This window comes from Streptosporangium brasiliense (assembly GCF_030811595.1).
Lineage (GTDB): Bacteria > Actinomycetota > Actinomycetes > Streptosporangiales > Streptosporangiaceae > Streptosporangium > Streptosporangium brasiliense.
Genome location: NZ_JAUSRB010000002.1, coordinates 3465484 through 3579255, shown reverse-complemented (window position 1 = coordinate 3579255; position 113772 = coordinate 3465484). Strand labels below are relative to the sequence as shown.

General features: G+C 71.5%; 105 protein-coding genes, 1 tRNA gene and 3 pseudogenes (2 of these 109 cut by a window edge). 40 read left to right on the top strand and 69 right to left on the bottom strand.

Annotated features, from left to right (window positions below; all coding sequences use genetic code 11):
* From J2S55_RS25135 to J2S55_RS25115, 5 genes are all read right to left on the bottom strand, one after another.
* Nucleotides 1–679 carry the 5' portion of a DUF4253 domain-containing protein gene (locus tag J2S55_RS25135; protein ID WP_306865602.1) on the bottom strand. Its footprint begins 116 nt before the window's first position, so only the first 679 of its 795 coding nucleotides appear in the window; the start codon lies at nt 677–679; its stop codon lies off the left edge, out of view.
* Nucleotides 680–847: 168 nt separating this feature from the next.
* Entirely contained in the window at nt 848–2617 is a 1770-nt protein-coding gene (locus tag J2S55_RS25130; RefSeq protein WP_306865600.1) for a beta-N-acetylhexosaminidase, read from the bottom strand.
* A gap of 155 nt (nt 2618–2772) precedes the next feature.
* A complete protein-coding gene (locus J2S55_RS25125; RefSeq protein ID WP_306865598.1) occupies nt 2773–3612 on the bottom strand; it encodes a carbohydrate ABC transporter permease in 840 nt (279 codons plus the stop codon).
* Nucleotides 3609–4547 (bottom strand): carbohydrate ABC transporter permease, encoded by a 939-nt coding sequence (locus tag J2S55_RS25120; protein WP_306865596.1) that lies wholly within the window; start codon nt 4545–4547, stop codon nt 3609–3611. Before J2S55_RS25120 ends, J2S55_RS25125 begins: the two co-directional genes overlap by 4 nt.
* Nucleotides 4544–5806 (bottom strand): extracellular solute-binding protein, encoded by a 1263-nt coding sequence (locus J2S55_RS25115; protein WP_306865593.1) that lies wholly within the window; start codon nt 5804–5806, stop codon nt 4544–4546. The genes J2S55_RS25120 and J2S55_RS25115 overlap by 4 nt, the downstream gene beginning before the upstream one ends.
* 172 nt (nt 5807–5978) lie before the next feature.
* On the opposite strand from J2S55_RS25115, the gene J2S55_RS25110 reads away from it, so the two are divergent.
* The 5 genes and pseudogenes from J2S55_RS25110 to J2S55_RS48350 form a co-directional block, all read left to right on the top strand.
* Nucleotides 5979–6764, top strand: coding sequence for an IclR family transcriptional regulator (locus J2S55_RS25110; RefSeq protein ID WP_306865591.1), 786 nt, complete (start codon nt 5979–5981; stop codon nt 6762–6764).
* Nucleotides 6765–6821: 57 nt separating this feature from the next.
* Nucleotides 6822–7766 (top strand): sugar kinase, encoded by a 945-nt coding sequence (locus tag J2S55_RS25105; protein WP_306865589.1) that lies wholly within the window; start codon nt 6822–6824, stop codon nt 7764–7766.
* 446 nt (nt 7767–8212) lie between these two features.
* Nucleotides 8213–9067: a hypothetical protein gene (locus J2S55_RS25100; protein WP_306865588.1), complete on the top strand. Its 855-nt coding sequence runs from the start codon at nt 8213–8215 to the stop codon at nt 9065–9067.
* 253 nt (nt 9068–9320) lie between these two features.
* On the top strand, nt 9321–10250 hold the full coding sequence (locus tag J2S55_RS25095; RefSeq protein WP_306865587.1) for a zinc-binding dehydrogenase: 930 nt from the start codon (nt 9321–9323) through the stop codon (nt 10248–10250).
* Between the two features lie 225 nt (nt 10251–10475).
* Nucleotides 10476–10592: pseudogene (locus J2S55_RS48350) on the top strand (hypothetical protein); the annotation flags it as partial.
* A gap of 275 nt (nt 10593–10867) precedes the next feature.
* Here J2S55_RS48350 and J2S55_RS25090 read toward each other — a convergent pair.
* A complete protein-coding gene (locus tag J2S55_RS25090) occupies nt 10868–12103 on the bottom strand; it encodes an IS110 family RNA-guided transposase (RefSeq protein WP_306865585.1) in 1236 nt (411 codons plus the stop codon).
* A 628-nt stretch (nt 12104–12731) separates the two neighbouring features.
* On the opposite strand from J2S55_RS25090, the gene J2S55_RS25085 reads away from it, so the two are divergent.
* A complete protein-coding gene (locus J2S55_RS25085; protein ID WP_306865583.1) occupies nt 12732–13817 on the top strand; it encodes a glycine-rich domain-containing protein in 1086 nt (361 codons plus the stop codon).
* Between the two features lie 55 nt (nt 13818–13872).
* Here the strand turns inward: J2S55_RS25085 and J2S55_RS48345 are convergent.
* Nucleotides 13873–13962, bottom strand: a pseudogene (locus J2S55_RS48345) (helix-turn-helix domain-containing protein); the annotation flags it as partial.
* Nucleotides 13963–14258: 296 nt separating this feature from the next.
* Between J2S55_RS48345 and J2S55_RS25080 the strand changes: the two are divergent.
* Both J2S55_RS25080 and J2S55_RS25075 read left to right on the top strand, forming a co-directional pair.
* Nucleotides 14259–15263: a papain-like cysteine protease family protein gene (locus J2S55_RS25080; protein WP_306865581.1), complete on the top strand. Its 1005-nt coding sequence runs from the start codon at nt 14259–14261 to the stop codon at nt 15261–15263.
* A gap of 12 nt (nt 15264–15275) precedes the next feature.
* The gene (locus tag J2S55_RS25075) at nt 15276–15878 is read left to right on the top strand and encodes a hypothetical protein (RefSeq protein ID WP_306865579.1); all 603 of its coding nucleotides are present in this window, start codon (nt 15276–15278) and stop codon (nt 15876–15878) included.
* A gap of 236 nt (nt 15879–16114) precedes the next feature.
* On the opposite strand, the gene J2S55_RS25070 is transcribed toward J2S55_RS25075, so the two are convergent.
* The 10 genes from J2S55_RS25070 to J2S55_RS25025 all read right to left on the bottom strand — a co-directional run bounded on the left by J2S55_RS25070 (nt 16115) and on the right by J2S55_RS25025 (nt 28281).
* Nucleotides 16115–17188 carry a DUF6183 family protein gene (locus tag J2S55_RS25070; protein ID WP_306865576.1) on the bottom strand — a complete coding sequence of 358 codons (1074 nt, stop codon included), beginning with the start codon at nt 17186–17188 and terminating at the stop codon, nt 16115–16117.
* A gap of 170 nt (nt 17189–17358) precedes the next feature.
* The gene (locus tag J2S55_RS25065) at nt 17359–17994 is read right to left on the bottom strand and encodes a DUF4142 domain-containing protein (protein WP_306865574.1); all 636 of its coding nucleotides are present in this window, start codon (nt 17992–17994) and stop codon (nt 17359–17361) included.
* Between the two features lie 176 nt (nt 17995–18170).
* A complete protein-coding gene (locus J2S55_RS25060; RefSeq protein ID WP_306865572.1) occupies nt 18171–19979 on the bottom strand; it encodes a glycoside hydrolase family 15 protein in 1809 nt (602 codons plus the stop codon).
* 199 nt (nt 19980–20178) lie between these two features.
* On the bottom strand, nt 20179–22032 hold the full coding sequence (locus tag J2S55_RS25055) for an ABC transporter ATP-binding protein (RefSeq protein WP_306865570.1): 1854 nt from the start codon (nt 22030–22032) through the stop codon (nt 20179–20181).
* 2 nt (nt 22033–22034) lie between these two features.
* Nucleotides 22035–22544: a hypothetical protein gene (locus J2S55_RS25050; RefSeq protein WP_306865569.1), complete on the bottom strand. Its 510-nt coding sequence runs from the start codon at nt 22542–22544 to the stop codon at nt 22035–22037.
* A gap of 42 nt (nt 22545–22586) precedes the next feature.
* Nucleotides 22587–23111 (bottom strand): MauE/DoxX family redox-associated membrane protein, encoded by a 525-nt coding sequence (locus tag J2S55_RS25045; RefSeq protein ID WP_306865567.1) that lies wholly within the window; start codon nt 23109–23111, stop codon nt 22587–22589.
* A 140-nt stretch (nt 23112–23251) separates the two neighbouring features.
* Nucleotides 23252–23443 carry a hypothetical protein gene (locus J2S55_RS25040; RefSeq protein WP_306865565.1) on the bottom strand — a complete coding sequence of 64 codons (192 nt, stop codon included), beginning with the start codon at nt 23441–23443 and terminating at the stop codon, nt 23252–23254.
* 79 nt (nt 23444–23522) lie between these two features.
* Nucleotides 23523–26519, bottom strand: a complete 2997-nt coding sequence (locus J2S55_RS25035) for an AfsR/SARP family transcriptional regulator (protein WP_306865562.1) — start codon at nt 26517–26519, stop codon at nt 23523–23525.
* Between the two features lie 60 nt (nt 26520–26579).
* A complete protein-coding gene (locus J2S55_RS25030) occupies nt 26580–27035 on the bottom strand; it encodes a S26 family signal peptidase (protein ID WP_306865560.1) in 456 nt (151 codons plus the stop codon).
* Nucleotides 27036–27324: 289 nt separating this feature from the next.
* Nucleotides 27325–28281, bottom strand: a complete 957-nt coding sequence (locus tag J2S55_RS25025) for a GNAT family N-acetyltransferase (protein WP_306865558.1) — start codon at nt 28279–28281, stop codon at nt 27325–27327.
* Between the two features lie 52 nt (nt 28282–28333).
* Between J2S55_RS25025 and J2S55_RS25020 the strand changes: the two genes are divergently transcribed.
* Nucleotides 28334–28942 (top strand): TetR/AcrR family transcriptional regulator, encoded by a 609-nt coding sequence (locus J2S55_RS25020; protein ID WP_306865556.1) that lies wholly within the window; start codon nt 28334–28336, stop codon nt 28940–28942.
* A gap of 71 nt (nt 28943–29013) precedes the next feature.
* Here J2S55_RS25020 and J2S55_RS25015 read toward each other — a convergent pair whose 3' ends face one another.
* Nucleotides 29014–30675, bottom strand: coding sequence for a protein kinase domain-containing protein (locus J2S55_RS25015; RefSeq protein WP_306865554.1), 1662 nt, complete (start codon nt 30673–30675; stop codon nt 29014–29016).
* Between the two features lie 9 nt (nt 30676–30684).
* On the bottom strand, nt 30685–32085 hold the full coding sequence (locus J2S55_RS25010; RefSeq protein ID WP_306865552.1) for a DUF4407 domain-containing protein: 1401 nt from the start codon (nt 32083–32085) through the stop codon (nt 30685–30687).
* A gap of 261 nt (nt 32086–32346) precedes the next feature.
* On the opposite strand from J2S55_RS25010, the gene J2S55_RS25005 reads away from it, so the two are divergent.
* The 3 genes from J2S55_RS25005 to J2S55_RS24995 are packed head-to-tail and all read left to right on the top strand — an operon-like array spanning nt 32347 to nt 37198.
* Nucleotides 32347–33780 carry a hypothetical protein gene (locus tag J2S55_RS25005; RefSeq protein ID WP_306865551.1) on the top strand — a complete coding sequence of 478 codons (1434 nt, stop codon included), beginning with the start codon at nt 32347–32349 and terminating at the stop codon, nt 33778–33780.
* Nucleotides 33777–34799 carry a hypothetical protein gene (locus J2S55_RS25000; RefSeq protein WP_306865548.1) on the top strand — a complete coding sequence of 341 codons (1023 nt, stop codon included), beginning with the start codon at nt 33777–33779 and terminating at the stop codon, nt 34797–34799. Before J2S55_RS25005 ends, J2S55_RS25000 begins: the two co-directional genes overlap by 4 nt.
* A complete protein-coding gene (locus J2S55_RS24995) occupies nt 34796–37198 on the top strand; it encodes a hypothetical protein (protein ID WP_306865546.1) in 2403 nt (800 codons plus the stop codon). The genes J2S55_RS25000 and J2S55_RS24995 overlap by 4 nt, the downstream gene beginning before the upstream one ends.
* A 192-nt stretch (nt 37199–37390) precedes the next feature.
* Here J2S55_RS24995 and J2S55_RS24990 read toward each other — a convergent pair.
* Nucleotides 37391–37467, bottom strand: a tRNA-Lys gene (locus J2S55_RS24990).
* A gap of 101 nt (nt 37468–37568) precedes the next feature.
* Between J2S55_RS24990 and J2S55_RS24985 the strand changes: the two genes are divergently transcribed.
* Together J2S55_RS24985 and J2S55_RS24980 are read left to right on the top strand one after the other, a co-directional pair.
* Nucleotides 37569–38420 (top strand): AAA family ATPase, encoded by an 852-nt coding sequence (locus J2S55_RS24985; protein ID WP_306865544.1) that lies wholly within the window; start codon nt 37569–37571, stop codon nt 38418–38420.
* Between the two features lie 130 nt (nt 38421–38550).
* Complete coding sequence (locus J2S55_RS24980; RefSeq protein WP_306865542.1) at nt 38551–39921, top strand: vWA domain-containing protein; 1371 nt, start codon at nt 38551–38553, stop codon at nt 39919–39921.
* A gap of 16 nt (nt 39922–39937) precedes the next feature.
* Here J2S55_RS24980 and J2S55_RS24975 read toward each other — a convergent pair whose 3' ends face one another.
* Complete coding sequence (locus tag J2S55_RS24975; RefSeq protein WP_306865540.1) at nt 39938–40678, bottom strand: nuclease-related domain-containing protein; 741 nt, start codon at nt 40676–40678, stop codon at nt 39938–39940.
* A gap of 208 nt (nt 40679–40886) precedes the next feature.
* On the opposite strand from J2S55_RS24975, the gene J2S55_RS24970 reads away from it, so the two are divergent.
* A complete protein-coding gene (locus J2S55_RS24970) occupies nt 40887–41477 on the top strand; it encodes a TetR/AcrR family transcriptional regulator (RefSeq protein WP_306865538.1) in 591 nt (196 codons plus the stop codon).
* A gap of 10 nt (nt 41478–41487) precedes the next feature.
* Here J2S55_RS24970 and J2S55_RS24965 read toward each other — a convergent pair whose 3' ends face one another.
* The 4 genes from J2S55_RS24965 to J2S55_RS24950 form a co-directional block, all read right to left on the bottom strand.
* Complete coding sequence (locus tag J2S55_RS24965; protein ID WP_306865535.1) at nt 41488–41790, bottom strand: hypothetical protein; 303 nt, start codon at nt 41788–41790, stop codon at nt 41488–41490.
* 7 nt (nt 41791–41797) lie between these two features.
* Nucleotides 41798–42373 carry a hypothetical protein gene (locus tag J2S55_RS24960; protein ID WP_306865534.1) on the bottom strand — a complete coding sequence of 192 codons (576 nt, stop codon included), beginning with the start codon at nt 42371–42373 and terminating at the stop codon, nt 41798–41800.
* Between the two features lie 20 nt (nt 42374–42393).
* Nucleotides 42394–44301 (bottom strand): hypothetical protein, encoded by a 1908-nt coding sequence (locus tag J2S55_RS24955; RefSeq protein ID WP_306865532.1) that lies wholly within the window; start codon nt 44299–44301, stop codon nt 42394–42396.
* A gap of 481 nt (nt 44302–44782) precedes the next feature.
* Entirely contained in the window at nt 44783–45160 is a 378-nt protein-coding gene (locus J2S55_RS24950; RefSeq protein ID WP_306865530.1) for an SAM domain-containing protein, read from the bottom strand.
* A gap of 132 nt (nt 45161–45292) precedes the next feature.
* Between J2S55_RS24950 and J2S55_RS24945 the strand changes: the two are divergent.
* From J2S55_RS24945 to J2S55_RS24935, 3 genes and pseudogenes are all read left to right on the top strand, one after another.
* A pseudogene (locus tag J2S55_RS24945) lies at nt 45293–45448 on the top strand (TetR-type transcription factor C-terminal domain-containing protein); the annotation flags it as partial.
* Between the two features lie 150 nt (nt 45449–45598).
* Nucleotides 45599–46603 (top strand): metallophosphoesterase family protein, encoded by a 1005-nt coding sequence (locus J2S55_RS24940; protein ID WP_306865528.1) that lies wholly within the window; start codon nt 45599–45601, stop codon nt 46601–46603.
* 559 nt (nt 46604–47162) lie between these two features.
* On the top strand, nt 47163–48605 hold the full coding sequence (locus J2S55_RS24935; RefSeq protein WP_306865526.1) for an MFS transporter: 1443 nt from the start codon (nt 47163–47165) through the stop codon (nt 48603–48605).
* A gap of 217 nt (nt 48606–48822) precedes the next feature.
* Here the strand turns inward: J2S55_RS24935 and J2S55_RS24930 are convergent, their stop codons facing one another.
* The 3 genes from J2S55_RS24930 to J2S55_RS24920 all read right to left on the bottom strand — a co-directional run bounded on the left by J2S55_RS24930 (nt 48823) and on the right by J2S55_RS24920 (nt 52501).
* A complete protein-coding gene (locus J2S55_RS24930; RefSeq protein WP_306865524.1) occupies nt 48823–49923 on the bottom strand; it encodes an acyl-CoA dehydrogenase family protein in 1101 nt (366 codons plus the stop codon).
* A 144-nt stretch (nt 49924–50067) separates the two neighbouring features.
* On the bottom strand, nt 50068–51261 hold the full coding sequence (locus J2S55_RS24925) for an acyl-CoA dehydrogenase family protein (RefSeq protein ID WP_370879697.1): 1194 nt from the start codon (nt 51259–51261) through the stop codon (nt 50068–50070).
* Between the two features lie 25 nt (nt 51262–51286).
* The gene (locus J2S55_RS24920; protein ID WP_306865522.1) at nt 51287–52501 is read right to left on the bottom strand and encodes an acyl-CoA dehydrogenase family protein; all 1215 of its coding nucleotides are present in this window, start codon (nt 52499–52501) and stop codon (nt 51287–51289) included.
* Between the two features lie 295 nt (nt 52502–52796).
* Between J2S55_RS24920 and J2S55_RS24915 the strand changes: the two genes are divergently transcribed.
* Nucleotides 52797–53378 carry a GNAT family N-acetyltransferase gene (locus J2S55_RS24915; RefSeq protein WP_306865520.1) on the top strand — a complete coding sequence of 194 codons (582 nt, stop codon included), beginning with the start codon at nt 52797–52799 and terminating at the stop codon, nt 53376–53378.
* Nucleotides 53379–53402: 24 nt separating this feature from the next.
* Here the strand turns inward: J2S55_RS24915 and J2S55_RS24910 are convergent, their stop codons facing one another.
* The gene (locus tag J2S55_RS24910; protein ID WP_306865518.1) at nt 53403–53975 is read right to left on the bottom strand and encodes a TetR/AcrR family transcriptional regulator; all 573 of its coding nucleotides are present in this window, start codon (nt 53973–53975) and stop codon (nt 53403–53405) included.
* Between the two features lie 73 nt (nt 53976–54048).
* Between J2S55_RS24910 and J2S55_RS24905 the strand changes: the two genes are divergently transcribed.
* Entirely contained in the window at nt 54049–55218 is a 1170-nt protein-coding gene (locus J2S55_RS24905; RefSeq protein WP_306865516.1) for an FAD-dependent oxidoreductase, read from the top strand.
* On the opposite strand, the gene J2S55_RS24900 is transcribed toward J2S55_RS24905, so the two are convergent.
* Nucleotides 55215–56075, bottom strand: a complete 861-nt coding sequence (locus J2S55_RS24900) for a DMT family transporter (protein WP_306865514.1) — start codon at nt 56073–56075, stop codon at nt 55215–55217. The genes J2S55_RS24905 and J2S55_RS24900 overlap by 4 nt on opposite strands.
* Nucleotides 56076–56260: 185 nt before the next feature.
* The gene (locus J2S55_RS24895) at nt 56261–56698 is read right to left on the bottom strand and encodes a MerR family transcriptional regulator (RefSeq protein ID WP_306865512.1); all 438 of its coding nucleotides are present in this window, start codon (nt 56696–56698) and stop codon (nt 56261–56263) included.
* Between the two features lie 94 nt (nt 56699–56792).
* Between J2S55_RS24895 and J2S55_RS24890 the strand changes: the two genes are divergently transcribed.
* Nucleotides 56793–57839, top strand: a complete 1047-nt coding sequence (locus J2S55_RS24890) for an aldo/keto reductase (protein WP_306865510.1) — start codon at nt 56793–56795, stop codon at nt 57837–57839.
* 70 nt (nt 57840–57909) lie between these two features.
* On the opposite strand, the gene J2S55_RS24885 is transcribed toward J2S55_RS24890, so the two are convergent.
* Nucleotides 57910–58272 carry a VOC family protein gene (locus J2S55_RS24885; RefSeq protein WP_306865507.1) on the bottom strand — a complete coding sequence of 121 codons (363 nt, stop codon included), beginning with the start codon at nt 58270–58272 and terminating at the stop codon, nt 57910–57912.
* 355 nt (nt 58273–58627) lie between these two features.
* Here J2S55_RS24885 and J2S55_RS24880 point away from each other — a divergent pair, with 355 nt between their 5' ends.
* Nucleotides 58628–59521, top strand: coding sequence for a DMT family transporter (locus J2S55_RS24880; RefSeq protein WP_306865505.1), 894 nt, complete (start codon nt 58628–58630; stop codon nt 59519–59521).
* A gap of 197 nt (nt 59522–59718) precedes the next feature.
* Nucleotides 59719–60150 carry a hypothetical protein gene (locus tag J2S55_RS24875; RefSeq protein ID WP_306865503.1) on the top strand — a complete coding sequence of 144 codons (432 nt, stop codon included), beginning with the start codon at nt 59719–59721 and terminating at the stop codon, nt 60148–60150.
* Between the two features lie 116 nt (nt 60151–60266).
* Here J2S55_RS24875 and J2S55_RS24870 read toward each other — a convergent pair whose 3' ends face one another.
* Both J2S55_RS24870 and J2S55_RS24865 read right to left on the bottom strand, forming a co-directional pair.
* Entirely contained in the window at nt 60267–61058 is a 792-nt protein-coding gene (locus tag J2S55_RS24870; protein ID WP_306865501.1) for a class II aldolase/adducin family protein, read from the bottom strand.
* On the bottom strand, nt 61055–62206 hold the full coding sequence (locus J2S55_RS24865) for a lactate 2-monooxygenase (protein ID WP_306865499.1): 1152 nt from the start codon (nt 62204–62206) through the stop codon (nt 61055–61057). Before J2S55_RS24865 ends, J2S55_RS24870 begins: the two co-directional genes overlap by 4 nt.
* A gap of 161 nt (nt 62207–62367) precedes the next feature.
* Between J2S55_RS24865 and secA2 the strand changes: the two genes are divergently transcribed.
* Entirely contained in the window at nt 62368–64581 is a 2214-nt protein-coding gene (gene secA2 / locus J2S55_RS24860; protein ID WP_370879696.1) for an accessory Sec system translocase SecA2, read from the top strand.
* A 49-nt stretch (nt 64582–64630) separates the two neighbouring features.
* Here secA2 and J2S55_RS24855 read toward each other — a convergent pair whose 3' ends face one another.
* From J2S55_RS24855 to J2S55_RS24835, 5 genes are all read right to left on the bottom strand, one after another.
* The gene (locus tag J2S55_RS24855; protein ID WP_306865497.1) at nt 64631–64906 is read right to left on the bottom strand and encodes a type II toxin-antitoxin system RelE family toxin; all 276 of its coding nucleotides are present in this window, start codon (nt 64904–64906) and stop codon (nt 64631–64633) included.
* The gene (locus J2S55_RS24850) at nt 64903–65181 is read right to left on the bottom strand and encodes a type II toxin-antitoxin system Phd/YefM family antitoxin (protein WP_306865496.1); all 279 of its coding nucleotides are present in this window, start codon (nt 65179–65181) and stop codon (nt 64903–64905) included. The genes J2S55_RS24855 and J2S55_RS24850 overlap by 4 nt, the downstream gene beginning before the upstream one ends.
* A gap of 101 nt (nt 65182–65282) precedes the next feature.
* A complete protein-coding gene (locus J2S55_RS24845; protein WP_306865494.1) occupies nt 65283–66311 on the bottom strand; it encodes an ABC transporter ATP-binding protein in 1029 nt (342 codons plus the stop codon).
* Nucleotides 66308–67078 (bottom strand): molybdate ABC transporter permease subunit, encoded by a 771-nt coding sequence (gene modB, locus J2S55_RS24840; RefSeq protein ID WP_306875559.1) that lies wholly within the window; start codon nt 67076–67078, stop codon nt 66308–66310. Before modB ends, J2S55_RS24845 begins: the two co-directional genes overlap by 4 nt.
* A 113-nt stretch (nt 67079–67191) precedes the next feature.
* Nucleotides 67192–67590: a TOBE domain-containing protein gene (locus J2S55_RS24835; protein ID WP_306865492.1), complete on the bottom strand. Its 399-nt coding sequence runs from the start codon at nt 67588–67590 to the stop codon at nt 67192–67194.
* A 179-nt stretch (nt 67591–67769) separates the two neighbouring features.
* Between J2S55_RS24835 and J2S55_RS24830 the strand changes: the two genes are divergently transcribed.
* The 4 genes from J2S55_RS24830 to J2S55_RS24815 all read left to right on the top strand — a co-directional run bounded on the left by J2S55_RS24830 (nt 67770) and on the right by J2S55_RS24815 (nt 70857).
* Entirely contained in the window at nt 67770–68573 is an 804-nt protein-coding gene (locus J2S55_RS24830) for a helix-turn-helix domain-containing protein (protein ID WP_306865490.1), read from the top strand.
* 121 nt (nt 68574–68694) lie between these two features.
* A complete protein-coding gene (locus tag J2S55_RS24825) occupies nt 68695–69456 on the top strand; it encodes a hypothetical protein (protein WP_306865489.1) in 762 nt (253 codons plus the stop codon).
* A 129-nt stretch (nt 69457–69585) separates the two neighbouring features.
* Nucleotides 69586–70005, top strand: coding sequence for a CBS domain-containing protein (locus J2S55_RS24820; RefSeq protein ID WP_306865487.1), 420 nt, complete (start codon nt 69586–69588; stop codon nt 70003–70005).
* Between the two features lie 66 nt (nt 70006–70071).
* Entirely contained in the window at nt 70072–70857 is a 786-nt protein-coding gene (locus J2S55_RS24815; RefSeq protein ID WP_306865485.1) for an aminotransferase class IV family protein, read from the top strand.
* Between the two features lie 208 nt (nt 70858–71065).
* On the opposite strand, the gene J2S55_RS24810 is transcribed toward J2S55_RS24815, so the two are convergent.
* The 10 genes from J2S55_RS24810 to J2S55_RS24765 form a co-directional block, all read right to left on the bottom strand.
* On the bottom strand, nt 71066–71968 hold the full coding sequence (locus tag J2S55_RS24810; RefSeq protein WP_306865483.1) for an ABC transporter substrate-binding protein: 903 nt from the start codon (nt 71966–71968) through the stop codon (nt 71066–71068).
* The gene (locus tag J2S55_RS24805; protein ID WP_306865481.1) at nt 71965–73116 is read right to left on the bottom strand and encodes an LLM class flavin-dependent oxidoreductase; all 1152 of its coding nucleotides are present in this window, start codon (nt 73114–73116) and stop codon (nt 71965–71967) included. The genes J2S55_RS24810 and J2S55_RS24805 overlap by 4 nt, the downstream gene beginning before the upstream one ends.
* Nucleotides 73106–74239, bottom strand: a complete 1134-nt coding sequence (locus tag J2S55_RS24800; protein WP_306865479.1) for an LLM class flavin-dependent oxidoreductase — start codon at nt 74237–74239, stop codon at nt 73106–73108. Before J2S55_RS24800 ends, J2S55_RS24805 begins: the two co-directional genes overlap by 11 nt.
* Nucleotides 74239–75333 (bottom strand): ABC transporter substrate-binding protein, encoded by a 1095-nt coding sequence (locus tag J2S55_RS24795; protein ID WP_306865477.1) that lies wholly within the window; start codon nt 75331–75333, stop codon nt 74239–74241. Before J2S55_RS24795 ends, J2S55_RS24800 begins: the two co-directional genes overlap by 1 nt.
* 37 nt (nt 75334–75370) lie before the next feature.
* Nucleotides 75371–76090: an ABC transporter ATP-binding protein gene (locus J2S55_RS24790; protein ID WP_306865475.1), complete on the bottom strand. Its 720-nt coding sequence runs from the start codon at nt 76088–76090 to the stop codon at nt 75371–75373.
* Nucleotides 76087–77013, bottom strand: a complete 927-nt coding sequence (locus tag J2S55_RS24785; RefSeq protein ID WP_306865473.1) for an ABC transporter permease — start codon at nt 77011–77013, stop codon at nt 76087–76089. The genes J2S55_RS24790 and J2S55_RS24785 overlap by 4 nt, the downstream gene beginning before the upstream one ends.
* Nucleotides 77010–78050 carry an ABC transporter substrate-binding protein gene (locus J2S55_RS24780; protein ID WP_306865471.1) on the bottom strand — a complete coding sequence of 347 codons (1041 nt, stop codon included), beginning with the start codon at nt 78048–78050 and terminating at the stop codon, nt 77010–77012. Before J2S55_RS24780 ends, J2S55_RS24785 begins: the two co-directional genes overlap by 4 nt.
* Before the next feature lie 534 nt (nt 78051–78584).
* Entirely contained in the window at nt 78585–78956 is a 372-nt protein-coding gene (locus tag J2S55_RS24775; protein ID WP_306865469.1) for a DUF1801 domain-containing protein, read from the bottom strand.
* Nucleotides 78957–79069: 113 nt separating this feature from the next.
* Complete coding sequence (locus J2S55_RS24770) at nt 79070–79750, bottom strand: DUF998 domain-containing protein (RefSeq protein ID WP_306865467.1); 681 nt, start codon at nt 79748–79750, stop codon at nt 79070–79072.
* A gap of 193 nt (nt 79751–79943) precedes the next feature.
* Nucleotides 79944–80453, bottom strand: coding sequence for a cupin domain-containing protein (locus J2S55_RS24765; protein ID WP_306865466.1), 510 nt, complete (start codon nt 80451–80453; stop codon nt 79944–79946).
* 374 nt (nt 80454–80827) lie between these two features.
* On the opposite strand from J2S55_RS24765, the gene J2S55_RS24760 reads away from it, so the two are divergent.
* The gene (locus J2S55_RS24760) at nt 80828–82174 is read left to right on the top strand and encodes an ADP-ribosylglycohydrolase family protein (protein WP_306865464.1); all 1347 of its coding nucleotides are present in this window, start codon (nt 80828–80830) and stop codon (nt 82172–82174) included.
* On the opposite strand, the gene J2S55_RS24755 is transcribed toward J2S55_RS24760, so the two are convergent.
* The 4 genes from J2S55_RS24755 to J2S55_RS24740 all read right to left on the bottom strand — a co-directional run bounded on the left by J2S55_RS24755 (nt 82137) and on the right by J2S55_RS24740 (nt 86287).
* Nucleotides 82137–82340 (bottom strand): hypothetical protein, encoded by a 204-nt coding sequence (locus J2S55_RS24755; RefSeq protein WP_306865462.1) that lies wholly within the window; start codon nt 82338–82340, stop codon nt 82137–82139. The two genes, J2S55_RS24760 and J2S55_RS24755, sit on opposite strands and share 38 nt — an antisense overlap.
* A gap of 11 nt (nt 82341–82351) precedes the next feature.
* Nucleotides 82352–83245, bottom strand: a complete 894-nt coding sequence (locus tag J2S55_RS24750) for a phosphorothioated DNA-binding restriction endonuclease (RefSeq protein ID WP_306865461.1) — start codon at nt 83243–83245, stop codon at nt 82352–82354.
* Between the two features lie 179 nt (nt 83246–83424).
* Nucleotides 83425–85893, bottom strand: coding sequence for a DUF4132 domain-containing protein (locus tag J2S55_RS24745; RefSeq protein WP_306865459.1), 2469 nt, complete (start codon nt 85891–85893; stop codon nt 83425–83427).
* 1 nt (nt 85894) lies between these two features.
* On the bottom strand, nt 85895–86287 hold the full coding sequence (locus tag J2S55_RS24740) for a hypothetical protein (protein ID WP_306865457.1): 393 nt from the start codon (nt 86285–86287) through the stop codon (nt 85895–85897).
* 329 nt (nt 86288–86616) lie between these two features.
* On the opposite strand from J2S55_RS24740, the gene J2S55_RS24735 reads away from it, so the two are divergent.
* From J2S55_RS24735 to J2S55_RS24725, 3 genes are all read left to right on the top strand, one after another.
* Nucleotides 86617–87303, top strand: a complete 687-nt coding sequence (locus J2S55_RS24735) for a hypothetical protein (protein ID WP_306865455.1) — start codon at nt 86617–86619, stop codon at nt 87301–87303.
* A gap of 169 nt (nt 87304–87472) precedes the next feature.
* On the top strand, nt 87473–87868 hold the full coding sequence (locus J2S55_RS24730) for a DUF1761 domain-containing protein (RefSeq protein WP_306865452.1): 396 nt from the start codon (nt 87473–87475) through the stop codon (nt 87866–87868).
* Between the two features lie 128 nt (nt 87869–87996).
* Nucleotides 87997–89958 (top strand): DUF6571 family protein, encoded by a 1962-nt coding sequence (locus J2S55_RS24725; RefSeq protein WP_306865451.1) that lies wholly within the window; start codon nt 87997–87999, stop codon nt 89956–89958.
* A 1-nt stretch (nt 89959) separates the two neighbouring features.
* Here the strand turns inward: J2S55_RS24725 and J2S55_RS24720 are convergent, their stop codons facing one another.
* Nucleotides 89960–90370: a hypothetical protein gene (locus J2S55_RS24720; protein ID WP_306865448.1), complete on the bottom strand. Its 411-nt coding sequence runs from the start codon at nt 90368–90370 to the stop codon at nt 89960–89962.
* A gap of 122 nt (nt 90371–90492) precedes the next feature.
* Here J2S55_RS24720 and J2S55_RS24715 point away from each other — a divergent pair, with 122 nt between their 5' ends.
* On the top strand, nt 90493–90783 hold the full coding sequence (locus J2S55_RS24715; protein ID WP_306865445.1) for a hypothetical protein: 291 nt from the start codon (nt 90493–90495) through the stop codon (nt 90781–90783).
* Between the two features lie 80 nt (nt 90784–90863).
* Here the strand turns inward: J2S55_RS24715 and J2S55_RS24710 are convergent, their stop codons facing one another.
* The 5 genes from J2S55_RS24710 to J2S55_RS24690 all read right to left on the bottom strand — a co-directional run bounded on the left by J2S55_RS24710 (nt 90864) and on the right by J2S55_RS24690 (nt 94413).
* Nucleotides 90864–91895, bottom strand: coding sequence for an endonuclease/exonuclease/phosphatase family protein (locus tag J2S55_RS24710; protein ID WP_306865443.1), 1032 nt, complete (start codon nt 91893–91895; stop codon nt 90864–90866).
* Nucleotides 91896–92038: 143 nt separating this feature from the next.
* Nucleotides 92039–92488, bottom strand: coding sequence for a DUF5615 family PIN-like protein (locus J2S55_RS24705; protein ID WP_306865442.1), 450 nt, complete (start codon nt 92486–92488; stop codon nt 92039–92041).
* A complete protein-coding gene (locus J2S55_RS24700) occupies nt 92469–93122 on the bottom strand; it encodes a DUF433 domain-containing protein (protein WP_306865440.1) in 654 nt (217 codons plus the stop codon). The genes J2S55_RS24705 and J2S55_RS24700 overlap by 20 nt, the downstream gene beginning before the upstream one ends.
* Before the next feature lie 234 nt (nt 93123–93356).
* Nucleotides 93357–93629 (bottom strand): type II toxin-antitoxin system PemK/MazF family toxin, encoded by a 273-nt coding sequence (locus J2S55_RS24695; RefSeq protein ID WP_306865437.1) that lies wholly within the window; start codon nt 93627–93629, stop codon nt 93357–93359.
* A 94-nt stretch (nt 93630–93723) separates the two neighbouring features.
* Nucleotides 93724–94413: a hypothetical protein gene (locus tag J2S55_RS24690; protein ID WP_306865435.1), complete on the bottom strand. Its 690-nt coding sequence runs from the start codon at nt 94411–94413 to the stop codon at nt 93724–93726.
* A 386-nt stretch (nt 94414–94799) separates the two neighbouring features.
* Between J2S55_RS24690 and J2S55_RS24685 the strand changes: the two genes are divergently transcribed.
* From J2S55_RS24685 to J2S55_RS24670, 4 genes are all read left to right on the top strand, one after another.
* Complete coding sequence (locus J2S55_RS24685; RefSeq protein WP_306865433.1) at nt 94800–95156, top strand: nucleotide pyrophosphohydrolase; 357 nt, start codon at nt 94800–94802, stop codon at nt 95154–95156.
* 126 nt (nt 95157–95282) lie between these two features.
* Nucleotides 95283–97196, top strand: coding sequence for a DUF2075 domain-containing protein (locus J2S55_RS24680; RefSeq protein WP_306865431.1), 1914 nt, complete (start codon nt 95283–95285; stop codon nt 97194–97196).
* A 168-nt stretch (nt 97197–97364) separates the two neighbouring features.
* Nucleotides 97365–98330: a D-isomer specific 2-hydroxyacid dehydrogenase family protein gene (locus J2S55_RS24675; RefSeq protein ID WP_306865428.1), complete on the top strand. Its 966-nt coding sequence runs from the start codon at nt 97365–97367 to the stop codon at nt 98328–98330.
* A 267-nt stretch (nt 98331–98597) separates the two neighbouring features.
* Nucleotides 98598–99017 carry a PPOX class F420-dependent oxidoreductase gene (locus J2S55_RS24670; RefSeq protein ID WP_306865425.1) on the top strand — a complete coding sequence of 140 codons (420 nt, stop codon included), beginning with the start codon at nt 98598–98600 and terminating at the stop codon, nt 99015–99017.
* A 146-nt stretch (nt 99018–99163) separates the two neighbouring features.
* Here the strand turns inward: J2S55_RS24670 and J2S55_RS24665 are convergent, their stop codons facing one another.
* Complete coding sequence (locus tag J2S55_RS24665; RefSeq protein WP_306865422.1) at nt 99164–100018, bottom strand: PHP domain-containing protein; 855 nt, start codon at nt 100016–100018, stop codon at nt 99164–99166.
* Between the two features lie 377 nt (nt 100019–100395).
* Here J2S55_RS24665 and J2S55_RS24660 point away from each other — a divergent pair, with 377 nt between their 5' ends.
* Nucleotides 100396–101031, top strand: a complete 636-nt coding sequence (locus tag J2S55_RS24660) for an ATP-binding protein (protein ID WP_306865421.1) — start codon at nt 100396–100398, stop codon at nt 101029–101031.
* 60 nt (nt 101032–101091) lie between these two features.
* Here the strand turns inward: J2S55_RS24660 and J2S55_RS24655 are convergent, their stop codons facing one another.
* From J2S55_RS24655 to J2S55_RS24635, 5 genes are all read right to left on the bottom strand, one after another.
* On the bottom strand, nt 101092–102267 hold the full coding sequence (locus J2S55_RS24655; protein ID WP_306865419.1) for a M20 metallopeptidase family protein: 1176 nt from the start codon (nt 102265–102267) through the stop codon (nt 101092–101094).
* Nucleotides 102264–103562 carry an amidohydrolase family protein gene (locus tag J2S55_RS24650; protein ID WP_306865416.1) on the bottom strand — a complete coding sequence of 433 codons (1299 nt, stop codon included), beginning with the start codon at nt 103560–103562 and terminating at the stop codon, nt 102264–102266. Before J2S55_RS24650 ends, J2S55_RS24655 begins: the two co-directional genes overlap by 4 nt.
* Nucleotides 103552–104835 carry a glutamine synthetase family protein gene (locus tag J2S55_RS24645; RefSeq protein WP_306865414.1) on the bottom strand — a complete coding sequence of 428 codons (1284 nt, stop codon included), beginning with the start codon at nt 104833–104835 and terminating at the stop codon, nt 103552–103554. Before J2S55_RS24645 ends, J2S55_RS24650 begins: the two co-directional genes overlap by 11 nt.
* A gap of 203 nt (nt 104836–105038) precedes the next feature.
* Nucleotides 105039–106535: an APC family permease gene (locus tag J2S55_RS24640; protein ID WP_306865412.1), complete on the bottom strand. Its 1497-nt coding sequence runs from the start codon at nt 106533–106535 to the stop codon at nt 105039–105041.
* Nucleotides 106536–106715: 180 nt separating this feature from the next.
* The gene (locus J2S55_RS24635) at nt 106716–107651 is read right to left on the bottom strand and encodes a MurR/RpiR family transcriptional regulator (RefSeq protein ID WP_306865410.1); all 936 of its coding nucleotides are present in this window, start codon (nt 107649–107651) and stop codon (nt 106716–106718) included.
* A gap of 605 nt (nt 107652–108256) precedes the next feature.
* On the opposite strand from J2S55_RS24635, the gene J2S55_RS24630 reads away from it, so the two are divergent.
* Nucleotides 108257–109090 (top strand): dioxygenase family protein, encoded by an 834-nt coding sequence (locus J2S55_RS24630; protein WP_306865409.1) that lies wholly within the window; start codon nt 108257–108259, stop codon nt 109088–109090.
* A 364-nt stretch (nt 109091–109454) separates the two neighbouring features.
* Here the strand turns inward: J2S55_RS24630 and J2S55_RS24625 are convergent, their stop codons facing one another.
* From J2S55_RS24625 to J2S55_RS24610, 4 genes are all read right to left on the bottom strand, one after another.
* On the bottom strand, nt 109455–110729 hold the full coding sequence (locus J2S55_RS24625) for an MFS transporter (protein ID WP_306865406.1): 1275 nt from the start codon (nt 110727–110729) through the stop codon (nt 109455–109457).
* A 195-nt stretch (nt 110730–110924) separates the two neighbouring features.
* Nucleotides 110925–111527, bottom strand: a complete 603-nt coding sequence (locus J2S55_RS24620; protein WP_306865403.1) for a TetR/AcrR family transcriptional regulator — start codon at nt 111525–111527, stop codon at nt 110925–110927.
* A gap of 80 nt (nt 111528–111607) precedes the next feature.
* Nucleotides 111608–112189, bottom strand: coding sequence for a sugar O-acetyltransferase (locus J2S55_RS24615; RefSeq protein ID WP_306865401.1), 582 nt, complete (start codon nt 112187–112189; stop codon nt 111608–111610).
* Nucleotides 112190–112364: 175 nt separating this feature from the next.
* Nucleotides 112365–113213 (bottom strand): alpha/beta fold hydrolase, encoded by an 849-nt coding sequence (locus tag J2S55_RS24610; RefSeq protein ID WP_306865399.1) that lies wholly within the window; start codon nt 113211–113213, stop codon nt 112365–112367.
* 120 nt (nt 113214–113333) lie between these two features.
* On the opposite strand from J2S55_RS24610, the gene J2S55_RS24605 reads away from it, so the two are divergent.
* Nucleotides 113334–113772: the 5' portion of a MarR family transcriptional regulator gene (locus J2S55_RS24605; protein WP_306865397.1), read on the top strand. The gene runs 35 nt beyond the window's last position; 439 of the gene's 474 nt are visible here — the first part of the coding sequence; it begins with the start codon at nt 113334–113336; its stop codon lies off the right edge, out of view.

Genomic DNA, 113772 nt, shown 5'->3' with positions numbered 1-113772 from the left:
CGTGCAGGGCGTGCTCCGGGGTGACGGGGGGCGCGGCGACGCTCAGGTCCAGGGTGTTGAAGCCGATGCCGACCACCCGCGCCCCGAACCTGTCCTCCCAGCTCCGCACCACGGCCGCGAGCGGGACCATCCACTCGTTGTGGTTCAGCGCGCCCTGCCACCCCATGACGGCCAGCGCGTCGGCCCCCCGCTCGGCGGCGACCAGCCCGAGCGGGGTCCTGCGCTCGGCCACCAGCCCGGCGTACCAGTCGGCGACCACGCCGGGGTCGGCGGCGAGCTCCCCCGACGCGGCCGGCCCCGGGCACTGCGGGCCGAAGGGGGCCAGCAGTTCGAGCTGGTCGGCGTGGGCCTTCTCGATCCAGTCCGACCACACCTCGGCCATGAACGCGGCGGCGTGGTAGTTGTCGATCTCCGCGGCCGCGTCCGGGGCGATCTGCCCGGCCGACCACGGCTGGACGGAGTCCTCGAGCAGCACCGGCCACAGGCCCGAGCGGCCGTGCTCGGCCCGCAGCTCGGCCCAGAGCTCGGCGGAGACCGCCGTGTCGCTCAGCCAGAACGCCGGACGGTGGTCGATGGCGAACCGAGCGTAACCGGGGTCGGGCCAGACCACGTCTCCGGGCGGCAGCTCGGCCGAGAGCGTCCGTCCGTCACCGCCGTCGGCGAACAGCTGTCCCAGCACTGGCGGAAGTTGCCCACGCTCGCAATCGCTCATCTCTACCGATCCGATCCTGACCACGGACCAATTTTGGCCTGTCAAGCGTCCCGAGCGACAGCTAGCCCCGGGACCGGGCGAAAATCATCGGTATCCCGCCAAGTCGAGACGGGTCATGAGCGGCGCGGCGCCCGCCTACCCCCGGACCTCCCCGACGCCGAACTCGGCGATCATGGCCTCCCGCTGTGCCCCGCTGATCGGCCAGCCCGGGGCGTCGGGGCGGCTCTGCCACGGGTGCGGGCCCGCCGCGGGCCGGTACTCCACTCCCAGCGCGTCGAGCCGGGCCGTGTGCGTCTCCAGCCGCCGGGCGAAGTCCGGGTACGGCGCGCGCTCGGCCGACCACACGGTCTCGGCGAACGCGCACAGCCGGGGGAAGACCTTGTAGTCGACGGCCCGCGGGCTGTCCATGTGCTCGGTCCAGACGTTGCACTGCGCCCCGATCACGCGGGAGCGCTCGGCGGGGCTCAGCCCCTCCGGCTCGGGGTCGAAGGCGTGGACGTCCTGGACGGAGAGCGGCGGGCCGACGGGGATGGGTTCCTCCGGCAGCTCCGACTGGCGGTAGTCGAAGTAGACGGACATGTCCGGGCAGGAGACCACCCGGTGGCCGGCCCGCGCCGCCGCGACCGCCGCGCCCGGCCCGCGCCAGGCGGCCACCGTCACCCCGGGGACCGCACCGCACTCCAGGATCTCGTCCCAGGCGTACGGCACGCGCCCCCGGTCGGTGACGTGCTTGGCCAGGGCGGTGACGAAGGCGGCGCGCGCACGGGCGTCACCGGGGCACTCGTCTCCGCCGATGCCTACGTGGGAGGCGGGGAACAGCTCCATGACCTCGTCCAGCACGTCACGGCAGAAGTCCAGCGCCGCGGTGGAGGTGACGTCGAGGACGTGCTCGGAGACCCCCCACGAGGTGCGGACCTCGACCGGCGGCGCCCCCTCGGCCGGCGCCACGCCGAGCCAGGGGTAGGCGGCAACCGCGGCCTGGGTGTGGCCGGGCAGGTCGATCTCGGGCACCACGGTGATGTGCCGCTCGGCCGCGTAGGCGACGATCTCCCGCACGTCGTCGGCGGTGTAGAAACCGCCGTGCGGGCGGGGCAGGAAGGCCCCGTGCTGGCGGGAGCCGAGCATGGTCGAGGGCCGCCAGCCCCCCACCGAGGTCAGCCGCGGGTATTTGGCGATCTCCACCCGCCAGCCCTGGTCGTCGGTCAGGTGGAGGTGGAGGACGTTCAGCTTGTGCAGGGCGAGCAGGTCGACGAAGCGCAGCAGGTCCGCCTTGGGCATGAAGTGCCGGGCGACGTCCAGCATGCATCCGCGCCAGCCGTACCGGGGCCGGTCCTCGATCTCGACGGCGGGCACGGTCAGCGGGCCGCCCGCCACGGGCGCGCGGCGCAGCGCGGCGGGCGGGAGCAGCTGCCGGAGGGTCTGCGCACCGTAGAACACCCCGGCGGCGTCACCGCCGGTGATCCGCACGCCGGAAGGGGTGATCCGGAGGCGGAACTCCTCGGCCGCCAGGTCGGCGTCGAGCGCCAGCACGACGCGCCCCTCCCCTCCGGCCGCCGGCCCTTCCCCCGCTCCGGGGCCTGCGGGGTCCGCGGGGTCTCCGGGGCCGCCAGGGTCGCCGAGGTCTCCGGAGCCGCCGGGGCCGCCGGGGCCGCCAGGGTCGCCGAGGTCTCCCGGGCCGTCCCCGTCAGCGGCGCCGGCCCCTGACGGCAGCAGCGCGCACCCGGCGGCCGGGCCGAGCGCCGAGCGGAGCCAGGCGGCCACCCCGGCCAGCTCGGCCGGCGCGTCGAGGGCGGTGCCGGGCGTCAGCGTGAACTCGCCGGAGCCGGGCCGGACCGAGGACGGCCGCGGGATCAGCCCGTAGGCGGCGGCTGCCCCGGAAAGCTGCCCGGAAGGAGCGGACTCCATAGAGGACTGCCCGGAAGGAGCGGACTCCATAGAGGACTGCCCGGAAGGAGCGGACTCCGTGGAGGGCTGCCTGTGAGAGGCAGACGTTCCGGGGGGCTGCCCGGGAGAGGCCGGTGCCCCGGGGGGCTGCCCGTGCGGGGTCGGGCGCTGGGGGGTCAATCCTTCACCGCCCCGCCGAGCCCCGCCACCAGCCTGCGCTGGACGGCCACGAAGAAGATCAGCACGGGAACGGTCATCAGCGTCGAGGCCGCCATGATTCCCCCCCAGTCGTTCTCGTCGGGTTTGAAGAAGACCAGCAGGGCCGCCGGCAGGGTCTGGCTGTCCTTGGCCGAGATGATGAAGGTCCTGGCGAAGATGAAGTCGTTCCAGGCGGTGATGAAGGAGAACACGCTGGTCGCGATCAGGCCCGGCGCGACGAGCGGGAACAGGATCCGCCACAGGATGACCGGGCGGCTCGCGCCGTCGATCATCGCGGCCTCCTCCAGCGCCTCGGGCACCGCGGCCACGAACCCCCGCATCATCCAGACCGCGAACGGCAGCGAGAAGGCCAGGTGGACCAGGACCAGCGAGCCCAGCGTGTTGAGCCCCACCCCCGGCACCACCGTGCCGATGTCGCGGACCAGGAAGAACAGCGGGATGGTCAGCGCCTCCACCGGCACCATCTGGGCCACCAGGAACATGATCAGCACGGTGGTGCGGAACCGGAAACGGAACCGGGTCACCGCCACGGCGGCGAGGAAGGCCACCACCGCCGACAGGACGACGACCGTCAGGGCGACGACGAGGCTGTTGAGGAAGTAGCGGCCGAAGTTCTCCCCGCCGAGCACGCGCTGGAAGTGCTCGAAGGTGGGCGCCAGGGTCCAGGGGCGGACCTCCAGCGACTGGATCTCCCCGGCGGGCTTGAGCGCCGAGAGCACCATCCAGTAGATCGGGAAGAACGTGACGACCGCGGCGGCCACCGCGACGGTGTTGGCGATCAGGCGGGATCTGCTCACAGCTTCTCCCCGCTGCGGTAGAGGGCGCGGATGTAGAGCAGGGTGACCGCGAGCAGGATCAGCGTCATGATCACGCCGATGGCCGAGCCGAGCCCGTACTCCGAGGAGCCGAAGGCGGTCTGGTAGGCGTAGACGTTGAGCACGGAGTTCTGGCCCGCGATGCCGCCGCCGTTGGTCATCACGTAGATCTGCGTGAAGATCTTGAAGTCCCAGATGATCGACTGGATGACCACGATCGTGATCAGTGGCCGCAGCATCGGCACGATGATCCGCCAGAAGGTGTGCCACGCCGAGGCCCCGTCGAGCGAGGCCGCCTCCAGCACCGAGCCCGGGATGGCCTGGATGCCGGCGTAGAGCGTCACCATGACGAAGGGGAAGGAGTGCCAGACCACAGTCGCGCCGACGATGCCGAAGGTGACCCACTTGTCGTAGAACCAGTTGTAGCCCTCGATGCCCAGGAGCTGGTTGACCAGGCCCAGGTCGGCGTCGAAGAGGAACATCCAGACCGTCGCCCCGGTCATCGCGGGCGCGGCCCAGGCCGCCATGGCCGCCAGCGACAGCAGCAGGCGGGGCACCCGGCCGGCCCTGGTCAGCACGACGGCGAGCGCCGCGCCGACGGCCAGCGTCGCGACCACCAGGGCGGCGGCGAACACCACGGTCTGCCCCAGCACCGACCAGAAGCGCTGGTCGCCCAGGAGCGCCGTGTAGTTGTCGGCGCCGATGAAGCGCGTCGGCTCGCCCCCGCTGACCTGCGCCTGCCGGTAGTCGAACACCGAGAGCAGGCCGAGCATGTAGATCGGATAGCCGAAGAGCGGCAGCAGCACCGCCGCCGACGGCAGCAGGTAGAGCCAGGGCCGGAGCCTGCCCCCGGGACGCGGCGATGCCTGGCGGACCTGGGTGTCCGGGCCCGCCGGCGCCGTGGTGACCGTCGTCATGACCGGCCGAACGCGGCCTTCACCGCCGCCGCGGCCTCGTCGGTGGCCTGCTCGACGGTGGCCTGCTTGGTCGCGATCTTCTGGAGCATGGTCGGGATGACCTTCTGGTTGTCGATCTTCACCCAGGCCGGGTCGATCGGCACGAAACGGGTTCCGGCCGCGACGGTGTCGAGGAACGGCTTGAGGAAGGAGTCCTTGGCCGCGAGCTCGTCGCGGGCCGAGGTCAGCGTGGGCAGGTTGCCCATGGCCTCGTACATCTTGGTCTGGTACGCCTTGCCGCCCAGCAGCTGCAGGAACTTCACGGCCAGCGAGCGGTGCTTGCTGTTCTTCATGACGCCGAGGTTGTTTCCGCCGGAGAAGGCCGGGGCGATCGAGCCCTCCTTGGCGCCCGGCAGCGGCACCACGGCGTACTTGCCCGCCGCCGCGCCCGCGTCGACCGCGGCGCGGCTGAAGTTGCCGAGGATGCCCATGGCCGCCTTGCCGCTGGCGAACAGCTCGACGGTCTTGCCGCCGGTGAGGCTCGCGCAGGCCTGCGGTGGGCAGTTGTCGTCGCTGAGCAGGTCGGTGTATGCCTGCACGCCCTTGCGGGACTCGGGGCTGTCGAGGTTCTCGATGTCGCCGCCGGCGTCCCAGACGAACGGGAGCGCGCCGAAGGTGTACTCGCCGCCGACGGCCAGGCCGTACAGCTCGGGCTTCTTCTTGCGGATCTCGCGGGCGGCCGAGGTGAGGCTCTCGATCGTCGTGGGCGGCTTGAGGCCGAGCTCCGAGAAGACGTCGGTGCGGTAGTAGAGGGCGCGGATGCCGATGTACCAGGGCAGGCCGTAGACCTTGCCGTCGACGGTCGCGGACTTCAGCAGGTCGGCGCCGACGTCCTTGCCCTCCGGCCAGCTCTGCAGGTCGGCGCCCAGGTCGGCGAAGCCTCCCGCGGCGGCGTACTCGGCGAGGTCGGTGTTGCCGTACTCGGCGACGTCGGGGGCGCTCGCCGGGTCGTTGAACGCGCCCTTGAACTTCTCGTGCCGGGCCGGCGTCGTCGGGATGTAGGTGACCTCGACCTTCACGTCCGCGTTGGCGGCGGTGAACTCCTTGATCGCCTCTCCGACGACCTTCTCCTTGGGAGCGCGGTTGGGCTCGTCGAAGAGCCACACCCGCAGGGTCCCGGACTTGTCGTCGCCACCGCTCGCGGACGGGGCGGTGGACGGCGCGCATGCGGCGAGGGCCAGCAGGGCCACACCTGCCGCTGCCCAATTCAGGATCTTCACGACTTTCTCCTCCTGTTGGCGGCAGACCCTAGGAAGGGGCCGCCGGTCACCGGAAGAGGGAGCGTATTATGTTGTGCAGTGCAGAACGTTGTGTTGCAAAGTAGCGGCGAGGGCTCCGGCTCCCCTAATTTGACCTGCGTGTTCGACCCACCGAATCCTCCCTGAGGCCGTGATGAACGAACCTGCCCCGGAACGCAACCAGTCGGCCTCGCTCCGGCGTGCCCTCGCCGTGCTGGAGCACGTGCGCGACCACGCGGGCGGCGGCCAGGGACTGTCGCTCACCAGGCTCGCCGAGGCGCTGGGCCTGTCCAAGAGCACGGTGCTCCGGCTGACCGCCCCGCTCGTCGAGGCCAGGCTCCTCGACCGCGACCGCAAGAGCGGCGCCTACCGGCTCGGGCACGGCGCGCTCCGTCTCGGCCAGTCCTACCTGGCCACGCTCGACCTGCGGACGGTGGCCGCCGAGGAGTCGCACCGCCTGATGACCGAGGTCCGGGAGACCGTCCACCTCGTGGTCTACGACCCGCCGGATGTGGTCTACATCGACAAGGTCGAGAACGAGACCAACGTGCGGATGGCCTCGCGGATCGGCAGCCGGGCCCCCGTCTACTGCACCGCCGTCGGCAAGGCGATCCTCGCCTGGCAGCCGGAGGAGGACGTCGAGAGGGTCGTGGCCGCCGGGATGCCGCAGATCACCCGCCACACCATCACCGGCCCCGACCGGCTCCGCGCCGAGCTGGGCCGGATCCGGCAGCGGGGCTACTCGGTCGACGACCGCGAGAACGAACCCGAGGTGCGCTGCGTCGCCGCACCGATCTTCAACCACACCGACACCGCGACCTCGGCCATCTCCGTCTCCGGCCTCACCTCGCGGATCACCGCCGCGCGGGTCCGCGATCTGGGGCCGCTGGTGGCGGAGACGGCGCTGCGCATCTCCAGGAAGCTGGGATCGACCCGTTGAAAAAGCTGAGATCGACCCGTTGACCGGCACGGACGAGCCCCTAAGGACCAATTTCTGATGATCGATCTGGTAACGCTGGGTGAGAGCATGGCGCTGTTCACCGCGCGGCGTACCGGCCTGCTCCGGCACGCTCGCGACTTCGGGCTGAGCGTCGGGGGCGCGGAGTCGAACGTGGCGATCGGCGTCACCCGCCTCGGCCGGCGCGCGGCGTGGATCGGCCGGGTGGGCGCCGACGAGTTCGGGGAGCTGCTCCGCTCGACGCTGGCGGGCGAGGGCGTCGACGTCCGGGGGATGATCGTCGACCCCGACGCGCCCACCGGATTGATGATCAAGAACCGGCGCACCGCCGAGATGGTCGACGTGCGCTACTACCGCTCCGGGAGCGCCGGATCCCGGCTCCGGCCCGCGGACCTCGACCTCTCACTGGTCCGCTCGGCGCGCGTGCTGCACATCACGGGGATCACGCTCGCGCTGTCCGCCTCCGCCCGGGAGGCGGTGCGCGCCGCGGTCGCCGAGGCCCGCGACGCGGGCGCGACCGTGTCGATGGACATCAACTACCGCCGCGCCCTGTGGCCGCCCCACGAGGCCGCCGCCGTACTACGGGAGGCCGTCGCGGCGACGGACGTCCTGTTCGCGACCGAGGCGGAGGCCCGCCTGATCGTCGACGGCGCGGACCCGGTCGCCCTGGCCAGGGCCCTGTCGGGGCTCGGCCCGCGCCACGTGCTCATCAAACGCGGCCCGCTCGGCGCGGTGGAGCTCTCCGACGGCGCCGTACGGCATGCCGAGCCCTACCCCGTCACCGAACTCGACCCCGTGGGGGCCGGTGACGCCTTCGCCGCGGGCTGGCTCGCCGAGACCCTGGAGGGGACCGGCCCCGGACGCCGCCTGGCGACCGCGTGCGCGGCGGGGGCCTTCGCGGTCGCCGCCGACGGCGACTGGGAGAGCCTCCCCCGCCGCTCCGACCTGGACCTCCTGCGCCCGGCGGACGCGGTCAGCCGCTGACCCCGCCGGCTCCGCGGCCCGCCGGGGTTTTCGGAAGAATCCGGGGTTTTCTGAAGAATGCGGCCCGGCGGGGTTCTGGAAAGAATACGTCCGGGGATTCCATGGGGCGGCCGCGCGGCGACGGAGAAACGCCGGAAGGTCCCTGGAATGGACCGGTGTCATATGTAAAGATACTGATCACGATTTCGCCGCCGAGATCAGGCCGATCGACGGGTTGACGGCCGGCCGCCGGGGTCCGCACACGATCTTTTGAGGTTTCTCCCCGGTGCCGCTGCCCTCCGCCGCGGGCGCCCTCGGAGCTCCGCCCTTGTTCCGCTTCCCACCCCAGGGAGTGAGCGATGCCCCCACGAGATCCGGACATCAACAGGTTCAGAGAGCCGGAGAATCCCCACATCCGCCTCCCCAGGATCATTACGGAGAGAGAACACGGCGGAATCGCCGAGGCGATGGAGAAGATCACGGCCGAGCGCGCGATCAGAGCCGTCTGGAACGCGGAAGGCGGCCCGAGAAGCTCGCTCGGCCTGCCCCGGACCCCAGAGCTGAGTGTGCGCAAGAACGGCACCGACTGGGAAGCCGATTTCCGGTCGGGAAAGATAACGGTGAAGCATCACGGCCAGTGTCACGTTCTGACCAACAAGGTGATGAAGGTCAATTTCGTGGGGCTGGAGTGCGTGTCACGCCAGGAAGGCGAAGACGAGGTTTACGGGGTCGTCGGACTCATCGGGCCCAGCAACAGCGCGCTGAAGACCCACTCCTTCCCGGGCGGCGACGGGACCCTGAGCATGGGCGAGCGCGGTTCGCGGATCTGGACGACCGACCAACTGCTGTACGAAGGCCCGATCCAGGACGTGGTCGTCGTCGGGACGCTCATCGAGCACGACGACTTCGCCGACGTGGACGGCGTCGCGCGCAACCTCGCCGACCAGATAGCGCAGAAGGGCGGGCAGCTTCTCGGCGCGCTCACCGGGCTTCCGGCCGAGTCGGTCACCGAGGAGACGTGGTTCCGGGACACCCTGGCCTTCGCCTTCGGGTTCGTCATGGGCGACGTCTTCGGGATGGGCGACGATCCCTATCCGGGCCAGAGCCTGCGGATCCCCTGGGACCAGGTGGGCGATTTCGGGCCGCCGAGGCAGCCGGCCCGGACCAGGCCGGACGATCCGAAACAGATCCCGCGCTGGACGCACAGGCTCACTCTCAGCGCGCGCGACGACGCCGGGGACTTCGGCCACTACGACCTCTTCTTCGACGTGTGGGTCGACACCGTGTCGATAACGCGCGAGTGCCCGGTGCCGCAGGGCTGACCGCGCTCCCGGGAAGTCCCGGTCATCGGACGGCCGTGACTCCACGGACCGGAGGCGGAGACCCTCTCGTCGGCCTATGAAGGGCCGCGGTGCCGGCCGGACCAGCCGCAGGGTGCGGAGCGGCATCCGGTCGAGCCGCCGGTCGAGCACGGCCTGGCGCGCCTGGGAAGCCAAAGCCTCCAACGCGCTTTTGCCACTCAGTGGCGTTATAGTGGCGGCAGGCACCTCCGCTCCATCCGAAAGGCGTACGCCCATGCGTGCTCTGGTCGTCGACCGTTCCGTCCCAACCGGGCTGCGGCTCGCGGAGATCCGCGATCCCGAACCGGCTCCGCACGAGGCCCTGATCCGGGTCGCCGCGACCTCCCTGAACTACGGCGAGGTGAAGTACGTCCTCGCGGGGGAGCCCGACGGGGCCGTCCCGGGCTGGGACGCGGCCGGCGTGGTGGAACGTCCCGCGGCGGACGGATCCGGGCCGGCCGCCGGGACCCCGGTGGTCACCGTGGCCGACGGCGGCGCCTGGGCCGGGCTCCGGGCCGTGGACACCGCGTTGATCGGCACAGTCCCGGCCGGCGCCGACCTCGGGGCCGTCGCCACGGTCCCGGTCGCGGGAGTCAGCGCGCTGCGCGCCCTGCACAGGATCGGCGCCCTGCCGGGCAGGCGCGTCCTGGTCACCGGGGCCACCGGCGGCGTCGGCAGATACGCGGTGCAACTCGCCCACCAGGGCGGTGCGCACGTGGTGGCGGTCACCGGCGATCCGGAAACGCACGAGAAGAACCTGCGGCTGCTCGGCGCCGACGAGGTGATCACCGCACCCCGGGAGCTCGGCGCACCGGTGGACGGCGTCGTCGAGCTGGTCGGCGGCACCCACCTCGTCGACGCGTACGCCCGGCTCGCCGAACACGGCACCCTGGTCACCGTCGGCCATGCCGCGCAGGAGGACACCACCTTCCCCCCGGGCGCGTTCCTGGGCAACGAGGGCCGCCACAACCGCACCCTCACCACCTTCTACCTCCTGGCCTGCACCGATCTCGCCCCCGACCTGACCCGCCTCGCCGAACAGGTCGCCGCCGGCACCCTCGACCCGGGCATCACCTGGCGCGGGACCTGGGAGGAGGCCGCCGAGGCCTTCGACGCCCTGCGTGAACGCCGCCTGCACGGCAAGGCCGTCCTCGACCTGGTCTGACGGACGGCCCGCCGCGCGGACGGGACACCGGCGCACGGCTGCCTCTGGCGCTCCGGCCGGACCACCGCGAGGAACGCGGCACCAGGAGCTGTTCTGGGGATCACTGAACGTTGAACAGCGCGGCCCGCGTCTTGGACCTCGCCGGGTTCTCGCGCTGCGCGCGCATCACGCTCAGGCTGTGCCTGTGATGAGGGCTCCCTACCGGTCTACGCCGCCGGCGACGACCTGGTCATCAAGCTCTACCCGCCGCTTCACAAGGAGGAGCTGCCCGTCGAGCGGGACGTGCTGCGTGCGCTGGAGGGCCGCCTGTCGATCCCCACGCCGGGGGTCAAGGATGCCGGTGAGTTCCACGGGTGGGGCTACATCCTGATGGACAGGCTGCACGGTGAGGACCTCAAGCGGGCCTGGCCGAAGATCCGCGGCGTGAGCGGGAGCGCCTTGCCGTACAGCTCGGGAAGGCGCTTGTGGAGTTGCACGCCATCACCCCGCCGGATGTGCTCGGCCCGCCTGACTGGACCGCCTTCTGCGCCGAGCGTGCCGCGGCCACGAGCGACGGGCGGCGCTACCCGGCCCTCCGCTTGCGAACGTGTCCTCAGACATCCGAGCATGTTGTGGTGTCAAGCGACGGCTGCTGGGTGAGGTGGAAACGCGATGGACCCGTCGTAGGTTCGGCGCTTTTGGAGGCAGTGATAGAGGCAGCCGATCAGTCGGTTGAACAGGTGCCGCGGAGCTGCGGTATGGGCGTCGTCGGCTGCTTTGCGGCGGTCGTAGTGCCCCCGCGCGCCTGGTGAGGGCCGTAGCGCGGCGAAGGCCCAGATGTAGCCGGCGGCGGCCAGGCGGTCGTTCTTCACCTTGCGGGTCATGATGTGCCGCGACTTGCCACTGGCTCGGGTGACCGGCGCCGAGCCGGCATAGGCCTTCAGGCCGCGAGCATCGGTGAAGCGGGTCCGGTCGTCGCCGATCTCAGCCAGGATGCGGGCGCCGACCAGTGAACCGACTCCCGGGAAGCTGGTGATGATCTCGGCGTCGGGGTGCTGGGCGAAGGATTCCTCGACGCGGGTGGCCAGGTTCTGCTCAGCCGTGCAGGCCGCTTCGAGCTGGCCGAGCAGGGCGGTGAGCTGGTGCCCCATGGCCTGCTCGATCAAGTCGGGCAACCGCATGTGTTCGGCGCGGAAGATCGCGTGAAGTCGTTCGACGTCTCGGTCGAGGTAGCGAGCCCGCCTGGCCCGTTTGAGCGCGGCCCGCAGCTGCCCGCGGGTGAGGACGGCGGCGCGGGCGGGAGTGGGCGCCGGCGCGAGGATGACCCGGGCCTCGGCCCTGGTGACGCCACCGTTACGCAGATGCGCAAACGCCTGCAAGGCGGCGGTGAAGTAGTCGTGCAGCAGCGACCGGATCCGCTGGCCGAGCTGGATGCGGTCCCAGACCGCGTCCTGCTGGGCGCGGGCCAGCACGGTGATCGCCCGGGCCAGGTCGGAGTCGGCGGGCAGCGGCCGGTGCGCGGCCATGTCGGTGCGCAAGATATTGGCCAGGATCAACGCGTCCTGCTCGTCGGACTTCTTGCGCGCGACCCCGTGCCGGTCTCGATAGCGCGAGACCGTGTAGGGGTTGATGGCGAACACCTGCCGTCCGGTCGCGCGCAGGCAGGCCACCAGTAGGCCGTGCGGCTTTTCGATCGCGACCGGGATCGGGTCGTCCGGGTGGTCGCCGGCGCCGGCCAGCAGCTCCAGCAGCGCGCGCAGGCCCGCGGCGTCGTTGCTGATGCGGGCCTTGGCGACTCGGACGCCGGTGTCGTCGACGATGGCGATGTCGTGGTGGTGTTCGGCCCAGTCGATCCCGCAAAACAGCTTCGCCAATGTTCCTCCAAGGACAGACAGCCGACCATCGGTGCAGCTCCAAACCGCAGCGGAGACGCGCGGCCCGCTAATCGAAGGACTCGCCGGTCCGACATCCGATCAGCCGTTCGCGACCCCAGCGATCCACGGGGCCTCCTTCTGCCGCAAGAGCTCACCGGCTCGGCCGCGTTGAGGAGGTCGATCCCGCAGACGGGCTCGAACCACGAACGCCACGCTCGTCGAAAAGCCGGGGTCGTGACGGGCGAATGCCGGGAGGGCCGGTCGGGAGGCAGATCTTGAGGGCCCTCCCGAAGTCAGGCTCATCAGCCCGGCATCCATCGACCACGACGGCGGCGGATCGGTCGGTGAGCAGACACCAGTCCCGGCCGGTCTGAGGATAGGCATCCAGTGCCCTCGCCAAGTCAGGCTCTGAGGCTGGCGCCTGCTCACAACATGCGATTAGCCGCCAGGTAGTGGAGTGCCCCTTACTACCGGGACCCCACAAGTGGCGAAAGGTACAGAGATGCGGGCCAGTGGGGACGAAAGTGGTGTCCGGTGCGTGAGGGACAGTGCGGCGGGATGATCTTAGGCTTCGGGAGGGCGGACGCCTGCCCAGACGCTGCGAGATGGCTAAGAACGGGACGCCGCGATGAAGCTGCAGGATTTCACCACCCCGGGCACCTACACGGTCACTGCGCCGCCGGGGTCGAGTGTGCTCGTGGAGGCATGGGGCGGCGGTGGGGGCGGCGGCGGAGGCGGTGCCGGGAACGTCAGCAATTTCCCGGTGTCCTGGGGCGGCGCGGGCGGAGGCGGCGGTTCGGGCGGGTATGTGCGCGCCATCGTGACCACGTCGTCCGACGGCACCCTCACGGTCACCGTCGGGGCAGCCGGCACAGGTGGTGCCTCAGCTCCGCCCAACTTCGCGCGCGACACCCCCGGGCAGGCCGGGCAACCCGGTACCAACGGCGGGGACAGCACCGTCAGCACCGGCGGCGCGGTCGTGGTGGCCGCACGCGGCGGAGGCGGCGGGAAGGCCGGGGCCGGTGGAGGCACCGGCGGAGTAGCGGGCGCCCACGGCGCGGGTGGCGCCGGCGGCTCCGGCCTGTTCCCGGCCGACAGCGGGCTGCTCCGCAACGGTGGCACCGGAGCGAGCCCAACCGCCGACCCCGGCGGAGGTTTCAAGGGAGGAGCGGGGGCGAGCAGCTATGTCGCCAGCGGCCCGCTGCCGTCCACTCCCCCCACCGGCGGCTCCGGCGGCACTCCCGTCCAGGGCGGCGGCACCGTCGTGGCCAGCACAGGCGGCCGGCCCGGCTGTGTCGTGCTGACGGTGCTCGACAGCCCCGCTGCCGCCCCTGCCGGGGCTCCCTCCTACACCGGTCAGCAGCTCGTTCCCATAGCGGAGAACGGGTTCGGCCAGACCATCAACAGCCAGAACAGCTACGCCACCGCCGCCTGCGTCGGCGGCACCCTCACCCTCCAGGTCGTCCTCCGCCAGACCAACCAGCCCGGCAAAACCTTCCATCTGGTCTACAAGTTGGACGGCTCGGACTTTGTCTGGACCGGCGTGAACCTGACCACAGACACCAACGGCAGTGGCACCGCCGCCCTCACCGTCCCCGGCCTCACCCCCGGAACCCACCGCCTCGTCCTGTGGATCAACGACACCCCTCAACCCGGAAAGACCTACTACGTCAACTCCGGCTGGCAGGCCAACCCGATCACCTTCACCTGCTGACCACACCCGCTGCAGGTGGAACCCCCGGCCGGGCCGGGGGTTCAGCCATGCAAGATCAGCTTTCGAGACCGCTCAGGTCATCGCCCTCCAACGCCCGGTACAGCGTCGACCGGCCGACGCCGAGCTCGCGGGCGACCTGAGTGACCGGACTGGCCGCGCCCGCGCCGGGCCGGCGCCATGGCCAGCACGTCGCCGATCACCATGACCGGGCGCGGCCGACCCGGCCGGCGGCCGTCTCCCCGAAATGTCCTGATACGGACAGGTGTGGCTAGTGACTCGGCGGCCGGATCGGCGGATGTTAGGGAGGCCGCACCGGGAGGACGAGGGGGTCGCTGCGTCTGTGTTCCGGGGTCTCCAGCGTGCCCGGCTATCCCTCGCCGGAGGAGACCTGTTCCACCCACTCCAGCGGCCGCGTTCCCATCCATGCGCAGGAAGGTGATCATGGCGTTGAAAGCAGGCGACCTGGCGGCACTCGGCAACACCCCCATCACGATTCGGTCCGGGGCCTTCCACAACGTGCATCTCCGCTTGGACGGCCGGACGGTTACCTCCTTCACCAGCTCCGGCGGCGGAACGGTCAACTGCCAGTACGGACCCACGAGCTCGTCGGAGAGATTCCGGGTCCGCCCCCAGGTCGACGGTTCGATCGCGCTGGAATCGGTCGCCTTCCCGAACGTGTACCTGCGGATGGACGGCTCTGCCGTGACGGCGTACACCAGCTCCGGAGGCGGGACGGTCAACTGCCAGTACGGCGGCGCCGGACCGTATGAGAAGTTCCGCGTCGTCAACCGGGACTACGATCTGGTCTCGCTGCAATCGGTCGCCTTCCCGAACGTGTACCTGCGCATGGACGGCTATCTCGTGAACGTGTACTCAAGCGCAGGAAGCGGGACGGTCAACTGCCAATACACCGGTGACGGGCCGAACGAGATGTTCGTCCTCGACGCGGTGGACGAACAGCGGCTCGACTTCGCGATGCAGTACCAGGAGCAGACCTACTGGTGCTGGTCGGCCACCGCGGTCAGCGTCGCGGCCTTCTTCAACCCGGCCACCACGTGGACCCAGTGTTCCATGGTCAACGCCGAGTTCGGGCTCAACACCTGCTGCGGTCCGGCCGCATCCGACACCGGCAGCTGTAACAAGCCCTGGTACACGGACAAAGCGCTGAGCCGGGTCGGGCATTACCGCGACTGGCTGGCGGGCGCCCTGAGCCTGAACCAGATCCGCGTTGAACTGCAGGCCCCCAGCCCGATCGGGGTACGTGTCCAATGGCGCGGCGGCGGCGGACATGCCGTGGTCGTCCGCGGATGCTACAACTCCGGCGGGGTCGACTACGTCAGCGTGGCCGATCCTTGGTACGGCACCTCTGAGGTGCCCTATGACACCTTCCGCAACAACTACCAGGGCTCGGGACTCTGGGACGCCACCTACCGGACCAAGCGGTAAGGAGAACAGCGAATGCCCCTACACCTGCCCACCCCCCCGGCCAACGTCCCCGAGACCGTCCGAGCCAAGCTGCACGCCCTGGCCGACGACTCGCGCTTCTCCACCCCGGCCTTGCGCCTCGCCCAACGGGACCAGCTTGAGGTGTCCACGCCGCACCAGGTCTTCACGATCGGGCTCGACGACATCACCTCCGGCGCCGGTCTGGCCGCGGCCCAGCCGGTGGGCTGGCGCTACCTGGTCACAGCCGGCGGGGAGGTGCTCGCCAGCGCCGAGACCGCCCAGGCCCCGGACGGCACCCCGCAGCCGCCGCAGTTCAATGAGGGACGGTTCGCGGCCGCCACCGCCACCGCCGTCCACGCCGCCCGGGCGCTGCCGATTCTGGAGAAGGCCGCCTTCGAGCTACGGCTGCTCCGGATCCCCGGGCTGTACCTGATGGCGCTGTGGCTGCACTCGCCGGCCACCGATCTGCTGGTGCCGCTGGCACCCTCACCGATCGGCAAGGAGGGCCAGATCGTGCCACCGGCGCAACTGTTCGGCGACCTCGCCCGGCAGGCCCGCGCCCGCTCGACGGCTGCGCCCGAACGGCCCGGGGACGGCGGGCCGCCCGTTCCCTGATCGATCGAAGCGGGATTCGGGGTCCCGAGCAACCATGAACAGCTGGTGACGATAGCGGGCGAAGCGCGGATGAAGATCAACTTCTGCACCGAGCTGCGCTTGAGCAGCCCAGAAGCGGTCGGGGTGGCCTGACGCTCCACCGGGTCCTCAAGGAGCTCCAAGCCCTGCTGGCGGCCTGGACAGGCCGATACCCCACCTGCCACCAACGGCCACCCTGAAAACCTAACAAAGCACTACTAGTCGGTGTCGTGGGAGACCAGCAGGCTCAGCACGTCTCCGCGCGGGCTGAGCGCGCCGATCGCGAGCTCCTGGTACACCCAGTACGGCTGCCGCCTGGTGGTCCTGAACGCCATCCATCGCCACCGGGCGGCGAGCTCGTTGACCCGGTGGACGGACGCCTCGGCCGGGGCGCGCACGAACCCGGCGACCGACTGCCACGCCTTCAGCCTGCCGTACCCGCCGCGGAGCCCTCGGGAGTAGGTGGCGTCGCAGTAGGCCATGGTGAACAGCTCGCCCACCACCGCGCTCAGCCCGGCCCGCTCGCCGTTCAGCGCGATCCGGGCGCCGAAGGCATCCGGCAGGAACGTGTTCACTCCCAGGGGCACCAGCCCCCGGGGGTCGAGACACCGGGGGAGCTCGATGATCATCGCCTCCCCCGGCGAGCTCCAGTGCTCCACCGCGGCGGTGATCAGCCGCCCGTCCTCCCGGGTGCTCACGATCTCGGCTCCGCGACCCGGAGCCCCTCCACGCGCGAGCCAGGCGTCCCACCGCGGGGTGGGGCGCTCCCCTCCTCCCCCGGCCACCGGACCCTCCGGTCCGGCCGGGTCCTGGAGGAGCCGCGTGATCTCCGGGTGCTCCGGGACGGGGAGCCGGCGGTAGGGCGTCCAGCCGGGGCCGGAGCAGGCCGCGTCCGCCTGGCGCTCCGCCCGGGTGCGCTTCAGGGGCAGCCCGGCCAGGGGGTGGCCCAGCTCCCGCAGGGCGGCCGCGCACCGCACCGCCGCGGGCACCCGGGCCAGGTTGACGCGGCGCACCACCAGCTCCTGCGCCAGGCAGGCGACCAGCTCCGCCCACGCGTCCGGCTCGGCGGGCACGCGCTCCAGCAGGGGCAGCAGGTGGTGGAGCGGCCGCTGCTCGGCCAGCAGCGCGGCCAGGTCTCGGATCCGGCCGTCCTGCCGGCCGCCACCGTGCCGGCCGCCGTACTGGTCATCGCCGTACTGGCCGCGCACCAGCTCGGCCAGCGCCCCGGCGTCGCCCGGGACGCGCGACAGGGCCGGCCCGTGCGGCCCGCTCATGATCTCGTGCGAGATCATGCCGATCCCCGTGGTGATCCCGCCGTCACGACCGTTCCTCTCGTCCCCGCATGGAATGGGCTCTCACCCCATGAATAGACCGACGGTCCTGCGCACCGGTTGCGGATGACTGGACGGATCTCGCCCGCCCTCGCCGCGGACCACCTCGGGGCCCGTCCCGAACCGGACGGTCAACCGGTGGCCGCCTGCGGCGCGGCCGCCACCTGGACCGTCCGCGGCGGGACCGCCCCCAGGGCGCCGAGGGACTTCTGGGCGGCGAGCAACTTGTCGAGGTGGTCCTGGATGACCGGCTGGCTGGCCTTGGCGAGCGCCTCGACCTGGGGCAGCGACCCGCTGTCGGCCTCCTTCCTGGCGGCGGCCAGGGCCGCGCGGTGGCCGTAGATCATCGCTTTGGTCCAGGCCTTGTCGAACTCCGCGCCGGACAGGGCGCCCAGCTCCTTGGCCTTGGTCTGCTGGCGCGCCGTCGCCTCGTGGGGCAGGGACACCCTGAGACGCCGCGCGACGTCCCTGAGCTTGCGGTCGAGCTTGGCGTGGTCGGCGACGAGCAGGGCCCCGATCGCGCGGACGTCCTTGGACGTCCCCTTGCGCTGGGCGAGCTTGCCGGCGGCGATCTCGGCGAGGTTGCCCTGGTGCGCCTGGACCATGAACTGCCTGTCCTGTGCGGACGGCTGATCCTTACCCGATGACATCGACGTCGGCGTGGGTGTGGGTGTCGGTGCCAGGGCCGAGGCCGGCGTGCCACCCAGCAACGCCAGCACGGCAGCGGAGGTCGCCGCGATCGCCGTGAGCGGGGTCCGTAGTGCCATGACTACCTCCGGGAATGTGGTCTGACGGATTTTCCGTCACCACATACGCCCTTCCCGCCCCAGAACCTTCCATGTGGACAAATACCCACAGGAGTATCAAATATCCCCATTTAATTACATTAAGGATTAAACCCGGCACTCCGCTGTCACCGGCGGGGCCGGTGCGGGCACGGCCCTCACCCGCCGGTGTCGCGGATGGCGCGGGCGGCGTTGATCAGACCGATGTGGCTGAACGCCTGCGGGAAGTTCCCGATGGGCTCGCCGGTGACCGAGTCGACCTCCTCGGCCAGGAGACCGACGTCGTTGGCGTATGACGCGGCGGTCTCGAACGCCTTCCTGGCGGGCCCGCCCCGGCCGGCGAGGGCCAGGGCGTGGGCGAGCCAGAAGGTGCACAGCAGGAACGTGCCCTCCCCGCCCGGCAGGCCGTCGGCGCTGTGATAGCGGTGGACCAGGCCACGCGCGTCGGTCAGGTGCGCGGCGACGGCCTCCACCGTGGCCCGGACGCGGGGGTCGTCGCCGGGCAGGAAGCCGACCAGGGGCATCATCAGCACCGACGCGTCCAGGTCGTCGGTCTCGAAGGTCTGGGTGAAGGCGCCCACCCGCTCGCTCCACCCCCGGGCCAGGATCTCGGCGCGGATCCGCTCCCTGGTCCGCTCCCACTCGGCGACGCGGCCGGTCGCCCCCAGGGTGGGGGCCAGGGCGACGGCCCGGTCCAGGGCGACCCAGCACATCAGCTTCGAATGCACGTAGTGGCGGCTGGGCCCGCGCACCTCCCAGAGGCTCTGGTCCGGCTCCTGCCAGCGGCGGGCGGCGGTCTCGGCGACGCCGACCAGGAAGGAGCGGGTGAGCCGATCGAGCCGGCCCGCGTCGCCGTAGAGCTGCCAGGCCGCGTCGAGCAGCTCTCCGTACACGTCGATCTGGCGCTGGCGCCACGCGTCGTTGCCGACCCGGACCGGGGCGCTGCCCCGCCAGCCGTCCAGATGGGGCAGCAGCCGCTCGCTCAGGTCACGCTCGCCGCCGACGCCGTACATGATCTGCAGGTCCACGCCGCGGTCGAGCTCGGTGGCCGCGGCGCGGGCCAGGAAGGAGAAGAACGACGCCTCCTCCAACTCGCACGTGGCCGTGGCGAGCGCCTGCAGGGTGAAGCTGGTGTCCCGGATCCACGTGTAGCGGTAGTCCCAGTTCCGCTCCCCGCCGACGCTCTCGGGCAGGGAGGTGGTGGCCGCCGCGACGATGGCGCCGGTGGGAGAGAAGGTCAGCGCCCGCAGCACCCGGCCGCTCTGGCCGACCTGCTCCTGCCAGGGCCCCCGGTAGCCGGTGTGCAGCCGGGACCAGGAGCGCCAGCCCGCGACGGTGTCCTTGAGGCGGCGGTGGACGCGCCAGGGGTGCCGGCGCGGCGGCTCGGGCGCCCAGCCCCAGCTCGCCTGGAGCGCCAGGCAGAGGCGCTGCCCGGCCCGCAGTGTGACCGCGGCGCGCGCGGTGGAGTCGCTCACCGTCAGGTCGACCGGGGCTGACAGAGTGAGGACGTGGGCGCCGCCGCGCGCGACCAGGCCGCCGCGGACCGGCTCCATCAGCGGGTGGACCAGCCCGAACTCGGGTCGCGGCGCGTACGTCATCTCCAGCGGCACGCTCCCCTCGACGCAGGTCACCTCCCGCAGGAGCACTCCCGGCGAGGAGGCGCCCAGCGAGTGCCCGCGCTCCCGGCCACCCAGGGCGAGCGCGTCGAGGAGCACCACGGTCCCGTCCTGGTTGCGGAAGGTGGTCTCCAGCACCAGCGAGTCCTCCAGATACCTGCGGGTGGCCTCGGCGGGGCCGGCGGGGCGGATGGACCAGTGTCCGGCGTCCTCGTCGAGCAGCCGGGCGAAGACCGCCGGGCTGTCGAAGCGGGGGAAGCACAGCCAGTCCACCGAACCGTCGGAGGTGACCAGCGCGGCGGAGCGGCAGTCCGACAGCAGGGCGTGATCGCCGATCGGTCGCGTGCTCAAGGGCGCCTCCGATCCGGGGCGGTCACCGGCCGGTGGGGCGCCGTGGGCTCCGCCGGCCGTGGACCCACCGCGCGGCACCCTCGGCGTGACCCGCCGGCCAGGGGCGCTTATCGGAAATATCCTCCTTTAAGGAGTGTAACTCACCGCTGTCGACCATGTTCAGGGTGTCAGCGCCGCCGCCGGAGGACGGCCCGCGCGGTCACTGGACGCCGGCGTCCTCGCGGTAGCCGCTCGCCTGCATCTCGAACAGCCGGGCGTACTCCCCGCCCGCCGCCGTGAGGTCGGCGTGCGTCCCCCGCTCGGTGATCCGGCCGCCGTCGAGCACGACGATCAGGTCCGCGTCGCGGACCGCGCCGAGCCGGTGCGACACGAGCAGACTAGTACGGCCGGCGCGGTGCCCGCGCAGCCGCCGGTGCATCTCGTGCTCGGCCCGGGCGTCCAGGCCCGAGCTGGGCTCGTCGAGAATGAGCAGGTCACGCCCCTCGCGCAGCAGCGCGCGGGCCAGGGCCACCCGCTGCCACTGGCCTCCCGACAGCACCACCCCGGCCTGCGGGTCGTCCTCGTCCCCGTCGCCGAAGAAGATCCGGCTCAGCAGGGTGTCGTAGCCGCGGGGCAGTGCCTGGAGGGTCTCGTGGACGCCGGCCATCCTGGCCGCGGCCTGGACGCGGGCGCGGTCCGGCAGCGCGGCGATCTCGCCCACCCCGATGTTCTCCGCCGCCGTCAGGTCGTAGCTCATGTAGTCCTGGAAGAGCACACCCATCCTGGCGCGCAGCTCGGCCGGTGGGACCTCCCGGATGTCCGTCCCGTCCCAGAGGATCGTCCCCCGGGACGGGTCGTAGAACCGGCACAGCAGCTTGATCAGGGTGCTCTTGCCGGCTCCGTTGAGCCCCACCAGCGCGACCGACGCGCCGTGGGGGATCGTCAGGTCGACCCCCCTCAGCACCCACGGATGGCTGTCGTCGTAGCGGAACCACACGTCGCGCAGCTCGATGCCCCGCCGTAGCGCGGGCAGCGCGGCGGCCGACCGCGGCGGCGGCAGGTCGTCGGGGAGCGACGTCACCTGCTCGTGGTAGCCGAACAGGGACAGCGCCTGGCGGACATGGGCGGCGTTCTCCACCGTCGCGATCAGCGCGGCCTGCGTCCCGGCCACGGCCGCGGCGAACGCGGTCACGTCGCCGAGGGTCAGCCGGCCGGCCACGGCGGCCTGCACCGCCCAGATCAGTCCCGCGCCGCTGACCGCGGCCGACAGCACCGCCAGCACCGACTGGGTGAGCGCCTCCCGCCGGTCCAGCCGCCGCTCACCGGCCTGAATGGTGGCCAGCTCCCCGAACATCCGGCCCTTGAGGAAGCCGCCCAGCCCGAAGAGCCGGACCTCCTTGGCGGCCTGCACGTCGGTGATGAGGGAGGAGTAGAGGATCTGCCGCCGGATCCCCGCGGACTGCCCGGCGATCATCTTCGTCCGCCGCTTCTCCAGCGACATCCGGGCGGCCAGGGCGGGGACCGCAGCCAGCGCCACCAGCCCCGCCATGAGCGGGCTCAGCACGGCCAGGGCGGCGAGAAGGCTGACCAGCGTGATGATGTTGCGTCCGATGTCGAACAGGCCGGAGGTGATCGGCCGCAGCGCGCCGCCCGTCGCCTGCGCGGCCATCCGCAGCCTGTCCAGGAAATCGGGGTTCTCGAACCGCGACAGGCCCTGGAAGCCGCTCACCGCGGTGTACAGGCGGTCCTGCATCAGGCGGTCCAGCCTGCGCTCCATCTCGGCCTGCAGATAGGCGGTGAGATGCGGCAGCGCCCCGGCGGCCAGTCCCAGGACGATGAGACCGCAGACGGGCAGCAGCACACGGTCGGTACGGCCGGCCGACAGTCCGTCGACGAGAAGCTTCGTCGCCCACACGGTCCCCATGGGCAGCAGGCCGCCGACGACGGTCGCCGCCAGCTGGGACAGGGCCGGCCCGGGACCGACCCGCCAGCACAGCGGTGCCACCGTCGCGACGTGGCGCGACAGGCGGCGGAGCCGGCCCCCGTCCGGCTCCGTGTCCGAGACCGGAGACATCGTCACCTCACGCGGGCCGTTCCGACGAGAGCGTCCAGCTCCGTGTCCGCTCCCACGATCGTGCCGTCCGGGTCGACCCGGAGGAACGTCGGGAAAGCCTCGATGCCGACCGCCTTCACCAGGCTGTCGGCCTGTTCCGCCGTGACGACGCTCGCCGCGCCACCGATCATCTCGATGAGGTCGCCGGCCTTCTCACCGTCACCGGAGATGACCGCCATGGCGGTGTCGGCGCGGGCCGCGTCGGCGAAGCGCGGTGCGTGCTCATGGCACGCGTCACAGCTGACGTCGAAGAACGCCACGAGCCGTGCCCGCTCGCCGCCGTCCGCCCCGACAGGGGGCAGCGTGCGGCCGACCAGCACTCCCGGGTCGTACCGACCGAACCGCGCCGGTCCGGCGAGACGTTCCAGCTCGGCGGTGTGCTCGCGCAGGCGGCGCAGTACCGCGAAGGTGAGCACCAGGTCGAAGATGCAGAGTATGCCGACCAGCACGACGGCGGCGATCAGAAAAGTCATCGGACAACCTCACTTAAGGACTTCAAGTCGTCACACCCCGCGTCATCGCGGTGAGACGGAGGTGGTGAACAGGCCCAGCAGGTCGTCGAGACGCACCACGGACAGGACGCCCACGGCGGCGGCGACCAGCGCGAGGACGATCCCTGCCGGGTGCGCCCCGGCGTCGCCGGCGACGGCCCCCGCCGTGAGCCCGGTGCCGCCGACCAGCAGCAGGACGAGATTGCGCACCACGTGCGCCCTGCCGAGCGGCGCGGCGGAGGCTCCGAAACAGCGGCACGGCGCGCGCCGCCCCCGGCGCACGGCGGCCAGGATGCCGGCGGTCAGAGCGGCGAGCAGCATCATCGCGGCCGCGAACCCCAGGAGCACGGTGGACGGCAGCGCGAGCGACAGGACCACCACGGCCTCCGCCCCCAGCACGGCGTACGCCGCCGGCACGGACCCGGCGCGCGGGAACATCCCCAGGGCCACGATCGAGGCCACGAACTCGTCGAACGCCGCTCGCCCGCGGACCTTGCCCGCCAGCGCGATCACGAAGACGCCGGCCAGCAACGCCCGGCATCCGATCATCAAATAGAGCATCTTCACCGTCTCACCGCTCGTTCCCCGCGACGGGGGTGTTCCGCGGATCCCCGCTACGGTGAGGATCCGCGGAACACCCCCGAAGTCCGGCGGCAGCTCCGGCCCCCGGACCTACGGGCGCTACCCGGTCAGCAGGTCCCGCGCTTCTCGCAGCCCGACACGCAGCCGGTCTGGCCGCCGACGATCCAGCAGAGCTTCTGGTACCTGGTCGTCCCGTAGCAGTAGCAGTGCATGTAGTAGTAGGTGTCAGCCTTGGCGGTCGCCTTCGGCACCAGCTTCTCGAGCAGCCGGTCGCCGAGCTTCCCCAGAGCAGCGTTCATCTGGATTCACCCCTTCATAAGCGTTTTGCGGACAGCCGAAACGCTATTTTGGGGAAATACAGCCGCCGATACAGCGCAGCTACAACCGGGCGGTGAGCAGCGTCTCCAACACCGGATCACGCCGTACGGCGGGCGAGGCGAAGAGCTCCTCGGCCCGGCGGGCGTACCGCTCGGCGGCGCCCGGGTCGCCCAGCGCGGTGTGCGCCCTGGCGAGCTGGCGGGTGGCGGCGGCCTGGCCGTAGGCGTCCCCCGCCCGGGCCACCAGCTCCAGGACCCGGGCCAGGTCGGCCGCCGCGGCGGCCGGATCGCCGTGCCGCAGCCAGACCTCGGACCGGGTGAGCAGCACCTCCCACTCGTCCTCCCGGTTACCGATCTCCCGGCAGTGGCGCACCGCGTCCGCGAGCGTGGCCAGGGCCTGCTCCCGGCGGTCGAGCAGGCAGTAGGCGCGGCCGAGCGCGGCCAGGGTGATGCTCTCCCCGAAGGAGTCGCCGTCCGACCTCCGGATCTCCAGGCACTGTTCGAGGCAGTCGGCCGCCTCGGCGGAACGGCCCAGCCGCAGCAGGACCTCGCCCAGGTTGTGCCTGACCATGCCGACCCGGTTGGACCCGTGCTCCTCCAGCAGCCGCAGGCCCGCGGTGATGTGGCCGAGGGCGTCGTCGAGGTCGTCGACGCGCATGCTCAGCCAGCCCAGGTTGTGCAGCGCCAGCCCCTCCGCCTCCCGATCACCCAGATCGCGCCAGAGCCCGAGCGCATGGCGCATGCACCCGCGAGCGGCGTCGATCCGGCCGATCCGCCACTCCACCACCCCCAGCGTCGCCAGCGTGGACGCCTCCCCGATCCGGTTGTCGTGCCGGCGCGCCACCTCGACGGCGAGCCGGACGACGGTCTCGAGCTCCTGCCAGTATCCGCACTTCGTCGCCAGAGACCTGACCAACGGCACCAGATCGGTGACGAAACGGGCCGTCTCCGGCTCTCCGGCCGCCTGGGTGGCGGCCGCGACCAGGCAGGGCAGCTCGGTCTCGAACCACCGCACCGCCTCGGCCGGGCTCCGAAGGGTCACCCCGGCGTCCCGTCCACCCGGCGGGCCTGTCATGGATCGCAGGTGCGGTTGCACCAGATCGTTCATCTGCCCGCACAGGTCGAGGTACCAGTCCAGGGCGTGCCGGACGGCCCGTGCCCGGTCGTCCGCCGGATCGTGAGCCACGGCCAGCTCGGCGGCGAACAGCCTCAGCAGGTCGTGCATGCGGAACCGCCCGTCGCCGACCGGCTCCAGCAGACGGGCCTCCGTCAGCTCGTCGAGCGTGGTCTCGGCCGCCTCCGGATCGACGTCGAGGAGCGCGGCGGCGAGCCCGACGCTGACCTCGGGCACGTCGAGCACACCGAACAGCCGGAAGGCGCGCGCCGCCGCGCCCCTGGCAGGGCCCGCGCCGCCGGCCAGCGTTCCGTAGCTGACCTCGAAACAGGAGCGGACGGCCAGGTCGGCGGCCTGCAGCTCGTCCAGCCGCCGCTGCTGGTTGCGCAGCCGCTCGCCGAACCGCGCGAGCGACCAGTCAGGGCGGGCGGCGAGGCGGGCGCCGGCGATGCGCAGCGCCAGCGGGTGATATCCGCATCGGCACGCGATGTCGGCCGCGGCCCCGCCCTCGGCGTCCACTCGCGACGGACCCGCCAGCAGCCCGAGCATCCGCACCGAGTCCGCCTCGTCGAGCACCCCGACAACGATCGGCACGGCGTCCATGGTGGTCAGCGCCGCCCTGCTGGTGACCAGCACCGCGCAGCCACCGCCCGCCGGCAGCAACGGCGCCACCTGGGCGGCGTCGACGGCGTTGTCGAGGACGACCAGGACTCGCCGGTCGGCCAGCAACGACTGGTAGTGGGCGGCCGCCTCCGCCGGAGCCGCGGGAACCTCGCCGTTGGGCACCCCCAGGGCCCGCAGGAAGCGGCCGAGCACCTCGGCGGGCTGCAACGGTGGCAGGCCCGGGCTCGACCCCTGCAGATCGACGTAGAGCTGGCCGTCGACGTAGCGGCCGGCCACGGCGTACGCCGCCCGCAGCGCCAGTGTCGACTTGCCGACGCCGCCGGGGCCGTGCAGCGCCAGCACCGGCGGCGGCGCGCCCGGCTCCGGGTCCGCGCACAGCGCGGTGAGCATCCGGGCGAGCTCGGCCGACCGGCCCACGAACAGCGCCGGCTCCCGCGGCAGCTGGCGCGGGAGCGGATGCCCGTTCCCGGCCTGCCCGTTCTCCGGCCACCCGGTCACGGAGCCGTCCCCGGCCGGCGGCGCGGCGGGGGAGACGGTGACAGGCGCGGCGGGAGGGACGGTGGGGGTCATCAGGTCCGCGTCCCGGCGCAGCACCGCCTGGTGCAGGCGGCGCAGCTCAGGTCCGGGGTCGAGCCCGAGCTCGTCGGCCAGGGTCCGGCGGGCCATCGCGAACACGTCCAGCGCGCCGACGACGTCACCGCACCGGTACAGGGCCACCATCAGCTGGCCGTACAGCCGCTCCCGCAGGGGGTGCTGCCCGATCAGCTCGCGCAGGCGCTCGGCCGCCGCCATGGGGCTGCCGATCGCGAGCTGGATCTCCGTGTACTCCTCCGTCGCGCTCAGATACTGGTCGGTGAGCCGGGCGACCACCTCGCGCAGGGTCGGGCCCAGCGGCGCGTCCTCGGCCGCCCTGCCCCGCCACAGGGCGAGCGCCCGGGTGTAGGCGTTCTGAGCCGCCACGAGATCCCGCCGGGCCAGCGCCTGGCGGCCGTGCGCGGCGAGCACCTCGAACTGGAAGAGGTCGAACTCGGCCGGCGCGACCCGGAGCAGGTAACCGGCGTCCGAGGTGACCAGCCGCTCGACGGCCGGGTCGGCGGAGGGGGGCAGCAGCCTGCGCAGCTGCATGAGGTAGGTGCGCAGGTTCGCCACCGCCGAGCGCGGCGGCTCGTCCCACACCTCGGCCACCAACGACCGGACCGGGACGACGTAGCCGGCGCGCGCGAGCAGCATGGCGAGGACCGTGCGCTGTTTCGGCGCCGTGATCCGTACGGGTGAGTCGCCGTCCTGGATCCGCACCGGGCCGAGGAGTTGAAACAACATAGTCCTGCCTTCCTCGACGGCCCCCGTGTCGACCGGCCCCGGCAGCCGCCACGACACCGGCTACAGGGCCGGCCCTCCCAGCCGGCGCAGCGCGACGCCGAGCAGCCGGTCAGCGGGGAAGAACCCCCGCTGCCGGGAGTCGATGCTGTCCGGGTTGTCGCCGAGGACCACCAACGTCCCGGAGGGCACGTGGGCCACGCCGTCACCGGCGGCGATCCCCTGGGGCACCGGGTCACCGGGCAGCGCGGCGATCCGTTTGATGTTCCAGCGCCGGCCGTCCGCCCCGGGCGGTCCGGGCGCGTATCCGCCGGCGGGATCGGAAGGGGGCTCCAGCACGACGACGTCGCCCTGCCCCACCTGGCCGATCCGTCGCCGCCGCACCAGGACGCGGTCGCCGTCGGTCAGCGTCGGAGCCATGCTCATCCCGTCGACGGTGACCACCACGTAGCGCCGGCGGGCCCACAGGACGCCCGCGGCCAGCGCGAGGGCACCGGCAACCAGTCCACGAACGATCAACGTCACCGCGTCCTTCCCCCGCCGGCCCGGGAAGGGCCGATCGCTCACGGGAAACGATCTCCACTGACGTGGTGTCTGTCAACAGGTCCGCCTCCACCGCCGTCTCCGCCCCGGAGCGAGCGCGGAAACGGCCGGGTGACGGCTCCGGCCTGCCGTGGACGGTCAGGCGGGCGTTACGGTGGGACACGAAGGCCTCCGTGTGTGGTGTGGAGCCTAGACACCTCCACCACATCGGAGGTCTTCGCTATTGATCAAGTCCTGCCGTCAACAACGTTCGTGGTCAATACAGCTAGCGGTCGTCGTCCCAGGAGAGGGCGGCCATCCGCCAGCCCTCCGGCGTGCGCAGGAAGTGGATGCTCTTCGTCCCCGTCCCGGTGAACGGCAGGCCGGCGTGAACGCCGCGCTTACGGTAGTGGCACAGCCGCTGCGCGACGTCGCCGAAGATCTCCGTGCGCTCCCAGGTCTCCTCCTCGGCGAACTCGGTGAGCTCGCCCGAGGTCAGCAGCTTCTGCCGCGGCTCGGCGAACGAGTCCAGACTGTAGACCTCCTGCTGCGGCCCGCCCCTGACGATGATCCCGTCCGGGACGAAGAGCCGGTGGATCGCGCCGACGTCCGGGCGGGCGCCGTCCGCGTTGGTGAACAGGCGGAAGAAGGCCGCCGTCAGCCCGTCGATCTCGGCCTTGTCGGCGGCGGCCCGCGCCCCGCGGGCGCGCCACTCGTCGGCGAGCACCGACCAGACCTCGATGTCGACGCGCCGGCCCTCGCCCGGGTGGACCTGCCGCAGCGTGCCGTCGTGGGTCATGCCCAGCCGCTTGGCGACGTTGACGCTGCGCACGTTGCCGGCGACGGTCCGCCACTCGACGCGCTGGATGCCGCGCTCCCCCACCGCCCAGTCGACGATCCGCCCGACGGCGCGGGTGATCAGCCCGTGCCCCTCCGCGCCGGGTTCGAGCCAGCAGCCCGCCTCGCAGACGCCCAGCGCGGTGTCGAACGACACGAACAGCACGCCGCCGACGAGTGTGCCCTCCAGCCAGATCCCCCAGATGCCGCCCGCGTCCTGTGCCCGCTTGTCGGCGTAGCGCCGCAGCACCGCACGGGCCTCGGCGAGATCGGTGGCGACGAACGTCGGCGACACCCACGGCGAGATGTGCTCACGCGCCCGGTCGAGATTGGCGAGGAACTCCTCGGCCAGCCACGGCTCAAGCGGCCGCAGTTCCGCGCGGGCGGTGAGGGGGATAGCGAACATCGGACCTCCGGCCAAGTTCGTAACAAACGTTCGGTATGTAGACTAGTGGGCCATGACTCCCGCGCGCACCGACCATGAGGCCCGCCGCCACGACGTCTCCGAGGCGGTCTGGCGGGTCCTCGCCGAGCACGGGTTCGCCGGCCTCACCCTGCGCGCGGTCGCGGCGGCCATGGGGGCGTCCACCGGGCTCGTCACGCACTACTTCGCCGGCAAGCACGAGCTGATCGCCCACGCCCTCGACATCCTGGAGACACGCACGCGGCAGCGCCCGCGCCTGAAGGCGCCCGCGAGCGGGCTGCCCGCGCTACGCGCCCACCTGCTCAACATCCTCCCGCTGACATCGGAGGGTGTGGCGATGAACCGGATCTGGGTCGGCTCCTGGGACGTGGCGCTCTCCGACCCCGCGCTCTTCGCCGCGCAGGCCACCCGGTACGACCGCATCCGCGCGGTGCTGTGCACCGCGATCGAGGACGCGCGGCGTCTGGGCGAGCTGCCCGTCGAGGCCGACGCGCAGCGGCTGGCGGCGACCGCGCTGTCCTTCACGCACGGCCTGGTGGTGCAGGCGCTCTTCGCCCCGGACAGCTTCCCCCCGGAGCACCAGATCGAGCTCGTCGACGACTTCCTCGCCACCCTCGCCGCCGGCGCCGGCCGGCCCGCCTGACCGCCGGGCGCTGATCGCACGGCGTGCGGGCGTGACGGTGTCGGCGCCGCGGGACCGCGGCGCCGACACCGTCACGCTCCGCCGGTCAGGCGGGCGATCTCGTCGCGTACGGCGCGGCCGAGCCCGTCGAGGAGCCGGTCGGCACGGCCGTCCGAGGTCGCGGACAGCAGTTCCGCGACGACGGCGGGCGGCACGTATCCGAGCACCCGGCAGGCGCGCCGCACCGTCATCGCCTCCACCAGGCGGACCGCGGCGGGGACGATGCCGAGCGCGCCGAGGACAGCGGCCGTGACACGGTCATCCGTGTGCGCCAGGATGCTCGCGCTCCGGCTGAGGGGCATCGCGCCCACCAGCCTGGCCGCCCGATGCGGGGTCATGTGGTCGATCATCCGCGCGGCTCGCGGCAGCGGCAGCAGCGCCAGCACCTCGGCGGCCGGGCCCGGCGCCTCCGCCGCGCCGTCCAGGAGCCGCCCGGCGGCCTTCGGCTCCATCGAGCCGAGCAGGGCGGCGGCCTCCTGGCGGGACCGGTCGAGCAGCGGGCTTGCGCCGTCGCGGCCCTTCTTCGTCCGGACCGGATCCCGAACCGGATCCCGAACCGGATCCCTGACCGGATCCCTGACCGGATCCCGGACCGGATCCCTGACCGGATCCCTGACCGGATCCCGGACCGGATCCCGGACCGGATCCCTGACCGGATCCCGGACCGGATCCCGGACCGGATCCCTGACCGGATCCCGGACCGGATCCCGGACCGGATCCCTGACCGGATCCCTGACCGGATCCCTGACCGGCTCTCGGACCGGATCCCGGACCAGCCTTGAGCCGTGGGCGCCGTGACCGCGCCGCGACTCCCGGTCCGTTCCCGGGCCGGTGCGCCGCTCCGGCTTCTCCCGTTCACGGGGCCGCGTCGCCGGGCCCGCGAGGATCGTGTCCAGCCGCCGCCCCAGCTCGGCCGCCCCCATCCGCCGGGCGGGGTCGGTGACGAGCAGGCCGGCGATCGCGTCGGCGAGCGGACCCGGTCGCCGGAAGCGCGGAGGACGCCCGGCGGTGACCGCCCGCGCCGTTTCGATCAGGCCGGCACGGAGGAACGGCGAGTAGCCCTCCAGCGCGCAGAACAACGTCACTCCCAGCGACCACAGGTCCGACGCCGGCCCCACCGCGTGCCCGTCGATCCGTTCGGGCGCCATGAAATCGACGGTTCCGAGCAGCATGTTGGTCGAAGTGAGGCCGCCCTCCCCGGAGATCCGCGCGATCCCGAAATCGACCAGGAAGACCCGGTCACCGGGATCGACGACGATGTTGGCCGGTTTGACGTCCCGGTGCAGCACCTGCGCGTCGTGCACGGCGGCCAGGCCGGCCAGCACCTCGCGTCCGACCCGGGCGATCTCCCGCTCGGACAGCCCCTGCCGCCGGGCGAGGGCCTGCTGCTCGATCCGGCGGTCCAGCGGCGTGCCCTCGATGTACGCCATGACGATCCACGGCGATCCGTCGTCCATGAAGGCGTCGTAGATGTCGACGACCGCCGGATGCCGGATCCGCGCGGCGGCACGCGCTTCGCGCAGCGCCCTCTCCCGCCGTACGGCCGTGTCCTCGCCGTACGGCGCCAGCAGGATCTCCTTGAGCGCGACGGATCGCCGCAGCGTCCGGTCCCAGGCGAGCCACACCGTGCCCATGCCGCCCCTGCCGAGCCGGGACCTCAGCTCGTACCGGCCTCGGACGATCCGTGCCGTCATCCGGTGGCCTCAGTCCTCGTCGGGGAGCAGCTCGATCCCACCCGAGCGCTCCGCACCCGGCCCCGGCCTCCGCAGGACACGGGTGTCCGGCATGCCGCGCAGGACCTGGTCCTCCAGGGGCCCGTACTCGTAACCGGAGTCGGCCGGCTCGACCTGGGTGTCGTTCGGTCCCCGGGGAGGCCCCGTCTCCTGTCCGAAGGCGGTGCCGGGCCGTCGCGGCGCGTCCTCCCGGGGCGACCAGATGCGCCAGACGCTGTCCGACCCGCCGGGCTCCGCCGGCCGGGACCGGGCCCCGGCGCGGATGCCGAACTTCTCGCGCATGCCGTCCAGCTCCTGGCGCTCGGCGAGCGCGAGCGCCTTCTCGTAGATGCCGGGCCGCTGCATGAGCTTCACCGCGACCGGCAGGCACTCGATGAGCAGGAACAGCGCGAACAGCAGCAGCCGGGCCATGCTGAGGGTGAGGTCCTTGCCGGTCAGCTCATTGAGCGCCCGGAGCCGGGTGAGCAGCCCGTCGGTGGCCAGGTTGTCCTCGTCGAAGGTCCGCTGGATCCCGGCCTGCTGCTCGACCGCGGCGTCGAGCTGGCGCTGGACCTGGGGCAGAGCCTTCTCGGCGGCGGCGAGCCGTGTTTTCTTGGCCTGTTCCCCGGTCGCGTTCAGCTCCCGCTTGCGGTCCTCTATCTGCCGGGTGAGCAGCTCGACGCGCCCCTTGTCCTTTTCGTACGCGCGCCGACTCTCCTGAGCGAGTGGACCATTGCCCTTTTTAACGCAGTTTGGGCCACCATAGAGCTGACACTGCCACTCTTTGTAGTGTTTGTCCGCTTGTTTCTGCTCCTCGGCGCGCTGGGCGGACAACGCCTTTATCTTCGAGTCCCGTTCCATGTCAAGGGGGACGTCGCCGCCGGAGGAAATCACCTGCCGCAGCTCGGCCACCTCCTTGCGGAGCTGGTCGACGCCCTTCCCCACCGCGCCCTGCTCCTGCCGTACGGCGAAGGCGTCGCCGCGCCGCTGTTTCATCTCGGCGACCTGGGTGTCGATCTCGGCCTTGAAAACCTGCAGCACCAGAGGAGTGGAGATCACCAGGCCGAGCACGACGGCGACGAGGACGCGCGGCACCGCCAGCGCCCAGCGGTTCGGCGCGTCGGCCCTGATGGTGGAGACGAGCCACCGGTCAAGGCTGAGGATCGCCAGGCCCCACAGCAGAGCGGTGGCGACGGCGAGGACGATGTTGACGCCGAGCGTGCTGTTGAGGGCGAACGTCATGGAGACGAAGGCGAGGACGCTCGTGGTGAGGACGGCGCCCCCGATGCCCTCGAATTTGCCGCGTTCGGTCGGGCACGTCCGGAGAACCTCGGGCCGCGCTCCTGACAGCGTGACCAAAACCGTGGACAGCGCGCTCAGGAAACGTCTCATGCTCCTCCTCGGGAAGGGAGTCTCACCGCGTCGGCGCCGACTGGAAGGGTGCCGCCCCCTGGTGGGGATATCAGCGCCAATCATCCGGAGGGGATATCATAGGCGCCCAATATCGCATTTACAGATACCCGATAGAATTTCATCGAGGGGACCTGACGCAACTCCTCGCCCCAGAAATACCCCCTAACGTTATATACGCCGACTAATCGGGACACCGGTGACGCAGCACAGCTAATACGACATATCTATGGAGGACTCCTCGTGCCGGAGCCCGACAGGGATCTGAGCAGGAAAGCGATCGCCCAGGCCCTGGCCGATCTCGCCGACACCGATCGCCTCACCCTGGTGGAGGTCGCCGCCGACGGCCTCACCACGTTCCTTCTCCATCGGGACGACAACGGTTGCCCCCGCGGCCGGAGCTGGTCGGCGACCTGGCCGGGCCTCGCGGGCGAACGCGGATGGGACGCCGATCCGGCCGGGACCCGGGAGGCCGTGCTACGCACGACCCGCGCCGCCCTGTCCTCCGCCGGCGTGATCCTCGTAGCCGCCTCCTCCGCCGACCCGAAGGTCGAGCAGGCCCTCGCCTGGCTGCGTGCGGCACATCCCGCCGCGCAGGTGCTGCGGACCGAAGCCCCGATCGCCGCACGGGTCCGGGAGGTCATGGCGGACGACCCGCTGACCAGGTCGTACGAGCTGGTCGTCGTCCTCGTCGACCCGGACACCAGCCGTCCCCGGCTGACCAGCCGGCAGCTCTTCCCCCTCGGCTCCCGCCCGGGGGCCCGGATCCGGGTCGCCCTCCGCTGCGAGGCCGCCGGCGCGCACGGCACCGCGTTCGCCGTGGTCACCTGGCAGGGTCCGGAGCCGCGGCTGCTGTCCGTCCAGTCCGCCCCGGTCACGCCCGGCCGGTACGAGGTGACCGCCGAGCTGATACGGCCCGGCCGGGTGCGGTTCACCGGCCTGCCCGCGCTCTCGCCCGACCCCCGTGACTGGAATCAGCTCGTCGCCGCGCTCCCGGACCGGCTCCCGGGGCGCACCGGCCCGGCGCATCTCGTCTGCGCGGTGGAGGTCTGCGGAGCGGACGACCAGGTCGCGGAACGGCTGAGCCGGGCACGCCAGATGATCAGCTCTGCCTCCGGCGAGATCGGCGGCCTGCTCCGGGTCTCCCTCCTCGCCTACGCGGCGCACTCGTACGACCCGTCGGCGCCGGAGCTCCCGGTGCGGGTCGCGGCCTGGGAGGCCGGCGCGGGAGAGGCCCTGAACGCCCTCGGCGCGCTGGAGGAGCGGGGAGCGGTGGCCACGGGATATCCGTACCACCCCCACGCGGCGCAGTTCGAGGACATGCTCGCCGTGGTGGTCGAACGGCTCGGCCGGGCGGATCCGGCGCCCGCCGTCGTCCTCACGGTCGGAGGCCGCCCGCCGCACCCGGCCCGCACCGACCAGTCCAGGATCCTGCCCTGCCCCCACCGGCACGACTGGCGGAAGCTGGTCGCCGCCCTGCGGCAGCGGCAGGGCACGGTGCTGGGCGCGATCTGCGACCAGCCCGCCGACCAGGCGCACCAGGCGTGGCACCGGATCGGCGCGGCGGCCCTGGCCCATCTGGAGGCGGTGGACGTGCGCGGCCTGGCCGCCGATCTCGGCCTGGTCGCCCCCTCCCCCGTTCATCTCCCGTTCCCCCTGCTCGACGAGACGGAGTGACGACGCGCATGCAGCCCGATCCGAGCCGGGAACGTCCCGATCACAACATCGCCATGTGGGGCGCTCCCGGCAGCGGCAAGACCACCCTGCTTGCGGCGCTGTTCATCGCCCTGACCAGGAGAAACGATGACTGGAAGATCGTCGGATCCGATCCCGCGTCATCGGACTACCTGATCGAGAAGACCAACGCCCTGTTGCGGGGCAAGGTGTTCCCCGAGGCGAGCATGGCCCTGGAGCGCTATCACTGGACGCTGATCGGCCCCACTCTCCGCAAGCCCGGCTTCTGGGGCAGGAAGGCCAAGCCGGGGCCGCCGACCCGGATAGGCATCGGCATGGTCGACGCTCCCGGAGGGTTGTTCGGTACGGGACGGCGCCCGGCGGGCGGCCCGAGCGCTCCGGACCTGTCGGGAGACCCGCGCCGGCAGGAACTGCTGGACAACCTTGAGCGGAGCCGGGGCATCGTCTTCCTGTTCGACCCGATCAGGGAGTTCACCTTCGGGGACGCCTTCGACCACATGCACGCCCCGCTCGCCCGGCTCGCCGAGCGGATGCTCGTCGCCGGCGAGTTCGTCGACGGGAAGCTGCCGCACCACATCGCCGTGTGCGTCACCAAGTTCGACGACCCCCGGGTGCTGGAGACGGCCGAGAAGCGGCGGCTGCTCACCGCGGACGTCGACGATCCGTACCGGCTGCCCCGGGTGGCCAGCGAGGACGCGCGGGAGCTGTTCCACGAGCTGTGCCAGGTGTCGGCCAGCGGCAACGCCGACATGGTGCTCAACGCGCTCGACCAGTTCTTCCACCCCGATCGGATCCGCTTCTTCGCCACGTCCTCGATCGGCTTCTACGTCGACCGGCGCACGAAGCATTTCGACTGGGACGACTTCCAGAACATGCTCCCCGGAGAGGCGGACGAGGACTCGCGCATCCGGGGGCAGTTGCATCCGATCAACGTGGTGGAGCCCATGCTCTGGCTGGGGCAGCGGCTCGCCGCGGTCCGGCCGGCGACGGAGGCGTCGTGACCGGCCACGAGATCGGATTCGAGTGGGCGCTGGAGGGGAAGCGGCCCGGTGCCCACGACGACTACGAGCTGCTGTCCTGGAGCGACGACCGCCTCGGGCCCGAGGTCTTCGAGGAGATCAGGAGCAGATACGCCACGGCTCTCTCGGCGGATCTGCCCCAGGTGACGATCGCGGTCGCGGCGACCAGAGAGCGCGAGCAGGTGTCGCACCACATCGTGCTCGCGGCTCAGGAGTGGTCGGGGCACCGGGACGCCACCAACCGCAAGATCGTCTACACCCGCTGGTTCTACGTCCCGTACCAGGAGCTGGTCGGCCATCAGGTGTCCTACGAGGCGCTCTACCACGCCCTCGTGGCCCTGCCGGTGACCCCGTCCCCTCCCCTGACCGTACGCGTTCCGGAGTTCGACCCCACGGCCCTCGTCCCCGGGCCGGACGCGCGGTGCGCCGCCGCGCTGCTGCTGACCGGGCGGCCCGTCTGCGTGGTGGGCGCGGACAGGGTTCCCATGATCGAACGGTTGCGCTTCCTGGACACCGTCGCCGCGCTCCTGCCGTACGGCATGCGGACGAGGCTGACCGCGGCGACCTGGACCAGCAGCACGGCCCGGCACAAGATCAGGCTGTCCTTCGCACGGCACGCTCCGGAGAACGCCTACGAGGTGCGGTGGGGGCACGGAACGGAGATCACCTGGCAGGACGGCCCGGCGAACGTGTGCCTGAGCCTCCTGGCCCGGCCCGACGTCCGGCTCGCGGACATGCTGCGGGGGCTCGCCGGGCTGACCAATCCGCTGTCGTTCGGCCCCGAGGACCTGCCGGACGCCGTACGGCTGCTCGAACACTCCGGCTATCCCGAACTGCGGCCCCACGCCGCCACCGGCGTGTGGTGGAGGAAGGAGCGTGAGCCGGCTCCGGGAGGAGGCGGCCCCCCGGGACCCAGGGCGGCCCCGCCGGCCCTGCCGGCCCTGCCGGCCTCGCCTGCCCCGGGTAAGCCACGGCGGACCTCACCCATAGGCTGGCGATGGAAGTGGTTGCGCCGAGACACCGGCGAGAGGCCGGCGGCAGGCGCACTCGGTGCGACACCCGAGGTCGTGCCCGAGAGCCGGGCCACGCCCGCCGCGGCGACCGTGCCCTACCGGCCGGCGGCCTCCGCCGGCCCGGCCCCGGGCGTGGTGCCGAGCTCGACCCCGGGCGCGGGTGCGGGTGCGGGTGCGGTGCCGAGCCCGACCCCGGGCGCGGGTGCGAACGCGGGCGCGGTGCCGAGCGCGGGTGCGGTGCCGCCCTCGATGCAGGCCGCGCTCGGCGGGCTGGAACAGGCCGACCGCGGGAGACGGCCCGGCTGGGGCCTGCACGGCAAGGTCACCATGGTCGTGGCGTTCGCGACGCTGGCCATCACCTTGATCGGCGCCGGTGTCGTCGCGATGCTGCGCGCTCCGGGCGGCGATCCCCTCGCCGAGGGGGGCACGGCCGGGACCGAACCGGGCACGGTCGTCGTCCAGGCCCCGGCCGGGCAGGAGGACGAGTTCGCCAGGAACCTCGTGGCCGAGGCCGTCCGGCGGACGGGCTACAGGGCCGAGATCCGGCTGAGCGACACCCCCGCCACGACCGCACCCGCCGCGGGACCGGCCGTGGTCCTCATGGAGATCCCTCCCACGGATCCCGCCCTCTCGGGCGCCCTGCCGACGTGGCCCGCCAATCCGCTGGCGGCGCAGGGGTTCTCCGCGGTCGCCGCCATCCCGGTCCCGGACCAGGACGTCCTGGTCTACGACGTCGACCTGATCGGGCCGGAGAAGTTGACGGAGGCCTTCGCGCATCCGGACGAGGAGGTCCGGATCTCGGTGCCGGACGCCCCCCGGAAGGGGCCCTCTCGGGAGCGGTCCGAGCGGGTGCTGCGGCAGCGCCATCCCTGGCTGCACCTGGAGACCGTCCCGGCGCTCGACCCGCTGCGCGCCCTCCGGGACAAGGCGGTGCAGGCCGCCATCGTGCCCCGCGAGGCCGCCCGTGACAGCGGTTATCCCCGATCGGAAGCGCTCGCCGGGCTACCGGGCCGCTCGCTGCTCATCCTGTGCAACCAGGCCGCCGGCCAGGCGCTGCGCGACGCGCTGGACACGGTCGCCCGGTCCGTCGACCCCGGCAGGCTGGCATCGGAGGACTTCGACTCCCCGGTGACGGCGGCCGCCCGGCTGGTCGAGTCGGCCCTGCCGCCACCGTCCGGTGCCGTCCCCCTTGCCGAGGACCGCGAGAGCGACGGGGGGGATCCCTTCTGGCCCGCCCTCTCCCTGGTCGCCGCCGGGGGCGCCGCCGGATTCCTGGCCCTCCTGCTGGCGATACGGCTGCCGACCAGGATCGAGCCGCACCGGCACCCGCCGCACCCGCCGTCCGCGCCGGCCTCGCCCGGCTCCTGAGCACCCGGTTCTTGAGCACGCGGCTCCTGACCGCTCCTGACCGCGCGCCCTGCCGCCCCGCCACCCTGCCGCCCGTGAAGTCGCACGGCCTCCGCCACGGAGCGGCGGCCCTCATCCTCGCCGCCGGACACGGCCCCAAGGCCGTCCAATGGAAAGAGCCCAGATCGGCTGTGCCGACCTGGGCTCTTTCGCTGGTGCGCCGCCAGGGACTCGAACCCCGGACCCGCTGATTAAGAGTCAGCTGCTCTAACCAACTGAGCTAGCGGCGCGTGAAGCTCTTGAAGGATAGCGCACTTCCCGGAGGGCTTCGAAACGGAGAACGGCGAACCGCTATGGTAGAACAACATTCGGTCCTGTACTGGGAGTGCACATGTGGTTCCCCTCGCCCGCCGACGCCCGGGAGCGGCTCAGCGCCGTGGACTACCTGGCCGACGACTCCATCGCGACTTCGGTCTTCCTGGCCGGCGCGCTCGGCAAGCCGCTGCTCGCCGAGGGGCCGGCGGGAGTGGGCAAGACCCAGCTCGCCAAGGCCGTGGCGGCGGCGACCGGGGCCCGGCTCGTCCGGCTGCAGTGCTACGAGGGGCTCGACGAGGCCCGCGCGCTGTACGAGTGGAACTACAAGAAGCAGCTCCTGCGGATCCAGGCCGGGACCGGCCAGGACTGGGACGCCACCCAGGACGACATCTTCACCGAGGAGTTCCTGCTCGAAAGGCCCCTGCTCCGGGCGATCAGGTCCGAGACCCCGACGGTCCTGCTGATCGACGAGACCGACAAGGCCGACGTCGAGGTGGAGGGCCTGCTGCTGGAGATCCTCTCCGACTACCAGGTCACGATCCCCGAGCTCGGCACGGTCACCGCCGTGCGCAAGCCGTACGTGGTGCTGACCTCCAACGCGACCCGCGAGCTGTCCGAGGCGCTCAAGCGGCGCTGCCTCTACCTGCACCTGGAGTATCCGACGCCGGAGCGCGAGCGCGACATCGTGCTGGCGCAGGTGCCCGCGATCGAGGCGGCCCTGGCCGAGCAGCTCGCGCGCACGGTCGCCACGATGCGCGCGCTCGAACTGAAGAAGGCGCCCTCGATCGCCGAGACCGTCGACTGGGCCAACACGCTGCTCGCGCTGGGCCGTACCGAACTGGACGAGGCGACGGTCGCCGCCACCCTCGGGGTGGTGCTCAAGCACGCCTCCGACCAGGCTCGGGCGCGCAAGGAGCTGGCCCTGTGAGCGGCGGGACACGGAAGGCGCGGACCCCCGTGAGCGGCCCGGCCCGGGAAACGGGAGGCGCTGTGAACGGCCGATCCCAGGGGGCGGGGGACCCCGTGAGCGGCCGGGCCGGCGGGGCGGGGGGCGGGAGGTGAGCCTGCTCGACCGGCACGTCGGCTTCGTGCACGCCCTGCGCGAGGCCGGGCTGCCGGTCTCGCTCGCCGAGGGGCTGGACGCGGCCCGGGCGCTGCAGATGATCGACCTGGCCGAGCGGGAGTCGCTGCGCGCCGCCTACGCCACGACCCTGGTCAAACGGCCCTCGCACCGCCCGGGGTTCGACACGCTCTTCGACCTGTGGTTCCCCGCCGCCACCACGGGCCTGTACGGCCCGCGCCCGCAAGACGGTCCGGACGCCGATGAGCTGGATCCGGAGACCGCGGCGATCGCCGAACTCCGTGACCGGCTGTCCGAGCTGCTGCTGGGCGCCGACGGGATGAACGACTTCGCCCGGGCGATGGTGGAGCGCTTCGGCCGCCAACCCGCGGCCCCCGGCCGGCAGAACTGGTTCTCCTACCCGGTGCTGCGGGCGCTGTCCCCCGAGACGCTCATGGCCCGGCTGCTGGCCGAGGTGCTGGCCGGCCAGGAGCGCGGCGGCCTGGCGGAGAAGGTGGCCCGGCAGCGGATCGGCGAGAACACCAGGCGGTTCGAGGAGGCCGTCTCCGCCGACGTGCGCCGCCGCATCGCCGAGGACTCCGGGATCGAGCGGATCGCGCGCTCGGCTGTACGGCCGCCGCTGGAACAGCTCGACTTCCTCCGGGTGACCGGGGCCGACCTGGCCAGGCTCCGCCGGGAGGTCCACCCCCTCGCCCGCCGCCTGGCCACCCGGCTGACCGTCAAGCACCGGCTCGGCCACCGGGGCCGCCTGGACTTCCGCCGGACCGTGCGGGCCTCGCTGTCCACCGGCGGGGTGCCGCTGACCACCTTCAACAGGCCGCGCCGCCCGCACCGGCCCGAGCTGGTCATCCTCTGCGACACCAGCGACTCGGTCGCCTCGTTCGCCCACTTCACGCTGCTGCTGACCTACGCGCTGCGCGAGCAGTTCGCCAAGGTCCGCGCGTTCGGCTTCGTGGACACCGTGGACGAGATCACCCGCTTCTTCGTCCCCGGCGCCGACGTGGTGGAGGCGATGACCCGGCTGACCCGGGAGGCCGACATGGTGCGGTTCGGCCGGACCAACTACGGCAACGCCTTCGAACGGTTCGCCGAGCGGTACGGCGACGCCGTCGGTCCGAAGACGTCCCTGCTGATCCTGGGCGACGCGCGGTCCAACTACCAGCCGCCCGCGCTGGAGACGCTGCGACGGCTGAGCCGGCAGGCCCGGCACGCCCACTGGCTCAACCCGGAGCCGGTGAGCCAGTGGGACACCGGCGACTCGCTGGCCACGGCCTACGGCGGCATCGTCCCGATGCGCGAATGCCGCAACGTCGTCCAGCTCGCCGCCTTCGTCGAGGAGCTGGCCTGAGCCGGCCGGCCCGGGTTCAGCTCATCCGGCGCAGCACCCGGGCGGCGGTGCGGGCGAGCAGCTCCACCTGGCTCTCGTCGAACTCCGCGCGTGGCCCGCGCACGATCCACCGGGCCACCAGGCGCGGCTTGAGCAGGGTGAGCCCCTCGGCGGTGACCGTCCGCCGGAGCCGCCCGCCGTGCACCGCGAGCAGCGGCTCGATCGTGACGGGGATGCCCGACTCCCGGGAGAGCACCTGGGCCAGCGAATCGGAGGCGTCGACGAGCGCCTTGGCCACCTTCGTGCCGTACTTCTCGCCGAGGAAGAGCCGGTCGCCGTAGCGGGCGATCTCGGTCTCGGGGTCCCACGCCTCGTTGTCGACCACCCAGATGCCGCCGGGGCCGATGACGAGGTGGTCGATCGAGGCCTGTCCGGGCACGGCGCGGCCGTCGAGGACCTGGTAGCCGAGCCTGCGGAGCTTGCGGCGCAGCAGCTTGCCGGTGATGACCTCGCCCCGGCGCCGGCCCCGCCAGACGGCGGTGGCCTCGTAGGAATACCACGCCCAGAACATGTCCGCCCCGGCGACCAGCAGGCCGGCCGCGAGCCCGACCGCCGGGGGCGCGGGCAGGTCGAAGCGGTAGGCGAGCAGGATGCCCACGACCAGGCCCGCCGCCGCCTTGACCATGCGCATCTTCCGGCGCTGGTCGGCTTCCTTGAGCCAGAACTGTTCGTACATGACCTGGGGTGACAGGCCGTGAACCTGGTCGTCTGGCGTCACGTAGATTGATCCGCCGGGCACAGCGAACCCCCAGGGTCGGTTGGTGGGACGTAAGCGGATCTGCGACGCTGAAGATCCCTTGGGTAAATGAAATACCCAAGTGGGGACTCCAGGCACCCGAAGGTGACGGAAATAACACAACCCAGATACCCGCCAATGCCTTAACCGACCAGTCGGTATGCTTACCGCACCACACATTGGGGGGCAGATGAGTCAGGACCAGGACCAGGAGCCGGTACGGCAGCGCCTGCTCGGCGAGGCCACCCGCCTGTTCGCCGAGCGGGGCTTTGAGAGCACCTCGGTGCAGGAGATCGTCACAGCGGCCGGCGTCACCAAGGGCGCCATGTATCACTATTTCGACTCGAAGGATGACCTGCTCCACGAGATCTACGGGCGCGTGCTGCGCATGCAGATGGAGCGGCTCACCCGCTTCGCCGACGGGCCGGGCCCGGTGGCCGAGCGCCTGCACGCCGCCGCCGCCGACGTCGTGCGGACCACGGTGGAGAACCTGGACGACTCCAAGATCTTCTTCCGCTCCATGCACCTGCTCGCCCCCGACACCCGCAAGAGCGTCCGCGCCGAGCGCCGCCGCTACCACGAGCGCTTCCGCGACCTGGTGACCGAGGGCCAGCGCGAGGGCACCTTCAGGAGCGACACCCCGGCCGAGATGGTCGTCGACTTCTTCTTCGGCTCGGTCCACCACCTGGGCACCTGGTACAGCCCGGAGGGGGCGCTGTCCGGCGCCGAGATCGGAGAGCACTTCGCCGACCTGCTGCTCACCTCGCTGCGCCCGAAGTGACTCGACACCGTCAGGACAGGCCGTACCTGCTTCTGATCATCCTGGCCTCCTGCTCACTCACCTGGCGCGGCGTGCGGGCCAGCGCCTGACGCAGGTCGGACAGGATCTTCTCCCCCGAGCCGCGGGCACGCGTGCGATAGTGGGCAAGCTGTTCGTCGAACCGCTTGGCGGCCGGCCCCGTCCACACCTTGCCCGAGTGAAACTGCCGGTACGGCGCTTCGACGTCCTTCTCGATCTCCTGGACCAGCGGCTCGACCCTCCGCAGAGCATCCCCCAACGCCTCATAGAGCGGGTTGGGCACCATCTCGGCCACGGCCTGATCACTCCTTCGTCGGGGACGGAGAGGGAGACATGGTCGTCGCAGACGGAGCGCTGGCATCGGTGAGCAGCTTCGGCGCGATCAGTTTCATCAGCGCCAGCACATCGGCGGCGTTGTCGCGCCCCGCGACACCTATCTCCAGTTGGATGGAGAGCGCCGCTTTGCCCCGCACAAGCAGCGCATATGCGTCGTTGCTCGTACTGTCCGAGGCCTTGAAGTAAGAACCGATGGCTCCCGGGATGATTTCCGGCAACGGCAAGGCGCCGTCTTCAAGTTGCTCTTTGATCTCCTCCGGGGATCCGTCGGGAGTGAGATCGATCAGCAGCACCTTCCGCCGCTCGCCGTCCCGCTGGTAGATCACGCAGCTTCCATCGTCGAGATCTCCGGGATACGTGAGGTCGAAGTGACCGCGGACCAGCGGGTCACGCACTCCTGTCATCAACTCCACCGCCTTCAGCGGGATGTGGTCGCAGAGATACGGAGGGGTGGCCATCGTCGGCAAAGGGCTGCGGTCGACCTTCACCTCCTCATTTCGGCAGGCCGTCGACACGGCCAGGGTGCAGGCCAGCGCCACCACCGCGGCGAACGGTCTTCTCATCATGATCCGTACTGGGCGAAACCGTTGGAGAAGCCTTGATCCAGGCGGTCTTCAACGTCCTGCCAGGGCCGTCCCGACGGTCCCTGGTAGAGCCACCGCTCATATGCCTCGACTCGCCGATACTTGTCGGTGCTGTTGGTGGCCGTTTTGTCGATCATCTCGTCCATGGTCATAAGCGTCCGACCGTCCTCCTTGAGGAAGTTGTTGGGATTGTCGCGGGGATCGTCTCCCTTTTTGAGGTCTTCCAGCGAGGCCCAGGGGTGGGTCGCAGCGGCGGGCTCGGCCGGGCCAAACACTCCATGCTTAAGCATGGCCCGAGCGGTGAGGTCGTGCACGAGGGCACGGGTCTGGTCGACGGCGGCGTTGGCTTCACTACGGGCTTTGGTCTCCGCGTCCCCCTTGGCCAGGTCCTCGATCTGGCTGCTCCACGCCCCCGTGACACCCGCCACGATCGGCCAAGCCCCCGTCTGCGGGATGGCGAGTCCGGTGTTGACCGCGGCCGTGAGGAGCTTCATATTCCGCTCCTGTGCCTCATCCAGCTCCCTGCCCTCCTCGATCTTGGCCAACCCCGCCGCGTCGGTGATCATGCCGAACGCCCCTCCAATTTGTTTCACACTGGCCCTGAGTGTTCCATCGCCTCGCCCGGCGGCCATCTCCGCAGCGCCCCGGTCGAGAAGCCAGCCGGTGAACGCCGTCTGAGCGGCCAGAACGGGGGCGAATGCCTTGGAATCCGCGAACGCCTCCTTCATCACGCGGTGCAGCTCCTCCTTGTTGAACTGCGCCCCCCAGGGGTCCTGCCCGGACGCACCGGGATTGTCAGCATCCCGGACTCCGGGCGTAACGGGACCGCGACCTCTATGCGTGACGTAGTTGATGTCTCTGATGTAACCAGCGAGGATGTGGCCGACGGTGACGGGCTTCAGGAACGGTTCGATGGAATCACCTGCCTTGATCCGCTCCGCTTCCAGATGCATGAACTCCGAGGCCAGCTTGGCCGACAGGTAACCACGCGAAGGCTTCTCCGGTGAACCGTCGTGATCGCGGAAGGTGAGCATCGCGGCCTCCAGCGCCTTGCCCAAGGCCTCACCTCCGTCGCTCATGTTCCACTCGGTCAGGAAGTGCTTCAATGCGGTTGGGTCACCCGCGAAGAAGTCCTGAGCAGCCGCAGGATCACGGGCGAGCGCCTCCATAAGAGGCACCATGACAAGCGAGTTCGTACCGGGGGGATACGGCGTGCGATCCCAGGCGTCGATCTTTTTGGCGACCGCCAGCAGAAAGGCGGTGTTGAAAGTGCCGTTTTTCAGTGCCACCGCGATCGCGCGGTACTCCCGCTCCTCCCACCCGGAGGTGAGGTCGGAAGTGAGCTTGTCGCGCCAGGCGGCGCTCAGCCGCGAGCTCGCCGTACCCAGCGTCTTGCCGAGGGCGGCCTGCAGCCGCTCCGCCTTCTTGTCGCCCTTGCGCCCCACGGCCGCCGTCATCAACGCGCGGAACGTCGCCGCGCCCATCGTGTTCATCAGCGCGGTGGCGAACGTCACGTTCCCCGTCCGCTTCTCCAACTCCGCCAGGGTCTTCCCGTCGACCTCGCCGCTCTCGGCGGTCCCGGCCAGCCGGGCGACCGCGGCGTAAACGTCGGGGTCGTGGGCGGCCTTGCCGTACAGCGCCTCGTCGAAGGCGGCCAGCCCGCCGGGAACGGTGGAGGAGGCCCCCCACTCCGTGCGCTCGGCGCGGATCGCGTCGCTACGGCGCCGCAGGTCGGGGCGGCTGGTCCCGATCCAGCTCTGCATCTCGCGCAGGACGCTCAGCCCCGAGGTGTCCAGATCGAACTGCTGCAGGGCTCGGCGGATCTGCGGCTCGTTCCGGCCGAGCGCGTCCTGTGCCCGGCCGAGTCCCCGCTCGAAGTCGTCCATCAGAGCGGGGTCGATCCCCGAATACTCGCCGTCCACCCCTTGGGCCGGGGTGGAGGTCGGGGAGGGCATGGAGCTGGGGGAAGGCTCGGCGGAGGATGGCGCTTGGGGGTCACCGGGGCGCTGAGCAGCCGGTCGGACGGCGGGGGGCGGCTGGGAGGTGGGCGAGGGTGTGGGTGTGGGTGACGGATGGGTCATGAGGGCGCTGGACTCCAGCTCGGTCCGTGGAAGGTGACGGCTCCAGCGGCAAGGCTAATTTAAACTCGCCCTATTCGTAAAGACCTCCACTAAATTCGATACATAAGCTAATTGAGTCGCTATTACCACATCAATCCGTGAATAATTTCGTGTACGCGGATAGAGCAGGCAAACTCGGAAGCCGTCTCAGCCCGTGGCCAGGATCGTCGATCCTGGCCACGTCGCCGTAGGGGAGTATGGGCGGACGGAGAAGCCGAGTCTCCCCAGATAGCTGTTTGAGAACGTGTCAGCCCTTGTCGTAATACCAACCCGTGCACTTACTCCTGAGCGCGCCACTGACTCTCACACCGATGCAGGCGCGCATCCACACGTGGTAGTTGGGCTGTTGATTGGAGTGGTCCCGTGCGAACGGACCGCAGTTCTTCCAGGTCTTTCCGCCGTTTTTCGAGCGGTGCACCGTGACGAGGTCACCGGCGCGGTAGCCGCTCTTGATGTAGGCATAGGAGTAGTCGGTAAGCCTCACGTTACGCAGCCACAGCGTGCGGCCCTTGAACGTGATCTCGCGGACCGGATAAAAGCTCCATGTGTCCCCGCTCGGGAAGGCCACGGACTTGCCGCAGCTCGCTGACGCGGCCGTGACGGACGCCGACGTGGCGGCGGACACCGGCCCGGTGATAGCGCCCCCGGCGATCGCACTCGCGACTACGACGACCGACGTTCTCCTCCAACGTCCTTGCATGAGTCCCTCTCGATGGGTAGGTATGCTGGCGCCTGATCGGGCTCGCTTGTCGGCGGAGCCAGGAGCGACACCCCGGCCGAGATGGTCGTCGACTTCTTCTTCGGCTCGGTCCACCACCTGGGCACCTGGTACAGCCCGGAGGGGGCGCTGTCCGGCGCCGAGATCGGAGAGCACTTCGCCGACCTGCTGCTCACCTCGCTGCGCCCGAAGTGACCCGCCCGCCGCGGTGCCGCGGCGGTGGGCGGGAGCCCGGACATTCATGTCAGGCGACGTCGATGACGGCCGGCGATCGCACCGGCCGGGGGGAGGCCGCCCCGGATAATCCTTTGCCCGCCGGACCGATGGCTGCCTAGGCTCACCGGGGTGCGGCGTACCGTCATCATCGGCGACATCCACGGCTGCTTCGACGAACTGCTCGAACTGCTCCAAGAAGTGAATCTCCGTCCGGACGACCTGCTGGTCAGCGTCGGCGACCTGGTCGACCGCGGTCCAGCGCCCGGCGAGGTGGTCAGGTTCTTCCGCGAGCGCCCGAACTCGGTCGTGGTCATGGGCAACCACGAGCGCAAGCACGTGCGCGGGATCTTCTCCTACGCGCAAGAGATCACGCGCTTACAGCTGGGCGAGCGCTACGCCGAAACGGTCCGCTGGATGCGGACGCTGCCGTACTTCTTCGAGAACGAGCATGTCCGCGTCGTCCACGCCGCGATGCTGCCCGGAGTTCCGCCGGCCGAGCAGAGAGAGGAAATCCTCTGCGGCTCGACCAGCGGCGAACGGGAGCTCGCCGCGCTGTTCCCGGACAGCCACTGGCACGACCACTACACCGACGCCAAGCCGGTCGTCGTCGGCCACCATGTGACCGGGCGGGAGCCGATGATCCGCGACGGCAGGGTCTTCGGCCTGGACACCGGCGCCTGCCATGGCTGGAACCTGACCGCGCTGTGCGTTCCGGGATTCACGGTCCACTCGGTGGAGGCGCGCGCGGATCACTGGTCGATCGTCAAGCGCCGGTGGCAGCTGCCCGTCCTGAAGTCCAAGCCCTGGCACGGATTCACCTGGTCGGAGCTGACCGCGACGATCGCGCGGTTCTCCTCGGCGCCCGACGTCGCCACACGCGGCTGGCTGGAGACGGTCGAGAAGTGGGCCGCGGATCTGCGGTCGTCGTTCCCCGCCCTGGTAGCCGCGGCGCACCGCGTCGCCGACGAGCTCACCACGGACGAGCTGCGACGGCATCCCGCCGCGCAGTGCCTGTTCCAAGCCCGTAACGGTCGGCTCGACCAGACCAGCCTGGCCAGGCAGTGCTCGACACCCCGCAGAACAGTGGACCTGGCGGCCGCGTTGGGGCTGACCCTTCCCGAACTGCCCGACTGACCGACTGACCGACTGACCGCTGACAGGCTGACCGGTTGATGGGCTGACCGGTTGATGGGCTGACCGGTTGATGGGCTGACCGGTTGATGGGCTGACCGGCTGGCCGGCAACTGTCCCGGTTGATCGGCAGGTGTGAGGTCCCGAGCGTCCCGACCCGCAAGCGGGAGGCCCTGAGTGCCCGCGGGCGCATCCCGGCCGGGACCGTCAGGCGTCCTCACCCTCGGAATCCTCGGAGTCCCCAGGAGTCCCCGAAGTCCTCGAAGCCCTCGAAGTCCTCGAACACCCGTCCCACAAATCCTCCGCGAGCTGGCCATCTAGGCCAGGAGATGTCCTACAAAAACCCTAGTGTGGTCCATGTGACCGCGGCGGGGATCCGGAGCGGGACGTCCGACCGGTAGGTCCGGACATCTCTCAGGGAAATCTGGAATGAAGCATTCCGTTCTGTTATTGTGGAACGGAACGAACAGTTCCATTCAATGGCCCGCGCGATCGCGGAACCCCTTCCCGCGACCCCCCGCAGCGTTCACGCATCCCCCGAACGACAGGCTCTGGAGGAGCAATGACCACCCTCGACATCCGCCCGGTTGAGGCAGCGGAGGCCACCGGGCCCGCGCCGTACAGGTGGCGCTGGCCGGCGCTCTTCGTGATCCTCGCCGGCTCCGTGATGGAGCTCCTCGACGCCACCGTCACCAACATCGCCGGCCCGACGATGCAGGCCGACCTCGGCGGCGGGACCTCGATGATCCAGTGGCTCGGGGTGGCCTACACGCTGGCCATGACCGCCGGCCTGCTCACCGGCGGGCGCCTGGGCGACATCGTCGGCCGCAAGCGGATGTTCCTCATCGGCGCGGCCGGCTTCGTGATCGGCTCGCTGCTCTGCGCGATCTCCGTCTCGCCGGAGACCGTGATCGCCGCCCGCGTGGTCCAGGGCCTGTTCGGCGCCGCCATGGTCCCGCAGGGGCTCGGCATGATGAAGGAGATGTTCCCGCCCAAGGAGCTCCAGGTGGCCTTCGGCGCGTTCGGCCCGATCATGGGACTGTCCGCGATCGGCGGGCCGATCCTGGCGGGCTGGCTGGTCGACGCCGACCTGTTCGGCACCGGCTGGCGCATGATCTTCCTGATCAACCTGCCGATCGGCCTGGTCACGGTGCTGGCCGCGATGAAGCTCCTGCCCACCGGCCGCCCGGCCCGGACCCTCCGGCTCGACCTCCCCGGCGCGCTCCTGGCCTCCCTCGGCTCGCTGCTGATCGTCTTCCCGCTGGTCCAGGGCCGCGAGCACGGCTGGCCGGCGTGGACGTTCGTGATGATGGCCGGCTCCATGGCGGTGTTCGCGCTCTTCGGCTGGTACGAGTCGCGCCGCAACCACAGGGGCGGCGACCCGCTGATCGCGCCGAGCCTGTTCCGCAAGCGCGCGTTCATCGGCGGCATGTTCACCGGAACGATCTACTTCTCCGCCTTCAGCGGGTTCGGCCTCGTCTTCAACCTCTACACCCAGCTCGGCCTCGGCTACACCCCGCTGAAGGCCGGCCTGGCCGGCGTCCCGCTCTCCGTGGGCATGATCATCGGCATGGGCGCCATGCAGGCGGTCAGGAGGCACGGCCGCCGGGTGCTGCACGCGGGCGCCGTGATCATGACGGCCGGCGTCGTCGCCCTCCTGCTGCTCCTCGGCCCCGAGGTCAGCCCCTGGCTGCTCGCCCCGGCCCTGCTCGTCACCGGCCTGGGGTCCGGGCTGATCATGGGCCCCTACTTCGAGATCGCGCTGGCCGGGGTCGAGCCGCACGAGACCGGCTCCGCCTCCGGCACGCTCACCGCACTCCAGCAGGTCGGCGCGGCGCTCGGGGTGGCCCTGCTCGGCACCGTCTTCTTCGGCGCGATGGACGGCGACCCGACCGCCGCCGCGCAGAGCACCTTCTGGGTCGTCGCCGGGATGGTCGCGCTGACCTTCCTGGCCGGTTTCCTCCTGCCCAGGCAGGCACGCGAGGACGCGGACCCGGTCCACTGACCGGCCCGCGGGCGTACGGCCGGCCGGGGAAGCCGGCCGTACCCCGATCTCCCCGCGACGGCCCCCGGCTCCGTGCCGGGGGCCGTCGCGCCGGCGCGGACCGGACGGAGCCGCGGGTCAGACGGAGCGCAGGCCAGGCGGGGACGCAGGCCGGACGGAGCCGAAGGCCAGGCCGAGCCCAGGCCGGACGGGGACGCAGGTCAGACGGAGCCGCGGGTCAGACGGGGGCGGGCAGGTCCGCCAGGACCGCCAGGGCGTCCCGGTGGGCGCCGGGGGCGCCGAACGCGATCTCGGTGGACTTGGCGCGCTTGAGATACAGGTGCACCGGGTGCTCCCAGGTCATCCCGATCCCGCCGTGGAGCTGCACACTCTCCTCGGCGACGCGCACCGCCACCTCCGAGCACCAGGACTTGGCCACCGCCGCCGCCAGCTCGCCCGCCTCGACCGCCTCGACCGCCGCCGCGCCGTACGGGACCGCCGCCAGCAGGTCGGCGGCGTTCCTCGCCGCCGCGCGGGCGCGCACCACGTCCAGCCAGAGGTCGGCCATCCGGTGCTTGATCGCCTGGAACGACCCGACCGGCCGGGCGAACTGGTGGCGCTCCTTGATGTAGGCGAGCGTCGCCTCCAGGCACCACTCGGCGACCCCGAGCTGCTCGGAGGCGAGCAGCCCCGCCCCGAAGGACAGCACCTCCCGCACGTCGAGAGAGCCGATCGCCTCACCCGGGGTGTCGGAGAACGTGACGGTGGCGATCGGCCGGGTCAGGTCCAGCGACGGCGCCACGTCGACCTGGACGTGCTCGGCCGCCACCTGGTAGAGCGCCCTTCCGACCGGGACGAGCAGCACGTCGGCCACGTCCGCGCCGGCCACCGCCCGGACCGCCCCGTCCAGGGTCCCCCGGTCGGTGACGGTCACGGTCTCCGGCAGCGGCCGGTACGGCGAGGCCGCCAGCGACACCGCGAGCGCCGCCGTGGTCTCACCGGAGGCGAGCTCCTGGATCAGGTCCTCCTCGCCGACCCGCAGCAGCGCCGCCGTCGCGAGCACCGAGCTGGTCAGGAACGGCACCGGCGCCACCGCCCGCCCCAGCTCCTCCAGCACCACCGCGACCTCCCGCGCCGACGCCCCCGCCCCGCCGTACTCCTCCGGCACGAGCAGCCCCGCCACCCCGATCTCCCGCGACAGCGTCTTCCACAGGTCCATGTCGTACGGCGCGGCGGACTCGGCCCGCCTCAGCACCGCGTCTGGGCCGCTGCGGTCGGCGAGCAGACCCCGCACGGAGGCCCGCAGCTCCTCCTCGACCTCGGTGTACAGCAGCGTCATCGTCGCTCACCACTCCTCATCCGCCACTCGTCCGCCACGCGGGCCGTCCGCCCCGCACGGATCACTGTGCTCACCACGTCCGGCTCGCTCCACGTCACCGTCGCTCACCGCTCCTCATCCGCCGCGCGGTCGCGCCGGACCTTCTCACCGGGGCAGGTTCTTCCACGGCACGTCCTTGTCGACGCGGGGCTCGGACGGCAGGCCGAGCACCCGCTCGGCGACGATGTTGCGCAGGATCTCGGAGGTGCCGCCCTCGATCGAGTTCCCCTTGGCGCGCAGGTAGCGGTATCCGGGGCCCCGGCCGAAGAAGTCCACGCTGTCGGAGCGGCGGAAGGTCCAGTCGTCGTAGCCGAGCCCCTCCTCCCCGCGCATCTCCACGTCGAGCCCGGACAGCGCCTGATTGAGCGAGGCGAAGGAGAGCTTCATGCCCGAGCCCTCCGGTCCGGGCTGCCCGGCCGACAGCTGCTCGCGCAGCCGCGCCCCGGCCAGCCGCGTCACCTCCGCCTCCACCCAGAGCCGCAGCAGCCGCTGGTGCAGGTCGTGGGTGCGCAGCTCGGGCCGGGACCGCCAGGTCTCGGCGACCACGCCGACCATGCCGCCGCCCCGCCGGACCGGCGCGCCGCCGATCGCCACGCGTTCGTTCATCAGCGTGGTCTGCGCGACCCGCCACCCGTCGCCGACCTCGCCGAGCCGCAGATCGTCGCCGAGCCGTACACCCGTGAGGAAGACCTCGTTGAACTCGGCCTCCCCGGTGATCTGCCGCAGCGGCCTGACCTCGACACCGGGGGCGTGCATGTCGCACACGAAGTAGGTGAGCCCCCGGTGCTTGGGCACGTCCGCGTCGGTCCGGGCGACCAGGATCGCCCAGCGGGCGTGGTGGGCGCCCGAGGTCCACACCTTCTGCCCGTCCACGACCCACTCGTCGCCGTCGCGGACCGCCCTGGTGCCGAGCGTCGCCAGATCCGAGCCGGCGCCGGGCTCGCTGAAGAGCTGGCACCAGATCTCCTCGCCTGTCCACAGCGGGCGCAGGAACCGCCTGCGCTGCTCCTCGGTGCCGAAGGCCAGGATCGTCGGAGCGGCCATGCCCAGCCCGATCGCCTGCACGCCGGTGTCGAGCTGCGGAGTCCGCGCCAGCTCCTGCTCGACCACGTTCTGCAGCTCTCGCGGGGCGCCGAGCCCGCCGAGCCCTTCGGGGAAGTGCACCCAGGCCAGTCCCGCGTCGAACCGGGCCCGCAGGAACTCCAGCCGCCGCCCGGGGTCGTGCCCGGCGGCCAGGAACGCCGCGGCGCGCTCCCTGATCGTCTTGTCGTCCAACGCCACGAACGTTCCCTTCGTCACAGGTGTGGGATGGGGATCCCCGGCCTCAGCCGCGGGGAGTCATGTGCTTTTTGAGCTCGCGGTAGGCGAGGGAGCGCTTGTGCACCTCGTCGGGTCCGTCGGCGAGCCTCAGGGACCGTGCGCCCGCCCAGAGGGCGGCCAGCGGGAAGTCCTGGCTGACGCCTCCGGCGCCGTGGGCCTGGATGGCCTTGTCCAGGATCCACTCCACCTCCCGCGGAGTGGCGATCTTGATGGCCTGGATCTCGGTGTGGGCGCCGCGGTTGCCGACGGTGTCCATCAGCCAGGCGGTCTTCAGCACGAGCAGGCGGAGCTGCTCGATCTTCACCCTCGACTCGGCGATCCAGTCCTGGACGACCCCCTGCTGGGCGATCGGCCCGCCGAACGCGGTCCGCGACAGGGTCCGCGCGCACATCAGCTCGACGGCCCGCTCGGCCATGCCGATCAGCCGCATGCAGTGGTGGATCCGGCCCGGCCCGAGACGCGCCTGGGCGATCGCGAAGCCGCCGCCCTCCTCGCCGATCAGGTTGTCCACCGGCACCCTGACGTCGTCGAAGGCGATCTCGGCGTGGCCGCCGTGGTCGGCGTCGGAGTAGCCGAACACGTGCATGCCCCGCCTGATGTCCAGCCCGGGCGTGTCACGCGGCACCAGGACCATGGACTGCTGCCGGTGGGAGGACGCCTCCGGGTCGGTCTTCCCCATCACGATGAGGATCCTGCAGGCCGGGTTCATCGCCCCGGAGGCGAACCACTTGCGGCCGTTGATCACGTATTCGGAGCCGTCCCGGACGATCGACAGCGCGATGTTCGTGGCGTCCGACGACGCGGTGTCCGGCTCGGTCATCGCGAACGCCGACCGGATCTCCCCTCGCAGCAGCGGCTCCAGCCACTCCTTGCGCTGCCAGTCGTCGCCGAACATGGACAGCACTTCCATGTTGCCGGTGTCGGGGGCGGCGCAGTTGGTCGCGGTGGGGGCGAGGCGGGGCGAGCGCCCCATGATCTCGGCCAGCGGGGCGTACTGCAGGTTGGTCAGCCCGGCGCCGTGCTCACCCGGCAGGAACAGGTTCCACAGCCCCCGCCTGCGGGCCTCCTGCTTGAGATCCTCCATCAGCGGAGGGGTGGCCCACCCGCTCTCGGCGGCCTGGGCCTCGAACGCCTCCTCGGCCGGGTAGACGCACTCATCCATGAAGTCGAGCAGCCGTCTCCGCAGCTTCTCGGTCGTGGCGTCGAACGCGAAATCCATGGGCTCTCCTCACGGTCTCCCAGGAGCGTACCGACCGGACGGTATGGATGTCGACACGCCTCCTGGCAGACCTCGCCCGCGAGGCGGTGTCGCGGGCCGGCTCGATCTTCATGCCCCGCACGGGAGAGGAGGCGCCGTCCGGCGGCAGGGCCGGCGGTGGACAGGCGCCGCCGCGGCCGGACGGGGGCGCCCGGCCACCGGGGCCGGCCACCGCGCCGGCCTGCGAAGTGGTCGCCGGGGACACGCCCTCAGTGGACCTTCTGGCGGCTCCGCCGACCGGCCTACAGTCACCTCCATGACCGCGCACATGCCCGATCCCGTCACCCTCGAAGACGACGTCGTACGGCTCGAACCGCTGACCCTGGCCCACGTCCCCGACCTGTTCCTGGCCTCCGGCGGCGACGAGGAGGTGTGGCGCTGGCTCTCGTCCCCCGCACCGCGCAGCGAGGAGGAGCTGGAAGGCATCGCGGAGAAGCTGATCGACGACCCGGAGCACGTGCCGTTCGCGGTGATCCTCAAGGAGACCGGCCGCGCGGTCGGCTGGACCACCTACATCGACACCCCGGGATACGCCGACAGCATCGAGATCGGCTGGACCTGGTACGGCAGGGCCGTGTGGCGCTCGGCCGTCAACACCGCGTGCAAGATCCTGCTGATCGACCACGCCTTCGACAAGCTCGGGGTGAACCGCGTCCAGCTCAAGACCGACATCCTCAACACCCGTTCCCAGGCGGCGATCCAGCGCATCGGCGGCCTGCACGAGGGTGTCCTGCGCCGCCAGCGCCGCCGCTCGGACGGCACCTGGCGCGACACGACCTACTTCAGCATCCTCGACGACGAATGGCCCGCCCACCGCGCCCGCCTGCTGGCGCGGTGACGGCCGGACAGCCGGCACCGGGGGTCACGTCAGCATCCCCTTCAGCAGCTCCCGGACCCCGAGGCGCAGGTCGTCCGGGGTCGGCTCCGCCCCGGCTCCGATGATGGCGTCGAACATCACGCCCTCGCAGTAGGCGACCAGCTGGCGGCTGTGCCGTACCGGATCCGGCGACCCCGCCGCGGTGAGGATCACCACCACGGGGTCGCGGAAACGGCTCCCCACCTCGTCGTAGACCTTGCGGAGCTCGGGACGGCGGGTGGCCTCCAGGGCCAGCTCGTAGCGGGCGACCGTCCGGCGGCGGTCGACGGTCAGCTGCCTCCACAGCACCCGGGTCGCCACCTCGGCGAGCGCGTCCAGCGCGCCCAGGCCGTCCGACGCGGCGGCGAAGATCTCCCCGAACGCGGCGACCTCCAGCTCGGTGAGCCGCTCAAGGGCCAGCTCCAGCAGCGCCGAGCGGGTGCGGGCGAGATTGGAGGTCGACCCCGGCGGCAGCCCGGCCGCCTCGTCCACCGCCCGATGGGTCAGGCCGCGCATGCCCCGCTCGGCGAGCAGGGTGATGGCGGCCTCCGCGACGGATTCGGCACGCTGAGACTTCACCCCGCGATACTACACTTGTAGTTGAACTACAGGCGTAGTAATGTCCACTACATCCGTAGTGAGGGAGCAGGTAATGGCGCGTGCAGTGGTGATCGGGGCGGGGATCGGCGGCCTGACGGCGGCGGTGGCACTGCAGCAGCGGGGCTGGGAGGTGACGGTGTTCGAGCGGGCGCCGTCCCTGGAGCCGGTCGGCTCCGGGCTGGCCGTCGCCGCCAACGCGCTCAAGGCACTGGACACCATCGGCGTCGGCGACGAGATCCGCAAGCTGTCGGCGGTCCAGGGCGAGGGCGGCGTACGGCGCGCGGACGGCCGATGGCTGATCAGGACCACCGACGAGGCCACCACCGCCCGGTACGGCGGCGACTCCGTGGTGCTGCTGCGCCGCGCCGACCTGGTGGGCGCGCTCTCGGCCCGCCTCGCCCCCGGCACGGTCCGGCTGAACAGCACCGTGAAGGGGGTGGACCCGGAGACCGGCCGGGTGACCGTCAGGACCGGAAGCGCGGAGACCGGACCGGTGGAGAGCGAGCCGGTGGAGGCCGAACTGGTGGTGGCCGCCGACGGCATCCACTCCCCCACCAGGGTCGCGCTGTTCCCCGGCCACCCCGGCCCGCGCTACGCCGGGACCACGAGCTGGCGGGTGCTCATCCCCTACGGGAGCGTCCCGGGCCAGACCTCGGAGAGCTGGGGCGACGGCAAGGTCTTCGGGGTCATGCCGCTGGCCGGAGGGCTGGTCTACTGCTACGCCACCGACGCGGTCCCGGCCGGCGGAGGCGGCGGCGACCAGCGGGCCGAGCTGCTGCGCCTGTTCGGAGGGTGGCACGACCCGATCCCGGCGCTGCTGGCCGCCGCCGCACCGGAGAACGTGCTCAGGAACGACGTGCACCATCTCACCACCCCGCTGCCCGCCATGCACAGGGGCAGGGTCGCGCTGCTGGGCGACGCCGCCCACCCCATGACGCCCAACCTGGGGCAGGGCGCCTGCCAGGCGATCGAGGACGCGGTGGTGCTGGCCCACCTCGCGGACCGGGGCGCCGCCGGGCTGGCCGGCTACACCGCCGCCCGGTTGAAGCGGACCTCCGAGATCGTGGCCCGGTCCGCGTCGATCTGCCGCGCCACCCGGATCCGCAACCCGCTCGCCGTACGGCTGCGCGACATGACGATCGCGCTCGCCTGGCGGCTGACCCCGGGCCGGATGACCGGCGCGATGGACGAGGTCGTCGGCTGGACCCCGCCCGCCCCCTAGGACGGGAGCGAGGCCGTCTCCCGGGTGGAGGCGTGGGTGCCGTGGTCCGGAGACAGCCGGCCCAGCGTGATGGTCCCCCAGACCAGCAGCGCGGCGGCGAAGAGCGCGGGGATCACGTTCGACAGGCCGGTCGGCATCGCCTCGTCGAGCAGGAGCGCCCCGGCCGTGATCGAGGTGATGGGGTCGACCACCTGCACCGTCGCGTAGGCGATGCCGAAGTAGCCCACCGCGTAGGACTTCTGCAGCAGCACCACCGCGCAGATCAGCAGCACGGGGATCGCGACCGTGAACCAGCTCAGCAGGTTGCTCAGGTCGCCGTTGAGGTTACCGCCCACCACCCGGACGAAGGTGGACACGCTGGCCGTCACCACACCGGCGCCGACCGACAGCAGCAGCGCCTTGGCCGAGCCCCCCGCCTTCCGCGCGGCCAGGTGCGCCAGCAGCACGACCAGCCCGACGCAGCCGAGGAAGCCGAACGCCTCCCGGTCCGTCATGTGCGGCGTCACGGCGTGCGCGGGGACGAGCAGCATCAGGCCGAGCAGGCCGACGGCCACCGCGACCGACCCGATGATCTCAGCCCGGTGCGGCCGCCTGCCGTGCAGCATCGCGGCCAGCGGCACGGCGAACACCAGCGTCGCCACGCTGATCGGCTGCACCGCGACCAGCGGCGCGAAGCTGAGCGCGACGGCGTGCAGGGACGCCCCGGCGAACCCGATCACACCGCCTATCCACCACCGGGGCCGCCGCATCAGCTTGAGCGAGGCCCCCTCGGAGACCGCCTCGAACTGCTGGAGCGCCGCGCCCAGCGCGTAGCCCAGCGCGCCGACCAGGGCGATCGTCATCCCGACCCAAGTCATCGCCACCCACCAGGGATGATCGGGCATACGTAAAGAAACGGCACTTGGGTCATCCCGCAAGCTTAGAGCGCCCGGCGAGTGGGTAACGGGCCGCCCAAGCCAGATCCAGGGTCCTTTCAGGGGTGGAAGGCGTCTCCTTCGGACCACCCTCCGGCCGCCCGGCGCGGCGACGGCGGCCTCATCGCCTACGGCACGCCGCACACATGCTCGGCGGGGCCGGGTCCGAGGCGGTCTCCGCACCCCTCGGCCCCGAGGTGGTCCTCGTACACCCCGACCTTGAAGGTGATCAGGTCCAGGCACCGGGTCAGCTCACCGATCTGGGCGATCACGTGCTCCCGGTGCCGGCGCAGCAGCGCGAGCCGCTCCGCCTCGGTGCCGGAGCCCTGCCGGACGAGGTCGGTGTACTGGCGGATCGCGGGGAGGGGCATCCCGGAGGCGCGGAGGATGACGCACAGCCGCAGCCACTCCACGTCGCTCTCGGTGTAAAGGCGCCGCCCGCCGGGTCCCCGTCGCACGGGGCCGGCCAGGATGCCTTCGTGTTCGTAGAAGCGCAGCGTGTGCACGCTCAGGCCGGTGCGTTCGGCGACCTGTCCGATGCTCAGATCCGGTGCGGCCTCAGGCATGTCCCACAGACTAGAGGTTGCCCTAGAGCCGACTCTAGAACTTAGAGTACGCCGCGTGATCACCCCCATCCACGACTGCTGAGGGAGCATGACCATGCGCTACCGCGTCCTCGGCGGCACCGGCATCGAAGTGAGCGTCCACTGCCTGGGCGCCATGATGTTCGGCGCCGCGGGCAACCCCGACCACGACGAATGCGTCCGCGTCATCCACACCGCCCTCGACCGGGGGATCAACTTCGTCGACACCGCGGACATGTACTCGGCGGGCGAGTCGGAGGAGATCGTGGGAAAGGCGCTGCGCGGCCGCCGCGACGACGTCGTGCTCGCCACCAAGGTGCACTTCCCGATGGGCGAGGGTCCGAACCGCGGCGGCAACTCCCGGCGCTGGATCGTCAGGGAGGTCGAGGAGAGCCTCAGGCGCCTGCGGACCGACTGGATCGACCTCTACCAGATCCACCGCCCCGACCACACGACCGACATCGAGGAGACGCTCTCCACGCTGAGCGATCTCGTGCGCCAGGGCAAGATCCGCGCCTTCGGCTGCTCCACGTTCCCGGCCGAGGAGATCGTCGAGGCGCATCACGTCGCCGAGCGCCGCGGCCTGATGCGCCTCAGGACCGAGCAGCCGCCGTATTCGCTGCTGGCCCGGGGGATCGAGACCTCCGTGCTGCCGGTCTGCCGGCGGTTGGGGATGGGGGTGCTGACCTGGAGCCCGCTGGCCTCGGGCTTCCTGACCGGCAGGTACCGCAAGGGGCGGCCCGTCGATCTCACCACCGGCCGGGCGGCGCTGACGCCGGCGCGCTTCGATCCCTCGCTCCCCGTGAACGTCGCCAAGCTGGACATCGTCGAACGGCTCGTCGAGGTCGCGGACGGCATCGGCTGCTCGCTGCCCGAGCTGGCCGTGGCCTTCACCGTGGCGCATCCCGCCGTCACCTCGGTGATCATAGGACCGCGGACGATGGACCAGTTGGAGTCGCTGCTGAAGGGCGCCTCGCTCACCCTCGACGACGCGACCCTCGACCGGATCGACGAGATCGTTCCCCCCGGGACCAACGCCTACCACCCGGACGGCTCCTGGCGCTCGCCGGCGCTGGACGCCGCCGCCCGCCGCCGCCCGCCCGCCGACCGTTCCGCGGCCTAGCCGTACGGCGAGGCCGCGTGGAGCGGTGCCGGCCGCTCCGGTCGTCCGTCTCCCGCGACGCGGCGGACGGCTAGTTCCGGGGCGGGCAGACGCAGAAGAGATGCCCCTCGGGGTCGGCGAGCACGACCCAGCCCCCCTCGCCGGGCTGGAAGTCGGGCTTGGTGGCCCCGAGCTCCAGATAGTCCTGGACCGCCTTGTCCAGGTCGGGGACCCGGACATCGAGGTGGAACTGCTTGTCGGGGCCCGGCCAGGCGGCCGGCCTGCGGTCGGTGTTCTGCTGGAAGTAGATGCTCGTCGTGCCGTCGCCGATGCCTGCGTAGGAGTCCTCGGCGTACTGGACCTCGTAGCCGAGGACCGCCGCGTAGAACTCCGCGAGCCGCTTGGGCTCGGCGCAGTCGATGGTCACGGCGATGAGTTGTGCGGTCGTCGTCATGGTCCCCATCGTGGCGCCCATACCTGACAGGTGACGTCAGGTTCATCGGCGGACATCGGAACGGCCCCGCCGCGCCGCCCGGAAGCCCGTCCGCCTTCCGTCGCGCGGGCCCGCCCCACCGTCCGGAAGCCCCTCCCCCGCCGTCGTGCGGGCCCGCCGTACCGGCGGATAACCACTGGTCGCCGCGGCCGCCGTCCCGTTATGGTCGTCCCGTGACGACGCTCATCATGTCCCCGCCCGCCGCCCGCTAGCGGGCGGTCCTCTCTCCTGACAACCGGATCCGGGTGGTCCGGTGGGTGGCTGACGCCCGCATACGTGCGGCCTGACGACAACCACCTCATCTGGAGAGATCTCCATGACGCATGTCTCCGTGCAGCGGGGCCTGCTGTACGTATCGATCGCGGCGACCGCCTGGGGCACCGGGGGCGCCGCCGGCGCGCTGCTCCACCAGGCAGGCGGCCTCGGTCCCGTCTCCGTCTCGTTCTGGCGCTTCGCCTCCGGCGCGGTGATGCTCCTGCTGGCCTCGCGCCTGTTCGGTCTCGGACGCCCGGGTGGTCTCGGGCGGACCGTGGTCACGGGTGCGGCGATGGCCGTCTACCAGACGGCCTACTTCGCGGCGATCGCCGCGTCCGGCCTGGCCGTGGCGACCGTGATCACGATAGGCGCCACGCCGGTCCTCGTCGCCGCCGGCGCGCGCGTGCTGCTGGGCGAGCGGCTGGGCCCGGCGGGGCTCGGCGCGGTGGCGACCGCCCTGACCGGCCTGGCCATGCTGACCCTCGACGGCGGGTCGGCCACCTTCTCGATGGCCGGCGTCGGCTGGGCGCTGCTCTCGGCGGCCGGCTACGCGGGCGTGACCCTGCTCAACCGCGCCTCCACCGACGGCCCCTACGCCACCGCCATGGGCGGCTTCGTCGTCGGGGGCCTGTGCCTGCTCCCCCTCGCGCTGGCGCAGGGCCTGCTGCCGCAGGGTGACCTGCTCGCCTCGTCGGTGATCATCGCCTATCTCGGCGCGGTCCCGACGGCCCTGGCCTACGGTCTCTTCTTCGCCGGTCTGGCCGCGGTGCGGGCCACGACGGCCGCCGTGATCAGCCTCGTGGAGCCGGTCGGCGCGGCGGTCATCGGGGTGCTCCTGCTCGGCGAGCGGCTCACCCCGCAGGCCGTCGCGGGCGCGGTCCTGCTGCTCGCCTCCGTCGGCCTGCTCACCTTCGGCGAGAGGCGCGGGGCCGTTGACCCGGCCGCCACATTATAACAGCGAATTCACGGTTTTCCTTTTGTCGAAAAAATAAACCAAACGACAGGAAGGAAATCAGGCCACCCATATTTGGTCCAAGAGAAAGACAACAATCAAATAATCGCTTTTTTCCCTGACAATTTCGCTCATATCGTGACATAGAGACCAGGCCGCCGGACGGTCTCCGCCGGCGGCCCGATCAGAAAGGAGACGCCATGAACGACAGACGGCGCCTGATGCTGATCAGCTCGGCACTTCTCACGGCCTCCGTCCTCGGAGCGGGCGCGATCTCCCCGTTCTCCGCCGCCCCCGCCTCCGCGCAGGCGGTCATGGCGGGCGTCCCGCAGGTCGCGGTCCCGACCCCGGAACCGACCACCACCCCGACCACGGCACCGACAATGGCACCGACCACGGAGCCGACCACGGCACCGACGACGGCACCGACCACGGAGCCGACCGGACAGCCGCCCGCCGGGGAGAAGCCCGAGGCGTACTGGGAGGCCTACCGCAAGGGCTTCTTCGAAGCCGGCGACAACTGCGGCAAGGGGAAGAGCTTCACCTACGGCGGATCAGCCGACTGGGACAGAAAGGGCTGGGTGGACGGATACAACGCCGGTCACATCGCCTTCTGTGAGAACGTCGACTGAATCACCTCGCCGTCCGTAAAGGCGGCCGGAGAAACGCCGGGCCCGGAGCTCCGGGCCCGGCCCCGTGTCCGGGGCCGGAGCGGAGCCGGAGCAGGGAGCCGGTGAAAACCGACGGATCAGCCGAACATGTCGGGCTCGGCGGCGGTGATCTGGTCGTAAAGGGGCTGGAAGTTGATCCAGCCGACCAGGTCGTTGCCGATCTGACCGTGGGTGAGCTTGGCGTTCTCGTGGTCGATCGGCACCGTCGGCCCGGCGGCCTTGGCCAGGAGCTGGGCCTGGCACGAGCGCTCCATCGTGATGAACCACCAGGCGGCGGCGTCCACGGTGTCGCCGACGGTGAGCAGGCCGTGGTTGCGCAGGATGACCGCCTTGCAGGAGCCGAGCGCCCGGGCGATGCGGCGACCCTCCTCCGTCTCCACGACCACGCCGGTGTAGTCGTCGAACAGCCCGTGGTCCTCGTAGAACGCGCACGCGTCCTGGGTCAGCGGCTCCAGGAGGGCGCCCAGCGACGACAGCGCCTTGCCGTACACCGAGTGGCTGTGCGCGGCGGCGACCGCGTCGGGCCTGGCCTGGTGGACCATCGCGTGGATCGCGAACGCGGCCTGGTTGACGTGGTAGCGCCCCTCGACGACCTGGCCCTCGTGGTTGACGAGGATGAGGTCGCTGACCTTGATGTGCTTGAAGGACATGCCGAACGGGTTCACCCAGAAGTGGTCGGTGTGCTCGGGGTCCCGGGCGGTGATGTGCCCGGCCACGCCCTCCTCGAAGCCGAACCTGCCGAACAGCCGTAGCGCGGCCACCAGGCGCTCCTGGCGGTGGCGGCGTTCCTCCTCCACGGTCTCGAATTTCTGCGGCAGCCGGAAGGTGAGCTGGTCGGTGGGGATCGGCTGCAGGTCGGACAGGCTCATCGTGCCTCCAGGGCGGACGGGTCGAGGTCGGCGGGCGTGCGGTGGCCCGCCAGCCCGAGGGTGAGGTCGAGGTCGGCGAGCAGGCTCCGCACCACGTGGCGGACGCCCTCCTCGCCGCCCACCGCCAGACCCCAGACGTACGGCCGGCCCAGCAGCACGGCGCGCGCCCCGAGGGCGAGCGCCTTGAGGACGTCGGCCCCGGTGCGGATCCCGGAGTCGAACAGCACGGTCAGCCGCTCGCCCACGGCGGCGGCGACGGCGGGGAGCGCGTCCAGCGAGGCCATGGCGCCGTCGACCTGCCTGCCGCCGTGGTTGGAGACGACGACGCCGTCCATCCCGGCGTCGGCCGCGCGCAGGGCGTCGTCCACGTGCTGGACGCCCTTCAGGACGATCGGCCCGTCCCAGTTGTCGCGGAGCAGGGAGAGCCGGTCCCAGGTGTGGGAGCGGCCGTGGAACATCGGCGCCCACCGCAGGATCGCCGCGTTCAGGTCCTCCTCGACCGGGCGTTCCAGCCGGGACCTGAAGACCGGGTCCGACAGCGGGATCGCCAGGCCGGTGCCGCGCAGGAACGGCAGGTAGGCGTGGTCGAGGTCGGTGGGCCGCCAGGCCAGGGTCCAGGTGTCGAGGGTGACGACCAGGGTGTCGTAGCCGCTCTTGGCCGCCCGGTCGAGCAGGCTGAGCGTGACCTCGTCGTCGTGCGGCCAGTAGAGCTGGTACCACCGGGGTCCGCCGGCCTCGGCGACCTCTTCGAGGGTGTGGGAGGAGGCGGTGCTCAGCACGGCGGGGACGCCGAGCGAGGCGGCGGCCCTGGCGGTCGCGAGCTCGCCGTGCGGGTGCACGATCGACTGCACGCCGATCGGGGCGAGCGCGACGGGCGCCGGGTAGGTCCTGCCGAACAGCTCCGTGCTCAGGTCCCTGACCGAGACCTCGCGCAACATCCTGGGCACGATCCGCCACCGGTCGAACGCCTCGCGGTTGGCCCGCTCGGTCGCCCCCGTCCCCGCCGAACCGGCCACATACCCGTAGGGCTCGGGCGCGAGGTGCCGCCTGGCGGCCTGTTCGAGCCCGGCTACGTCCGTCGGGTACGGCGGGCGCAGGCCGGCCAGCCCGTTGAGGTAGATCTCGTACTGGTAGTCAGAGAAGGCCACGGCCCCAGCCTGTTCTGCTCCGCGCCGCATGTCCATATTCAAACCGGATCCGGCGCACCGGGACGGCTTGCCCATCGGTCCCCCGGGACGGATGATCCATCAGGTCGGTACGGTGGTGCGACAGCGGGAACGTGGTCCCGGAAACGGGCGTTGGAGGGAACGTGGCCTCGATAACTCAGCTCATCAGGCGTTTCCTGGAGCGTCCCGGTTCGATCGACCTGGTGCCCTTCGAGCGGACCGTGGCGTCCGCCGGGGCCCGGGAGGAGCGGATCAAGGGGCTCGCCGAGCTGCCGGAGCCCTCGGTGGACGACCTGGCCGAGTTCTGCGCGATCGTGCGCGAGGCCGCGCACCGCACGCTGGGCCTGCGCCCTTACGACGTGCAGCTCGTGGGCATGCTCGCCATGCTGTCGGGCAACGTCGCGGAGATGGCCACCGGCGAGGGCAAGACCCTGTCGGGGGCCATGGCCGCCGCCGGATACGCCCTGCAGGGCAAGCGGGTGCACGTGATCTCGGTCAACGACTACCTGGCGCAGCGCGACGCCGAGTGGATGGGTCCGCTGTACGAGTCGCTGGGCGTGTCGGTCGGCTGGATCGCGGAGTCCTCCACCCCGCAGGAGCGCCGGGCCGCCTACGCCAAGGACGTGACGTACGGGTCGGTCAGCGAGATCGGCTTCGACGTGCTCCGCGACCGGACCCGCACCGACGTGGCCGAGCTGGTCGTGCCCGAGCCGGGCGTGGCGCTGGTGGACGAGGCCGACTCGGTGCTGGTCGACGAGGCCAGGGTGCCGCTGGTGCTGGCCGGGGCCGCCGACCCGGGCGGCGCCGTGCCGGAGATGGCCGCGCTGGTCCGCCAGCTGGTCAAGGGATACCACTACGAGCTCGACGACCAGGCGCGCAACGTCCACCTGACCGGCAAGGGCATCGACACCGTCGAGCAGGCGCTGGGCCTGGCCCTCTACGACGACGCCGCCACGCTGACCGAGGTCAACCTCGCCCTGCACGCGCACGCCCTGCTGACCAAGGACGTCGACTACATCGTGCGCGACGGCAGGGTCCATCTGATCAACCCCTCCCGGGGCCGGGTGGCGCTGCTGCAGCGCTGGCCGGACGGCCTGCAGGCCGCGGTCGAGGCCAAGGAGGCGCTGTCCCCCTCGGAGACCGGCGAGATCCTCGACTCGATCACCGTCCAGGGCCTGATCACCCGCTACCCTGAGAGATGCGGCATGACCGGCACGGCGGTCGCGGTCGGCGACCAGCTCCGCGAGTTCTACGACCTCAAGGTGGCCGTGGTCCCGTCCAACCGGCCGTGCGTGCGGACCGACGCGCCCGACCGGCTCTTCGAGTACGCGATGGAGAAGGACCGCGCGCTGGTCGAGGAGATCGTCGAGGTGCACGCGACCGGGCGGCCGATCCTGATCGGCACCCTGGACGTGGCCGAGTCCGAGCGGCTCTCCCTGACGCTGAGCGGGCGCGGCCTGGAGTGCGTGGTCCTCAACGCCAAGAACGACGCCGAGGAGGCGTCGATCATCGCCAGGGCCGGGGAGCGCGGCGCGATCACGGTCTCCACCCAGATGGCCGGGCGCGGCACCGACATCCGCCTGGGCGAGGGCGTGGACGAGCTCGGCGGGCTGTATGTCATCGGTTCCGGCCGGCACACCAGCAGCCGTCTGGACGACCAGCTCCGCGGCCGCGCGGGCCGCCAGGGCGACCCCGGCGGCTCGGTCTTCTTCGTGAGCGGCGAGGACGATCTGATCACCCACTACGTGGCCGACGAGTACGCCAAGGGCGTGCCCGACCAGGTTCTCGTGGGCCACGCCCAGCGCGTCGCCGAGGGCGTCAACATGGAGATCCACCGCAACACCTGGCGCTACACCCGCCTCCTCGAACACCACCGGAGCCTGGTCCTCGGCCTCCGCGAGAAGGCCCTGCGCGGCCGCTCGGCCGCCGACGCGCTCGCCGGGGCCGTCCCCGAGCGGTGGGCCGAGCTGGAGGAGGAGGTCGGCGCGGAGGTGCTCCAGGAGGCCGCCCGGCAGATCGTCCTGTTCCACCTCGACCGCTGCTGGGCCGACCACCTGGCCTACCTGGGCGAGCTCCGCGAGGGCATCCACCTGCGGGCGCTGGGCCGCCTCAGCCCGATCGACGAGTTCAACAAGGAGGCCAAGCCCGCCTACGAACGCATGCTGGCCGAGATCGAGTCCCGCTCGATCGCCACCTTCGAGACCGCCCCCATCACCTCCGAGGGCCTCGACCTCGACGGCGCGGGCCTCAACCGCCCCACCGCCACCTGGACCTACCTCGTCCAGGACAACCCCTTCGGCACCGAGTGGGAGCGCATCCTCAACCGCCTGGCCACCAAGGTCCGCCGCCGCCGCTGACCTCCGCCGACCGGCGGCCGGAGGCGGCCCGGCGGAGAGGGCGCTCGGGCTAGTGCGATCGATAGGCGTCCGCCCGGTGCTGAACGGTGATCACCTGGACCACGATCCGGCCGTCGTCGATCAGGTACAGGACCCGGTAGTCCCCCCGGCGCGCGGACCATTGGGGTGCGAGGGGCTCGTCGAGGGGCTTGCCCACCCGGTGAGGATTGTCCAGCAGCGGACCGGTGATGAACTCCCAGACCGCGGGCACGACCTTCGCCGGCAGGCGTTCGGCGAGATCCTGCCTGGCACGGCGGGTGAGGTGAAGTCCGTACCGCTCGCTCACAGGCGACCGGTCCGGCGCAGGAGGGCCTCCACCTCCGACTGGGAGTGGGTGCGTCCCGCCTCCAGATCGGCGAGCCCCTCGCGGATGGCGGCCACAGTCTCGGCGGAGGCGAGGATCTCGATCATCTCGCGCATCGTCTCGTAGTCGTCCGCGGCCAGCAGCACGGCCGCGGGGACGCCGTTGCGGGTGATCTCGAACCGCTCGTGGGTGCTTACGGCGGACTCCACGATGCCCGACAGCCGGGCGCGGGCGTCGGCCAGAGGAAGAACAGTCATGTACATAATTATAGGCAACACATGGCCTCACTGTCAGGCGCCCGCGATGATCGCGCCGACCGTGGAGATGCGGACGGCGCGGGGCAGGCCGTCACCCGCGCTCAGGCGGGGTAGGCGTGGGTCTCGGTGGCCTTGAGCGCCGCCCAGACCCGCCCGCCCGGACGTAGGTCCAGCTCGGCGACGGCGGCGGCGGTGATGTCGGCGGCGGCCTCGACCGGGCCGGCCAGGAGCACCCGCACGTGGTCGCCGTGGCGCTCGACCCCGCCGATCGTCGCCTCCCAGAGGTTGCGCGGGCTGCCGTCGGGGCGGCTGCGGTAGAGCGCCACGGCGGACGGCGGGAAGGCGAGGAAGACCGGGCCGGCGTTGGACTCGTCCGCGTTGAGGGTGATGCCCTCCAGCCGTACGGCGTGCCCGTCGGCGACCCCCCGGTAGAGGTTCAGCCCGACCAGGCGGGCGACGTATTCGGTGCGGGGGTGGCGGGCCACGGCCGAGGGCGCCCCCTGCTGGACGACGCGGCCGTTCTCGATCACGACGAGGCGGTCGGCCAGGACCATCGCGTCCAGCGGGTCGTGGGTGACCAGGACGGCCACCCCCTCGAAATCCTCCAGGTGGTGGCGGAGCCGGGCGCGGATGTCCAGGCGGGTGTGGGCGTCGAGGGCGGCCAGCGGCTCGTCCAGGAGCAGGAGGCGGGGCCGTACGGCCAGGGCCCGGGCGAGGGCGACGCGCTGGGCCTGGCCGCCGGAGAGTTCGCGGGGCCGGGCGGCGGCGTGCTCGCCGAGGCCGACCCGCTCCAGCCACTCCTGGGCGAGCCGCCGGGCCCGCTTTTTCGGCACGTCCTGGCAGCGCGGCCCGAAGGCCACGTTGTCCAGTGCCGACAGGTGCGGGAAGAGCAGGTAGTCCTGGAACACCATGCCGATCGGCCGCCGTTCGGCGGGCAGCCGGTGGATCGGCTCGCCGTCGAGGTCGATGTGCCCGCCGGTGAGGGGCAGCAGCCCGGCCAGGGCGCGCAGCGCGGTGGTCTTGCCCGCGCCGTTGGGGCCGAGCAGGGCGACCGTCTCTCCCCGGGCGGCGTCCAGCTCGACGTCGAGGCGGAACCTCGGCCTCTCGACGACCAGCCTGCTCCTGATCATGACGCCCCGACCCACCGTTCCCGCAGGCTGGCCAGCACGGCCACCGAGACCGCCAGCAGCACCAGGCTCAGCACGATCGCGGCCTCGGGATCGGTCTCCAGCGCCAGGTAGACCGCCAGCGGCATGGTCTGGGTCCGGCCGGGGAAGTTTCCGGCGAAGGTGATCGTGGCCCCGAACTCGCCCAGGGCCCTGGCCCAGCAGAGCACGGCCCCCGCCGAGATGCCCGGTGCGACCAGCGGCAGGGTGACCCGGGTGAACACCCGCCAGCGGGAGGCTCCGAGGGTCGCCGCCGCCTCCTCGAACCGCAGGTCGGCGGCCTTCAGCGCACCCTCCACGCTGATGACCAGGAACGGCATGGCCACGAACGCCTCGGCCACCACGACCCCCGCCGTGGTGAACGGGAGCGAGAACCCCAGCGTCTCGTGGATCCACCGGCCGACCAGCCCGTTGCGGCCGAGGACCAGCAGCAGCGCCACGCCCCCGACCACCGGCGGCAGCACCAGCGGCACCGTCACCAGCGCCCGGACCAGCCGTCGGCCGGGGAGGTCGCCCCGGGCCAGCAGCCAGGCCAGCGGCACCCCGAGCAGCAGGCAGATCGCGGTCGCGAGGGTCGCGGTGACCAGCGAGAGCCGCAGCGCCTCCAGCACCTGCGGCTGCGCCAGCCGCCGCCCCATCGTCGGCCACGGGGCCCGCACCAGCAGCCCGGCCAGCGGCAGGACCAGGAACGCCAGCCCGGCGACCGCCGGGACCGCCAGCACCCACGGCATCCGCCCCGGCGCCCGCTCCCTCACCGGGCCCTTCTCCCGCCCGGTGCGGCGGACCGCCCGGCCCGCTCCCCGGCCGGCGCCGTCCGGGTCAGTCTCAACACGATCTCCAGTGGTCAGGGGGTCTCCGGCACTTCGACGACGACGGTGGTCGACTTCACGACCGCGACCGCGACCACGCCCGGCTCCAGCCCGAGATCGTCGGCCGACTGACGGCTCATCAGGGACACCACCCGGAACGGCCCCGCGGCGATCTCCACCTGGGCCATCACGGTGTCCTTGACCACCTCGGTCACGATCCCCCTGAAGCGGTTGCGCGCGGAGGAGGCGCTGCCGCCCTGCTCGTCGCGGCCCGACTGGGCCCGCGCGAAGGCGGCCAGCTCGGTGCCGGGGATCAGGCGGTGTCCGTGCTCGTCACGCCGCGCGGACAGCCGTCCGGCGTCGACCCAGCGGCGCACCGTGTCGGCGCTGACCCCGAGCAGTGCCGCCGCCTCGCTGATCCGGAACGTCATCACAGTCCATCACCCTATCTCCCGCAGTTTCCACCCCTGGCCGGCACATACCCCGGAAGGTGTGAGGCATCCGGCTGCCGGCGGCTCGCATCTGCCATGGTGGACCCGGACCGGGGGCATCACGGTTCCCATTACATGGACGGTAATGGTTTTACAGATCATCGCCGGTTATCGTGTGATTTGTGACCTCCACCAGCGCGTCCCGGCCGGTCGGTGAACTGCTGCGCCAGTGGCGGGAACGCAGGCGGATGAGCCAGATGGATCTCGCCATCCAGGCCGACATCTCCACCCGGCACCTGAGCTTCGTGGAGACCGGCCGGTCCAAGCCGAGCCGGGACATGATCCTGCACCTCGCCGAGGAGCTGGACCTCCCCCTCCGCGAGCGCAACCACCTCCTGCTCTCCGGCGGGTTCGCGCCGGTCTACGCCGAGACGCCGCTCAACTCGCCGCAGATGGCGTCGGTCAGGGAGGCGCTCGGCCAGGTGCTGAGCGGTCACGAGCCCTACCCGGCGGTGGTCGTGGACCAGGGCTGGAACCTGGTGGACCGCAACGCCGCCACCGGCGTGCTGCTGCGCGGCGTCGCGCCGGAGCTGCTCGTCCCACCGGTCAACGTGCTCCGGCTGAGCCTGCACCCCCGGGGGATGGCCCAGCGGATCATCAACCTGGGCGAGTGGCGCGCCCACCTGCTGCACCGGCTGCGCCGCCAGATCAGCCTCACCGCCGACCCCGAGCTGGACGCGCTCTGGCGCGAGCTGGACGGCTACCCCTGCGACCAGCCGGAGCCCGAGATAGAGCGGCCGGGCCCCGGGGACATAGTGATCCCCCTGCGCCTGCGCCGCGGCTACCGGGAGCTCGCCTTCTTCAGCACGATGGCGACCTTCGGCACCCCGCTGGACATCACCGTCGCCGAGCTGGCCATCGAGGCGTACTTCCCGGCGAACCCCGAGACCGCCGCCTACCTGCAGCACCAGCACCACCCGGACTAGGCGCCCCCACCGGGACCGGGCCACCGGCGACGAGGCCCGGCGCCCGGCTCCCCGCCGCCCCGGCCGGGCCGGAGGTTGATAACCTGCCCGGAGTCCCCCCTTTCACGACTGCGGGGGCGCCGTGGGGGCATGGTTCTCGACGGAGATCGTGGCGGCCGGGAAGCTCCGGCTGTTCTGCTTCTTCGTCTCCTTCATCGTCACGTTCCTGTTCATCCGGGTCAGCGTGCGCCTGATCCGGGCCCAGGTGAGATGGTGGCCGGGGAACGTGGCGCCCGGCGGCATGCACATCCACCACGTCGTGTTCGGCCTGGTCCTCATGTGCGTGGGCGGGATCAGCGGGCTGGCGGTGGAGGACAGCACCTCGGTCTCGGCGGGGCTGCTCGCCGCACTCTTCGGCGTCGGGACCTCGCTCGTGCTGGACGAGTTCGCGCTGGTGCTCCATCTCGAAGACGTCTACTGGGCGCAGCAGGGCCGCCTGTCGGTGGACGCCGTGTTCGTCGCCGTCGCGCTGTGCGGCCTGGCCCTGCTCGGCGCGAGCCCCCTGGAGCTCGGCGACGTGCTCGCCCCCGGCCCGGACGGCAAGGTCCTGTCCCGCACCGAGATCGCCCTGATCGTCAGCGGCAACACGCTGCTGTCGCTCGTCAGCCTGGCCAAGGGGAAGATCTGGACCGGCCTGCTCGGGATCTACCTCACCCCGCTGGCCATGGTCGGCGCGGTCCGGCTGGCCCGCCCCGGCTCGCCCTGGGCTCGGCGGCGTTACCGGCCCGGCTCGCGGAAGCTGCGCAGGGCCGAGTGGCGGGAGAAGAGGATCCGGGACCCGATCGAGCGGGTGAAGGTCGGCTTCCAGAACTTCGTGGCCGGCCGCCCGTCGGCCAGACCGTGAGCCGGCCCACCGGTCGGAGGTACGGCGTGCCATACCCCAGACCCGTGACGGACACCCCGTCCACGCGTCCGATCCGTTTCCTAGGCAAATGTCGGGCAGTACCTCATTTGTCGAACAGGGGAGGTCGTCATGGCGAAGACGGTGGCCGACGTGATGACGCACGACCCGGCGACCGTTGACGCGAGCCAGCCCGTGTCCGTGGCGGCCCGCCTCATGGCCGCCGAGGACACCGGAGCGGTGATCGTCACCCACGACGGCCGGGTGAGAGGGATCGTGACCGACCGTGACATCGCCGTCCGCGTCGTGGCGGAGGACAAGGGCCCCGACACGCCGGTGCGGGAGGCCTACAGCGGCGACGTCGTGACCGTCGGTCCGGACACGAGCATCGAGCAGGCCGTACGGCTGATGCGCTCCAACGCCATCCGCCGCATACCGGTGGTCGAGGACGACATGGCCGTCTGCGTCCTGAGCATCGGGGACCTGGCCGTCGAACTCGACCCCGAGTCGGCCCTGGCCGACATCTCGGCCGCGCGGGAGAACAACCCCTGAGCTGCACCGGCTCCGGCCGTGTTCGCCGGGCGTCGAAGGCGAGGACGGCTCGCTATGGTGGGGATCATGGCCAATTCACCGGTCCCCCGGGTCGAGATCGACGGTCGCGCCGCCACCGCGGAGCGGCTTCTCCCTCTCACCCTTTCCAACTATGGGCACTTCACCGCCATGCAGGTCAGGGGTGGGAAGGTCCGCGGCATGGATCTCCACCTCGACAGGTTGCGCGCGGCCACCCGCGAGCTGTTCGACGCCGATCTGGACGCCGACCGGGTCCGTGACCACATCCGGCACGCCCTCGGCGGCGACGGCGCGGCATCGGTCCGGGTCTACGTCTTCCGGGCGGAGCCGGACGGCGCGGTGTCCGTCATGGTCGTCGTACGGCCACCGTCCGAGATGCCGAGTACCCCGCAGCGCCTGCGGGCCGTCCCCTACCAGCGGCCGGTCCCCCACATCAAGCACATCGGGGGCTTCGGGCAGGCCTACCACCGGCGCCTGGCGGAGCGCGGCGGCTTCCACGAGGCGCTGCTGACCGGCCCCGACGGGGTCATATCCGAGGGCGGGATCACCAACATCGGTTTCTTCGACGGGTCGGCGGTCGTCTGGCCCGACGCGCCCGCCCTGCTGGGGATCACCATGCAGCTCCTCGAACCGAGGCTGCCCGGCGCGGGCCTGCCGTCCCGGCGCGGCACGGTACGCCTCGCCGACCTGACGTCCTTCACCGCGGCCTTCGTCACCAACTCCCAGGGGATCGCCCCCGTCGAGCGCGTCGACGACCTGTCCATTCCCGTGGACGCGGAGCTCATGAAGACGGTGACGCGGATCTACGACTCCGTCCCCTGGGACCCGATCTGAGCGCTTCACCCGGCGCGCGACGGGTTCGGCCGCGCGGCCGGGCCTCGCGGAAGGGGAGGAGATCAACCCCCTCCCCCTCCGCGACCGCCTGACCGGCCCGGCGGCTCCCCTGACTGCCTCCCGAACGGCCCGGCGGTTCCCCGGACGCCCCGGTGGTCACCCGGCAGACCCCGCGGTCTCGCGACGGTCTCCGGGACGGTCCCCGCGATCACCTGATCAGCTTGGCGAGCTCCGGGTCGACGGCGTCGGCGACGGTGACCTCGCGGTCGATGAGGCCGTTGGCGTGGAAGAGATCGGCGGCGCGCTGCTGCTCGGCGACGAACTCCTCGGTGACCGGGTTGAGCCCGAAGGGCCGCTTGCGCAGGGCGTTCTCCCAGTGGTCGACGTCGCCGCCGTCGTCGGCCGCGAACAGCTCGGCCGCCTCGCGGTAGTTCTCCTGGATCCAGGCGTCGGACTCCTGGAGGGCGGCGACGATCGCGGCGAGCTCCGCGGGCCGCCCCTCGGCGAAGTCACGCCGGGTGAACCAGAGCGAGCGGTGGCTGAACAGCCCGTCGGTGGCGACCAGCTCGCGGACCGGCGCCTGCGCCTCGACCTTGCTGAGCGAGGGGTAGGAGCCGACCCACGCGTCCACCTCACCGTTGAGCAGCAGCGCCCCCGCGTCGGTGCCGGCGTCGACGGGCACGATGTCCTTCCAGCTCAGACCGGCCTTGTCGAGGGCGAACAGCAGCAGCGTGGTCTGCCAGGAGCCGTGCCCGAGCGCGACCCTCCTGCCCTTCAGGTCCTCAGGAGAGGTGATCGGCGAGTCCTCCGGCACCACCAGCCTGCCGTTCTCGTGCCGGGAGCCGGAGACCGCGACGTAGACGATGTCGTGCCCCTTCCCCTGGGCGGTGACCGGCGGGGTGGAGCCGGTGCCGATGAAGTCGTAGCCGCCGTCGAACAGGTGGTCGCCGTGGACCGAGGGCAGCCCGTCGGTCGGCGCGGGCCTGTCGCCGTCCGGGAGGGAGCGCAGGTCCACCCACTCCACGTCGGGGATGGCACGCTCCAGGATGCCGCGGTGGCGCAGCACCCACAGGGAGTTGTTGTGGGGGAAATATCCAACTCGGACGCTCATGAGGGGGTCCCTTCCAGTAGTGGTGATCCGATACGGAGGTCGTGGCCGCGCAGCAGCGGGAGCACGTGCTCGCCGACCCGGTAGGCCTCCTCCAGGTGCGGCACGCCCGCGAGGATGAAGGCGCCGACGCCGAGGCCGATCAGCCCGTCCAGCCGTTCGGCGACCTGCTCGTAGCTGCCGACCAGGCCGAACGCCGGCCCGCCGCGCAGCAGGTGGAAGCCGCCCCACACGTTGGGGGTGACCTCCAGGTCGCGGTGGCCGCTGATGGTCCCGGTGACGAACGACTGGCTGCGCTGCCAGCCGATGGAGTCGCCGGTGGCGCCGCGGAGCACGGTGGGGTCGATGTTGTCCCAGCCCCGGCGGATCTCGTCCCAGGCCTCCTCCTCGGTCTCCCGGGCGAGCACGTCGATCCGGACGGCGAACTTGGGCGGGCGGTCGCTGTTGGCCCTGACCTGGTCGAACTTCTCGCTCAGGGCGTGGAACGGCTCCAGCCAGGACAGGTAGTAGTCCGCGTGCCGCCCGGCCGCGTCGATGGCCGCCCTGGACGAGCCGGAGAAGTAGATCTCCGGGAAGGGCTGCCCGGCGAGCCCCTCCGGCAGCCCCGCTCCCTCGACCCGGTAGAAGCGCCCGTCGAAGTCGAACGGCCCGCCGTCCCAGACGCCCTTGAGCACGTCGAGGAACTCCGAGGTCCGCGCGTAGCGGTCGTCGTGGCCGACCCGGTCGCCCCACCAGAGCTGGTCGGGCCCGCCGCCGCCGGAGATGACGTTGTAGACGACCCGGCCGCCGGTGGCCCGCTGCAGGCTGGCCGACATGCGGGCGGCCTGCACCGGGTGGAGGAACCCGGGCTGGAAGGCGATCATGAACCGGTAGGTCGTCGTCTCCCTCGCCAGGGTCGCCGCCGCCGCCCAGGGGTCGTCGGTGTTGGGGAAGGACGGCAGCAGCCCGCCGACGAACCCCGACAGCTCCGAGGCGCGGGCGACGTCGCCCATGTGCTCGACGTAGCTGTAGCCGTCCCGCTGCCCGTCGCGGACGCCGGGGGCCAGGCTGCCCGGCACCACCGGCGCCCACTCCCCCCGGCTGGCGACCCGCCTGCGGAGCGACGGCTGGTCGCCGTGCGTCCCGATGCGCCAGTAGATGTCAACGGACATGAGCGCTCTCCTTCGCCAGCAGCGGCAGCAGCCGCTCGCCCAGGCGGTAGGTCTCCTCGATGTACGGCGCGGCCTCCAGGAAGAAGACGCCGACACCCCGGTCGATGTAGTCCCGGATCCCCGCGGCGACGGTCTCGAACGCCCCCACCAGCCCGCTCCGGAAGGGACCGCCGGTCCCCGGGAGCCCGGCGGCCTCCGCCGGCGAGTGCCGGGCGGCCCCCGTGTCGAAGGGGCCGAGGAGCGCCGTCCCGAGGGAACCGGCCGCCTCCGCCACAGCCCGCCCGGACGGCCCGGCGGGCCCGGCCGCCCGGGCGGGCCGCGACGGCGCGAAACCCCGCCACAGCCGGGTCCGCGGGTCGGGGTCCGGCAGGGTGGCCGCCGTCCCGCCGTCGCGCCGCCACAGGCGGCGGGCCGCCTCCCACGCCTCGTCGTCGTCGTCCCGGGCGAGGACCGGGATCCGCAGGCCGTAGGCGACCCCAGGCAGGCCGGCGGCCTCGATGTCGTCCTCCGGGTCGAAGACGTGCACGTCGGCGTGGCGGGCGGACAGTTCGAGGGCCTCCTTCGAGGTGCCCGACAGGTGGATCCTGGGGAAGAGCCGTCCGGCGAGCGGCGGCTGGAACCCGCCCGCGAGCACCTGGTAGAAGCGCCCCTCGTAGGTGTAGCCCTCCTCGGACCAGACGCCCTTGGCCACGGTGAGGAACTCCTCGGCCCGCGCGTAACGGTCCGGCCCCTCCAGGAAGTCGCCCTGGGCGCGGGCCGTGCCCCGGTCGAGGTCGACGGCGAGCTTCCAGTCGAGACGGTCGGTGGAGAAGCGCTGCAGGGAGGCCGAGACCTTGGCCGCGTAGACGGGGGTGGCGATGCCGGGGTGGAACTCGGCGACCGCCCGGAGCCAGCGGCTCTGCCGGAGCACCCCCGCCGCCACGACCAGGGACTCCTCCCCCTCGGGGTCGAAGGGGGCCAGGGCCCCGTGGAAGGCCGCGATCTCCGCGGCCCTGCCCACCTGGGCCAGGTGGTCGAACGGGCCGTAGGCGCGCCGCAGGTCGGTGACGGGGCCCGGGAAGTCCGGCCGCGCGCCGCGTCCGCCGTGCTCCCGGCTGGGCAGCGTGATCAGGAACCTGGCCATCAGAGCGCCGCCCCGTCGAGTTCGGGGGCCGCGCCGGGCCCGCGGCCGCCCCCGCCCTGGGACGGCACCGACAGCCCGTCCGGCAGCTCGCCGGACTGCCAGGCCAGCCGCTCCCGGGCGGCGGCCAGCGGCTCGTGCGCCACCCAGGAGTCGATGTCCACATCGGCCGCGAGGAAGCCGTGGAGCAGGAGGAAGTCCTTCTGGACCCGCAGCAGGCCCAGCCGCTCCGGCGACAGGTCCGGGTGCAGGCTCTTGTGGAAGTCACCCCGGTAGGCGGTGGCCACGCCCCGGGCTCCGGAACGGGTCTCGGCCTCCAGGAAGCCCCGCACCGCCTCCAGGTTGCCCCCCGCCCAGTCGGCGGCGCGCAGGGTCTGGGTCAGGAAGTTCACCACCAGGTCCGGGTGGTCGGCCAGCAGGTCCTCGTGCACGGTGATCGGCCGCGGGGTGCCGTTGTTGACCCGGGTACGGAGGTCCGGATGCGCGTCCAGGTCCACCGCGACCACGGCGTCCACCTCCCTGGCCTGCTCGGCCGAGCGCGCCCCCTTCACGTAGACCGCGTCGACCTCGCCGCCGGCCAGCTCCCTGATCCCCGGCCAGGACCAGGCCCGGCCGGCCCCGTCCCGCCCGACCTCGGACTTCGGCTGGTCCACCTCGACGAACGTCACGTCGTCGAAGGTGAGCCCGGCCGTCGACAGCGCCCCCTTGATCCCGTGCAGGGCCATCGCCCGGGGGAAGCTCCGCGCCCGCGTCTCCGCCCAGCGCGGCAGCGCGATCCGCGCGCCGCGCAGGCCCTGCGCGCCGGTGATGCCGGAGTCCGGGCGGACCAGGATGGACTGCCACTCCTCGATCCAGGTCAGCCCGATCAGCCGGGTCCTCGCCCCCTCCGAGCGCGCGGCCAGCGCGGGAACGTTCCCGCCCTCGCGGAACAGCCCCAGGAGACGGTGGTCGAAGTGGTGCTCGGCCAGCTCCGGCCCGGCGTCCTGCAGGACCCCGACCTCGCCGAACTCCTCGTGGAGCCAGCCCAGGTTGTAGGCCAGGCCGCTGGCGGTGGGCACCGGGCAGCGGGTGAACCAGATCTTCTCGATCGTTGACATGTGATTCCTCCGTGCTTCGGAAGTGCTCGCGAGCGCTTCAGTGCGGGGCGCCGGTGACGCCGAGGTGGGACAGGAGAAGGCGCCGGTGCGCGATGAAATCGGGGTCGCTGCGGTCACGGGGGTGCGGCAGGTCGATCGGCTGCTCCACCGCGAAGGAGCCCTCCCGCAGCACCACGACCCGGTCGGCCAGCCGTACGGCCTCGTCCACGTCGTGCGTGACGAGCACGACGGCCGGCCGGTGCCGCTCGCACAGCTCGGCGACCAGCTCCTGCATCTGCAGCCGGGTCAGCGCGTCGAGCGCGGCGAACGGCTCGTCGAGCAGCAGCAGCTCCGGGTCCCGGACGAGCGCCCTGGCCAGGGCGACCCGCTGGGCCTCCCCGCCGGACAGCGTGGCCGGCCACGCCCCGCCGTACCCTTCGAGACCGACCTCGGCCAGCGCGGCGAGACCCGCCTCGCGGGCCGAGCGGGGCAGCCCGAGGGTGACGTTGGCCAGCACCCTGCGGGCCTGGACCAGGCGTGGCTCCTGGTAGACGGTCGTACGGCGGCGCGGGGCCAGGACGGTCCCCGCGTCGGGCAGTTCGAGCCCGGCGAGGATCCTCAGCAGCGTGGTCTTGCCGGTGCCGCTCGGTCCCAGCAGGGCGAAGAACTCCCCGCGCCCGATCTCCAGGTCGATACCGGCCAGGACGGTCTTGGCGCCGAACGCCTTGCGCAGCCCCTTGATCCCGACGGCGGCGCCGGTGGCCGTGGAGGCGCTCATCGGGCCGCCACCTGCCCGCGCCACGGCATGGCCAGCCGTTCGACGCCCCGGATGGCCAGGTCGATCGCCAGGCCGAGCACCGCGTAGATCACGATGCACAGGACCATGTAGTCGCTGCGGTAGTACTGCTGGGCGAGGGTGACGAGATAGCCGATGCCCTCGGTGGCGCCGATCTGCTCGGCCGCGATCAGGCCGGTCAGCGAGACCGACAGGCAGATGCGCAGGGCCATGAGGATGTTCGGCAGCGCGGTCGGGATGATCACCCCGAAGGCCAGCCGGGGACCGGTGAGCCCGAACCCCCGGGCGGCCTCGAGAACCTTGCGGTCCACGCCGCGGACGCCCAGATAGGAGTAGGCGTACATCGGACCGGCCGCGGCGACCGCGATCAGCACCACCTTGAACGTCTCCTCCACGCCGAACCAGGAGATGAACAGCGGGACCAGGGCCAGGAACGGCACCGCCCGCTTCATCTGCATGACCGGGTCGACCAGCTCCTCACCCAGCACCGACAGGCCCGCGACCACGCCGAGCAGCAGGCCGAGGCCGCCGCCGGCCAGGACGCCCAGCCCGGCCCGCCGCGCCGAGGCCAGCAGGTAGTCGCCGAGCTGGCCGGTGGCGACCAGCTCGCCCAGCGCGCCCAGGACGGCGCCGGGTCCGGCGAGGACGTCCGGCGGGACGGCCCCGCTGTCCGTGCCGTACCACCAGGCGGCGGCCAGCAGCAGCGGGACAGCGGCCCTGATGGCGACGGAGGCGGCGGGTCGGCGGCGGCGCGCCCCCAGGTAGCGGGGCGTTTCGAGCGCCGACGGCGCCTGCCGCCCCCGCTCCGCGGCGGCCCGCCGCCCGGCGGCAGCCCCTGCCTCCGGGCGGGGGGCTTCTCCCGCCAGGGGTGCGAGGGTCCTCCGGGGGACCTTTTCGAGGGTCATGCCGCCGGCTTCAGGGTGAAGACGACGTCGTCGGGGTTCACCGTGGCGGGCAGCACGCCGTACTTCTGGAAGATCCCGGCCACGTCGGTCACGGACGCGCCGTCGGCGGCGGTGGCCGGACGCGGCACGTTGGCGTACCTGGCCTTGGCGACCTCCTCGGCCAGCCGGGGTCCGGAGACGGCGGTCGGCCCCTGGGTGAGGAAGACGTTCTGGAACCTCTCCGGGTTCTGCTTGGCCTCGGCGGTGAGCTCCTGGAGGACCTTGAGGTAGACGCGCACCGCCTCGGGGTGCCGCTGGAGCAGCTCGGTCCGGGCGGCCTGCATGTTCAGGTCCTGGTCCTTGAGGTCCCGGCCGTGCACGATGACCCGCGCCCCCTTGGCCACCGCCTCGGGGTAGGCCCGCACGATGGCCCACCAGGCGTCCACCTTGCCGGTGGCGAAGGCCGAGGCGCCCTGGTCGGGGTTGAGGTATACCCGCCTGACCTGGTCTGCGGGGATCCCCGCCTCCTGGAGGGCCAGCAGCAGCAGATACTCCCCGCGGCCGCCCTTGTTGACGGCGACCTGCTTGCCGACCAGGTCCTTGACGCTCCTGACCGGGCTGTCGGGCCTGACGACGAGCCCGTCGGTCTGCGGCGCGGCCGGGTCGGTCACCGGGTCGGTGAAGGAGAAGATCTTGATGTCCTTGCTGTTGGCGAGATAGCCGAGAACCGGCGAGATGGCCCCCTCCAGCACGTTCACCGACCCCGAGCGGACCGCGTCGATCGTCGCCGTGAACGAGGCGTACGATCCGCCCCACTCCACCGTGGCCCCCACCTCGGCCAGCCGCTTTTCGAGGATCCCCTCCTTCTTCGCCACCGCCAGCGGCCCCGCGTTCCCCGGATCCTTGATCTTCAGTACGGCCCCGCCCGCCTTGCCCCCCGCGGCGGCCACCGCCGTCGTCCTACCGGTGTCGGCGCCCCCGCAGGCCACGGTGAGCGCTGTGAGCGAGAGCGCCGCGGCCACGACGGCGGCGCGTGTCCGTCGACGAGATGTCCACATGATGATTGGCCCCTTAAAGATCCGAGAGTGAGAACGCGCATGCCCGGGACGGTGCTGACGTGCTGCGGGCGTGCGAGGTGAAACGCGTGAGAGCAGGCAGGAGACCTGCGGAGCACGCGCTGAGGAGGTGCGGGAGGCGTGCGGAGCACGCGGGAACGGTGGAGGCGGAGGCTCGGCACGGGAGACGGAGCGCCCTCACGACAGCGGGAGACGGAGCGCCCTCACGGACAGAGGCTGCTGTCCAGGCGCATGAAGTCGACGACCCGCCGGAGGGTCAGGGGGACATGCGGCACATTTCCTATATTTCAGGTAGGTTTAGTCCAAGTCAAGTCCCGGCCCGCATGTTGGCACCGTCCCCGGCCGGCGCCCGCCCGCGTCCATCACCTGAACCCGGACGCGGAAGAGCGCCGGACGAACGGTCCTCCCGTTCGTCCGGCGCTCTTCCGCCGCCACCCTGTCCCCGGGCGGTCACTGGTCGTCTCCGGATCAGTCTCCAGGTCAGTCGCCTGGTCAGTCGCCTGATCAGGCTCCAGGTCAGTCGCCGGTCGGCGCCTCCAGGTCGCGCGCCTCGTGGAGCCAGGCGGTGAACAGGTCGGGGTCGATGTCGGCCGGGGTACGGAGCTTCACGCCGGCCATCGCCCGCGCATTGGGTTCGAGGCGGCCGGACGGGTCGGCGATCTCCTGGCCTCGCCAGAACCCGAAGGTCACGTAGGCGGAGTACGCCTTGACGTAGCAGACCGGGGACTTTCCCGGGGCCGAGCCGAGGCTCCACACCGGGTGCCCCTGCCAGACCGCACCGGCCCCCGGCAGTGCCGCCTCGATGAGCGGCAGGAGCTTGTCGGTGATCTGGCGCTGGGCCTCGGGGAGGGAGGTGAGGTAGTCCTGCACGGTGGCGAACTTGGCCATGTCGGTGTCCTTCTGGTGATGCGGGATTCAGGGGCTGGTGCGACTGGTGCCGCGGTGCCGGCGGGCTCTCCGGCGGGGGATTCAGAGGCCGCGGCGGGCTCTCCGGCGGAGGGTCAGAGGTTGCGGCGGTAGCGGGCGGCGACGGTGGAGATCCAGAGCATCGCGGTGATGGCGCCGACGGCCAGGGTCAGGGAGCCGGCCCTGCCGCCGGTCATGGCCCAGCCGTCGCCGAGGAGGAGGGCGGTGCCGGCGAGGTGGGAGGCGATGGCGTGGCCGCGGTCACCGGCGCGGCTGAAGTGGCGGCCCAGGACGTAGCAGGCGGCGATGAGGGCGGCGAAGGCGATGGAGCCGGCGGCCATGTGGCCGTAGCTGTGCCAGGTGAGTGTGGTGGGCATGCCGTAGGGGGTGCCGACGGGGAAGCCGTCGGCCGGGTCCATGACGAGGAGTCCCGCGGCGATCATGCCGATGCCGTTGATCCGGACCAGCCGGGGGGCCCAGGTGCCGCCGGGGGTGGCGTGCAGGGCACGGCGCAGGCCGCCGGCTCCGGCGACGGTGAGGATGCCGGCCAGGAGGAAGTTGGTGATCTGCAGCCAGCCGAGGGAGCCGTTGCTCAGCGCGCTCAGGGGGTGGCGGGTCAGGTCGAAGCCCTCGCGGGTGGCGGCCTGGGCCAGGGAGACGACAGTCCACAGGGGGGCCGCGACGGCCGCGCAGGTGAGCAGGGAACGGGTGGCGACCGAGGCGGCCGACGCGGTGGTGGCGGGGGTGGCGGCGGCGGGGATCTGGATGGCGGTCATGGTGGCCGGTGCCTTTCTCGGGTCCGTCTTGTTCGGTTCTCACCCATACGTCGATCCGGGGATATGACAGGGAATGTCGCCATTCCCTGTCACATAAGCCGTCCGGCAGGTAGGCGGAGTGACGGAAGGGAGACAGGAGCACGGGAGACGGGGCCGAGCGTGCTCATGACCGGGGGTGCGCCGTCCCCGTCCCTCAGACCCAGTAACTGTCGTGCCGGACGAAGAACTCGGCCCGCTCCTCCTCGCTGAGCCGCGCCAGCCCGGCGAGCCCCTCGAAATACCCCTCGCGCGGCGCGCCCGGCGCGAACAGCATCAGCATCGACGCCGGCTCGCCCGACTCGTTGCGGAAGGCGTGCAGCCCGCCCACCGGGACGTAGAGGAAGTCCCCGGCGGTCGCGTCGGTCCAGCGCTCGCCGTCGAACAGCCGCACCGTCCCGGACAGGATGAAGAACGACTCGGAGATCGTCCGGTGGAAGTGGGTGCTCGGCCCGCCCGGCTCCGGCCCCATGTCCACCCGGTAGAGGCCGAACTCGCCGCCCGTGGACGCGGTGGTGGCCAGGTAGTGGGTCGCCGTGCCCGCGCTCACGGCCGGTCCGGCCGTCACGATGCGCTCGGACACCAGGTCGGGCGGGGTGCCGACGGGCCTGAACACCGCGCTGACCTCGCCTTTGTCGCCGGAGTAGCGGGGTGGTGGATAGGACATCTCAGCTCCTTGGACTCATCCGGAGTACGGCCCGCGGCACGCCTGACGCGGCGCCCGGCGTGGAATGTGCGGGCTGCGGCGACTTCAACGGTTCACCGGTCCGTCTGGACTCAGCCGTTCACAGAGCGCCACGGGTCCAGCCGTTCACAGAGCGCCACGGGTCCAGCCGTTCACAGAGCGCCACGGGTCCAGCCGTCCGCAGAGCACCGCGGGTCCAGCCGTTCACAGGTCGGCCAGTCCGACACCGTGAACGCCACTCCAGCCGTAGAGTTCCGCACATACGCCGATTTACTCCGACCGCTTTCAACCTGTTATCCCCTGACCGACGACAGACGCCCCGCCCGTGCCCCGGCGGGAGCCGGAGGACTGCGACCGTGCACCGTTCCAGCGATGACCTGCCGGATTACCGCAGCCGGGTGCGGGGCTGCCTGCTGGGCGGCGCCCTCGGCGACGCGCTGGGAGCCCCGGTCGAGTTCGAGTCGATCCAGCGGATCCGCCGGCAGTACGGCTCTGCGGGCCTGACCGGGCCCGTCGCCGACTGGCGCGGCAGGATCGGCCTGATCACCGACGACACGCAGATGACGCTGTTCACCGTGGAGGGGCTGATCCGCGGAGGCGGGACCACCGCAGGCGCACCGGCCCACGGAGACGAGACCACCGTGGAAGAGCCGGCCCACGGAGGCGAGACCACCGTGGAAGGGCCGGCCCGCGGAGACGGAACCACCATAAAAGGGCCGGCCCGCGGAGATGGGACCGCCCCAGGCAGGCCGGGCCACGGAGCCGGAACCACCGTGGAGGGGCCGTCCATCCAGGAGGAGGTCGCCGCCGTCCGGCGGGCCTACCTGCGCTGGCTGGACACCCAGCAGCACCCCTCCCCTCCCCCGGCGGATCCCCCGGCGGACGGCGTTTCCCCGACGGATGACGTCTCCCCGGTGAACGGCGCCTCCCCGAGGGACGGCGCGTTCCGCACCGGCCGGCTGCGCGAGCAGAGGTGGCTCTACTCCCAGCGGGCCCCGGGCAACGCCTGCCTGTCCGGCCTGCGGCACGGCCGGGCCGCCGCCCCCGCGCCCCTCGGTGCGCCGGGACCGGTCAACTCCGGCTCCAAGGGCTGCGGGACGGTCATGCGCTCGGCTCCCTTCGGGCTCCGTCCGCGCGGCGCCCGGCACGCCTTCGAGCTGGCGGCCCGGTGCGCCCAGATCACCCACGGCCACCCCACCGGCTACCTCGCCGCCGGTGCCTTCGCCGCCGCCGTCCACTTCCTGATGGAGGACGAGCCCCTCCCGCAGGCCGTACGGAAGGCGACGGACCTGCTGGAGACCTATCCCGGCCACGAGGAGACCAGCCGGGCGCTGCGCGCCGCGGTGGCCCTCGCGGCGGAGGGCGACCCGAGCCCGGAGAAGGTCGAGTCGCTCGGCGGAGCCTGGGTCGCCGAGGAGGCCCTCGCCATCGCGGTCTACTGCGCCCTGGCGCACCCCGGGCCCGGCGACCTCCGGCAGGCGCTGCTGCTCGCGGTCAACCACTCAGGCGACAGCGACTCCACCGGAGCCGTCTGCGGCAACCTCCTGGGAGTCCTCCACGGCGAAACCGCCCTCCCCGCCGACTGGCTCGCCCACCTGGAAGGCCGCGAGGCCATCGCCGGACTCGCCGACGACTTCGTGGCCCGGTCCGCCGAGGGGCACCGGGTCACGGACGCGTGGCTGGAGAAGTATCCCGGCGGCTGACCCCGACCGCGGCCGGCGAGCTCCGCAGGTCGCGGCCGTGGAGGGAGATCCGGCCGGTCACGGTGATCAGTCCGGGATGGTGCCGCATCCGGTCGAGCCGGTTCTCCGCCGACGTGCCGGGCTCCTCGGCGGTGTGAACAGTGAAGCCGACCGGGCTCCTGCCCACGCGCCCGATGCTCAGGCGCTCCGGGCGGGGGCGCGGAAGACCTGGCGGCCGTGCCAGTCGATGTGGCCGGACTCCACGGCGTCCATGCCTGGTTGCGGGTCGCGGGCGGGCCGTCCGGCCAGAGACAGCACCATGTCCCGTGCCGAAGCCGACCGGCCGACGAACCTGGCCGAGACGGTGATGGTGCGTTCTGCTGTCAGGCCCAGCACGCCCTTGTCGAACAGCTTGTGGTGGATGGCGCACAGGCACAGCCCGTTGGCCAGGTCGTCGGGGCCCTCGAAGGCCCACCAGCGCACGTGGGCGGCGTCCAGCCCGACCGCGGTGCCGTCCAGCCAGCCGTCGTAGGCGCAGAACGCGCAGGCGTACTCGTAGGCCATGAGCACCTTCTCGCGGAAGGCGGGGTCACGACGCGCGGCGGCGGGTGCGGGCACGGCCGTGGTGACGGTCTCCAAGCTGTCCAGGTCCAGGCCGACCAGCCGGCAGATGTCGGCGTGCAGCGAAGACGGGAAGTTCGCCTCCAGCAGGAAGCGGGCCATCCCGGCCGCCAGGCGGGGATCCTCGGTGAGGGCTCGGGCGAGGTCGGGATGGAGCCGGCCGGTGGCCTGGCCGTCACGCAGGCGGCCCAGTCCCGGGCCGGGGCTGCCGGGGCCGGTGACGGTGTCGACCAGCCACAGACCGTCGCCGGTCAGGTGGTGGAACGGGTAGCCGGGGCTGGTGTCCCGTGGTGGGCCGTACTCCTTGAGCAGCCGCCTGAGATCCGCCTCGGCGGCGCTGAAGGGGATCGGCAGGTTGCCGTCCCGCTGGAAACGGCCCAGGACGTACAGCAGCAGGAGCGGCTTGTGCGGCGCCCGCTCGCCGCCGCGAGTCCAGCGCCGGATCCCGGCGACCCGCTCGACCCAGTCCATGATCGATCAGTTTATGGTGATCACGGCAGCCCGCGACAGGTGCCGGCCGGGTCCCTCACCCTGGTCCGGCGGGCGCACCGGACGGCTGCCGGCTGTGGCGGTCACGGTCTGGCCCCCCACGGTGGACGACGACCTCGCCCCCGCGCCCGGACACGCCATGATCAGCAGCCGCGGCGCTCTCAGGCGTCCAGCTGACGGGTGATCGACGGATCGGTGATGGCCGTGTCGTCGGCGAGCAGGAACGCCTTGGACAGGATGACCGACAACATGCCGCCGTCCTCCTCGAAGGGCAGGAAGACGGACCCGGTGCCACGGTCGTGCCCGGGGACGATGCACAGATAGGCGTCGTTGGGCTCCATCAGGATGTTGCCCGACCCCAGGTGGATCTTGTAGGTCCGCCGGTCCCCGCGCACCCGCAGGAACCGGTCGGTCAGCTCCGCCCGGTCGGCGATCCTCAACCGGGGCAGGAGCCGGGTGAGCACGTCGCGCCGGGTCCGGGCGGTCTCGGTCAGTTCGCCGAAGCCGTAGGAGTGCCAGTAGTCCTCATGACCGCCCGTCACCTGCCGGTCGAGGCCGACCGAGGTGACCCCCACGGCCAGGTCGGCGTCGCGGAGCACCTCCGACAGCACCAGCGGCGGCACCTCTGACAGCGGAGCGCCCTCGCGGGCGGCGAGGTTACCGGCCGTGTCGTGGTAGCCGGCGGCCTCCTGACCGTCCCGGTAGAAATGGATCTGCTCACTGGCACAGAAGGAGGCGGTGCCCCACCCGTCGGCCGCCGCGTCGCCGGTGACGTGCATGCCCCAGCGGGCCCGCCAGCCGGACAGCTCCTTGACGGCCTCGCCCTGGTCGCCGCCGCACTCGTAGTCCCAGTGGCCGATGGCCAACCCGCTCCAGCCGCGCTGGTTCAGCAGCGCCTTGGCCTGGCCGTACCGGAGCACATGCCCGGCGAACCGGTTGGAGAAGGTGCGGGTCCGCTCCTCGGCCGGGGTCAGCAGGTAGACCTCCCGGAAGCCCTGCTTGTACGGCTGACGCACGCCGTGCTCCAGGAGGTGATCGCGCCAGGCCAGCACGTCCTCGGCCGTCTCACGGATCGGATGCCACAGCCGGACCGGGGTGTCGGGACCCGGCTGGATCCCGCGGCCCCGCGGATCGGTGAGCTCCCAGCCGCCGGCGGTCCTGACCGGCAGTCCGGCCGGCCCCTGAAGGACCTGCCAGATCAGGTTCCGGGCGTACAGGCCGGTGACCGGGTGGTCGAGGAAGAACTCCGTCACCTGGCGCCACGGCCAGACCCGTTCCTCGATCAGTGCCCGCTCCAGCCGGAACCGCTCGGCCGGAAGCGTCTGCTTGAGCTCCTTCAACGTGGACTTGAGCTCGGCCAGCGCGGGGTCCCGGCGGATGGCCTGCGGCACCGACTTGACGGTCCTGCCCGCGGGGTTGACGTAGCGGAGCGCCGGGCCGTCGGCGCAGAGCCGTACGAGACAGTCGCCGATCCTCTCCTCCCGCACCCCGTCCGGGCCGAGCCCGAAGGCCGGCACGGTGCGGTCCAGCAGCTGCTCGCGGCTCAGTCCCGCCTGGACGGCCACCGCGTCCAGCGTGCGCGCCACGTTGGCCAGCACCGACTTCCTGCGGACCTTGGTCTGGACCCTGGCCAGGGAGGCGACGGTGTCGAGCCCGCCACGGCGGGACAGGACACCGACGGCGGCGTTGGCGAGCAGCTCGCTGCGGCAGTTGGCGCCCGACCCGCCGATCCCCGTCCCGCAGGTCAGGGCGAGGTCGCCGAGGAGCTGGCTCACCCACGGCTCGTCGATCAGCTCGCACGTCCACACCATGCCGCGCACCGGCACGGTGGTGCGCTCGTGCAGGAAGACGGTCTCCCTCCACTCGTAGCCGCTGTCGGCCCGGTGGTCGATCGCCTTCTCCCGGTGGGCCGCCACCCGGGCGAGGATCTCGCGGACCAGGCCGGCCGCGTCGGGCGTGAGCAGCGTCCTGGCGGTCCTGAGCCATTTCCCGCTGGGTCTGGAGGACCGGGCGGTGTTCCAGTGGTGCAGCAGGGGCAGGACCGCGGGGTCGGCCAGGCGCGCGCCGTACTCCTCGGCCAGCGTGCGGGCGACGTCGTCGCATTCCCAGATCACGTTCCGCACCACGCCGGCCGGGCCGTTCTCGGCGGGTTCGATCAGCAGCTCGTCGAGCTGCTCGGCCAGTGCCTCCCGTACCGGGAGCCGGTGTTCCGGGAGCCAGCGCTGCGCCCCGATGCTTTCGAAGATCACGCGGCGTTCCTGGAAGCCGAACCGCCGCGCCACGGCGAGCGGGAGCCGGAAGATCTCCTCGTAGCGGGTGTGGCCCCAGTAGACCAGCGTCTGGGCGCTGTACACGAGGATCCGCGCGTCCCCGAGCGTCCAGGGGATGTCACGCTCGGCCACCGAACGGATCAGCCGGAGGACGCGCTCATCGTGATCATGTCCTCCCTCCCGTCCCAGGCCCAGCTTCAGCTGCGCCCAGCGCCCGTACTCCCGCCAGTCGACGTCCGGCCCGGGCGACAGCCCCCGCTCGAAGAGCGCGTCGAAGCGACAGTACATCTCCCTGGTCGCCTCCTCCACGTACCCGATCAGGTAGCCGTAGGAGCGGGTGAAGTCGTCGAGCTCGGTCATGTCAGCCTCCGACCAGCGGGACGAGCTTGACGAACGACACGACCGGGTCGACGGTCAGGTCGATCACCTCGGACAGGTCGTCGATCTGACGCTCCCCGACGAGCAGCAGGAACCCGTTGCGCTGGAACGCCCGCTCGGCGGCGTCCGCCTGACGTTCCCAGTCGATCCGCTGTCTCGTGCCCATCCGGTAGCCGTTCAGCTCCACCTCGGCGTCCACCGGACGGACCAGGCCGTTGAACCGGGGAGAGGGGGCGGCGTTGTAGCGGGCGACCTCCTCGCGGACGCGGAGCCGGACGAGCTCCCGCGCCGAGATGCTCTCGGGCAGGTCGGGGAGGACGGACTCTGCTATCGGCTTCCCCGTCGCGGTCTCGTCCCGGAAGATGACCGTTGCCATCGCACAGCTCCACAGATCGTCGGAATCACTGGGGTGATCATCAGTACCACCCGAATCCGACAGAAACCGGCACCGTCATCCCGGCCCCTCCGAGCGGGGCTCCCGCCCCTGCAAGCTCTACGGGCGTGGTGCTTGCACGAGCCATCGACGGTATATATCGTTACTCGCGGCGTCATCCTGCGCCTAACCCCCATTTCCGGTGCTCACGCCACCGGCGTCGACGGGGGCAAAGGGGACCTCGAGTTCTCGGGATGCCGTCACACACGACCTTTCCGGCGGGGTCGACGGGAGCGTGGGTCCTGCGGCCATGCCGTGATGGGTTGCATGTGATGACGAGTCGGAAGTCGCTCAAGTCCCGCGTACGGGCCCGTATGGACAAGACGGGCGAGAGCTACACCACCGCTCTCCGCCGGATCCTTGAGAAGGCCGGTCACCCTCAGGTCTCGCCGCCCACCGGCCGGCCCGCCGGAGCGATCGGGACCAGCAAGGTCTCCGATCTGACCGTGCGCGAGCGCACCGGCCGAGGCTGGGACGGATGGTTCACGCTGCTCGACACCTGGGGCGCGACCGGACGCACGCACACCGAGATCGCACGCTGGCTCGTGCAGGAGCACCAGGTCGACAACTGGTCGGCGCAGAACATCACGGTGGCGTACGAGCAGGAGCGCGGGATGCGCGCTCCCGGCCAGAACAGCGCCGGCTACTACTCGGCGACCGGCAGCAAGACCATCGCCGTCCCGGTGGACCGCCTGTACGAGGCGTTCGCCGACGCGGCGGAGCGCGAGCGCTGGCTGCCCGGCGAGCTCAGGGTCCGTACGGCCACCGCGCCCAAGTCGTTCCGGGCCGACTGGCAGGACGGGTCGACGCGGATCGCCGTCGGCTTCGTCGCCAAGGGCGACGCGAAGGCCCAGGTGGCGCTCATCCACGAGAAGCTGGCCGACGCCGACACCGCCGCGCGGATGAAGGTCTTCTGGCGTGAGCGCCTGGCCGCGCTCAAGACGCTGCTCGAACCCTGACGCACCGGCGGCCCCGTACCGGTGCGCCCGATCACCGGCACCACCACCGGGCAACGCCGTTCTCCCGGCGGACCGCGACCGGTCCTGCCGGTCCTGCCAGCCCCCGCCAACCCTGCCGGGGATACGGATCCGATAACCAGCGCCGAAAGGCGCGCATGAGGAGAACTCCGTGGAAGTGAACTACCTGGCCATCGTCGCGGCGGCTGTGGCCTCATTCGTGATCAGCTCGGTGTGGTACGCCGTGTTCGACAGGCAGCGGACGGAACTGCTCGGCGGCGCGGACGCCGCGGCCGGTGGCAGGCCACCGGCGTGGAAGGTGCTCGTCGAACTGTTCCGGAGCCTCGTCGTCGCCTCCGTCCTCGCGGGACTCGCCGCACGCATGGAGATCACGGACTGGACAGGCGCGGCGCTGCTCGGATCGGCCGCGTGGATCGGGTTCCCCTTCGTGCTCCTCACCGGCTCGGTCATCTGGGACAACGCCCCCTGGAAACTCGCCGCCGTCCACGCGGGCGACTGGCTGGTCAAACTACTCGTCATCACCGTCATGGTCAGCGTCTGGCACTGAGAGCAGCCGTCGAGGCCGGAAACCAATCCCGCAATGCCGGATTGATACGCATTATTCCCTCCTTAATATGCTCATTAGGTAGCTAGAGTGAAATAACTAAAAATAGGATGAGGGGAATGATGGAGTCGATGGCATCGGGGACGGGGCCTTTGTCGCCGGACTTCACCGGGATCGACCCCGACCTGATGCAGGGCTTCGTCACCGCGCTGGAACGCGGCCGCGACGTGATCGGCGAGCAGTCCGAGCGGATCCGGCAGCTGCTCGCCACGGCGCAGCTGTCGGCGGCGGACCTGCAACCGATCAAGGAGATCGAAGGCTGGATCGACGACGAACTGCCGGGACTGCGCAAACGCAATGAGACCATCCGGGCGGGCGACGACCTGGCGCCGTGGCTGCCCGGCTCCGGGATGGTCGGCTACAGCGAGGGGAGACATCTCTCCCCCGCGGAGGCCCAGCGGCAGGGCACGGCCTTGGGCAGGCGTTTCCTGGACATCGAACCGGTGGAGGTGCCCTGGCTCGGACGCCCCTCCTCCGACGAGTACGGGCAGATCGTCAAGGAACTGGCCGCCCACAAGAACGACGCCGACTTCACCGCCGCCTTCTTCGCCGCCCTCGGCACGGAAGGCACCATCGGGCTCCCCGCGCTGCTGCGGAAGAACCTGGACTCCTCCCACCCCCGACCGCTCGCCGCCACTCCCGATCCCGACGACGAGGTGCTCCGCATGGTGAGCCAGGCTTTCGGCACCGCGGTCACCGCCGGATCGCGCGTCCCGGGCTTCGTCAAGATCAAGGACGCGATACGGAACGCGGGCCCCAAGGCGGGCCTGCTGCTGAGCGGAGGGAAGTTCCCCGCCGAGTGGCTGACGGACGTGGTGCTGAAGCAGGGCCTGGCCGATCCCAAGAAGATCGGCTCGGGCTTCCTCTACGCCCTGGGCAACAACCCGGCCGCCGCGCGACAGGCAATCGCGGCGGTGACCGGGCCGTACGCCAAGGACCAGTCGAAGCTGAAGGAGTTCCTGAAGAAGTTCAACGACTCAGCCGACGCCAAGTACGCCGGTTCGGACAGCAACGCCGACGCCTTCGGACGCATGCTGGCCGCAGCCTCCGGCGCCTACGACGAGGACGACGGCAAGCACAGCAAGGAGTCGGCCGCGTTCGCCTTCACCGTGATGACGACGATGGACGATCTCAAACTCGGCGAGGGGATCCGGGTCCACCTGGCCGAGATCGCCGGCGCCTACGCCACCGAGATCACCGAGGGCGCCAACATCGGCGACGCGAACATGACCGAGGACAGCGTGCTGAAGCCCTCGACCTCGGCGTTCGGCATGAGGTCCGCGTTCACCCTGAGCCCCGAGGACACCTACCGCTTCCTCAAGCTCTTCGCCGACTCGGCCGAGAACCTCGCCCCGTTCGACGAGGGGATGGGGCGGTTCTCCCAGAAACTGATTGCCGACGCGTCGGCGACGACCCGGCGGACCGGGGACGTCAAGCGCCTGGACCAGGTGTTCACCGCTCTGGGCAACGTGCGCGGCTTCGAGCGGGCCGCCATCGAGAAGGTCCAGGGCAATCTGGACATGATCGACAAACAGCGCAAGGACGTGGTGAACTTCACCCGCGACACCGCCATCGGACTGACGAGCATATTCGCCGCGCCCACCCTGGCGTACGACTTCGCCTGGCTCGCGCTGAGCACTTCCCTCTCCGCCGAAGGCGCCTTCGGTGAAGAGGACGAGACCCGGATGGACCGGGCCGACAAGGCGGACGGCATCGAAACCCTCGGCCGCCAGCACGCATACGCGCAAATACTCATGGCCAACGGGTTCGCCCCGAAGGTGACGCCCGCCGAGTTCCAGGCCGCCTGTCCGCCCGGCGTGGCCGTCGCCGACGCGCACGGCAACCTCAAACCGTTCTCCGAATTGATCAAACAGAGGAACAAGGGACTTGAGGCTTTCGAGAAATGGATCGTCGCCAATGGGATGGACAGCAAGGACGAACTCTCATTGGGGAATCTATCCGGCGCCATGGCAGACCGGTTCGAGAGTCGCAACAAGCGAGGCAAGGAACGAGGCCTGGCCTTCGACAGTTAGCTCAGGAACTTGGGAGGCACTCGGTCTCGCCTCGGACCCCGTACTGCCCGCTGCCCGGCGACTCCAAGATAATCACCGTCTTGTATTCGTCGTTGGCGAGCCGGATAGGAGCGTTTCCTCTGTCTTCGGCAATCCGGTAAGGGGCCACTCGGGAGAGCGCCCCAAGCAGGAGATCGTTTAGATTGTCCGGCCCACGTTGCTCCGCCGCATCCCTACCGACAGCCGCGAAGGTCCGCTTGGCCTTACCCTCACCACAGGGAATATCACGTCCACCAGAATCAGTAATTTGGACATCCAAAGCATGGCGCTCTTTCATCAACTCGGTGATATGCGCCTTGAGCGTCTCCCCCGCCTCCGCCGCCGTAGGGCCACCGTCACCGCATCCGGACACCACCGCCAGCAACACAACCACGCACACCATGACGCCGCGCCGTACAGAACATGCCATGAATTCCTCCAGGGCTGGCCGGTGTGCCGTAGATCCAATAATGTCCAATGAAACCGCCGTTGTATCGGCATCCGCAGAGGAGATATATGAATCCTCGTCCGGAGGACCTGGTGCCCAACCCGCGGCGGCAGGTGCTGGAACAGACATTGGCGGAGGTCAGAGCACGGGTCGCCATCCTGGAGGCGGCGCTCGACCCCGCCCACGGCCAGTTCACCGGCCGGCCCGTCTGGGTGGGCCCGACCGCCCGGCGGTTCGCCGAAGACCTCAGCGCCCGCCGCGTACGGCTGCGCCAGGCGGCCAGAAACCTCGTCGACGCCCTCGAAGACGAGCTCCGCTCCGTCCCCGCGAAGGTCCCACCCTCCGCCGCACGACCCTGACCCATCAGAAAAGGGCGGACATGGCGTTCGAGGGCCGGCCATGGGCCAACGAGCCTGGCGAATGGGCCGGTGGGAGAGGGTCAGCGACGCGGGAGGACCAGTTCGGCGAAGACCGCCCGGTGGTCGGTGTCCGGAAGCAGGTGCACGCCGAATGAGCGGACGCCCACGCGCCGGTCGGCCAGGATGTGGTCGATCGTCACAATGGGGATGTCGAAGCCGTTGAACTTCCGAGGCCGGAACGGCCACGTGGTCGTGAGGCCGTCGCCCGTCGCGTCGGCGGCGTCCTGGTAGCCCGCGTCCAGCAGGTCGCGGATCCGGGCGTGGTCAAGTGTGGCGTTGAAGTCCCCCGCCAGCACCTGTATGGCACCGCCAGGGCGGGGCAGCGCCGCCAGGCCGGCTGCCCAGCACGGGAACCCCGTCTCATCACTCGGGGCGCAGGGATGCACGGACACGATGCCGACGGGTCCCGCCCCCGGCACCTCCACGGTGGCCACCATCTGGCCGAAGCCGTACTCGATGGCCCGCCCCGGCGTGATCGCGTACCGGGCGTAGACACCTGACCCACGTGGCCCCTCCAGCGCCAGTTCCGCCTTGTACGGCAGGAGCGTCGCCAGCCCCGCCTTCCGGAGCCCCTCCGCGGCCGATGGCGTCAGCTCCTGGAGGGCGAGGACATCGGGGCGGAGCCTCCGCACGAGATCGACAAGAACCGACGGAGGGACCGCCCCGACCTCCAGATTGGAGGAGAGGATCCGTAACGCCGGGCCCGAGGGCGTCCGGCCACCGTCCGGCAGCGCACGCGGGACGACGCACGCCGCCAGCGTCGCGGTCACCACCAGGCTCACAGCCAGTGCGGCCCACCGCCTCGACACCAGTGCGACGAGCGGGGCGACAGCCGAGGCGAGGGCCACATAGGGCGTGAACGCCACGAGCTGCACCCATCGGAAGTGCACGTCGGCAGGGATCAGCCGGAGCCCCGCCCACACCGCGAACGGCGACACCACCAGCCAGGCGAGCACGCTCACCCAGCGCCGCCTCCGGCCCTGCGGGGCGACGGCCGGATTGGCACTCGCCGGCAAGGCCGTCGTCACCCTGGTGATCTCCTCGTCATGCATGATTCAAGCTTGCTGTACGGATGACGGCCGCGGCGGCCGATCGGACAGCCCACGACGCCATCCGGGGCGAAAGCCGTATAGCCACGACATAAAGCCTCCCGAAGGCCATCGAGGCAGAGCCGATGTCCAATCGAGCGGAAGGGTTAATTCAGATCCGGCCAGTACTTGGGCGGAGCGGCAGCCGGGTCGACGACGCGTAGGCGGCTGGCGGGGGTCGGGTCGATGCCACGCAGTGTCACCAAGCGTTGTCCGTCCGCCTCGGCGAGGAAGGCCAGGGCAGCGGGCAGCCCGGCTGCGACCGTGGCGATCGCGAGACCGATCCCGACCAAGCCAGGGTGCTTGTGGGGATATTCAATCCGGTGCAGCCCGGAAGCAGCGATCGCCTCGACCTCCCGGGGACGCTGCATCTGCCTGGCGTCATTGGTCAGGATGACGTGAAACCCCTCGGCCACCGCCCGAGGATAGAGGTTCTCATCCCGGATCCCGGACCAGCGGTCGAGATCCAGCAGGTGGATGATCTCATGACCCAGAACGAAGGCGGCAATGGCTTGGTGGAGCGGCCTGGAGACGTTCTCATCCAGCAGCAGCCTCACGCGGCTCCTTGGGGGGATCGTAGCTGTCAACGTAGTCGGCGAAATCGGCAGCATCCAGGGCAGCCATGGCGGTGACGCTCGGGTAGTAGTCGGAGATCTGCTCCGGCGACACCCCGTCCCGGAGCAGCGCGGCGACCTCGTCGTAGGGGACGCGGGTGCCTTCGATCACGGGAACCCCGCCCCGGATCGCCGGATCCACCGCCACGTGCGCACGGGGCTGTAGCAACGGCGGGATGTGCCTGCCGCCGCGGTAGAAGGGCTGCAGGACATCCACCATCTCGTGGATGACCACGTTGGCCTTCTTCCGCACCAGGTCGACCGCCTGATCAGGCGCTGCCAGGTAGATGCTGCTGCCGTCGGCGACCAGTGTGTAGGACGACAGATGGTCGCTTTCCTTCAGATCATCACGGAGAGTGTCGAGCGCCTGTCTGATCTTCTGCAGTGAGGCGTCGTTACGCAGCTTGACGCAGGTCCGCAGCGCCACCACGTCGCGGAAGGAGTAGAGGACGGGGCGCGTGCTGGAGATCTCCGGTATCAACACCGCGCCACGACTCACGCCGGCCTTGCGCCAGTGTGCGAGCTGGCGCAGTGTGGCGCCCGAGAGCGCCGCAGCCAGTTTCGGGTCATAAGCCATCACCTCACCCCTCCCATCCTCTGTGATCCGCATCCCTGCCTGGCCATCATCGCAAATCTCTCTGAGCTGGTCAGGCGCTACGCGATCTCGTTCTCCATCGTTTCGGACACCGAGGAGCTCCGGTCCATCCCGGCGAAGGTTCCGCCCTCCGCCACCCGGCGTTGATCCCCATCAGGTCAGAATCCGGCCGGGGTCGACGTCACAATCGACCCCTTGGGCATGGTCGTCACGCCCTCAGTCGGTGAGCCCCATGTAGGCGAACAGATTTTCCTCGATCAGCAAGACGACCTGGGCCGGTAACCGCCCCAAGTAGTCGCCGAGCTCCTCTTTGAGGAAGGGCTGGGCACATACCGTCCGCACCCAGCATTTGCTCGAGAGGTTGCCGAGTCCCTGGGCGAGCTTGACGCAGTATTCGGTCCTGAGCGTGGTGGCCGTCGACGTGGGAACGACGTACACCAGGGGCCAGGCGGCCTGCTCGTTCTTCGCGTCACCGCTGAGAACGATCACTGGCCGTTTCGGATGGAAGTTGCGCTGGCCGTTGGGGGCATCGCGAGGGACCGGTCGGACACCAGGTAGACGCCACCCTTGCGGATGGATCCCTTCACTGATCATCCATTATCTTCGCGTCGGCCCGCCTCAGACCGTCTCTTGTCTCCAGGAACTCCGCTCTGAGCGCGTCGCCGACCCCCGGGTCGTCCTCCTGCGGAGGCCGGACCCCGCGCCGCGATCGGAACCGTTCACGAAGGACCCTCGCCTGCTTACGGCGCCGCGCTCGGTTGAGATCGAGCAGTGCTCCCCGCTCGCCGCCGGCCCACGCCTCGACCATTGGGGCGGTCTCGTAGGAGAGGTCTTTCAGATCGATCGCGTTCTTGCCTCCGTGCAGGCGGACCACGTTCCGCACACACTCCATGTAGACCGGGTCGAGTGAATCCTCGATGTCAACGGTCAGGGAGAGCGCATGGATGTCAACGGTCAGGGAGAGCGCATGCGGGCCGTCCTCCGCGCTTCGCGTGTCGCGTCGCTCCACCAGTTCGCTCTCCACCACCCAGTCCTCGGCGCGGATGAGCGCGTGATCGTAGGGACCGTGATCGTCCCATCGCCAGGTAGCCCCGCTGAACTGGGTGCGCCCCGACTCGATGGCGTCCAGGTCGGCGAGATAGTCCAGGTCGGCGAGATAGAGGAGCTTCGCCAGCTTCGCCTTGGTGATCTCGACGTGCAGCTCGCGGGCCGCCTTCAGCACCGCGAGCACGGCGCCGGCCAGGGGATTGGGCGATTCGAGAGGTCTGCTCATCACGGCTCCTCCCCTGATCTGTCCCAATGCCACCGTACTCCTCACCGGTCGTTTCCAGATGTGATCATCAACGGCCTGCCGTCAACAGAGCGACGCCATCACGTGATGCCATAATCACAGTCAGCTATGACATTGTCAGGCGATCGGTGAGCATCGCCCCCAGTGGCCGTCAGGCCGGGCAACCGCGTCTCCTTCCCGCCCCTCCCCGACCCCCGCCCTGCCTGGTCTGACGGCAGACGGCAGACGGCAGACGGCAGACGGCAGCAACCTCTTGTCCGGTGCTGACGAGAACATGTGATCCCATTCGCCTTTCATCGTCGAAGTTGGACGGAGGGGCGGTAGGGCAGCGTTCGATCGGCATTTGATTCCCCTTGTAGCGTGCTTGCATGAGGGATCTTGAAGAGCTGGCCGACAGGCTGCGGCGGTTCGCGCAGGCGAGGGACTGGGAGCAGTTCCACACGCCGAAGAATCTCGCGATGGCGCTGGCAGGAGAGGTAGGCGAGCTGCTGGCGGAGCTCCAGTGGCTGACGCCCGAAGAGTCCTCCAACGTCATGGACGACCCGGAGTCGGCCGCGCGTCTCCGGTCCGAGGTCGCCGATGTCATGATCTATCTGTCCCGGCTCGCCGACGTATTGGGGATCGACCTCATCGACGCGGCTCACGCCAAGCTCGACCAGAGCGACAAACGCTATGCCGTTGAGACCTACCGGGGGTCTGCCAGAAAGGCACCACCACTCGTCTGATTTTTCCGGATGATCGCTGTAATGTGCCTGGCGTAATGATGCGGCCCGACGGGCTTCCGCTGATCGGCTGATCACGGATACGCCCCCATACCGCACGAGTCTCTCGTGCTGCCTGGGGGTAGGTCCGTGACGGCATTTCGGCACTCCGCCGAAAGTCTGGCCAAGCTGGCGACCGACGATTCGATCCCCGAAAGACGGCTCAGCGAGGCCATCGCCGAACACCTCAGAAGAACAGTGCGCACCAACCCCTCCCAGGCCGAGCGCAGGTCCTGGGACCGCAGCCTTCCCGTCCTCGCCCGCGACCTGGTCGATGCCGGGTTGGGCCATGTCGAGATGCTGGTCGAATACCAACTGCCGCTGACCAGCAAGCGCGCCGACGTCGTGCTCGCAGGGGTGGACCGCCGTACGGCGGCAGATGCCTACGTCGTCGTGGAACTGAAGCAGTGGAGCCAGGCCGAACTGTTCGAGAAAGATCCGAAGCTCGTGCTCGTCGAAGGCGCCCCGGGCGGCCCCAAGCTGCACCCCGCCCTTCAGGTCGAGGGCTACTGCGAATACATCGCCGACTTCGTCGGAGCTCTGGAGGGTCAGAGCGACGCGGTCAGAGGCGTGGCCTACCTCCACAACGCGGCCGACCTCGATGTCCAGGACCTCTACGCACGGGATCAGGGCGAGCGGAGCCGTCTGTTCACCAAGACCCGGCGCGGCGCCTTTCTCACCTACCTTCGCGATCAGTTCGCTCCCGAGTCCGGTGCTGACGCGGCCGACCGACTGCTCAGCAGTTCCGTACGTCCTTCCAAGCAGCTACTCAAACTGGCCGCCCAGGAGATCAAGGACCGGGAGCAGTTCGTCCTTCTGGCGGAGCAGCGGCTCGCGTATGAGATCGTCCTGAACGCCGTGGACAGAGCCCGCAGAGCGGACACGAAGGAAGTGGTCATCGTCACCGGCGGCCCCGGAAGCGGCAAGAGCGTCATCGCACTGTCGCTCCTCGGTGAGTTGTCGAGACAGGGCCGCTCAGTGCTGCACGCCACCGGGTCACGGTCATTCACCGAGACGATGCGCCGCGTCGCCGGGAAGGGCTCCTCCAAGACCAAGAACCTCTTCAAATACTTCAACAACTTCATGCAGGTAGAGCGCAATGGTCTTGAAGCTCTCATCTGCGACGAAGCGCATCGGATCCGTGAGACCTCGGAGAACCGGTACACCCCGGCGCGGCTCCGCAGCGGCCGCTTTCAGGTGGACGAGTTGATCGAGGCGGCAAGGGTTCCCGTCTTCTTCCTGGATGAGCATCAGGTTGTACGGCCGGGCGAGATGGGCACCGTCGCGGAGATCAGGAGTCATGCGACGGCTCAGGGGTTGCGGGTCCGCGAGATATCACTCGACGAGCAGTTCCGATGTGGGGGCAGCCGCGCGTACGAGGAGTGGGTGCTGCGGCTCCTCGGTCTGAAAGGCGACCGTCCCGAGTCATGGCTCGGAGACGACCACTTCGCGGTTTCACTGGCCGATTCACCGCAGGAACTCGAGGCTCTCCTACGTTGGAGACTGGATGGAGGCTACTCCGCGCGCATGACAGCCGGCTTCTGCTGGAAGTGGAGCGATCCGCTTGACGACGACACGCTCGTACATGACGTCCAGATCGACGACTGGTCACGCCCTTGGAACGTCAAAGGCGACCGAGCCGTCGGCGACGCTCCGGCGAGCGCGCTGTGGGCCACCATGGAGGGCGGTTTCGGGCAGGTTGGCTGCGTCTACACCGCGCAAGGCTTCGAATACGACTGGAACGGCGTGATCATCGGCCCGGACCTGCTCTTCCGTGACGGCGAACTCGTCACCGTCCGGAAGGCCAGCAAGGATCCGGCGCTCACGAAGCGTGGAGTAACGGATGAGCAGGCCGATCGGCTGATCCGCAACACCTACAAAGTGCTTCTCACGCGAGGAATGGTCGGGACCGCCGTCTACTCGGTGGACCCGGAGACCCAGAAGTTCCTTGAAGGTCTCGTTGAAAGCAGAACCGAGACCAGCAGACGATCAGGACCAGCCTGACCGCCGTCTCTCAGACGCGCCCTCCGGCCCGCGGTAGGGGCGCTCCGGCTCCGGCCGGACGTCGACACCGACGGCGGTGGGGCAAGGGTTGTGGCTGACCCCGATCCGGCCGGCAGCGGCGCACCCTGGTCAAAGGCAGGTCAACGGGGCGCGGCAGAATGTGGGCCCGTGGAAGCCCGCATCGCGATCGCCCCGTCCGCGGAGATGGGGGCGGCCTATGGCCGTGCCAACTCTCCTGACCTCGACCTGTTGCGCTCCAACATCGAGAAGGCCGTGTCGGCCGGTGGGGGCGTCAACGTGCCGCCGGCGGAGGCCGAGGGGCTGGTCTGGCTTGTCCCCGGGGAGCCGGAGGAGCTGCGGGCGGCCCTGGACGGGCATCCCGGGATCAGGTGGGTGCAGTTCCCCTGGGCGGGGGTGGAGAAGTTCGCGGTGTCCGGGATCTTCGACCGGCCGGTGGTCTTCACCTGTGCCAAGGGGTCGTTCGCCGGGCAGGTCAGCGAGCACGCGCTCATGTTGACGCTGGCCTGCCTGCGCAGTGTCGTACGGCAGGCGCGGACGCCGCACTGGTCGGCGGTCGATCCCCGGTCCCTGCACGGCCGGCGGGTGACGATCCTCGGCGGCGGCGGCATAGCCACCGAGCTGGTCCGTCTCCTGCAGCCGTTCGACTGCCGGATCCGGGTGCTCCGCCGCCGGCCCGAGAAGGTCGAGGGCGCCGGGGAGACGCTGCCGCCCACGGCGCTGCACGCCGTACTCCCCGGGACCGACGTCCTGGTGCTGGCCCTCGCCCTGACCCCGGAGACACGGCATGTCATCGGCGCCGCCGAGCTGGCGCTGCTGCCGGCGGACGCCGTCGTGGTCAACGTCGCACGCGGCGCGCACATCGACACGGACGCGCTGGCCGGAGCCCTCCGGGACGGGACGATCTCGGCCGCCGGCCTGGACGTGACGGACCCCGAGCCGCTCCCCGAGGGGCACCCCCTGTGGAGCGACCCAAGGGCCCTGATCACCTCGCACTGCGCGGACTCCGCCGAGTACGTCATGCGGATGCTCTGCGAGCGGGTCGAACGGAACGTGCGCCGCCTGCGGGAGGGCCTTCCGCTGGAAGGAGTGATCGACCCCGCCACGGGTTACTGACCGCCTCGCCGGACGGCTGTCCTGCCGGACGACCGCCCTGCCCGACGACTGTCCTGCCGGACGGCCACCGCACCAGACGACCTCCCTGCCGGACGATCGTCCTGCTGAACGACCGCGCGGTCGGGCCGGCGTTCGGCCGTGGGACGGACGGCGTGCGGAGGGGCGCGGGGGCAGGCGCCATCCGGGGTGTGACACCGTGGACGTATATCTCATGAACCGCATGCGCCTCCTCCACCGCAGGGGACGCCGATACGGAGTGGAGAGACCATGTCGAACCCGCCGCTTCCCGAGGAAGCCGTAGCCATGCTGAAGAGGCCGAATCCCGCCGTCATCGCGACGCTCCGGTCCGACGGCCAGCCGGTCTCCACGGCCACCTGGTATCTCTGGGACGACGGCCGGATTCTGGTCAACATGGACAAGGGCCGCAAGCGGTTGGACCACATACGCAACGATCCCCGGGTCACCCTCACCGTGCTCGACGAGGACAACTGGTACACACACCTCAGCATCATCGGGCACGTCGCCGAAATACGTGACGACACGGATCTGGCCGACATCGACCGGCTGGCCCAGGAGTACCTGGGGAAGGAGTATCCGCGGCGGGACCGCGACCGGGTCAGCGCCTGGATCGAGATCGACCGCTGGCACGGCTGGGGCACGCTCAAGGACAACAGCCAGCCCGGCTGAGGCCCGTTCCCGCCGGGACGTCAGTGGTCGAGGTGACCGGCGGTCCCTCTCACGCTCCGACGATGGATGACGATGGATACGGCGCCCGTCGCGGTGGCGGCCGTCCCCGCCGGGACGTCGGTGGTCGAGGTGACCGGCGGTCCGCCTCACGCTCCGACGATGGGTGCGGTGCCCGTCGCGGTGGCGGCCATCTCCTGGTAGACGGACGGGTCGGTGGTGAAGGCGCCGAGCGGGGTGGTCTTGTTGGTGCCGTGGTAGTCGCTGGAACCGGTGATCCACAGATCCAGGTCGCGGGCGAGCGAGCGCGCGTGCGCGCGCTCGGCCGCCGGGTGGTCCGGGTGGTCGGCCTCGATGCCCCACAGGCCCGCCGCCGCGAGTTCGGCGACCAGCGCGTCGGGCACGACGTGGCCCCGGACGCCCGCGCGCGGGTGTGCCAGCACCGAGACGCCGCCCGCCTCGTTCACCAGGCGGAGCGCGGTGAAGACGTCGATGTCGTCCTTGGCCAGGCGGTAGCGGTGGCCCAGCCACTGCGGGCCGAAAGCCTCGTCCACGGTCGCGACGAGGCCGCGCCGGACGAGCGCCTGGGCGAGGTGCGGGCGTCCCACCGTGCCGCCGGCCGCGTACGCGTTCACCTCGGGGACCGTGACGTCGATGCCGTCGGCGTTCAGCAGCGCCACGGTCTTCTCCATCCGCCGCTCGCGGGACCGGCGCACCCGGGCCAGCTCCGCGGCCAGCGGCCCGTGTCCGGGATCGAACAGGTAGGCCAGCAGGTGCAGCCCCACCGTCGGCCCGCCGCCGTACCACCGGCCCGACAGCTCGGCGCCGCGCACCAGCGTCAGCCCCGCGGGCAGCGCGGCCGCGGCGGCCTCCCATCCGGCGGTCGTGTCGTGATCTGTGAGCGCCACCACGCCCAGCCCGGCCGCGGCGGCCTCCCTCATCAGGTCCTCGGGGGAGTCCGTGCCGTCGCTGGCGGTGGAGTGGGTGTGCAGGTCGATCCGCATGCCGCCAGCCTCTCAGCAATCCGGCCGGCCCGGGGCCGAGGCTCAGCCGGACGGGGCACGTGGACGGGGCACGTGGTGGGCAGGACATGGGGTGGACAGGGCATGTGAGCGGGGCACATGGCGGGCAGGGCATGTGGGCGGGACGTCCGCGGTGCCCCGACGGTGAGGGGGCCGAGGCCGGCACGCACACCCGCACGTTCCGGCTCGACTGGGCATACCCCCGGTACCCGGCTCATGAGGCATGAACGATCCGCGTACCCGATCCATATCGGCGGCGAACATCCTGTTTAGGGCTATTTATCAGTAACCGCGATGATTTTACAAAGATTTGTACGGCCTGCGGGCATGGTCAGACGGATCGCGGGGACGGTGACGCGATGACATCGGAACTGCTGGGGCACGTAGCGCTCCCCGGGGACGTCGCGTCCGTCCCGCAGGCCCGGCTGTACGTCCGCGATCTGCTCGGAGCCATCGACCACGACCGGCTGGACGACGCGCTCCTCCTCGTCACCGAACTGGTGACCAACTCGGTGCGGCACTCCGACTCCGGACGCCACCCCAACGGACAGGTGACGGTGATCGTCACCAACCGCGCCGAGACGATCCAGGTCGACGTGACCGACCAGGGATCGGCCAGCCACACGCCCCATGTCCACACGGATGTGGACTGCGACAGCGGCGGGATGCGGGGGCTGTGGCTGGTGCAGCAGTTGGCCTCGGCGTGGGGGTGGCACGACGCCCCGGCCGGACGCGTGGTCTGGTTCCGGATGGCCAAGCAGCCGTCGGAGCGCCCGGGGCCGGCGGCTCATGGAAGCTCCCCCGCCGGTCCCGGCGCGCCGATCCCGGGCCTCCCCGATCACGGCACACCCGTCCCGGGCCTCCCCGATCACGGCACACCGGTCCCCGATCTCCCCGATCACGGCACACCCGTCCCGGATCTCCCCGACAACGGCGCACCGGTCATGGCTCTCTCCGATCACGGCGCGCCGATCATGGACTCCGCAGACCGTTGATCTGTCCCGCGCGGCCGTCCGGGATCTCGGCTGATCTGTCCCGCCCGGCCGTCCGGGATCTCAGCGGCCGTCGGCGCCGATCACGCGTGCGGCGGCGAGGTAGGCGGCGAGCAGGCTCTCGGCGACCGCCGTCACGGTCTCGTCCCCCGGCAGGAATCCCGGACTGTGCAGGCCCGACGAGGTGTCGGTGCCGACGAACATCATCAGCGACGGCACGGCCGCGGCGAAGTAGGCGAAGTCGTCGGCTCCGCAGGAGCGCAGGACGGCGGGCGCGTGGTGAGCGCCGCCCGGGACGAGTGCGAGGAGGCGGGCGGTCTCCTCGGCGAGGCGGGCGTCGTTGACGAGCACCGGCTCCCCGCGTGCGATGAGCACCTCCGCCTCGCAGCCGTGCGCACGGGCGACCCCGTCGGCGATCACGCGGAACCGGTCGTGGAGCTGCTCACGCCAGACCTCCGACATCGTCCGGAGGGTGCCCCGGGCGACGGCGTCCGCCGGGGTGGCGTTGGGGGCGGTGCCGGCCGTGACCGTCCCGAAGGTGACCACGGTCGGCGTCATCGGATCGGAGTCGCGGCTGACGAGCTGCTGCGCGGCCACGATGATCTGGGCGAGCGCCAGGACCGGGTCGCGGGAGAGCTGCGGGTAGGCCGCGTGCCCGCCCTGGCCCCGCACGATCAGCGTGAACTCGTCGGCGGAGGCGTTGACCGCGCCGGGCGTGCAGGCCGTCTCGCCGGCGGCGAGCACCGGCTGGACGTGCGCGGCGACCATCGCGCCGATCCGGTGCCGGTCGAGCGCGCCGGACTCGACGATGTCGAGGGCTCCGGAGGGATAGGTCTCCTCACGCGGCTGCAGCACCGCGACCATCGGCGCGGGCGCTCCCACGCGGTCGACCGCCCTGGCCAGCGCGGCCAGCGCGGCGAGGTGGACGTCGTGGCCGCAGGCGTGCATGGCGCCGTTGCGCGCGGCCCAGGGGACGCCCGTCTCCTCCACGATCGGGAGGGCGTCCAGCTCGCCGCGGACCCCGACGGCCGGGCCGTCGCCGCCGATGCGGACCAGCGCGCCGGTCTCGGCCACCCGCTCCAGCCCGGTGCCTGCGGGCAGCGCGTCCAGCACGCGTTTGAGCGTCGGCTCCTCCAGGCCGGACACGTACGGCTCGGCGTGCAGCTCCCGCCGCAGCTCGCAGGCGTCGGGCAGCTCGGCGTGGAGCGCGGCACGGAGCCGCTCGTGAATGCCGCTCACGCGTCCTCCCCCAGGCCGTAGACGCGCCGGGCGTTCTGGGAGCCGATCATCGTGGCGACCCGTACCGCCTGCTCCCGGCTCCACTCGCCGTCGGCGACGAAGTCCGACAGGACGCGGGTCATCGCGCGCCGCCAGAGCAGGGCGCCCAGGTGGTGAAGCTCGGCGGGCCCCCAGGCGTCCGAGGAGAAAAGGATCTTGGCGAACGGGGCCAGCTCCAGGCTCTCGGCCACGACGGCCACGCTGCGCGCCCCGGTGTAGTTCACTCCCAGGCCGACGTCGAAGTAGACGTACGGGTAGACCTGGGCGAGGTAGCCGGCGTTGCGGTGGAACGGGTAGCAGTGCAGCAGGAGCAGCGGGACGCCCGAGGGCTCGGCCAGCTCGATGAGCCCGCGCAGCAGCAGCGGGTCGGAGCGGTGGAGGTCGACGTCGGGATCGCCGTACCCGATGTGGAACTGCAGCGGCAGGCCACGCTCGATGCCCTTCCAGATGAGGTGGCGCAGCAGCACCGGGTCGTCGACACGGATCCGCCCGGTCCGCTCGGCCGTCCGCAGCCAGCGGCCGGCCGCCGCCGTCACCTCGCCGGAGGTGGGCGGGCTGGGGTCGAAGTCGAGCCCGTGGCGGTAGGCGACGATCGTCTTCAGCCCGCGCGCCGTACGGCTGCGCTCCCAGAGGGCCGTCTCGAAGGCGGCGGCGAAGCCGGCCGCGTCGGTCCCGTCGGCGACCACCCGTTCGGCGACCGCCTCCAGCCGGACGACCTCGTCGGCGGGCCTGCCGGTGACGGCGGCCATCCGCGCCGGGTCGAGGATCTCGTCCCCGCGGTAGCCGGTCTCCACCAGGAAGTGGCCGATCCCGCTGGCGGCGAGCAGGCGCCTGTTGACCTCCTCGGTCCCGAGTTCGGTACGGCGGGCGAGGTAGGCCTCGGGGTCGGGGTGCGGGTCGAGGCCGAGCACGGGCGCGCAGTGCCGCAGGACGGCGAACCCGATCTGGGAGTCGAACTGGGTCATCCAGGCGGGCACCGGCCGGTCGGACTCGGTGATCAGCTCCTCGAACTCCCGCCGCGACACGTCACCGGCCAGGGCGCCGTGCACGTGGTGGTCCACCAGCGGGATCGCCTCGATGACCTCCTCCAGGGAACCGGCCCGCCCCACGGTGCCGGCCCGCTCCGGGGGCCCGGCATGGCCCACGGCGCCGGCCCGCTCCGGGGGACCCGGCCGCTCCGGGGACCCGGCCGGCCCCACGGCCCCGGCGCGCGCCAGCGGGTTGAAGGACTCGGGGGTGAGGGACTCAGTGGACATCGGCGATCCTCCGGCAGCGCTCGGTGTCGTCCTGCCCGGTCAGGGCGGCCAGCTCGGCCCGCTTGACCGCGAGGTAGGTGGTCAGCAGGTCGGGGGCGAAGAAACCGCTCACGACGTCGTCCTTCTCCAGCTCGTTCAGCGCCTCCTCCTGCGTCCGCGGGAGCGGCGGCACTCCGGAGAGCTCCTCCTCGGTGGCGGTCTCCGGCCAGACGACGGGCTCGGGGTATCCACGCCTGATCCCCTCCAGCCCGGCCCGGAGCAGGACGCCGAGCGCGAGCCAGGGGTTGGCGGTGGCGTCCGCGGCCCGGTATTCGAGGTTGTGCTGGGCTCCGGCGTCCGGCCCGGTCCCCGGGCAGATGCGGAGCATGGCCTCCCGGTTGCGCTCGGCGAGGAAGGCCCCGCCCGCGCTCCACCGGTGCGGGGTCAGCCGCAGGAACGACACCGGGCTCGCGGCCGTCACGGCCGTCAGCGCGGGGGCGTGGCGGATGATCCCGGCGGACAGGCGCGTCCCCAGTTCCGACAGCCCGCCCGGCCGGGACGGGTCGTAGAGGACGGGGTCGCCGTCGGCGTCGCGGAACGACAGGTGGATGTGCACGCCGTTCCCGCTGCCCGCCGGGTCGGGGAGCGGGGCGAAGCAGGCGCGGAGCCCGCGCCGCCGGGCGAGGTCGCGGACGAGCTCGCGCAGCAGCACCGCCCGGTCGGCGGCGACGAGGCCCTCCGCCGGGCTGAGCGTGATCTCGTGCTGCGCCTCGCCGTACTCCGGCAGCCAGGTCTCGGGGGCGAGGCCGGCCTGCTCCAGGAGCGTCACCAGGTCGGAGCCGAACGGCTCGGCGGTGCGGTACCTCTCGAAGGAGAACGGCGGCGAGGGCGGCAGGCCGGCCAGCGTGAACTCGTGCTCGAACGAGGCGATCACGGTGACGCCGAGCTCGGCGCGGAACTCCTCGACGGCCGCGGCGAGGAACCCGCGGGGGCAGCACTCCCAGGGCGTGCCGTCGGGCAGCGTCTGGTCGGCGAGATACAGCCGCGTGCCGGGCAGATCGCCGTCGGCGGGGATGTCGACGCGGGTGGCGGGGTCGGGCATGAGCCGCAGGTCGCCCGCGGAGCCGAACACGTTGTCGGCGATCGATCCGAAACCGGTGATGGCCAGGTCTGCGGGGACCCAGCCGGTCCCGCTCCGCAGCAACGCCTCCTCGCGGGAGGCGGGTACGGCGCGCCCGCGGAACTGCGCGGCCAGGTCGCAGGTCGCGGCGTAGACGGTGGGTGCTGCGGTCATGGCGGGTCGTCGCTCCTGGTGCTGTCGCTGTGGTTGTCGGGCCTGTTCCCGGCCTGGTCCGCCGGCCCCTTCGCGGGCCTGTTCCCGGCCTGGTCCGCCGGCCCGTTCGCGGGCCTGTTCCCGGCCTGGTCCGCCGGCCCCTTCATCGGCCTGTCCGCCGATCTGCTGCCGGAACCGCTCCCGGGACAGGGACGGGGAGGGCGTCATGGCCGGGCCGCCTTCTCAGGGGCCTCGGGGGCCTCGGGGGCCTCGGGAACAGGGCTCTGGGACCCGTCGGCGGGACCGTCGGCCTGGGTCAGCTCGGCGGTCAGCCGCTCACCGATCCGGCGGGCCAGCTTCGGCGCGGCGAGCACGGCCGCCATGCCCGCCAGGCACCAGGCGGCGGCGATCCACGGGAAGTAGCTGAGCGGGCTGTCCTGTCCCACTGACTGGTTGTAGAAGACGAAGCACAGGTAGGCGATGGCGAGCACCGGGATCACGATCTCGTGCCGGGGGATCTTCCCGCGCCCGGAGAGGATAAACGCGATCACACCTGCCCCGGCGACCGCGTAGGCCACCAGCAGGCACAGCACGCCGAGCGTGGCGAACCAGTAGTAGGCGTCGAAGGCGTGCACCCCGGTGAGGTCGAGGATCACGTCACCGGCCACGGCGAGGACCAGCGCGGCGACCAGCGCGACGGTGGGGGAGCCGGTGCGCCGGTCGGTGCGGGCCAGGGCACCGGGACCGAAGCCGTCACGGGCCAGGGCGAACATGAGCCGGCTGGCCGCCGCGGTCGAGCTGATCGAGGCCGCGAACGCCGACGCCACCGCGGTGAAGGCGATGACCAGCGAGAACCATGTGCCGATGTAGGTCTGCGCCAGCGCCGACAGGGAGGACTCGGACCCGGAGAAGGCGGCTACCCCCTTGTCGTCGGTGCCGAAGCCGACGGTCTGGGCGAACATCACGAAGACGTACAGGCCGCCGGTGAGCAGCACGCTCCCGGCCAGGGCGCGCGGGACGTTGCGGCGCGGGTCGGTGGTCTCCTCGCCCAGCGACGCGCACGCCTCGAAGCCCGCCCACGACAGGAACGCGAACACCGTGGCGGTCATCACCGCGCTCATCGTGGTGCCGCCCAGCCCGAACACCGACAGGTCGAGCGTCTGCCCGCCGGGCGCGTGCCCGGCCCCGGTGCGGATGACGATGATGGCGCTGAGCACCAGCATGCCGACGATGCCGACGCCCTCGACGATCAGCAGGGTCCGCGCGGTGATGCGGGACTCACGGGAGTTGACGGCCCAGACGCCGACGGCCGCGACCGCGGCCACGACGGACCACGGGATGTGCAGGGACAGGCCCAGGGCGGTGGTGAACGCCTCGGCGAACACCGCGGTCGCCGCCAGCGTGCACACGGCGAAGAAGATGTAGGTCCCCAGCAGCGCGAACCCGCCGAAGAACCCGGCCCGGGGGCCGAGGGTGACCCCGGCCAGGGCGTAGACCGATCCGGCGTGGTTGAAGTGCCGCGTCAGCCGTACGAACCCGTAGGCGACCAGCGCGACCCCGACCAGGCCCAGCACGAAGACCAGAGGTACGGCCTTGCCGACCGTGGCCGCCACACCGGCGCCGTTCAGGGCCATGGCGAGGGTGGGGCCCATGAGCCCGACGGACAGGGCGAGCGCCTCCCAGAGGCGGAGCTTGCGAGGCGGACGCAGTTCTTCGGTCACGGCACCTCCTGATGGTGACGGCAGCGCCGGCGGCGGTCGCGGCCGGCACTTGACGATGAAACATAGCTTTCACGAAGACCATCAACAAGAATCCATGAAAGATTTGTTACATCTCCGTCGCCGGAGGCACCCGGCCGGAGGCGGCGCACGGCCGGAGGCAGCCCCTGCGGGAGGCGGCGTTCACTCGACGGTGACGTCACCCACGATCTCCTCGCACTGCCGCAGCCGCTCCTCCCCCTCCTTCCCGAGCCGGGCCATCACTCCGGCGACCACCGTCTCCACCAGCGCGAGCGCCGGGACGAGGCTGTCGAACGGGCTCGGCGCCTCGACCCGGACCGGGATCACGAGGTCGGCGGCCTCCGCGGCGGGAGACAGCCACGGGTCGGTGAAGAGCACCACCTTGGCCCCCCGGTCGTGCACGCGGCGGGTGAACTCGACGACGTCGCGCTGGTAGCGCCGGTAGTCGAACACCACGACGACGTCACGCCGCCCGACGTCCACGGAGAACGCGGCCAGGCTCTCGGGCCGCGGGTCGAGCACGCGGGTGCCGGGCCGCAGCAGCCGCAGGTGCAGGTCGAGATACTCGGCGAGGATGTGCGAGAACCGCCCGCCGATCAGCGCGATCCGGCGGGCCGGGTCGGCCAGCAGGTCGAGCACGGCCTCCACCTCGGGGTCCGACAGCGCCGCGAACGACTCGTCCAGCCGCTGCCGGAAGATCGCTCCGGCCGACACCCGCAGGGAATCCGGGGCCACCCCGTCGCCGAGCTGCTGGGCGAGCGTGAGCGGCGAGGCCCGCCGCGCCTCGATCTCGTCCCGGAGAGCCTGCTGGAACGCCCGGTATCCGGCGAAACCGAGCCGGGCGACGAAGCGGACCACGGTCGGCGCGCTCACCCCCGCCCGCTCGGCCAGCCGCGCCGCGGTCTCCAGCCCGGCCGTGGGGTAGCTCGCCAGCAGGGTCCGGGCGACCAGCCGCTCCCCCGCCGAGGCGCCCTCCAGGCTGCGCCGGACCCGCTCGGCGACGGACACGAAGATCTCCGCCCCGTCCCCGGACGCGCCGCCCGGCTCCGCGCCGGCCACGCCGCCCCGGTCCGTGCCGCCCCGGTCCGCGCCGGCCACACCGCCCGGTCCTTTCCCTGGCGTACCGCCTCCGTCCGGCCCCTTCCCCGGCGTGCCGCCTCCGCCCGGCCCTCTCCCGGACGCCGCCCCTCGCGCCGTCCTCCCGCTCTCACCGGTCATCGGAACACCTCTCGGCCGTTTCGCGTCGTCCAGTCCCTCATTCTGGCCGGTCAGCGGAGGCGGGCAGGCACGCCGATCACAAGCGGGCGCGACCGGGCGCGCGCTGCCGGCCGGGCAGCCGCCCGGCACGTCGGCCGGACGGAACACCGGGCAGCGGACGGAACACCGGGCGGCGGACGTGCCCGGCACCACCACCGGCCATCACACCCGCTACATGGACATCCGGTATGAAGCGCCAGAGGGCCACTCCAGGGCTGCTATCTGCGGCTTTTCCGGCAAAATGCCCATACCGCGAAGTTATAGAAACTTGTAGGGTGTTCCGTTCTCTCGGCTGAATGTCAGCTTTGTTGAAGTCCAGGCTGCCAGGTTCCGGCCAGTTCCCCGCGGCGGTGTCGCACGGCGCCGGTTCGACCGGCTCCGCCCGTGCCGCGCGCGCTCGACAGGTTGCATCCAGGCACATCCCCCCGGAGGCCAAGGAGGCCATTGTGGACGCCGAGAACACCCACGACGAGAACACCGAAGGACAGCAATCCAGGGGCATCAGCCGGAAGACACTGCTGAAGGCCGCCCTGATAGCCCCGGTCCCGCTGTTGATCGGCCAGGCCCCCGCGCTGGCCCGCAACGCGCTGGGGACGGGCGAGCTGCTTGAGCCCACGCCGTTCTGCGACGACGGCGACGCCCCGACGATCGCGCAGACCGAGGGCCCCTACTTCAAGCCCAACTCGCCCCTGCGCAGCACGCTGACCGGCGCCGGCGTCCCGCTGACCGTCAGCGGCTACGTGTTCGGCCGCTCGTGCCAGCCGATCGCCAACGCGCTCCTGGACTTCTGGCAGGCGGACAACAACGGCGCCTACGACAACGTCGGATACACCTTCCGCGGGCACCAGTTCAGCGACGCCCAGGGCGCGTTCAAGCTGACCACGATCGTGCCGGGCCTGTACCCGGGCCGCACCCGGCACATCCACGTCAAGGTCCAGGCCCCCAACCGGCCGGTCCTCACCACCCAGCTCTACTTCCCGAACGAACCGCGCAACAACACCGACACGATCTTCAACCCGTCGCTGCTCATGAACGTGCGCACTGTCGGTTCCGGGAAGGAGGCGAGCTTCGACTTCGTGCTCAACATCGTCGGCACGCCGACCCCCACCCCGACGCCGACCCCCACCTCGACGCCCGGGGGCACCTGGAAGGCGGGCACGAGCTACCAGGCCGGCGACCAGGTCACCTACAACAACGTCACCTACCGGTGCCTGCAGGCGCACACGGCCTACGTCGGCTGGGAGCCGCCGAACGTCCCGGCCCTGTGGCAGCGCGTCTGACGGACCGGCCCGCGCGGAGCGGCCCGTCCTGACCTGATCTCCCGCCCCGGACCCCGCCGGCGGGTGGAGACCCGGACGCCTTCATCCCCCGGTGAAGGCTGGAGCCTCCGCCTACCGCTGGAGGCCGGAGTCCGCACCCGCCTGTGTCGGGTGGGGGCTCCCCACCCGCCCGGTGGAGGCCAGGGGCGGGACGCGCCGGTCCGGCGGCCTGGGGGCCGGGCAGGTAGGTGAGCTGCCCGGCGGCCGCCGACCGGCGCACCCCGGGCGGGTGCGCCGGCCAGGACGCCCCGGTCGCGCCCACGGCCGGCGCACCCGCCGACCGGCGCACCCGCCCGGCGACCTCGGCGCGGCCGGGCGGCGCGACTCACCCACCGACCGGCTCGCCGGCCTCGCGGGAGGCCGCCGTGCGCCGGGCGCCCGCGCCGTACAGGAGGGTGACGGCGACGATGACGAGCGGGAACGCGGTGGCGAGGAGGATGCCGGCCCGCAGCCCGGACCCTCCGTCGTCGGGCAGTACGGCGGGCAGGCCGCTGAGCAGTCCCCCGGCCGCGGTGGAGGCGTCCGCGACGGCTCCCGCGACCCAGGGCCCGACCGCGTCGCCGGCGTCGCCGAAGACGGCCAGCACCCCGAACATGGCCGCGCCGCCGAAGGGGAACCGGGCGGCGGCGAGGCTGAAGGTGCCGGGCCACAGGAGGCTGACGGCCAACCCGCACACCGCGCAGCCGACGAGACTGACCACCGGGTCGGCCGACAGGCAGGTGACGAGGTAGCACACCGTGGCCAGCGTGCCGCAGGCCGCCATGGCGGGCACCAGCGGGATCCGCTCCCCCCACAGGCCGTAGACGATGCGGCCGACGCCCATCAGGACCGCGAACAGACATGGGCCCGCCAGGTCGCCCCAGACCTTGGAGACGCCGAGCCCCTCCTCGGCGAAGAGGGACGACCACTGCGACATGGTCAGCTCGGCCGCCCCGGCGCAGAGCATCAGCACGACGGCGGCGGCGAAGGCGGGGGCGCCGAAGAGCTTCCGCAGGGAGGTGCGGTGCTCGTCGGGCACGGTGGCGGGCAGCGGCACCTTCAGGAAGGCCACCAGGTTGACCAGGGGGACAATCGCCCAGGCCAGCGGGAGGACCTGCCAGGCGTCCTGGCCGATCCACGCCAGCAGCAGCGTGGTGCCCGCCACCACGGCGACCTGGCCCCAGCAGTAGAAGGAGTGCAGCAGGCTCATCGCCGCGGCCTTGCCCTCCTGCGGGCTGGGCAGCGCGTCGACGACAGGGCTGACGAGCACCTCCAGCAGGCCCCCGCCGACGGCATAGACGATGATCGCGGCACACAGCCCCAGGTAGGGCGAGGGTGAGACGGCCGGGGCCACCGCGAGCAGCACGAGTCCCAGCACCGACAGGACGTGGGCCAGCACCAGCGGGACGCGGTAGCCGATCCGGTCCACGAACTTCACCGCCACGATGTCGGTGATCAACTGGGTGGCGAAGTTCAGCAGCACCAGCCGTCCGAGCATCTCCATCGGGAGCCGGTAGCGGTCCTGGAAGACGATGAACAGCAACGGGGCCAGGTTGTTCACGATGGCCTGGGTGACGTATCCGGTGTAGCAGGCGCGGCGGGTGTGGTCGAAGGTCGTCATCGGGGGAGGCGCATCTCTTCCTGGGGGGATACCGGTCTTCCTGGGGGATACCGGCCGGCGCGCGCTGGCGGGACAGCCGCCGTCTGTCATGGCGTACGGCAGGCAAGGAGGATACGGTTCCCGCTCCCGCGGCGCGCCCGCGGCCCCGCCCGTCATCGTGGGGGCGGTTCTCCGGTCCGACAGGCCGCGCCCGGTCTACCCGGCGGGGCCGACGACGCGGGCGACCGCCTGGTGGACCTCCTCACGCGTCATGGGGTCCTCCGCGAGGAAGTTGTGCAGCACGAGTCCCTCCAGCAGGGCGTCGAGGACCTGGGCGGTCGCCGGGTCGGTGAGCCGCTCCAGGGCGCGCCTGCTCCGGCTCATCCAGGTCCGTGTCACCTCCCGCAGGGCCGGGTCACGCGCGGCGGCGAGATAGAGCTCGTAGGCGAGCACCAGGTCACGGCGGGCCTGCAGGAAGTCGACCATGATCACGTCGGTGACGGTCGCGGCGAGGTCACCGTCCGCCGGGGCCGCGGCCAGGCGCGCGTCGAAACGGTCGGCGAGGGCGCCCGCGTATCGGGAGAAGGCCAGCTCGACGAGCTCGTCCAGGCCCGTGAAGTGGTAGGTCATCGAGCCCAGGGGGACGTCGGCCGCCTCCGCCACGGTGCGGTGGCTGGTCCCGGCGAGCCCGTGCTCGGCGATCACCTCGATGGTGACGTCGATGATGCGGTCACGCCGGTCCGGGTCGTGACGGCGCGGGCGCCGCGCGGAGGCCGCCGCCTGACCGCCCGGAGCCGCCGCAGGCCTGTCCGGAACCACCGCCTGACCGCCCGGAGCCGCCGCAGGCCCGTCCGGAACCGCCGCCTGACCGCCCTGATCGCTCGCGGTCGCCTCCCGGCTCACAGGTGGCGCACTGTCCGGGCGGGGTTGCCCACCGCCACCACGTTCGCCGGGAGGTCCCTGACGACGACGGCTCCGGCGCCCACGACCGTGTTCTCCCCGATGCTCACCCCCGGGCAGACGATCACTCCGCCGCCGAGCCAGACGTTGTCGGCGATCGTGATCGGCTCGGCGGCCTCGAACTTGGCGCGCCGAGGCCCGGGTTCGACGGGATGGGTCGCGGTCAGCAGTTGCACGTTCGGGCCGATCAGCACGTCCTCGCCTATGGTGATCCGGCCGACGTCGACGGCCGTCAGCCCGAAGTTGACGAACGAGCGGGCCCCGATCCGGGTCTGGTAACCGTAGTCGCAGTACAGCGGGGGCCGGATCTCGACCTCTTCCCCGATGCCGCCCAGCAGCTCCTCCAGGATGCGGCGGCGCTCCTGCGGCGCGTCGGCCGAGGTGGCGTTGTACCGCTCGGTCAGCCTGGCCGCCCGGAGACCCTCCTCCGCCAGCTCGGGGTCGGCGGCGATGTAGAGGTCACCGGCGAGCATCCGCTCTCGCTGTGAGCGCCGGTCGATGTCAGCGACGTGGTCAGTCATATGTACAAGCGTACCTAACGCCGGGATGGAGAGGTCACCTCCCTCCGCGAGGACGCGTCCGGCCCGCCGCGAGACCCCCACCCGCCCCGGCCCCGACCCTCTGTCGCTCCCCGCTCTCCCCCGGCCACGCGGCCGTACTGCCCTCTCCCCCGGCCGCGCGGCCGTACCACCCACCTCAGACCGGCCCGTCGAGGACCTCGCACACCCGCGCCGCGAACGCCCTGGGGTGGGTCAGGTTGCCGTTGTGCCCGCCGGGGAACTCCACCAGGTCGACACCGCCGAGCAGCTCCGCCAGCACCTGCGCGCACCGGTAGTCGAAGACGTCCCGCGGGGTCGTACGGCCGGCCGCGGGCACGACCCGGGGCGGCCCGCCCTTCAGCGCGGCGACGTCGGCGCCCGCCAGCGTGTCGCGGCGGATCGCGGTGAAGTCGTGCTCGAGGAAGAACTCAAAGTTGGGGCCCCGGTCGGCGCCGATCGGGCGCGGCCGGAGACCGGGCTCCACCTCCTGCGAGGCGGGGTCGATGCCGAGAACCGCCGCGACCTTCCTGACGGCCACGGCCCAGCCTTCGCGACGGTAGGTCTCCTGGATGTCACCCAGCTTGCGGTCCGTGGAGTCCCGCTCGGGGCCGGGCAGCAGCCGCGGCGCGACGGGCTCGTGCGCGATGAGCGTGCTCACCTGCCCGGGGTGGTCGACGGCCAGGTGGAGCCCGATGAGAGCACCGAAGCTGCAGCCGAGCATGAGCGCCGGCTCGTCGGTCAGCGCGGCCAGCAGGTGGTGGACGTCGGCGGCGTGGGTGGCGATGGTCAGGGGCTGTGCCGGGTCGCCGACCGTGCTGCGTGACAGGCCCCGGCGGTCGTAGGTGACCACCGTGTAGCGGGCGACGAGCCGATCGACCAGGTCGGCGCTGCGCCTGGCATCGCCCTCCCCGCTCTCCGAGACGAGCAGGAGGGGACCGGTGCCGCGGACCTCGTAGTAGATGTCGGCTCCCGGCACGGGCAGCAGGTCCGTCTTCGTCGCACTCATGTGAGTCCTTCCAGGTGGTCGTGTCCTGCTCCGTCACCGACGACCTTAATGCATCAGATTTGATACATCAAGACTGATACATCATTTCAGATGCATCTAACTTGATGTAGCTTCGTGGGCATGAACGGAGTAGAGCTGTTCCTCCTGGGGCGGACCCTGATGAAGATCGGCGAGGAGGCCCTCCCGACCGAGGGCCTCGGCCCGCACTCCACCAGCCACCGCTCGGTCCTCATCGTGGCGAGCGACGTCCGCGAGCATCCGGGCAGCTCCGTCGGCGAGATCGCCGCGCGGACGGGCTTCCCGCAGAGCCAGGTGTCGGCGTGCGTCGCCCGGCTCCGCGAGGCGGGCTCCATCGTGACGGAGGCCGACCCCAAGGACCGCCGCCGGCTCCTCGTCCAGCAGGCCCCCGAGGTCTCCGACCGCGTGGCGGCCGTCCGCTCGGCCCCCATCGACACCGCGCTCGCCGCGGCGCTCGGCACCGACGACCCCCAGGAGATCGGCGAGGTCGCCGCCGCGCTGGAAGCGCTCGCGCGGCGGCTGACCCCGCAGGCGCTGACCC

Bases quoted from the DNA above. Each gene is read 5' to 3' on its own strand.
- J2S55_RS25130 (WP_306865600.1), bottom strand. From the start codon at position 2,617: ATGGAGTCCGCTCCTTCCGGGCAGCTTTCCGGGGCAGCCGCCGCCTAC.
- J2S55_RS25120 (WP_306865596.1), bottom strand. From the start codon at position 4,547: ATGACGACGGTCACCACGGCGCCGGCGGGCCCGGACACCCAGGTCCGC.
- J2S55_RS25110 (WP_306865591.1), top strand. From the start codon at position 5,979: ATGAACGAACCTGCCCCGGAACGCAACCAGTCGGCCTCGCTCCGGCGT.
- J2S55_RS25105 (WP_306865589.1), top strand. From the start codon at position 6,822: ATGATCGATCTGGTAACGCTGGGTGAGAGCATGGCGCTGTTCACCGCG.
- J2S55_RS25100 (WP_306865588.1), top strand. From the start codon at position 8,213: ATGGAGAAGATCACGGCCGAGCGCGCGATCAGAGCCGTCTGGAACGCG.
- J2S55_RS25095 (WP_306865587.1), top strand. From the start codon at position 9,321: ATGCGTGCTCTGGTCGTCGACCGTTCCGTCCCAACCGGGCTGCGGCTC.
- J2S55_RS25085 (WP_306865583.1), top strand. From the start codon at position 12,732: ATGAAGCTGCAGGATTTCACCACCCCGGGCACCTACACGGTCACTGCG.
- J2S55_RS25080 (WP_306865581.1), top strand. From the start codon at position 14,259: ATGGCGTTGAAAGCAGGCGACCTGGCGGCACTCGGCAACACCCCCATC.
- J2S55_RS25075 (WP_306865579.1), top strand. From the start codon at position 15,276: ATGCCCCTACACCTGCCCACCCCCCCGGCCAACGTCCCCGAGACCGTC.
- J2S55_RS25070 (WP_306865576.1), bottom strand. From the start codon at position 17,188: ATGATCTCGCACGAGATCATGAGCGGGCCGCACGGGCCGGCCCTGTCG.
- J2S55_RS25065 (WP_306865574.1), bottom strand. From the start codon at position 17,994: ATGGCACTACGGACCCCGCTCACGGCGATCGCGGCGACCTCCGCTGCC.
- J2S55_RS25055 (WP_306865570.1), bottom strand. From the start codon at position 22,032: ATGTCTCCGGTCTCGGACACGGAGCCGGACGGGGGCCGGCTCCGCCGC.
- J2S55_RS25050 (WP_306865569.1), bottom strand. From the start codon at position 22,544: ATGACTTTTCTGATCGCCGCCGTCGTGCTGGTCGGCATACTCTGCATC.
- J2S55_RS25045 (WP_306865567.1), bottom strand. From the start codon at position 23,111: ATGATCGGATGCCGGGCGTTGCTGGCCGGCGTCTTCGTGATCGCGCTG.
- J2S55_RS25040 (WP_306865565.1), bottom strand. From the start codon at position 23,443: ATGAACGCTGCTCTGGGGAAGCTCGGCGACCGGCTGCTCGAGAAGCTG.
- J2S55_RS25035 (WP_306865562.1), bottom strand. From the start codon at position 26,519: ATGTTGTTTCAACTCCTCGGCCCGGTGCGGATCCAGGACGGCGACTCA.
- J2S55_RS25025 (WP_306865558.1), bottom strand. From the start codon at position 28,281: ATGTTCGCTATCCCCCTCACCGCCCGCGCGGAACTGCGGCCGCTTGAG.
- J2S55_RS25020 (WP_306865556.1), top strand. From the start codon at position 28,334: ATGACTCCCGCGCGCACCGACCATGAGGCCCGCCGCCACGACGTCTCC.
- J2S55_RS25015 (WP_306865554.1), bottom strand. From the start codon at position 30,675: ATGACGGCACGGATCGTCCGAGGCCGGTACGAGCTGAGGTCCCGGCTC.
- J2S55_RS25010 (WP_306865552.1), bottom strand. From the start codon at position 32,085: ATGAGACGTTTCCTGAGCGCGCTGTCCACGGTTTTGGTCACGCTGTCA.
- J2S55_RS24985 (WP_306865544.1), top strand. From the start codon at position 37,569: ATGTGGTTCCCCTCGCCCGCCGACGCCCGGGAGCGGCTCAGCGCCGTG.
- J2S55_RS24970 (WP_306865538.1), top strand. From the start codon at position 40,887: ATGAGTCAGGACCAGGACCAGGAGCCGGTACGGCAGCGCCTGCTCGGC.
- J2S55_RS24955 (WP_306865532.1), bottom strand. From the start codon at position 44,301: ATGGACGACTTCGAGCGGGGACTCGGCCGGGCACAGGACGCGCTCGGC.
- J2S55_RS24935 (WP_306865526.1), top strand. From the start codon at position 47,163: ATGACCACCCTCGACATCCGCCCGGTTGAGGCAGCGGAGGCCACCGGG.
- J2S55_RS24930 (WP_306865524.1), bottom strand. From the start codon at position 49,923: ATGACGCTGCTGTACACCGAGGTCGAGGAGGAGCTGCGGGCCTCCGTG.
- J2S55_RS24920 (WP_306865522.1), bottom strand. From the start codon at position 52,501: ATGGATTTCGCGTTCGACGCCACGACCGAGAAGCTGCGGAGACGGCTG.
- J2S55_RS24915 (WP_306865520.1), top strand. From the start codon at position 52,797: ATGACCGCGCACATGCCCGATCCCGTCACCCTCGAAGACGACGTCGTA.
- J2S55_RS24905 (WP_306865516.1), top strand. From the start codon at position 54,049: ATGGCGCGTGCAGTGGTGATCGGGGCGGGGATCGGCGGCCTGACGGCG.
- J2S55_RS24900 (WP_306865514.1), bottom strand. From the start codon at position 56,075: ATGACTTGGGTCGGGATGACGATCGCCCTGGTCGGCGCGCTGGGCTAC.
- J2S55_RS24895 (WP_306865512.1), bottom strand. From the start codon at position 56,698: ATGCCTGAGGCCGCACCGGATCTGAGCATCGGACAGGTCGCCGAACGC.
- J2S55_RS24890 (WP_306865510.1), top strand. From the start codon at position 56,793: ATGCGCTACCGCGTCCTCGGCGGCACCGGCATCGAAGTGAGCGTCCAC.
- J2S55_RS24885 (WP_306865507.1), bottom strand. From the start codon at position 58,272: ATGACGACGACCGCACAACTCATCGCCGTGACCATCGACTGCGCCGAG.
- J2S55_RS24880 (WP_306865505.1), top strand. From the start codon at position 58,628: ATGACGCATGTCTCCGTGCAGCGGGGCCTGCTGTACGTATCGATCGCG.
- J2S55_RS24875 (WP_306865503.1), top strand. From the start codon at position 59,719: ATGAACGACAGACGGCGCCTGATGCTGATCAGCTCGGCACTTCTCACG.
- J2S55_RS24870 (WP_306865501.1), bottom strand. From the start codon at position 61,058: ATGAGCCTGTCCGACCTGCAGCCGATCCCCACCGACCAGCTCACCTTC.
- J2S55_RS24850 (WP_306865496.1), bottom strand. From the start codon at position 65,181: ATGACTGTTCTTCCTCTGGCCGACGCCCGCGCCCGGCTGTCGGGCATC.
- J2S55_RS24845 (WP_306865494.1), bottom strand. From the start codon at position 66,311: ATGATCAGGAGCAGGCTGGTCGTCGAGAGGCCGAGGTTCCGCCTCGAC.
- modB (WP_306875559.1), bottom strand. From the start codon at position 67,078: ATGCCGTGGGTGCTGGCGGTCCCGGCGGTCGCCGGGCTGGCGTTCCTG.
- J2S55_RS24820 (WP_306865487.1), top strand. From the start codon at position 69,586: ATGGCGAAGACGGTGGCCGACGTGATGACGCACGACCCGGCGACCGTT.
- J2S55_RS24815 (WP_306865485.1), top strand. From the start codon at position 70,072: ATGGCCAATTCACCGGTCCCCCGGGTCGAGATCGACGGTCGCGCCGCC.
- J2S55_RS24810 (WP_306865483.1), bottom strand. From the start codon at position 71,968: ATGAGCGTCCGAGTTGGATATTTCCCCCACAACAACTCCCTGTGGGTG.
- J2S55_RS24805 (WP_306865481.1), bottom strand. From the start codon at position 73,116: ATGTCCGTTGACATCTACTGGCGCATCGGGACGCACGGCGACCAGCCG.
- J2S55_RS24800 (WP_306865479.1), bottom strand. From the start codon at position 74,239: ATGGCCAGGTTCCTGATCACGCTGCCCAGCCGGGAGCACGGCGGACGC.
- J2S55_RS24795 (WP_306865477.1), bottom strand. From the start codon at position 75,333: ATGTCAACGATCGAGAAGATCTGGTTCACCCGCTGCCCGGTGCCCACC.
- J2S55_RS24790 (WP_306865475.1), bottom strand. From the start codon at position 76,090: ATGAGCGCCTCCACGGCCACCGGCGCCGCCGTCGGGATCAAGGGGCTG.
- J2S55_RS24785 (WP_306865473.1), bottom strand. From the start codon at position 77,013: ATGACCCTCGAAAAGGTCCCCCGGAGGACCCTCGCACCCCTGGCGGGA.
- J2S55_RS24780 (WP_306865471.1), bottom strand. From the start codon at position 78,050: ATGTGGACATCTCGTCGACGGACACGCGCCGCCGTCGTGGCCGCGGCG.
- J2S55_RS24775 (WP_306865469.1), bottom strand. From the start codon at position 78,956: ATGGCCAAGTTCGCCACCGTGCAGGACTACCTCACCTCCCTCCCCGAG.
- J2S55_RS24770 (WP_306865467.1), bottom strand. From the start codon at position 79,750: ATGACCGCCATCCAGATCCCCGCCGCCGCCACCCCCGCCACCACCGCG.
- J2S55_RS24765 (WP_306865466.1), bottom strand. From the start codon at position 80,453: ATGTCCTATCCACCACCCCGCTACTCCGGCGACAAAGGCGAGGTCAGC.
- J2S55_RS24750 (WP_306865461.1), bottom strand. From the start codon at position 83,245: ATGGACTGGGTCGAGCGGGTCGCCGGGATCCGGCGCTGGACTCGCGGC.
- J2S55_RS24745 (WP_306865459.1), bottom strand. From the start codon at position 85,893: ATGACCGAGCTCGACGACTTCACCCGCTCCTACGGCTACCTGATCGGG.
- J2S55_RS24740 (WP_306865457.1), bottom strand. From the start codon at position 86,287: ATGGCAACGGTCATCTTCCGGGACGAGACCGCGACGGGGAAGCCGATA.
- J2S55_RS24735 (WP_306865455.1), top strand. From the start codon at position 86,617: ATGACGAGTCGGAAGTCGCTCAAGTCCCGCGTACGGGCCCGTATGGAC.
- J2S55_RS24725 (WP_306865451.1), top strand. From the start codon at position 87,997: ATGGCATCGGGGACGGGGCCTTTGTCGCCGGACTTCACCGGGATCGAC.
- J2S55_RS24715 (WP_306865445.1), top strand. From the start codon at position 90,493: ATGAATCCTCGTCCGGAGGACCTGGTGCCCAACCCGCGGCGGCAGGTG.
- J2S55_RS24710 (WP_306865443.1), bottom strand. From the start codon at position 91,895: ATGCATGACGAGGAGATCACCAGGGTGACGACGGCCTTGCCGGCGAGT.
- J2S55_RS24700 (WP_306865440.1), bottom strand. From the start codon at position 93,122: ATGGCTTATGACCCGAAACTGGCTGCGGCGCTCTCGGGCGCCACACTG.
- J2S55_RS24690 (WP_306865435.1), bottom strand. From the start codon at position 94,413: ATGAGCAGACCTCTCGAATCGCCCAATCCCCTGGCCGGCGCCGTGCTC.
- J2S55_RS24685 (WP_306865433.1), top strand. From the start codon at position 94,800: ATGAGGGATCTTGAAGAGCTGGCCGACAGGCTGCGGCGGTTCGCGCAG.
- J2S55_RS24670 (WP_306865425.1), top strand. From the start codon at position 98,598: ATGTCGAACCCGCCGCTTCCCGAGGAAGCCGTAGCCATGCTGAAGAGG.
- J2S55_RS24665 (WP_306865422.1), bottom strand. From the start codon at position 100,018: ATGCGGATCGACCTGCACACCCACTCCACCGCCAGCGACGGCACGGAC.
- J2S55_RS24660 (WP_306865421.1), top strand. From the start codon at position 100,396: ATGACATCGGAACTGCTGGGGCACGTAGCGCTCCCCGGGGACGTCGCG.
- J2S55_RS24650 (WP_306865416.1), bottom strand. From the start codon at position 103,562: ATGTCCACTGAGTCCCTCACCCCCGAGTCCTTCAACCCGCTGGCGCGC.
- J2S55_RS24645 (WP_306865414.1), bottom strand. From the start codon at position 104,835: ATGACCGCAGCACCCACCGTCTACGCCGCGACCTGCGACCTGGCCGCG.
- J2S55_RS24625 (WP_306865406.1), bottom strand. From the start codon at position 110,729: ATGACGACCTTCGACCACACCCGCCGCGCCTGCTACACCGGATACGTC.
- J2S55_RS24615 (WP_306865401.1), bottom strand. From the start codon at position 112,189: ATGACTGACCACGTCGCTGACATCGACCGGCGCTCACAGCGAGAGCGG.
- J2S55_RS24610 (WP_306865399.1), bottom strand. From the start codon at position 113,213: ATGAGTGCGACGAAGACGGACCTGCTGCCCGTGCCGGGAGCCGACATC.